At 71.5% G+C, this 97391-nt stretch carries 87 protein-coding genes and 3 pseudogenes (1 of these 90 running past the window's edge); 38 read left to right on the top strand and 52 right to left on the bottom strand.

Features of this window, described 5'->3' with window-relative positions; all coding sequences use genetic code 11:
- Both DK412_RS05405 and DK412_RS05400 read right to left on the bottom strand, forming a co-directional pair.
- On the bottom strand, window positions 1–374 hold the 5' portion of the coding sequence (locus DK412_RS05405; RefSeq protein ID WP_109971113.1) for a 2-dehydro-3-deoxy-6-phosphogalactonate aldolase. 238 nt of this gene lie to the left of the window's left edge; only the first 374 of its 612 coding nucleotides appear in the window; the start codon lies at window positions 372–374; its stop codon lies off the left edge, out of view.
- Window positions 365–1240: a 2-dehydro-3-deoxygalactonokinase gene (locus DK412_RS05400; protein ID WP_109971112.1), complete on the bottom strand. Its 876-nt coding sequence runs from the start codon at window positions 1238–1240 to the stop codon at window positions 365–367. The genes DK412_RS05405 and DK412_RS05400 overlap by 10 nt, the downstream gene beginning before the upstream one ends.
- A gap of 245 nt (window positions 1241–1485) precedes the next feature.
- Between DK412_RS05400 and fahA the strand changes: the two genes are divergently transcribed.
- From fahA to DK412_RS05385, 3 genes are all read left to right on the top strand, one after another.
- A complete protein-coding gene (fahA, locus tag DK412_RS05395) occupies window positions 1486–2829 on the top strand; it encodes a fumarylacetoacetase (RefSeq protein ID WP_109971111.1) in 1344 nt (447 codons plus the stop codon).
- Window positions 2826–3146 carry a non-heme iron oxygenase ferredoxin subunit gene (locus DK412_RS05390; RefSeq protein WP_109971110.1) on the top strand — a complete coding sequence of 107 codons (321 nt, stop codon included), beginning with the start codon at window positions 2826–2828 and terminating at the stop codon, window positions 3144–3146. Before fahA ends, DK412_RS05390 begins: the two co-directional genes overlap by 4 nt.
- 164 nt (window positions 3147–3310) lie before the next feature.
- Entirely contained in the window at window positions 3311–3583 is a 273-nt protein-coding gene (locus tag DK412_RS05385) for a hypothetical protein (RefSeq protein ID WP_245447442.1), read from the top strand.
- Between the two features lie 74 nt (window positions 3584–3657).
- Here DK412_RS05385 and DK412_RS05380 read toward each other — a convergent pair whose 3' ends face one another.
- Window positions 3658–4713 (bottom strand): Gfo/Idh/MocA family oxidoreductase, encoded by a 1056-nt coding sequence (locus DK412_RS05380; RefSeq protein WP_109975079.1) that lies wholly within the window; start codon window positions 4711–4713, stop codon window positions 3658–3660.
- A 91-nt stretch (window positions 4714–4804) separates the two neighbouring features.
- Window positions 4805–5722: a 2-dehydropantoate 2-reductase gene (locus DK412_RS05375; RefSeq protein WP_109971108.1), complete on the bottom strand. Its 918-nt coding sequence runs from the start codon at window positions 5720–5722 to the stop codon at window positions 4805–4807.
- Between the two features lie 174 nt (window positions 5723–5896).
- Here DK412_RS05375 and zwf point away from each other — a divergent pair, with 174 nt between their 5' ends.
- The 3 genes from zwf to DK412_RS05360 are packed head-to-tail and all read left to right on the top strand — an operon-like array spanning window position 5897 to window position 12089.
- Window positions 5897–7447 carry a glucose-6-phosphate dehydrogenase gene (gene zwf / locus DK412_RS05370; protein ID WP_109971107.1) on the top strand — a complete coding sequence of 517 codons (1551 nt, stop codon included), beginning with the start codon at window positions 5897–5899 and terminating at the stop codon, window positions 7445–7447.
- 2 nt (window positions 7448–7449) lie between these two features.
- Window positions 7450–9366 carry an amylo-alpha-1,6-glucosidase gene (locus DK412_RS05365; RefSeq protein WP_245447441.1) on the top strand — a complete coding sequence of 639 codons (1917 nt, stop codon included), beginning with the start codon at window positions 7450–7452 and terminating at the stop codon, window positions 9364–9366.
- Between the two features lie 20 nt (window positions 9367–9386).
- Window positions 9387–12089: a glucosidase gene (locus DK412_RS05360; protein WP_109971105.1), complete on the top strand. Its 2703-nt coding sequence runs from the start codon at window positions 9387–9389 to the stop codon at window positions 12087–12089.
- A 188-nt stretch (window positions 12090–12277) separates the two neighbouring features.
- On the opposite strand, the gene DK412_RS05355 is transcribed toward DK412_RS05360, so the two are convergent.
- A complete protein-coding gene (locus DK412_RS05355) occupies window positions 12278–13543 on the bottom strand; it encodes a class I SAM-dependent RNA methyltransferase (protein ID WP_109971104.1) in 1266 nt (421 codons plus the stop codon).
- Complete coding sequence (locus DK412_RS05350; protein WP_109971103.1) at window positions 13540–14283, bottom strand: TlyA family RNA methyltransferase; 744 nt, start codon at window positions 14281–14283, stop codon at window positions 13540–13542. The genes DK412_RS05355 and DK412_RS05350 overlap by 4 nt, the downstream gene beginning before the upstream one ends.
- A gap of 116 nt (window positions 14284–14399) precedes the next feature.
- On the opposite strand from DK412_RS05350, the gene DK412_RS05345 reads away from it, so the two are divergent.
- On the top strand, window positions 14400–14936 hold the full coding sequence (locus tag DK412_RS05345; RefSeq protein WP_109971102.1) for a superoxide dismutase family protein: 537 nt from the start codon (window positions 14400–14402) through the stop codon (window positions 14934–14936).
- Window positions 14937–14982: 46 nt separating this feature from the next.
- Here the strand turns inward: DK412_RS05345 and dxs are convergent, their stop codons facing one another.
- From dxs to serB, 6 genes are all read right to left on the bottom strand, one after another.
- Complete coding sequence (gene dxs, locus DK412_RS05340) at window positions 14983–16992, bottom strand: 1-deoxy-D-xylulose-5-phosphate synthase (RefSeq protein WP_204165503.1); 2010 nt, start codon at window positions 16990–16992, stop codon at window positions 14983–14985.
- Between the two features lie 57 nt (window positions 16993–17049).
- Complete coding sequence (locus tag DK412_RS05335; protein ID WP_048465388.1) at window positions 17050–17340, bottom strand: exodeoxyribonuclease VII small subunit; 291 nt, start codon at window positions 17338–17340, stop codon at window positions 17050–17052.
- A gap of 140 nt (window positions 17341–17480) precedes the next feature.
- Window positions 17481–17993 carry a protein-tyrosine phosphatase family protein gene (locus DK412_RS05330; protein WP_109971100.1) on the bottom strand — a complete coding sequence of 171 codons (513 nt, stop codon included), beginning with the start codon at window positions 17991–17993 and terminating at the stop codon, window positions 17481–17483.
- 22 nt (window positions 17994–18015) lie between these two features.
- Window positions 18016–18600 carry an HD family hydrolase gene (locus DK412_RS05325; RefSeq protein ID WP_109971099.1) on the bottom strand — a complete coding sequence of 195 codons (585 nt, stop codon included), beginning with the start codon at window positions 18598–18600 and terminating at the stop codon, window positions 18016–18018.
- Between the two features lie 26 nt (window positions 18601–18626).
- Window positions 18627–19256: a DNA-3-methyladenine glycosylase I gene (locus DK412_RS05320; protein WP_109971098.1), complete on the bottom strand. Its 630-nt coding sequence runs from the start codon at window positions 19254–19256 to the stop codon at window positions 18627–18629.
- 36 nt (window positions 19257–19292) lie between these two features.
- Window positions 19293–20189, bottom strand: coding sequence for a phosphoserine phosphatase SerB (gene serB / locus DK412_RS05315; protein WP_109971097.1), 897 nt, complete (start codon window positions 20187–20189; stop codon window positions 19293–19295).
- A 57-nt stretch (window positions 20190–20246) separates the two neighbouring features.
- Between serB and miaA the strand changes: the two genes are divergently transcribed.
- The gene (miaA, locus tag DK412_RS05310) at window positions 20247–21179 is read left to right on the top strand and encodes a tRNA (adenosine(37)-N6)-dimethylallyltransferase MiaA (RefSeq protein WP_109971096.1); all 933 of its coding nucleotides are present in this window, start codon (window positions 20247–20249) and stop codon (window positions 21177–21179) included.
- A gap of 223 nt (window positions 21180–21402) precedes the next feature.
- On the opposite strand, the gene DK412_RS05305 is transcribed toward miaA, so the two are convergent.
- The 5 genes and pseudogenes from DK412_RS05305 to DK412_RS05285 all read right to left on the bottom strand — a co-directional run bounded on the left by DK412_RS05305 (window position 21403) and on the right by DK412_RS05285 (window position 30088).
- Window positions 21403–23481 carry a hypothetical protein gene (locus tag DK412_RS05305; RefSeq protein ID WP_109971095.1) on the bottom strand — a complete coding sequence of 693 codons (2079 nt, stop codon included), beginning with the start codon at window positions 23479–23481 and terminating at the stop codon, window positions 21403–21405.
- A 28-nt stretch (window positions 23482–23509) separates the two neighbouring features.
- Window positions 23510–26331: pseudogene (locus tag DK412_RS05300) on the bottom strand (DUF4159 domain-containing protein).
- 11 nt (window positions 26332–26342) lie between these two features.
- On the bottom strand, window positions 26343–27257 hold the full coding sequence (locus DK412_RS05295) for a DUF58 domain-containing protein (RefSeq protein WP_109971094.1): 915 nt from the start codon (window positions 27255–27257) through the stop codon (window positions 26343–26345).
- A 4-nt stretch (window positions 27258–27261) separates the two neighbouring features.
- Window positions 27262–28272, bottom strand: coding sequence for a MoxR family ATPase (locus DK412_RS05290; protein ID WP_109971093.1), 1011 nt, complete (start codon window positions 28270–28272; stop codon window positions 27262–27264).
- A 154-nt stretch (window positions 28273–28426) separates the two neighbouring features.
- Window positions 28427–30088 carry a tannase/feruloyl esterase family alpha/beta hydrolase gene (locus DK412_RS05285; RefSeq protein WP_109971092.1) on the bottom strand — a complete coding sequence of 554 codons (1662 nt, stop codon included), beginning with the start codon at window positions 30086–30088 and terminating at the stop codon, window positions 28427–28429.
- Between the two features lie 203 nt (window positions 30089–30291).
- On the opposite strand from DK412_RS05285, the gene DK412_RS05280 reads away from it, so the two are divergent.
- Window positions 30292–30843: a DUF3237 domain-containing protein gene (locus tag DK412_RS05280; protein ID WP_109971091.1), complete on the top strand. Its 552-nt coding sequence runs from the start codon at window positions 30292–30294 to the stop codon at window positions 30841–30843.
- A gap of 162 nt (window positions 30844–31005) precedes the next feature.
- Complete coding sequence (locus tag DK412_RS30040; protein ID WP_162596124.1) at window positions 31006–31155, top strand: hypothetical protein; 150 nt, start codon at window positions 31006–31008, stop codon at window positions 31153–31155.
- Between the two features lie 286 nt (window positions 31156–31441).
- Here the strand turns inward: DK412_RS30040 and DK412_RS05275 are convergent, their stop codons facing one another.
- From DK412_RS05275 to DK412_RS05255, 5 genes are all read right to left on the bottom strand, one after another.
- A complete protein-coding gene (locus DK412_RS05275; protein ID WP_109971090.1) occupies window positions 31442–32368 on the bottom strand; it encodes a dihydrodipicolinate synthase family protein in 927 nt (308 codons plus the stop codon).
- Between the two features lie 20 nt (window positions 32369–32388).
- The gene (locus DK412_RS05270) at window positions 32389–33141 is read right to left on the bottom strand and encodes a FadR/GntR family transcriptional regulator (protein WP_245447440.1); all 753 of its coding nucleotides are present in this window, start codon (window positions 33139–33141) and stop codon (window positions 32389–32391) included.
- Between the two features lie 95 nt (window positions 33142–33236).
- Entirely contained in the window at window positions 33237–34307 is a 1071-nt protein-coding gene (locus DK412_RS05265) for an endonuclease/exonuclease/phosphatase family protein (RefSeq protein WP_109971089.1), read from the bottom strand.
- Between the two features lie 87 nt (window positions 34308–34394).
- Window positions 34395–35315: a site-specific tyrosine recombinase XerD gene (locus DK412_RS05260; RefSeq protein WP_109971088.1), complete on the bottom strand. Its 921-nt coding sequence runs from the start codon at window positions 35313–35315 to the stop codon at window positions 34395–34397.
- Window positions 35312–35458 carry a hypothetical protein gene (locus DK412_RS05255; RefSeq protein ID WP_048433578.1) on the bottom strand — a complete coding sequence of 49 codons (147 nt, stop codon included), beginning with the start codon at window positions 35456–35458 and terminating at the stop codon, window positions 35312–35314. The genes DK412_RS05260 and DK412_RS05255 overlap by 4 nt, the downstream gene beginning before the upstream one ends.
- Window positions 35459–35704: 246 nt before the next feature.
- Between DK412_RS05255 and DK412_RS05250 the strand changes: the two genes are divergently transcribed.
- Together DK412_RS05250 and aroB are read left to right on the top strand one after the other, a co-directional pair.
- Window positions 35705–36430, top strand: coding sequence for a shikimate kinase (locus DK412_RS05250; protein WP_109971087.1), 726 nt, complete (start codon window positions 35705–35707; stop codon window positions 36428–36430).
- 155 nt (window positions 36431–36585) lie between these two features.
- Complete coding sequence (gene aroB, locus DK412_RS05245) at window positions 36586–37695, top strand: 3-dehydroquinate synthase (RefSeq protein WP_109971086.1); 1110 nt, start codon at window positions 36586–36588, stop codon at window positions 37693–37695.
- Window positions 37696–37971: 276 nt separating this feature from the next.
- On the opposite strand, the gene DK412_RS05240 is transcribed toward aroB, so the two are convergent.
- The 3 genes from DK412_RS05240 to DK412_RS05230 form a co-directional block, all read right to left on the bottom strand.
- A complete protein-coding gene (locus DK412_RS05240) occupies window positions 37972–38931 on the bottom strand; it encodes an MBL fold metallo-hydrolase (protein WP_109975077.1) in 960 nt (319 codons plus the stop codon).
- A gap of 117 nt (window positions 38932–39048) precedes the next feature.
- Window positions 39049–40245 (bottom strand): MFS transporter, encoded by a 1197-nt coding sequence (locus DK412_RS05235; RefSeq protein ID WP_109971085.1) that lies wholly within the window; start codon window positions 40243–40245, stop codon window positions 39049–39051.
- A gap of 190 nt (window positions 40246–40435) precedes the next feature.
- On the bottom strand, window positions 40436–40972 hold the full coding sequence (locus DK412_RS05230; RefSeq protein WP_109971084.1) for a hypothetical protein: 537 nt from the start codon (window positions 40970–40972) through the stop codon (window positions 40436–40438).
- Between the two features lie 314 nt (window positions 40973–41286).
- Between DK412_RS05230 and DK412_RS31345 the strand changes: the two genes are divergently transcribed.
- Complete coding sequence (locus DK412_RS31345) at window positions 41287–41421, top strand: hypothetical protein (RefSeq protein WP_280142293.1); 135 nt, start codon at window positions 41287–41289, stop codon at window positions 41419–41421.
- A 108-nt stretch (window positions 41422–41529) separates the two neighbouring features.
- Here DK412_RS31345 and DK412_RS05225 read toward each other — a convergent pair whose 3' ends face one another.
- Window positions 41530–43428, bottom strand: coding sequence for a sigma 54-interacting transcriptional regulator (locus DK412_RS05225; RefSeq protein WP_109975076.1), 1899 nt, complete (start codon window positions 43426–43428; stop codon window positions 41530–41532).
- Between the two features lie 181 nt (window positions 43429–43609).
- Here DK412_RS05225 and DK412_RS05220 point away from each other — a divergent pair, with 181 nt between their 5' ends.
- From DK412_RS05220 to DK412_RS05200, 5 genes are all read left to right on the top strand, one after another.
- On the top strand, window positions 43610–44968 hold the full coding sequence (locus tag DK412_RS05220; protein ID WP_109971083.1) for a CmpA/NrtA family ABC transporter substrate-binding protein: 1359 nt from the start codon (window positions 43610–43612) through the stop codon (window positions 44966–44968).
- A gap of 4 nt (window positions 44969–44972) precedes the next feature.
- Complete coding sequence (gene ntrB / locus DK412_RS05215) at window positions 44973–45812, top strand: nitrate ABC transporter permease (RefSeq protein ID WP_109971082.1); 840 nt, start codon at window positions 44973–44975, stop codon at window positions 45810–45812.
- 36 nt (window positions 45813–45848) lie between these two features.
- Window positions 45849–46826 (top strand): ABC transporter ATP-binding protein, encoded by a 978-nt coding sequence (locus tag DK412_RS05210; RefSeq protein WP_162596123.1) that lies wholly within the window; start codon window positions 45849–45851, stop codon window positions 46824–46826.
- Between the two features lie 168 nt (window positions 46827–46994).
- On the top strand, window positions 46995–47483 hold the full coding sequence (cynS, locus tag DK412_RS05205) for a cyanase (RefSeq protein ID WP_109971081.1): 489 nt from the start codon (window positions 46995–46997) through the stop codon (window positions 47481–47483).
- A gap of 603 nt (window positions 47484–48086) precedes the next feature.
- Window positions 48087–49049, top strand: a complete 963-nt coding sequence (locus tag DK412_RS05200) for a hypothetical protein (protein WP_109971080.1) — start codon at window positions 48087–48089, stop codon at window positions 49047–49049.
- Between the two features lie 576 nt (window positions 49050–49625).
- On the opposite strand, the gene DK412_RS05195 is transcribed toward DK412_RS05200, so the two are convergent.
- On the bottom strand, window positions 49626–50849 hold the full coding sequence (locus tag DK412_RS05195; RefSeq protein ID WP_109975074.1) for an acyl-CoA dehydrogenase family protein: 1224 nt from the start codon (window positions 50847–50849) through the stop codon (window positions 49626–49628).
- A 332-nt stretch (window positions 50850–51181) separates the two neighbouring features.
- Here DK412_RS05195 and DK412_RS05190 point away from each other — a divergent pair, with 332 nt between their 5' ends.
- A complete protein-coding gene (locus tag DK412_RS05190; protein WP_109971079.1) occupies window positions 51182–52054 on the top strand; it encodes a MetQ/NlpA family ABC transporter substrate-binding protein in 873 nt (290 codons plus the stop codon).
- Between the two features lie 31 nt (window positions 52055–52085).
- Complete coding sequence (locus DK412_RS05185) at window positions 52086–53456, top strand: LLM class flavin-dependent oxidoreductase (RefSeq protein WP_109975073.1); 1371 nt, start codon at window positions 52086–52088, stop codon at window positions 53454–53456.
- Window positions 53457–53936: 480 nt separating this feature from the next.
- On the opposite strand, the gene DK412_RS05180 is transcribed toward DK412_RS05185, so the two are convergent.
- The 10 genes from DK412_RS05180 to DK412_RS05135 all read right to left on the bottom strand — a co-directional run bounded on the left by DK412_RS05180 (window position 53937) and on the right by DK412_RS05135 (window position 64053).
- Window positions 53937–54188 carry a hypothetical protein gene (locus tag DK412_RS05180; RefSeq protein WP_109971078.1) on the bottom strand — a complete coding sequence of 84 codons (252 nt, stop codon included), beginning with the start codon at window positions 54186–54188 and terminating at the stop codon, window positions 53937–53939.
- A 445-nt stretch (window positions 54189–54633) separates the two neighbouring features.
- A complete protein-coding gene (locus tag DK412_RS05175) occupies window positions 54634–55149 on the bottom strand; it encodes a cytochrome c (protein WP_245447439.1) in 516 nt (171 codons plus the stop codon).
- A 55-nt stretch (window positions 55150–55204) separates the two neighbouring features.
- Window positions 55205–56428, bottom strand: coding sequence for a sulfite dehydrogenase (soxC, locus tag DK412_RS05170; RefSeq protein WP_109971076.1), 1224 nt, complete (start codon window positions 56426–56428; stop codon window positions 55205–55207).
- A gap of 13 nt (window positions 56429–56441) precedes the next feature.
- The gene (locus tag DK412_RS05165; RefSeq protein WP_109971075.1) at window positions 56442–57230 is read right to left on the bottom strand and encodes an ABC transporter permease; all 789 of its coding nucleotides are present in this window, start codon (window positions 57228–57230) and stop codon (window positions 56442–56444) included.
- Window positions 57227–58057, bottom strand: a complete 831-nt coding sequence (locus tag DK412_RS05160; RefSeq protein WP_348629371.1) for an ABC transporter permease — start codon at window positions 58055–58057, stop codon at window positions 57227–57229. The genes DK412_RS05165 and DK412_RS05160 overlap by 4 nt, the downstream gene beginning before the upstream one ends.
- Before the next feature lie 8 nt (window positions 58058–58065).
- Window positions 58066–59133 carry an ABC transporter substrate-binding protein gene (locus DK412_RS05155; RefSeq protein WP_109971073.1) on the bottom strand — a complete coding sequence of 356 codons (1068 nt, stop codon included), beginning with the start codon at window positions 59131–59133 and terminating at the stop codon, window positions 58066–58068.
- A 28-nt stretch (window positions 59134–59161) separates the two neighbouring features.
- Window positions 59162–60208, bottom strand: a complete 1047-nt coding sequence (locus DK412_RS05150) for an ABC transporter substrate-binding protein (protein WP_109971072.1) — start codon at window positions 60206–60208, stop codon at window positions 59162–59164.
- 5 nt (window positions 60209–60213) lie between these two features.
- Window positions 60214–61566, bottom strand: a complete 1353-nt coding sequence (locus DK412_RS05145; RefSeq protein WP_109971071.1) for an LLM class flavin-dependent oxidoreductase — start codon at window positions 61564–61566, stop codon at window positions 60214–60216.
- Between the two features lie 265 nt (window positions 61567–61831).
- Window positions 61832–62671, bottom strand: coding sequence for an ABC transporter ATP-binding protein (locus tag DK412_RS05140; protein ID WP_109971070.1), 840 nt, complete (start codon window positions 62669–62671; stop codon window positions 61832–61834).
- Between the two features lie 17 nt (window positions 62672–62688).
- On the bottom strand, window positions 62689–64053 hold the full coding sequence (locus DK412_RS05135) for an LLM class flavin-dependent oxidoreductase (protein WP_109971069.1): 1365 nt from the start codon (window positions 64051–64053) through the stop codon (window positions 62689–62691).
- A gap of 263 nt (window positions 64054–64316) precedes the next feature.
- Here DK412_RS05135 and DK412_RS05130 point away from each other — a divergent pair, with 263 nt between their 5' ends.
- The gene (locus DK412_RS05130) at window positions 64317–64769 is read left to right on the top strand and encodes an Rrf2 family transcriptional regulator (RefSeq protein WP_109971068.1); all 453 of its coding nucleotides are present in this window, start codon (window positions 64317–64319) and stop codon (window positions 64767–64769) included.
- Here the strand turns inward: DK412_RS05130 and DK412_RS05125 are convergent.
- Complete coding sequence (locus tag DK412_RS05125) at window positions 64753–65751, bottom strand: hypothetical protein (RefSeq protein ID WP_109971067.1); 999 nt, start codon at window positions 65749–65751, stop codon at window positions 64753–64755. The genes DK412_RS05130 and DK412_RS05125 overlap by 17 nt on opposite strands.
- Before the next feature lie 279 nt (window positions 65752–66030).
- Between DK412_RS05125 and DK412_RS05120 the strand changes: the two are divergent.
- A pseudogene (locus tag DK412_RS05120) lies at window positions 66031–67645 on the top strand (ABC transporter substrate-binding protein).
- A gap of 69 nt (window positions 67646–67714) precedes the next feature.
- Here the strand turns inward: DK412_RS05120 and DK412_RS05115 are convergent.
- From DK412_RS05115 to DK412_RS05090, 6 genes are read right to left on the bottom strand one after another with little or no spacing between them, the layout of a single operon-like run.
- Window positions 67715–68524 (bottom strand): MetQ/NlpA family ABC transporter substrate-binding protein, encoded by an 810-nt coding sequence (locus DK412_RS05115; protein WP_109971066.1) that lies wholly within the window; start codon window positions 68522–68524, stop codon window positions 67715–67717.
- Window positions 68524–69105: an FMN reductase gene (gene msuE / locus DK412_RS05110; RefSeq protein WP_109971065.1), complete on the bottom strand. Its 582-nt coding sequence runs from the start codon at window positions 69103–69105 to the stop codon at window positions 68524–68526. Before msuE ends, DK412_RS05115 begins: the two co-directional genes overlap by 1 nt.
- Before the next feature lie 29 nt (window positions 69106–69134).
- On the bottom strand, window positions 69135–70055 hold the full coding sequence (locus DK412_RS05105) for an oligopeptide/dipeptide ABC transporter ATP-binding protein (protein ID WP_109971064.1): 921 nt from the start codon (window positions 70053–70055) through the stop codon (window positions 69135–69137).
- Window positions 70033–71076 carry an ABC transporter ATP-binding protein gene (locus DK412_RS05100; RefSeq protein ID WP_109971063.1) on the bottom strand — a complete coding sequence of 348 codons (1044 nt, stop codon included), beginning with the start codon at window positions 71074–71076 and terminating at the stop codon, window positions 70033–70035. The genes DK412_RS05105 and DK412_RS05100 overlap by 23 nt, the downstream gene beginning before the upstream one ends.
- A gap of 1 nt (window position 71077) precedes the next feature.
- On the bottom strand, window positions 71078–71932 hold the full coding sequence (locus tag DK412_RS05095; RefSeq protein ID WP_245447438.1) for an ABC transporter permease: 855 nt from the start codon (window positions 71930–71932) through the stop codon (window positions 71078–71080).
- A gap of 59 nt (window positions 71933–71991) precedes the next feature.
- Window positions 71992–72981 (bottom strand): ABC transporter permease, encoded by a 990-nt coding sequence (locus DK412_RS05090; RefSeq protein ID WP_109971061.1) that lies wholly within the window; start codon window positions 72979–72981, stop codon window positions 71992–71994.
- 134 nt (window positions 72982–73115) lie between these two features.
- On the opposite strand from DK412_RS05090, the gene DK412_RS05085 reads away from it, so the two are divergent.
- The 5 genes from DK412_RS05085 (at window position 73116) to DK412_RS05065 (ending at window position 78537) form a co-directional block, all read left to right on the top strand.
- Entirely contained in the window at window positions 73116–74318 is a 1203-nt protein-coding gene (locus DK412_RS05085; RefSeq protein ID WP_109971060.1) for an LLM class flavin-dependent oxidoreductase, read from the top strand.
- Between the two features lie 32 nt (window positions 74319–74350).
- Window positions 74351–75937 carry an ABC transporter substrate-binding protein gene (locus DK412_RS05080; RefSeq protein ID WP_109971059.1) on the top strand — a complete coding sequence of 529 codons (1587 nt, stop codon included), beginning with the start codon at window positions 74351–74353 and terminating at the stop codon, window positions 75935–75937.
- Between the two features lie 224 nt (window positions 75938–76161).
- On the top strand, window positions 76162–76755 hold the full coding sequence (locus DK412_RS05075) for a hypothetical protein (RefSeq protein ID WP_109971058.1): 594 nt from the start codon (window positions 76162–76164) through the stop codon (window positions 76753–76755).
- The gene (locus DK412_RS05070) at window positions 76752–77816 is read left to right on the top strand and encodes an MBL fold metallo-hydrolase (RefSeq protein ID WP_109971057.1); all 1065 of its coding nucleotides are present in this window, start codon (window positions 76752–76754) and stop codon (window positions 77814–77816) included. Before DK412_RS05075 ends, DK412_RS05070 begins: the two co-directional genes overlap by 4 nt.
- Window positions 77817–77880: 64 nt before the next feature.
- Window positions 77881–78537, top strand: coding sequence for a hypothetical protein (locus tag DK412_RS05065; RefSeq protein WP_109971056.1), 657 nt, complete (start codon window positions 77881–77883; stop codon window positions 78535–78537).
- 7 nt (window positions 78538–78544) lie between these two features.
- Here the strand turns inward: DK412_RS05065 and DK412_RS05060 are convergent, their stop codons facing one another.
- The 3 genes from DK412_RS05060 to DK412_RS05050 all read right to left on the bottom strand — a co-directional run bounded on the left by DK412_RS05060 (window position 78545) and on the right by DK412_RS05050 (window position 81009).
- Window positions 78545–79168 carry a response regulator gene (locus DK412_RS05060; RefSeq protein WP_109971055.1) on the bottom strand — a complete coding sequence of 208 codons (624 nt, stop codon included), beginning with the start codon at window positions 79166–79168 and terminating at the stop codon, window positions 78545–78547.
- A gap of 72 nt (window positions 79169–79240) precedes the next feature.
- Entirely contained in the window at window positions 79241–79624 is a 384-nt protein-coding gene (locus DK412_RS05055) for a response regulator (RefSeq protein WP_109971054.1), read from the bottom strand.
- Window positions 79606–81009: an ATP-binding protein gene (locus DK412_RS05050; RefSeq protein ID WP_162596122.1), complete on the bottom strand. Its 1404-nt coding sequence runs from the start codon at window positions 81007–81009 to the stop codon at window positions 79606–79608. Before DK412_RS05050 ends, DK412_RS05055 begins: the two co-directional genes overlap by 19 nt.
- 344 nt (window positions 81010–81353) lie before the next feature.
- Between DK412_RS05050 and DK412_RS05045 the strand changes: the two genes are divergently transcribed.
- Window positions 81354–82253, top strand: a complete 900-nt coding sequence (locus DK412_RS05045; RefSeq protein WP_109971052.1) for an AraC family transcriptional regulator — start codon at window positions 81354–81356, stop codon at window positions 82251–82253.
- A gap of 228 nt (window positions 82254–82481) precedes the next feature.
- Window positions 82482–83453 (top strand): AraC family transcriptional regulator, encoded by a 972-nt coding sequence (locus DK412_RS05040; protein WP_245447437.1) that lies wholly within the window; start codon window positions 82482–82484, stop codon window positions 83451–83453.
- Between the two features lie 181 nt (window positions 83454–83634).
- Here the strand turns inward: DK412_RS05040 and DK412_RS05035 are convergent, their stop codons facing one another.
- Entirely contained in the window at window positions 83635–84549 is a 915-nt protein-coding gene (locus DK412_RS05035) for a LysR family transcriptional regulator (RefSeq protein WP_109971051.1), read from the bottom strand.
- 70 nt (window positions 84550–84619) lie between these two features.
- On the bottom strand, window positions 84620–85534 hold the full coding sequence (locus DK412_RS05030) for an AraC family transcriptional regulator (RefSeq protein WP_245447436.1): 915 nt from the start codon (window positions 85532–85534) through the stop codon (window positions 84620–84622).
- A gap of 215 nt (window positions 85535–85749) precedes the next feature.
- On the opposite strand from DK412_RS05030, the gene DK412_RS05025 reads away from it, so the two are divergent.
- Entirely contained in the window at window positions 85750–86565 is an 816-nt protein-coding gene (locus tag DK412_RS05025) for an alpha/beta hydrolase (protein WP_109971050.1), read from the top strand.
- A gap of 35 nt (window positions 86566–86600) precedes the next feature.
- Here DK412_RS05025 and DK412_RS05020 read toward each other — a convergent pair whose 3' ends face one another.
- Window positions 86601–87800, bottom strand: coding sequence for an adenylate/guanylate cyclase domain-containing protein (locus tag DK412_RS05020; RefSeq protein WP_109971049.1), 1200 nt, complete (start codon window positions 87798–87800; stop codon window positions 86601–86603).
- 387 nt (window positions 87801–88187) lie between these two features.
- Between DK412_RS05020 and DK412_RS05015 the strand changes: the two genes are divergently transcribed.
- The 8 genes from DK412_RS05015 (at window position 88188) to DK412_RS04980 (ending at window position 95879) form a co-directional block, all read left to right on the top strand.
- Window positions 88188–88829 (top strand): hydrolase, encoded by a 642-nt coding sequence (locus tag DK412_RS05015; protein ID WP_204165585.1) that lies wholly within the window; start codon window positions 88188–88190, stop codon window positions 88827–88829.
- 34 nt (window positions 88830–88863) lie between these two features.
- Window positions 88864–89094: a DUF1427 family protein gene (locus tag DK412_RS05010; protein WP_109971047.1), complete on the top strand. Its 231-nt coding sequence runs from the start codon at window positions 88864–88866 to the stop codon at window positions 89092–89094.
- Between the two features lie 155 nt (window positions 89095–89249).
- Window positions 89250–91139 (top strand): amidohydrolase, encoded by a 1890-nt coding sequence (locus DK412_RS05005; protein ID WP_109971046.1) that lies wholly within the window; start codon window positions 89250–89252, stop codon window positions 91137–91139.
- A 246-nt stretch (window positions 91140–91385) separates the two neighbouring features.
- The gene (locus DK412_RS05000; protein ID WP_109975070.1) at window positions 91386–92282 is read left to right on the top strand and encodes a glyoxalase; all 897 of its coding nucleotides are present in this window, start codon (window positions 91386–91388) and stop codon (window positions 92280–92282) included.
- A 35-nt stretch (window positions 92283–92317) separates the two neighbouring features.
- Window positions 92318–93682 carry an alginate export family protein gene (locus DK412_RS04995; protein ID WP_245447701.1) on the top strand — a complete coding sequence of 455 codons (1365 nt, stop codon included), beginning with the start codon at window positions 92318–92320 and terminating at the stop codon, window positions 93680–93682.
- Window positions 93683–93713: 31 nt separating this feature from the next.
- Complete coding sequence (locus DK412_RS04990; RefSeq protein WP_109971045.1) at window positions 93714–94382, top strand: YoaK family protein; 669 nt, start codon at window positions 93714–93716, stop codon at window positions 94380–94382.
- A gap of 105 nt (window positions 94383–94487) precedes the next feature.
- Window positions 94488–95351 carry an alpha/beta hydrolase gene (locus DK412_RS04985; RefSeq protein ID WP_109971044.1) on the top strand — a complete coding sequence of 288 codons (864 nt, stop codon included), beginning with the start codon at window positions 94488–94490 and terminating at the stop codon, window positions 95349–95351.
- 126 nt (window positions 95352–95477) lie between these two features.
- A complete protein-coding gene (locus tag DK412_RS04980; RefSeq protein WP_162596121.1) occupies window positions 95478–95879 on the top strand; it encodes a LysR family transcriptional regulator in 402 nt (133 codons plus the stop codon).
- A 26-nt stretch (window positions 95880–95905) separates the two neighbouring features.
- Here DK412_RS04980 and DK412_RS04975 read toward each other — a convergent pair.
- Together DK412_RS04975 and gntA are read right to left on the bottom strand one after the other, a co-directional pair.
- Window positions 95906–96478 (bottom strand): annotated as a pseudogene (locus DK412_RS04975) (urea carboxylase-associated family protein); the annotation flags it as partial.
- A complete protein-coding gene (gene gntA, locus DK412_RS04970) occupies window positions 96475–97248 on the bottom strand; it encodes a guanitoxin biosynthesis heme-dependent pre-guanitoxin N-hydroxylase GntA (protein ID WP_109975067.1) in 774 nt (257 codons plus the stop codon). The pseudogene DK412_RS04975 and the gene gntA, both read right to left, overlap by 4 nt.
- Window positions 97249–97391 lie beyond the last annotated feature (143 nt).

The raw sequence follows: 97391 nt of genomic DNA, 5'->3' as shown, positions 1-97391 counted from the left end.
GCACCGGCATCGAGCAGCGCGAACGCCTCGGCCGGCGTCAGGAAGCCCGGCATCGCCACCATGCCGCGGGCCTTGGCGGCGCGCACCAGGGCCGGATCGGCGTGGGGCGTCACCAGGAGGCGTCCGCCGGCCTCGGCCACCGCCGCGACCTCGGCCTCGCGGCGGAAGGTGCCGGCGCCGACGAGCGCCCGGTCGCCGAGGCGGGCGGCCAGGCGGCGCACGCTCTCGACCGGCTCGGGCGAGTTCAACGGCACTTCGAGGATCACGACGCCCGCCGCCACCAGTGCCTCGCCGATGGCCTCGACCTCGTCGGGCGTGACGCCCCTCAGGATCGCCACCAGGGGGCAGCGCAAGAGCCAGCCCGTCACATCCATTCGGTTCTCTCCCCGATCAGCGCCAAGCCGCGGGCGGCGGCGTCCGGATCGCCGGCGACCGCTTTGCCGCCCTTGAGGGCGATGGCCCGGCCGTAGAGCGCCATCAGCGGGCCGGAGCCGACGAGACGCACGAGCGCGGGTTCGGTCATCGCGGCCGCGACGTCGTGCCCGATCAGCAGGCCCGACAGGTAGCTCGCCGCATCCTCCGGCGCGAGGCGTCCGAACAATCCGAGGGCCCGGGTGCCGAACAGGTGGTGGAGCAGGCCGCCGCCTTCCGCCGAGCGGGCGACGCCCGCCTCGAAGGCGGGGCCCAGCTCCGCCGGCCCGGTCATCATCCGGCCGAGGATCGTGTGACCGCTGAGCGCCGCGAAGGCCTCGCCGGTCATGCTGGTGCTGAAGCCGGCGATGCGACCGCCCGCGACCCGCACCCACTTGGCGTGGCTGCCGGGCAGGCAGATCAGCGCGTCCTCGGCGCCGGCGAGCGCCCCGAAGACCTGGACCTCCTCGCCGCGCATCACTTCGGGCGTGCCCGCCGCGTCCGCGGCGCTCAGGCCCGGCACCAGCCGCACCGAGGCGCCCGCGAACGGCACCGGCACGAGGGCGGCCGCCAGTTCGTCGAGCCCCGCCGGACAGGCGAGATACGGCGCCTCCTGCCAGCCCTGGCGGCTGCCGACCATGCCGGAGAGCAGCACCCGGGTCTCCCCGGCCGCCAGCCAGTCGCCGACCATCTCCGTGAGGGCCGCCGGAAAGCCGCCCTCGGGCACCCGCAGGATGCCGCCCGCGCCCTCGCGCCGTGCCAGCACCGCGCCGTCCGGCGCGAGCCGATAGGCCCGGGCGCTGCTCGTTCCCCAATCCACCGCGATCATGCCCGGTGCTGTGCCCCAGGGCCGGCCCGAGCGCAACCACCCTCGCGCTTGACGCTGGGGGCGGCCGCTCCTATCCAGGAAAAAAGGTTGCAACTGAAACCAACCGACCGGGCAGGAAAGGGTCGCGCCATGACCGTGGAGGCGATGACCGCGCAGGCCGTGACCGATCGGGCGTCGTCCGGACGTCGGCCCGCGTCGGGGTTCGGCGCCGAGGGCGTCGACCCGGGCTGGGCGGGGGCGCGGTGATGACGATCCCGACGGATCTCGACCACACGCACGATGTCGCCGCCCGTTGCTGGGTGCCGGGTGCCGACGGGCATCCGGACTTCCCGATCCAGAACCTGCCGCTCGGGATTTTTTCACCCGGAGACCCGGCGTCGATGGACCCTTCGGCCGCCGACGGCGCGAGGCGGGCCGGCGTCGCGATCGGCGACTACGTCCTCGACCTGCCGGCGGCGCGGGCCGCCGGCCTCCTGACCGGCGAGGCGGCGCAGGCGGTCGCGGCGGCGGAAGCCGGCGAGCTCAACGGGCTTCTCGCCCTCGGCACCCGTCCGCGCCGGGCCCTGCGCGACCGGCTCTTCCGGCTCCTGCGGGTCGAGAGTCCGGACCGCGACCGGGTGATGCCGCTCCTGCATCCCGCCGCGTCCTGCACGCTGCACCTGCCGGCGCGGATCGGCGACTACACCGACTTCTTCGTCGGCATCCATCACGCCGCCCAGACCGGCCGTCTGCTCCGGCCCGACCAGCCGCTGCTGCCGAACTACAAGCACGTGCCGGTCGGCTATCACGGCCGCGCCTCGTCGATCCGGCCCTCCGGCATCCCGGTGCGCCGGCCGCACGGCCAGGCGAAGCCGCCGCATCTCGATGCGCCGGTCTTCGGTCCGTCGCGCCGGCTCGACTACGAGCTTGAACTCGGGGTTTGGATCGGGCCCGGCAACGACCTCGGCACCCCGGTGCCGATCGCCGAGGCGGCCGGGCAGGTGGCGGGCTTCTGCCTGCTCAACGACTGGTCGGCCCGGGACATCCAGGGCTGGGAGTCCCAGCCCCTCGGGCCGTTCCTCGCCAAGAGCTTCGCGACCACGATCTCGCCCTGGATCGTCACGCCGGAGGCGCTGGCGCCGTTCCGCATCCCGCAAGGCGCGCGGCCGGAGGGCGACCCCGCCCCCCTGCCCTACCTGCTCGACGCCGCCGACCAGGCCGGCGGCGCCCTCGACCTCGAACTGGAGATCTGGCTCGCGACCCGGGCCTCGCGCGAGGCCGGTTCGGGCCCGCACCGGATCGCGCGTTCCAACGCCCGGCACATGTACTGGACGGTGGCGCAGATGATCGCCCATCACACCAGCGGCGGCTGCGACCTGCGCCCGGGCGACCTCCTGGGCACCGGCACGCTGTCGGGCCCGGACCCAGATTCCTGCGGCAGCCTGCTCGAGACCACCCGGGGCGGCAGGGCGCCGATCCGCCTCGGTACCGGCGAGGAGCGCCGTTTCCTGGAGGACGGCGACGAAGTCATCCTGACGGCGCGGGGCCGGCGCGAGGGCTTCGCCCCGATCGGCTTCGGCGCCTGCCGGGCGGTGGTACTGCCCGCATGACCTGGCATCCCGTGGCCGACCTGGCGGAGTTCGCGGAAAGCCCCGTGCTCGCTCGCGAGGCCGGCGGCGTCGCCCTCGCGCTGTATCGGGTCGAGGGCACGGTCTACGCCACGCAGGCGCATTGCACCCATGCCGGGGTATCCCTCGCCGGGGGCGAGGTGGTCGAGGGCTACATCGAGTGCCCGGCGCATTACGGCCTGTTCGAGATCGCCACCGGGCGAGCCCAGGGCGGGCCGGTCTGCCGCGACCTCGCGATCTATCCGGTCCGGATCGACGGGGCCCGGGTGTGGGTCGAGGTCGCGCCCGACGGTGCGTGAGCGGGTACCGCGCCGGCCGGATTGTCGCTCACGGAATGATGAAGTGTCAGTTCTGACAGGCGGCCCTAGACTACGCCTACCGCTCCACAAATGACGTGGAGTTTCTGACACCGGAGGCGTCCATGAAGAGATTGTATCTCGCCGGTATCGCGGTGTTTCTCGCCATGCCGGCCTACGCGCAGACTGGATCCGACCCTGCCGAGATCAGGGAACCCGGGCCGAAGCGGCTCACGACGCCGTATCAGGGCCGTGAAGAAGTCTTCGAGGGCAGCCGGACGCAGATCGACAATTCCGGCCCCGGTTCCACCGGGACCCTCGCGCGCAGCGGAACCGGCGCCGACAACTGGTCCAACGATACCGCCAACACCTCGAACTCGACCGATCCCGAGCGCGGACTGCCGAATACCGGGGGCAGCGGCGGGGATGGCGGCGAGTAGCCGGCCGCCGCTCAGGTACAGGACCCGGCCGCCGGCGCCCTCGGGCAGGCCGGCGGCGCATCGCCGGGACGACTTCAGCCGGCCGGGACCTCGACGGTCCCGCCCGCCCGCGCCGCCCGCATGATGGCATCGACGACGCGCAAGTTCTGCAGGCCGTCGCGAGCGCTCACCAGCGGCGTGGCCTCGCCGCGGATCACCGCTACGAAATGGGTGATCTGCTCCGCCAGCGGGTCGGCGCGCTCGACCGGGAGCGTGTCGCAGGCGAAGGGCTCGAACCAGGAGCGGGACTCCAGCTTTGCGTAGCGCTTCAGCCGCAGGCTCGGCACCGCGAGCGAACCCTCGGTTCCGAGGATCGTGTAGGCGTCCTCGTCGGGATAGGTCGGATAGGCGTCGTTCTCGCGCGAGGTCTGCTCCCAACTCCGGGCGGAGGCGGCCGTATCGGAGAGAAGGAAGGTGCCGAGCGCCCCGTCGACGAAGCGAAGGGTCACGGCGACCGTGTCCTCGATGGGAAAGCCGCGCACGGCGTTCGAGGCGACGGCCTGGACGGCGGCGATCTCGCCGACCATCGCCCGCAGGTTGCCGATCTCGTGGATCATGTTGATGAGGAGCGGACCGGCGCCCGGCTCGCGCCTCCAGGTATTGGGCCCGTCGAAATACGCGTCGGGCTTGTAGAAGACCGCGCTGCCGATCACTCCGACGATCCGGCCGAGAATCCCGGCACGTACCGCCTCGACGGTCCGCCGCAGGAGGGGACTGTACAGGCGGTGATGGCCGACCAGCACCCGGGCGCCGACCTTCTCCGCAGCCGCGACCAGGCGCTCGCCTTCGTCCAGGTCGTGCGCGAGGGGCTTCTCGATCAGCACCGGGATGCCGGCCGCGATGCAGGCAAGTCCTTGCGGGACGTGCAGGCGGTTCGGCGTCGCCAGGACCACGCCGTCCGGCCGGTCGGCGGTGATGCACGCCTCCAGAGTGTCGTAGAGCGGACGGCCCACCCGTCTGGCAAGAGCGGCTGCGCCCTGCATCGGATCGACGATGGCCGATATCGTCGCCCCGGGATTCTTCGAGATCTCCTCGATGTGCCGCCGCCCGATCTGGCCCGCACCAACGACCGCGATCCTCGCTTCGTTCACCTCGGCCGCCCGTCGCACGGCAGATCCGGCGCTTGGTGGCGAAGCTGATGAGGATTCGCCGGACGGCACAAGTCCGGGTTCCCGGAACGCTCTACCGGTCCCCCGCCAGTCCCCGCCCGCTCACCGCGCCGGCGAGCGCCAGGATCGCCCGGTTCAGCGGCACGTCGATCCCGTGGCGCCCGGCGGCCTCGACGACGGCGCCGGTGAGGTGGGCGTGCTCCAGGGGACGGCCGGCGAGGCGGTCGTAGAGCATCGAGCTGCCGCCGTCTCCGGTCATGCGCCGGTAGCCCTCGAGGATGCGGGTGGCGTCCTCCCCGGTCAGGCGGGCGCCCTCGGCGTTGGCGACCCGGATCACCTCGTCCATCAGCCCGCGGGCGAGGTCCTGGATCGCCGGGTCGTTGAAGATCGCGATGCGGCGCAGGGTCAGGGCCGTGATCGGGTTGACCACCGCGTTGCTGAGGAGCTTGCGCCACGCCACCGTGACGAAATCCGCCTCCTGGGTGATCTCGAACGGCGTGCCGGCGAACAAAGCCGCGAAGGCGGCCCCGTCCGGACCCGCCGGCACGGTCATCTTCGTGCTGCCGTGATGGGTGATGCGGCCCGGCGCCGTTCGCTCGACCGAGCAGTAGATGATCGCCGGCAGCACCGTCGTGCCTTCAGCCAGGTGCGGCCGGGCCCGCTCCGCCTGGCCGACGCCGTTCTGCACCACCACCACCCGGGTCCGGGGGCCGACGAGGCGGCGGAACCACGGCTCGGCGCCCGCGGTGTCCTGCGCCTTCGTGGTCACCAGCACCCAATCCATGGGGCCGACCTCGGCCGGATCGGCGACGATGCGCACCGGCACCTCGCGCTCGCCCGCCGCATCCGTGACGACGAGGCGGTCGAACGGCGTGCGCACGCAGAGCGTGACCGCCCGCCCGACCCGCTCCAGCGCCCCCGCCAGGTAGCCGCCGATCCCGCCGCTCCCGATCACCGCGACGCTGCCCGCCTGACTGGTGCCGTCCGCCATCGTTCCGCTCGCTCTGGAGGTCTCGTCGGCCGGGACCTTAAGGCCGCGGCGGAAACCCGGAAAGACCGGGAATCGGCGGGGCGGGCCTGCATCCCCTGCCCTCCGCCCTCCCTTGCCTGCTGCGCTGCGGGATCTAGCTTCAGCGCCGTCGCCCCCGACGGCCAGGAGTTCCCCATGACGTCCGAGACAGCCACGACGTCGCACGTCCCGGTAGAGGGGCACGCCGCCTCCGGCAGCCGGCCGGCCCCGCCCTGCACGATCGTGATCTTCGGCGCCGGCGGCGACCTGACGAAGCGCCTGCTGATGCCGGCGCTCTACAACCTCGCGGGCAGCCGCCTCCTCGACGGCACCACCACGATCTGGGGCGTCGACCACAGCGACGCCACGGACGAGAGCTGGCGCAAGAACCTCTCCGACACGATGGAGTCCTTCACCAAGGACGAGACGGCGGAGTTCCACGCCAAGCATATCGACCCGGCCGCCTGGGGTTTCGTGCGCGACCGGCTGCATTACCTCAAGGGCGACTTCCTGGCCCCCGAGACCTACCGGCAGATCGGGGAGAAGATTCCCGGCAACGCGGTGTTCTACCTCGCGGTGGCGGCGCGCTTCTTCGCGCCGATCGTCGAGCATCTGGGCGAGGCAGGGCTCTTGAAGCAGGGCGACGGCGCCTTCCGCCGCGTGGTGATCGAGAAGCCGTTCGGCAGCGACCTCGCCTCGGCGCGCGAGCTCAACCAGCGGATCCTCGCGGTCGCGGACGAGTCGCAGCTCTACCGGATCGACCACTTCCTGGGGAAGGAGACGGTGCAGAGCATCATGGCGATCCGCTTCGCCAACGGGATGTTCGAGCCGATCTGGCGCCGGGACTTCGTCGACCACGTCCAGATCACCGCCGCCGAGACCATCGGCGTCGAGGAGCGCGGCGCCTTCTACGAGCCGACCGGCGCGTTGCGCGACATGGTGCCCAACCACCTGTTCCAGCTGCTCTGCATGACCGCGATGGAGCCGCCGGTCTCCTTCGACGCCGAGGCGGTGCGCACCGAGAAGGCGAAGCTCGTCCAGGCCGTGCGCCCGGTCCAGCCGGAGGACGCGGTGCGCGGCCAGTACCGGGCCGGGACCGAGCAGGGCCGCGCCGTGCCGTCCTACCGCGACGAGCCGCATGTGGCCAAGGACAGCCGCACCGAGACCTACGCGGCCCTGAAGCTCACCATCGACAACTGGCGCTGGGGCGGGGTGCCGTTCTACCTGCGCACCGGCAAGCGGATGACCGGGCGGCGCACCGAGATCGCGGTCCACTTCAAGCCGGCGCCCTACCGCCTCTTCCGCGACACCCCGGTCGACCAGATCGCCCCCAACATCCTGCGGATCATGGTCGATCCGGTCCAGGGCATGACCACCGAGTTCAACGCCAAGGTGCCGGGCCCGTCGATGCGCCTCGGCGCCGTCCGCTCGACGTTTCGCGAAGGGGATTTCTTCGCGCAGGAGCCGAATGTCGGCTACGAGACCCTGCTCTACGACTGCCTGTGCGGCGACGCGACCCTGTTCCAGCGCGCCGACAACATCGAGGCGTCCTGGGCCGCAGTCGATCCGCTGGTGAAGGCCTGGGGCGCGGGCGGCGAGCCTGAGCCTTACGAGTCCGGCAGCGCCGGGCCGAAGGCCGCCGACGATCTCCTCGCCCGCGACGGCCGGCGCTGGCTGCCCCTGGATGGCGACTCGTCGGGCGACTGACCGTGGAGGACACCCGCGAGTGGCTGGAAGCCGACGGGCTCGGGGGCTTCGCCTCCGGCCCGGTCGCGGGCCCGCGCACCCGGCGCTACCACGCGCTCCTTCTGACGGCCACGACCCCGCCGACCGGGCGGGTGGTGCTGGTCAACGGGTTCGAGGCCGAGGTCGCGACCGAGGGCGGGACAGTGCCGCTCTCGACGCAGGCCTACGCGCCGAACGTGATCCACCCGGACGGCTGTCGCCACATCATCGATTTCGCCCCCCGGCCCTGGCCGCTCTGGACCTACCGCCTGCCGGACGGCACCACGATCCGGCACGAGGTGCTGGTCGAGCCCGATTCCTGCGAGACGCTCCTGCGCTGGCAGCGCATGACCGGCGACGGCCCGTGCACCCTGACGGTGCGCCCGCTCCTCTCGGGACGCGACTACCACGCTCTCCACCATGAAAACCCGGCCTTCGCCTTCGCGGCGGCCTTCCAGGGTGGCAACGTCGTCTGGCGCCCCTATTCCGATCTGCCGGCGGTCGCGGCGCTCACCAACGGGACCTATGTCCACGCGCCCGAGTGGTACCGGAATTTCCTGTACGATGCGGAGCGTGACCGCGGCCTCGACGCGGTCGAGGACCTGGCGAGCCCGGGAGCCTTCACCTTCGACCTCGCCGCCGGTCCGGCGGTGATGATCCTGCGCAGCGGCGACGGGCTCGGGATCCGGGCGGCGGCCCATGCCGAGCGCCTCGTCGCGTCCGAGCGGACGCGGCGCGAGGCGCTGTCGCCGCTGGCGCTGGCCGCCGGCGCCTACCTCGTCGACCGGCCGGGCGGGCGCACCCTGGTGGCGGGGTTTCCGTGGTTCACCGATTGGGGCCGCGACACCTTCATCGCGCTCCGCGGCCTCCTCCTCGACACCGGCGCGCTCGCGCAGGCGCGCGCGATCCTGCTCGCCTGGGCCGGCGCGGTGAGCGAGGGCATGATGCCGAACCGCTTCCCCGACCGCGGCGAGGCGCCGGAGTACAACGCCGTCGACGCCTCGCTCTGGTACGTGGTGGCGGTCCACGACACGCTCGCCGCCCATGCCGCCGACGGGCGTCCGGTGCCGGAGGCGGAAGGCGCGCGCCTCGCCGAGGCCTGCGGGGCGATCCTCGACGGCTACGCCGCCGGGACCCGCTTTCGCATCGCGCCCGATGCCGACGGGCTGCTGCGCGCCGGCGTGCCGGGGGTGCAGCTGACCTGGATGGACGCCAAGGTCGGCGACCGGGTGATCACGCCCCGTATCGGCAAGCCGGTCGAGATCCAGGCGCTGTGGATCAACGCGCTCAAGATCGGCATCGCCCGCTGGCCCGGCCGGGCCGCGCAGTGGCATGACCTGGAGCGGCGCGCCTCAGCCGCCTTCGACCACTTCGTCTCGCCCGCGGGCGCCCTCTTCGACGTGATCGACGCCGACCACGTGCCGGGCGCGGTGGATGCCCGGATGCGACCGAACCAGATTCTTGCCGTCGGTGGCCTGCCCTACCCGCTGCTGACCGGTGACGCCGCCCGGGCGGTGGTGGATGCCGTCGAGGCACGCCTCCTCACGCCTTTGGGCCTGCGCTCCCTCGATCCCGGCGATCCGGATTATCGCGGCACCTACGCGGGCGGGCCGGCGGAGCGGGACGGCGCCTACCACCAGGGCACGGTCTGGCCCTGGCTGATCGGTCCCTTCGTCGATGCCTGGCTTTCCGTGCGCGGCCGCTCGCCGGCAGCGAAGGCCGAGGCGCGGGCGCGCTTCCTGCCGCCGATCCAGGCCCATCTGGATCAGGCCGGCCTCGGCCACGTCTCGGAGGTCGCCGACGGCGACCCACTCCACCGCCCCGGCGGCTGCCCGTTCCAGGCCTGGTCCCTCGGCGAGCTGATCCGCGTGCGGCGGATGCTCGGCCTCGATCCGGTGTGACACCCGTGGAGGATCCCGCGATGCCCGGTCCCGTCCCCTGCCTCACCGACACCGAGGAGGGCCGTCGCCTCGCCGCCGTCGCCACGGAGGGCTGGCATCGTTGGGGGCCGTACCTGAGCGAGCGGCAATGGGGCACGGTGCGGGAGGATTACAGCGCGGGCGGCACCGCCTGGGACTACCTGCCCCACGACCACGCCCGCTCCCGTGCCTATCGCTGGGGCGAGGACGGCATCGCGGGTTTCAGCGACGACCGCCAGCTCTGGTGCCTGGGCCTCGCCCTGTGGAACGGCCGCGACCCGATCCTGAAGGAGCGGATGTTCGGCCTCACCAACAGCGAGGGCAATCACGGCGAGGACGTCAAGGAGCTGTGGTGGTACCTCGACGCCACCCCGACGCATTCTTACATGCGGATGCTCTACAAGTACCCGCACGCCGCCTACCCCTATGCCGACCTCGTCGCCGAGAACGGACGGCGCAAGGGACAGAACCTACCGGAATACGAGATCGCCGACACCGGCGTGTTCGCGCAGCGGCGCTACCACGACGTGACGGTGGAATACGCCAAGGCCGCGCCCGACGACGTCCTGATGCGGGTGACGGTCGTCAACCGCGGCCCCGACCCGGCGGAGCTCCACGTCCTGCCGCAGCTCTGGTCGCGCAACACCTGGTCGTGGGGACGGGAATCTTGGGAGCCGGAGCATCCGCGCCCGCTCCTGCGCCTGACCGAGACCGGTGCCGTCGAGGCGACGCGCAAGAGCCTGCCGCCGATGCGGTTCGCCGCTCTGCAGCCGGCCGAGTTCCTGTTCTGCGAGAACGAGACCAATGCCGGTCGTCTCTTCGGCACATCCGGGCCTGCCCACCCGAAGGACGCGATCAACGATCGCGTGGTCGAGGGGCGGCGCGAGGCGGTGAACCCGCTCGCCGAGGGCACCAAATGCGCCGCCTGGGCGACGGTCACCGTGCCGGCGGGCGGCACCACGGTGCTGCGCTTCCGCCTGAGCCCCGCCGCAGGCCCGGACGACCGCGACGTCGCGGGTTTCGACGCCGTGATGGCGCGCCGCCTCGCCGAGGCCGACGCCTTCTACGGCGCGCTCCAGCGCGACATCGCCGATCCGGATGCCCGCCTGGTGCAGCGCCAGGCGCTCGCCGGCATGCTGTGGTCGAAGCAGTTCTACCATTTCGACGTCCGGCGCTGGCTCGCCGGCGACCCGGCCCAGCCGGCCCCGCCCGAGGCGCGCCGCCACGGCCGCGACAGCGACTGGACGCATCTCAACAACGCCGACATCGTCTCGATGCCGGACAAGTGGGAATACCCCTGGTACGCGGCCTGGGACCTCGCCTTCCACTGCGTGACCTTCGCGCTGGTCGACCCAGCCTTCGCCAAGGGCCAGCTGATCCTGCTCACCCGCGAATGGTACATGCACCCGAACGGGCAATTGCCGGCCTACGAATGGGCCTTCGGCGACGTGAACCCGCCGGTCCATGCCTGGGCGGCGCTCCGGGTCTACCGTATGGACCAGGCGATGACGGGGACGGCCGACCGCGCCTTCCTGGAGCGGGTCTTCCACAAGCTGATGCTGAACTTCACCTGGTGGGTGAACCGCAAGGATGCCGGCGACCGCAACGTCTTCCAGGGCGGCTTCCTCGGCCTCGACAATATCGGCATCTTCGACCGCTCGGCGCGGCTTCCCACCGGCGGCACCCTCGACCAGGCCGACGGCACCGCCTGGATGGCGATGTACAGCCTCAACCTGATGCGCATCGCCCTCGAACTCGCGATCGAGGATCCGGTCTACGAGGACATCGCCACCAAGTTCTTCGAGCATTTCCTCACCATCGCCGAGGCGATGACCCATGTCGGCGGCAACGGCACTGGGCTGTGGGACGAGTCGGACGAGTTCTACTACGACGTGCTGAGCCTCCCTGATGGCCGCCAGGTGCCGCTCCGGGTGCGCTCCCTCGTCGGGCTGATCCCGCTCTGCGCCGTCGAGGTGCTGGACGAGGATATGGGGAAGCGCTTCCCCGATTTCGCACGCCGTGCCCGGTGGCTCCTCACCCACCGCCCCGACCTCGCCGCCCAGGTCTCGCGCTGGGAGGAGCCGGGCCGCGGCAACCGGGTGCTGCTCTCGCTGCTGCGCCGCCACCGCATGAAGGCGCTCCTGCGCCGGATGCTCGACGAGACCGAGTTCCTGTCCCCCCACGGCGTGCGCTCCGTCTCGAAGGCGCATGCGGCGGCGCCGTTCCGCTTCCCCTGGGACGGCGAGACCTTCGCGGTCGATTACGAGCCGGCGGAATCGACCACCGCGGTATTCGGCGGCAACTCGAACTGGCGCGGCCCGATCTGGCTGCCGATCAATTTCCTGCTGGTCGAGGCCCTGACCGAGTTCGGCCGCTTCTACGGACCGGACTTCAAGGTCGAGTGCCCGTCGGGCTCGAAGACCTACCTCACCCTGCCGGAAATCGCCGACGAATTGTCCGCGCGCCTCACCCGCCTGGTCTTACGCGGCCCTGACGGCCGGCGGCCGGTGCTGGGCGACGAGTCCCTGTTCCAGGACGATCCGCACTTTCGCGACCACGTCCCGTTCCACGAGTATTTCCACGGCGACACGGGGGCCGGGCTCGGGGCGGCGCACCAGACCGGGTGGACCGGGCTGCTCGCGCTGCTGTTGCAGCCGCGGCGGAATGTGGCGGGCGGGCAGGTGCCGGCGGCGCCGGAGAAGTGAGATCAGGCATCGGTGTGCTTCATCCTACCCATAACCTCATCCTGAGGTACGAACGAAGTGAGCCTCGAAGGAGGGCTCCAGAGCGCGCTGAGACTTCTGGAGTCCTCCTTCGAGGCCGCTACGCGGCACCTCAGGATGAGGTCGTGAATGAGATGGACTAAATTTTAACGTATACTTATGAGCGGATATTACCGCTTCTTCCCAGGCCGCCGGAACACGCCGACGATCTCGACATGCGGCGAATGCCGGAACTGATCGACCGGGGTCACCGCCTCGAGCGTGTAGCCGCCCCGCACCAGCAGCGCGGCATCGCGCGCGAAGCTGCCGGCGTCGCAGGACACGCCGACCACCACCGGCACCTTCGATTCGGCGATTCTTGCGCTCTGCGCCTCGGCGCCGGCGCGGGGCGGATCGAACACCACGGCGTCGTAGCGGTCGAGCTCGGGGGCCAGGAGCGGGCGCCGGAAGAGGTCGCGGCGCTCGGTGGTGATGGTGCGCAGGCCCGCCGTGTCCCGGAAGGCGCGGTCGAGGGACGTGAGTGCCGCGGCCTCGCCCTCGACCGCGTGGACGGTGTGGCCTTCCGCCAACGCCAGCGAGAAGGCGCCGGCGCCGGAGAAGAGATCGACGACGCGTTTGGCCTTACTGGTCCCCTTGGCCTTGCCCACCCCCTCGACGACGAGGCGGGCGAGCGTCGCCTCCCCCTCCGCCGTCGCCTGGAGGAAGCCGCCGGCCGGCGGCACCAGCCGGGAGCGGCCGGCCGGGATCTCCGGCGGGCGGCGCACGATCAGCACATCGCCATGGAGCGAGATCCGCGCGAGGTCGAGTTCGCCCGCGAGCAGGACCAGCGCCTGGCGCGCCCGGTCGGAGGCCGGCCCGTGGCCGCGGATGTCGACGTCGAGGCCGCCCGCGGTCGCGGTCACCTGCACGTCGAGGGGCTTAGCCCCTCCGCCGCCGAGCGGCCGGCTCACCCGGCGGGCGATCTCGGGGGCACGGTGCAGGGCGACCTCCGTGATCGGGCAATGGTCGATCGCCACCAGCGCGTGGCTGCGCGCCGCCATGAATCCCGCCTGCGGCCCGCCCTCGCCGGCGCGCACGTGCAGGGTGATGCGGCGGCGACCCGCGCCATGGGCGTCGAGGAGCGGCGCCACCGGTGCCGCGATCCCGGCCCGCGCCAGCGCCCCGACGACGAGGTCGCGCTTCCAGTCGGCGTAAGGCGCGGGCGCGAGGTGCTGGATCGCGCAGCCGCCGCAGGTACCGAAATACGGGCAGAACGGCGCGATCCGATCGGCTGACGGGGTCAGCACCGCGTCGAGCCGGGCGCGGGGCGGGCGGCTCCCCTCCTCCGCTTGCGCCCGCACCGTCTCGCCCGGCAGCGCGCCCGGCACCACGATGCCGTCCGCCGTCACCCCGTCACCGCGCAGGCCCAGGCGGGCGATCTCCATCACGTCGCTCATCGCGCACACTCCCGCACCGCGCCGATCAGGAATTCCTTGTTGCCGTCGCCGCCCTCGACCGGCGACGGAATCAGGCCGCGAACCGCGAAGCCCAGGGACTCGATCAGCGCCTGGATCCGCCCGCAGACCTCGTTTTGCACCGCCTCGTCACGCACCAGCCCGCCGCGGCCGACATGCGCGCGCCCGGCCTCGAATTGCGGCTTGATCAAAGCCGCGAGCGCGGCGTCGGGCGCCAGGAGCGGAATCACGGGCGGCAGGACCAGCCGCAGGGAGATGAAGCTCACGTCGATCACCAGGAGGGAGGGCGGCACGGGAAACGGGGTGAGGGCGCGGGCGTCGGTCGCTTCCAGCGCCGAGACGCGGGGATCGCCGGCGAGGCTCGGATGGAGCTGGCCCCGGCCGACATCGACGGCGTGGACGAGGGCCGCGCCGCGGCGCAGCAGCACGTCGGTGAAGCCGCCGGTCGAGGCGCCGAGATCGAGGCAGGTCCGGCCGGCGGGATCGATCCCGAACGCGTCGAGGGCGGCGGCGAGCTTGAGCCCGCCGCGGGACACGTAGGGGTGCGGGGCTTCCGCCACGATGGCGGCGCTCCGGGCGATCAGGTCCGAGGCCCGGCGCACGACGACTCCGTCGGCCCGCACCAGCCCGGCCTCGATCGCGGCCTGGGCCCGCGCCCGACTCTCGAAATGGCCCGCCTCCACCAGGAGGCGGTCGGCCCGCAGGCGCTCGCCCGTCGTCATCACCCTTTGTCCTTGGTCGAATAAGTGCGGCCCCGTCGCGACTTCGCTCGCGCCGGGCCGTCCCCACCGGCGCCGCGCGCCCTAGCTAGACCGCGACACACGAGGAGAGTGGTCCCATGAGAATCGTCACGCTCGCCGGCGCCCTGGCCCTCGGTCTGGCGGCCCCGGCCCTCGCGCAGGACAAGCCCGCCGACCAGGCCGCGCCGACGACCTACGACGCGCCGATCGTCAACAACAAGGGCGAGACGATCGGCAAGATCGCGCTCCGCGACGGCGCCAACACCCTCGTGATGCGGGTGACGATCCAGGCCGGCGGCCTGCCGCCCGGCTGGCACGGCATCCACTTCCACGCGGTCGGCAGCTGCGCCGATACCGACAAGTTCCAGGAGTCGAAGGCGCACGTCAATCACGACAACGCCAAGCACGGCCTGCTGAACGCGGAAGGGCCCGACGAGGGCGACCTGCCGAACGTCTACGCCAATGCCGACGGCTCTGTGAATGCCGAGGTGTCGAGCGACACGCCGCTCACCGGCGAAGGCGGCCTGAAGGACAATGACGGCTCGGCCCTGATCATCCACGCCAACGAGGACGACCATGCCACCCAGCCGATCGGGAATGCGGGCGCCCGCATCGGCTGTGCGGTGATCAAGTAACGCGAGAAACCGGGCCGCGTCCGCCGGACGCGGCCCGGGACGGGTTCTAGCGCTGGCGCCGGGCGACGCTGACGACGTTGCTGGCGGTCACGTTGCCAGCGGACTTGGGCGCCTCCCGCGCCGGCAGGGTCGCCTCCACCACCTTGACGATCGAGGCCGCGTCGAGACCGGCCTCCGCGTACATCCGGTCCGGCGTGTCGTGCTCCTGGTAGGTATCCGGCAGCGTCAGCGTCCGAACCCGCACCTTGCCCTCGTCCAGCGCGCCGCGCCCCGACAACAGGTGCAGCACCATCGCCCCGAAGCCGCCCACCGACCCCTCTTCCAGGGTCACCAGAACCTCGTGGCTCGCCGCAAGGTCCAGGATCAGCGCCTCGTCCAGGGGCTTGGCGAACCGCGCATCCGCCACCGTCACGGCGATGCCGGCCGCCTCCAGACGCTCCGCCGCCTTCAAGGCCTCCGCCAGGCGCGTGCCCAGGCTCAGCAGCGCCACCCGCGCGCCCTCCGGACGCCGGATCACCCGCCCCTTGCCGATCGGCAGCACCTCGCCCGTCTCGGGCATTTCGACGCCGACGCCCTCGCCCCGCGGGTAGCGGAACGCGATCGGACCCGAATCGTGCGCGTGGGCGGTCGCCACCATGTGCACCAGCTCGGCCTCGTCGGCCGCCGCCATCACCGTCATGTTCGGCAGGCAGCACAGATAGGCCAGGTCGAACGCGCCCGCATGCGTCGCGCCGTCCGCCCCCACCAGACCGGCCCGGTCGAGGGCGAAGCGGACGGGCAGGTTCTGCAGCGCCACGTCGTGCACCAGCTGGTCGTAGCCGCGCTGCAGGAACGTCGAGTAGATCGCGCAGAACGGCTTGAACCCTTCCGTCGCCAGGCCACCCGCGAAGGTCACCGCGTGCTGCTCGGCGATGCCGACGTCGAAGGTCCGCTCGGGATGAACCTTGGCGAACAGATCGACGCCGGTGCCCGACGGCATCGCGGCGGTGATCGCCACCACCTTGTCGTCGGCGTCCGCCGCCTTGATCAGGCTCTCGCCGAACACGCGGGTATAGGCCGGGGCGTTGGGCTTGGCCTTGGTCTGCTTGCCCGAGACGACGTCGAACTTCACCACCGCGTGGCCGCGATCGGCCGCGGCCTCGGCGGGCGCGTAGCCCTTGCCCTTCTGGGTGACGACGTGGACCAGCACCGGGCCGTCGGGCGCGTCGCGCACGTTCTTGAGGACGGGGAGCAGGTGGTCGAGGTTGTGGCCGTCGATCGGCCCGACATAGTGGAAGCCGAGCTCCTCGAACATCGTGCCGCCGCCGGCCAGGATGCCGCGAGCGTACTCCTCGGCCCGCGCCGCGGTGTCGTAGATCGCCTTCGGCAAGAGCCGGCCGAACTGCTTGGCGGTGTCGCGCAGCGAGCGATACGTGTCGCCCGAGACGAGGCGGGCGAGGTAGGACGACATGGCGCCGACGGGGGGCGCGATCGACATGTCGTTGTCGTTGAGGATGACGATGAGGCGGCTCTTCAGCGCGCCGGCGTTGTTCATCGCCTCGTAGGCCATGCCGGCCGAGATCGAGCCGTCGCCGATGACGGCGACCACGTTGCGGCGCGGGGGCGTCTCCCCGCGGGCTTTCGCAGCGGCGTCCGAGAGGTCGCGGCCGATGGCCATGCCGAGGCCGGCGGAGATCGAGGTGGAGGAGTGGGCGGCGCCGAAGGGATCGTAGGGGCTCTCGGCGCGCTTGGTGAAGCCCGAGAGGCCGCCGCCCTGGCGCAGGGTGCGGATGCGGTCGCGGCGGCCGGTCAGGATCTTGTGGGGATAGGCCTGGTGGCCGACATCCCAGATGATGCGGTCGTCGGGGGTGTTGAAGACGTAGTGCAGGGCGACGGTGAGCTCGACGACGCCGAGGCCCGCGCCGAGGTGGCCGCCGGTGACGGAGACGGCGTCGATGGTCTCGGCGCGCAGCTCGGCGGCGAGCTGGGTCAGGTCGCTCTCGGGCAGCTGGCGGAGATCCGCCGGCTCGCGGACGCGGTCGAGGAGGGGGAGATTGAGCGGTGACACCGGAGCCATCCTCACGTCCGGAAGGGGAGAACCCGCCGCCGGAACCCGGCGCGGAATTGGGAGCGATCAGGCGACATCGAGCGGCGCCGTGCCGGCGGCGCGTCCGTCCGCCCCGAGGGTGATGCGCTGGATGCGCGCCTCGGCGCGCTGCAGCAGCGTCTCGCAGTGACGCTTGAGGGCCTCGCCGCGCTCGTAGATCGCGACGGATTCGTCGAGCGGCACGTTGCCCTGCTCCAGGCGCTGCACGATGCCCTCGAGTTCCTCGAGGGCCTTCTCGAACGGCAGGTCCGCGGGTCCGGCCGGGCCGGCGGGTGCGGAGACGGCCGCGCGGCTGGCATCGGACCGGGCTGCGGACATGCGCGAAGATGCTCCCATGATGAGCGTTGGGTTATGGCGAGTGAGGTGGCGCGAAACAACCCTTCGGCGGTGCCGCAGGGCCGGGATGAGGCTGCGAATGCCCGTTTGCGCGCCAGGGCTGCGTTTCGGCCACAGTGGAATCAGTCGATGGTGACGCTGAAGGGCTCGCCCTCGAAAGCGTCCGCACCGCGGCCGATCGCCGCGACGGCCGCCACCATGCGCCCGTCCCGGCCGAGGAGCGCGTCTGCCACCGCGACGAGGCGCCGGTTCGGCGTCGCCGAGGGCGAGGCGTCGCGCAAGCCCCGGGCGATCTCGGCCTCGTCGCGGTCCGGCCGCAGGGCGCAGGCCGCGATGAAGGCCGCGGCCGTCGAGCGGCTGATGCCGGCGTAGCAGTGGATCACCAGCGGCTGCTCGCGCGGCCAGGCACGAACGAAGTCGAGGAGCCGCTGCACGTGGGCCTCGTCGGGCAGGACGTGGCCGTCGAGGGCGTCGGTGATGTCGCTGATGCCGACGAACAGGTGGTCGGCTTCCGCGACCGCCGCGGGCCGCGTCACCGGCGTGCCGGCGTTGATCAGCGTCACCACGTGACGCGCGCCCGTGGCCGCGACGGTCTCGGGCAGGCGGGACAGGGCGCAGACGTGCAGGGTCGGCATGGCGCGGCAAACGTCCTTCGGCTCACGATACGGAAACGGCCTGCAAGGCCCCGGCCAACGCGTGGAAGCGGGCGAGGAAGGCCCCTTGCGCCTCGGCGGTCGGCCAGGGTTCGAGCAGGGCATCGAGGGGCGCCTCGATGCGGTCGGGTCGGCCGAAGACCCGCACGGCCTCGACTTGAGAGAAGCCGGCGAGCCGCGTCGCCTCGAGATACGCGCTCAGGCGGTCGGCGCGCTTGATCAGGCGCTGCATCGCGGCGGTCGGCGCCGGCGTCAGGCCGAAGCGCAGGCGAATCGCCGCGAGGAGCCGCGTCTCCACCGCCTTGTAGGAATGGCCGATCGCCGCCTTGAACGGCGAGATGATGTCGCCGATCACGTATTCGGGGGCGTCGTGCAGCAGCAGCTCCAGCCGCCCGGCCGGATCGAGGCCGGGCTCGAAGGCGCCGCCGATCGCCTCGACGAGGAGCGAGTGCTGCGCCACCGAGAAGACGTGGGGCCCGGCGGTCTGGCCGTTCCAGCGCGCCACCCGCGCGAGCCCGTGGGCGATGTCGACGATCTCGACGTCGAGGGGCGAGGGGTCGAGGAGGTCGAGGCGCCGTCCCGAGAGCATTCGCTGCCACGCCCTGGCTTGAGGGCTCACGAGGCGATCCCGGGACCAGCCGGCCCCGGCAGGGCGGCGCACGCGTCGTGGCGGCAGCAGCCGACGAGGTGGTCGTTGATCATGCCGACCGCCTGCATGAAGGCGTAGACGATGGTCGGGCCGCAGAAGCCGAACCCTTCCGCCCTGAGCGCCTTCGACATCGCTCGCGAGACCGGGCTCTCGGTCGGGATGTCGGCGCGGGTCTCCGGGCGCGGCTGGAGCGGGCGCCCGTCGACGAAGTCCCACAGGAAGGCCGAGAAGCCGGGGCCGCGCTCCTGGATCGCGAGATACGACCGGGCGCTGCGGATCGTCGCCTCGATCTTGGCGCGGTTGCGGATGATGCGGGTATCCTGCATCAGCGCCTCGACCTCGGCCGGCCCGAACCGCGCGATCGCCGCGGGCTCGAAGCCCGCGAAGGCGCTTCGGAACCCGTCGCGGCGGCGCAGGATGGTGATCCAGGACAGGCCGGCCTGGAACCCGTCGAGGATCAGCTTCTCGTAGAGGGCGCGGTCGTCGTGCTCCGGCACGCCCCACTCGGTGTCGTGATAGGCGACATAGAGCGGGTCGGTGCCCGGCCACCCGCAGCGCGGGCAGCCGTCGGGATGCAGAATCAGTCCGGTCGACATCCGGTGTCGTGTAGCGGTGCAGGGCCGGAACGCAACCTATTCGACGAATTCGGCGGCCGCGAAGCCCTGGAGATAGAGGAGCCCGGTGAGGTCACCGTGGTCGATGCGGGCATGGGCGGCGGCGGCGACCGCGGGCTTCGCCCGGAATGCCACGCCCAGGCCCGCCTCCTCCAGCATCGCCAGGTCGTTGGCGCCGTCGCCGACCGCCAGGGTCTCGGCCGGGTCGAGGCCGAGGCGGGTGCGCAACTCGATCAGGGCCGCGCGCTTGGCGTCGCGCCCGACGATCGGCTCGGCGACGGTGCCGGCGAGCCGGTCGCCCTCGGTCTCGAGGCGGTTCGAGCGGTGCTCGTCGAACCCGATCTTTTCCGCCACCGGCCCGGTGAACAGGGTGAAGCCGCCGGACACCAGCGCCGTGTAGGCGCCATGGGCCTTGAGGGTGCGCACCAGGGTGCGCCCGCCCGGCGTCAGGGTGATGCGCTCCGCGATCACCTCGTCGATGGCGCTCACCGCCAAGCCCTTGAGCAGGGCGACGCGCTCGCGCAGAGCCGGCTCGAAGGCGATCTCGCCCCGCATCGCCCGCTCGGTGATCGCCGCGACATGGGTCTTGAGACCGACCTGATCGGCGAGCTCGTCGATGCATTCCTGGCCGATCATGGTCGAATCCATGTCGGCGAGAAACAGCCGCTTGCGCCGGTGCGCGCTCATGACCTGAACCGCGACGTCGATCGGCTCACCGGCGAGCGCCGCGCGCAGGCGCTCGGCCAGGGCAGGCGCCGCAGCGGGCGGCCCCTCGACCAGCATTTCCGCCGCGACCTCGCCGTGCAGGATGCGCGGTTGATGCTCGGTCGCCAGCACCCGCCGGGCTTCGGCCAGCACCGCGTCGGTGATGGCGGGGCGCTCCGGGTTTGCTATCAGGGTCGCGACCAAGGTCATTGGAGAAGCTCGGGCTCGTCGTCGGTGGCGTCCCGGCCGCGCGCGAGAGGGGCAGGCATGGACGGGCGGGTTCGGGCGATCCTCATCGCAGGGCCGACCGCCTCGGGCAAGTCGGCCCTGGCGCTGGCCCTGGCGCGCCGGCACGGCGGCGTGGTGATCAACGCCGATTCGATGCAGGTCTATCGCGACCTCCACCGGCTCACGGCGCGGCCGGCACCCGAGGAGGAAATGCAGGCGCCGCACCGCCTCTACGGCACCGTGGACGGCGCGGTGAATTTCTCCGTCGGCCATTACCTCGCGGAGGCGGGCCGCGTCCTGGCGGAAGCCTGGGCGGCGGGCCGCCTGCCGATCGTCGTCGGGGGAACGGGCCTCTACTTCATGGGATTGACCGACGGGCTCTCGGAGATTCCACCGGTGCCGGACGACATCCGCGCCGCGATCCGGGCCGATGCCGAGGGGCGCGACACGCCCGACCTGCACGCCGCTCTCGCCCGCCGCGATCCCGACGGCGCCGCCCGCCTCGATCCCAACGACCGCCTGCGGGTGCTCCGTGCGCTCGAAGTGCTGACCGCCACCGGGCGGCCGATCGCTACCTACCACCATGCGCGCCGGCCCGGCCCGATCGCCGGCCTTGCCTGTCGCAAGCTGTTTCTGACTCCGGACCGGGAGGTGTTGCGGGCCCGGATCGATGCCCGCTTCCTCGCCATGATGGCGGCGGGCGCCCTCGACGAGGTGCGGGCGCTCGCCGCCCGCGACCTCGACCCGATGCTGCCGGTGATGCGCGCCCACGGTGTGCCGGGGCTGATCGCTCACTTGCGCGGGACGCTCTCCTACGACGAAGCGGTGGCCCGGGGACAGGCGGATACGCGGCGCTACGCCAAGCGGCAGGTGACGTGGTTTCGGCACCAGGCGGGGGCGGAGTGGGAGTGGCTGACGCCGGGAGCGGCGATGGCCGGGGTCGAGGCGGGGATGTGGGACGGGGCGAGCTGACCGACATGCAACCCTCGATGCCATCCCGGGGCCGCGCAGGGGAACCCGGGGTCCAGAAGCGCTGACGATCCAGTGAGGCGGAAGGCCGGTCGCCATGTTCGGCAGCGCCAAGCGGTGAGGGATCCCGGGTTCTCGACTTCGTCGAGCCGCGGGATGACCCGGAGGGTGTCGGGGCCGTGATCGTTCGCACGCCGTGACCGGTCATACGAGCCGCCCACATCCCTCACACCCGCCCGCGCCGCCCCTCCACCAGCCACATCGCCAGCACGGCCGCCGCCAAAGCCGCCAGCGCCGCGAGGCCCAGACCCAGCGGGTAGACCGAGACGCCCCGCACCACCGCGCTGTCGCTCGGGCGGAAGCCGATCCAGTCGGAGCCGGCCAAGCGGCCGGAACGGGCGATCTGGAGACGCGGGATCGCGATGCCGCCGCCCGCCTCGGCGAGGCGGCGGACCGAGCCGCCGGTGGCGTCGGCGATGGGGCGCAGGCGCTCGGTGTCGCTGAACACGTCGACGAGCTCGCGCGGATTGGCCGGGCCGACGCTGACAAAGGCGATGAGAGTGCCGGCCCGCAGGGTGTGCAGGCCGAGCTCGTCGGCCTCGAAGGTGGCGGCGAACAGGCCCGGCTTGTCGGGGTTCAGCGTCAGGGTGCGGGCCTTGCCGCTCGGCGCCGTCACGGTGACGGGCTCGGCATTGTCGCCCATGGTCTGGCGCTCGACCCGGACCTCGCGACCATGACCGGTCGCCGAGGCCCGCAAAGCCTCCTCCTCCAGGGCCGGCTCCTTCATCAGCCAGTGGCCGAGGCGGCGCAGCAGGTCGAGATGCGGCCCGCCCTCCTGGTAGCCGCGGGCCCAGAGCCAGGCATGGTCGGAGAGGAGGAGCGCGACCCGGCCCTTCTCCTCGCGCGACAAGGCGAGGAGCGGGAGCGAATCCGCGCCGGCCATGATCGGGGTGATGCCGGGGCGGACCTCGGCGCCGATGAGCCGCAGCCAGTCGCCCCAGGCCGGGGGCGAGGCGTCCGAGCCCGGCAGGTCGCGGGTGACCGGATGGCGCTGGCCGCTATTCGTCAGCGCCGCCTTGAAGGGCCGCTCGACCACCCGGCCGTTCGGCTCGCCCGGCAGGATGGCGGCGAGGCGCGTGCGTGCCAGGCTTGCGGCCGAGGCGAATTCCGGCCCGGCGGCGATCAGGAGCGCCCCACCCTCGCGCACGTAGCGCACGATGTTGTCGAAGTAGCTCGACGGCAGCACGCTCTGGTTGGCGTAGCGGTCGAAGATGATGAGGTCGAAATCCTTGATCTTCTGCTGAAAGAGTTCGCGGGTCGGGAAGGCGATCAGCGAGAGTTCGGAGATCGGGGTGCCGTCCTGCTTCTCCGGCGGGCGCAGGATGGTGAAGTGGACGAGGTCGACGTTGGCGTCGGACTTGAGCAGGTTGCGCCAGGTGCGCTCGCCGGCATGGGGCTCGCCGGAGACGAGCAGCACCCGCAGCTTCTCCCGGATGCCCTCGATCGGCAGCACCGCGCGGTTGTTGGCGGTGGTGAGCTCGCCCGGCAACGCCTCGGCCTCGATCTCGACGACGTTCGGCCCGCCATGCTCCACCCGCAGCGTCAGGTTGAACGGCTGGCCGGTACGGACCGACTGGCGCACCACCTCCTCGCCGTCGCGGCGCACGGTGACCACCGCCGTGCCGCTGCCGCCGCGCTCCATCACCTCGGCGCGGATGGTCTGGTCGCGCCCGACGATGCCGAAGCGCGGCGCCTCGATCAGGCGGATCTGCCGGTCGCGCTCGTCGGGCCGGCCGGTGACCAGCACGTGGAGCGGCGCCTTGAAGCTCGCCGAGGCGAGGTTCGCCGGGATGTCGTGGACGACGCCGTCGGTGAGCATGACCACGCCGGCGAGGCGGTCCGGTGGCACGTCGGCGAGCGCGCCTGCGAGCGCCGTGAACAGCCGCGTGCCCTCGTCGCCACCGGATTCCGGCACGTCGACGAAGCGCGGCTCGATCTGGTTGAGCGTGCCGAGGCGCCGCTCCAGCTCGGCCCTCACCCGGTCGGTCATCGCCGGCCGGTCGCCGAGCCCTTGCGAGCCCGACCGGTCGACGACGACGGCGACCACGTCCTTGACCGGCTCGCGCTCCTCCTGGACCAGCGAGGGGTTGGCGAGCGCGAGCAGCACCAGGGCGAGGACGAGGACGCGCAGCAGCGCCACCGGCCCGCGGGCGAGGAACGCGACGACGGCGAGGATCGCGGCGAGCGCGCCGAGGGCCCAGAGGACCGGGACGGGGACGAGGGGGGCGAGGCTGAGGCTCAGCATGAGGAGTACCGTTCGGTGACGCTGTGCTTCACTGCCCCAATCTCTCCAGCAGCGCCGGCACGTGGACCTGATCCGCCTTGTAGTTGCCGGTGAGCGCGTACATCACGAGGTTGACGCCGCCGCGGAACGCCATCTCGCGCTGGCGCGGGTCGCCGCCGACGAGGGGATAGAGCGCCTCGCCGCGCCGTCCGATCGCCCAGGCCGAGGCGAGGTCGTTGCCCGTGATGACGATCGGCGAGACGCCGTCGCCGGCCCGGGCCGGACGGCGCTCGCCCCCCTCGCCCGCCGGCGGCAGCGCCTCGACCCAGGTCTGGCCGGTGGCGTAGCGGCCGGGAAAGCCGTCGACGAGGTAGAACGCCTTGGTCAGCACGTGGTCGCGGGGAACCGGCTCCAGCTCCGGCACCTCGAGGGTCGCCAGCATGCGCTGGAGATAGAGGGCTTCGGGCGTGGGAGGACCGCCGGGGCGGGCCGTCATCGCGTCGCGGGTGTCGAAGATCACCGTGCCGCCGTTCTTCATGAAGGCGTCGATCCGCCGGATCGCCGCCTCGCCCGGCATCGGCCGGCTCGGCACGATCGGCCAGTAGATCAGCGGGTAGAAGGCGAGCTCGTCCCGGGCCGGGTCGATGCCGGCGGGCTCGCCGGGTTCGAGGGCCGTGCGGCTCGCCAGCATCTGGGTCAGGCCGGCAAGGCCCGCCCGGCTGGTCTCGTCGACGGTGGCGTCCCCGGTGACCACGAAGGCGATGCGGGTGACGAGGGCCGATTCGATGCCGTTCGGCCGGTTGGCGACGGGCTCGGCGGCCCTCGCCATCTCCGGCGCGGCACCCAGGATCAGAACGCAGAGGATCAGCGCCGCCGCGGCCGGCCGGCGGCGCAGCCGCGCCGCCATCAGCCCGAGGAAGCCGCCGAGCCACAGGCTCGCCAGGGTGTCGAGGGCGAAGAGCAGCAGGGCGGTGAGGAAGAACGGCCCGCGCAGGTCGCGGGTGCGCGCCTCCTCCAGGCCGCCGAAGCGGGCGCCGGCGAGCGCCTTGAGGTCGAGGGGCTTCAGCCGGTCCTCCACGGTCAGCGCGTTGACCGCGAGGCCGCCATCGGCCGGGCCGTAATAGCCTGGCGGATGCTCCGGCGTCGCGCGCTCGGTCCAGGTCGCCGGCACGGCGCGCGCGGTGGCCGGGGGACCTTTCAGCGCGCCGAACCCGTCGAGGGTGAGGCGCGGGGCGAGGACAGGCGGGGCTGAGCCCGGCGCGGCGCCGGTGTTCGGCGGGGTGGTGCCGGCGAGCGCGACGACCCGGCGCAGCATGGTGACGAACAGGCCCGAGAGCGGCAGGTTCGACCAGGTGGTGTCGGCGGTGACGTGAACCAGGACCACCATGCCCTCCCCCGCTTGGCGGCGGTGACGATCGGGGTGCCGTCCTGCAGGGCGGCCCAGGTGCGCCGGGCGAGCTCGCCGTCCGGCTCGGCGAGGATCTGGCGCCGCACGCCGATATCGGCCGGCGGTGTCAGACCCGCGAAGGGGCTCTCGGGCGCGAAGGGCGCGAGCGTCCGCGGGCTGTCCCAGGACAGGGTGCCGCCCAGCGTCCGCCCGCCCCGGCGCAGCCGCACCGGCACCAGGTCGTCGCTGCCGGCGGCGAGCCGGGGACCGGCAAAGCGCAGGAGCAGGCCGCCCTTGTCGACGAAGGCGGAGACCCGCTCCAGGGTGGCGGGATCGAGGGCGCCGACATCGGCGAGCACCAGGACGGAGGCCTGCGCATCGAGCATCTGGCCGATCGACTCGGCGACGCCGCGCCCCGCCCGGGGCTCCTGCACGTCGGCGAAGGGGGTGAGCGCCCGCGACAGGTAGTAGGTCGGCGAGAGCAGCGGCTGCGCCTGGTCACTGGTGCCGCCGAAGACGAGGCCGACCCGGCGGCGCCGGCCGCGCTCGTCGGCGAGCACGACCGCGCCGGCCGAGTGCTCGCCGGCGACCTCGAACCGCGCGATGGTGTTGCGCAATTCCACCGGCAGGTCGAAGCGGACCTCCGTCGCGGTGGCCTCGCCCGGGAAGGCGAAATTCGTCTCGGCCAGCGGCAGGCCCTTGGCATCGAGGGCGCGCACGGTGCCGGCATCGCGGCCGTTGGCGGCGGCCCGCACCACGCTCACCCCGAGCTGGCCGCCGGAGGAATCGGGGCCGGCGAGGCCCAAAGCCGGCGGACGCTCGGCCTTGAGCACGGTGACGTCGGCGCGGCCGCGGGCGGCGGCCTGGGCGAGACCCGCCGGGAAGGCGTCGCCGTCGGGCCCCGCGACGCCGTCATGGATCCAGACCACGGCCGAGCCTGGGGAGCGCTCAAGGAAGGCGGAGAGCGTGGCGAGATGCGACGACCGGTCGGTGAGGTGCGGCAGCGGCTCGATGGCGCGCAGGCGCTCCAGGGCCGGGCCGGGGCCGGTGGCCTCCAGGGCCACGGGGCTTGAGGCGGTGGGAAGCAGCGCCACCGGCCGCCCGGCGCGCGCAGCCGCCTCGACCTCGGCGGTGGCGACGCGGACCCGGTCGCGCCAGTCCTGCGCGGCGGTGAAGCCGTTGTCGAGGATCAGAACCAGGGGGTTGCGCCCGTCGCCCGCGCCCTGCTGCGCCGGGTTCCAGACCGGCCCCGACACCGCCAGGATCAGGCAGGCGGCGGCGAGGAGGCGGAGCGCCAGCAGCCAGGGCGGGGTGCGCGCCGGGGTCTCGCGCTCCGGCAGCAGGTCGGCGAGGATGCGCAAGGGCGGAAAATCGATGCGGCGCGGCCGCGGCGGCGTCACCCGGAGCAGGTACCACAGGGCCGGCAGGACGATCAGCGCTGCGAGGGCGGCGGGGGCGGCGAAGCTGAGGGGCAGTCCGAACATCAGGTGCGTCCTCAGCCCGCGCCGCGGGCGGCGGCGACCAGGGTGACGAGGCGGAGTGCGGCCTCGCTCGCCGGCCGGTCGGTGCGGTGCAGCGTCAGCGTCCAGCCCTGGGCCCGGACGATCTCCGCCAACGCGTCGCGATGGGCGCGGATCCGCCGGCGATAGGCATCGCCCCAGGCCGCAGCATCGCCGACCCGGAGCGACAGGCCGGCTTCGAGATCGTGCAATTCGGCCTGGCCGGAGAACGGAAACGTCTCCTCGACCGGATCGACCACCATCACGAGGTGGCCGCGGCTGCCGGCCGCCGCGATCGCCGCGACCGAGGCCCGCACCTGGTCGGGGGGCGAGAGGAAATCGCCGATCAGCACCGCCTCGTCGAAGCGCCCGACGGGCGCGCGCGGCGGCAGGTCCTCGTCGAGGCCGGACGTGTCGGCCGACAGCGTCTCGGCCATCCGCTCGACGATGGTGCGGGCGGCCTGCGGCCGCGACAGGCCGAGCAGCCCGACCCGCTCGCCGGCTTCGACGAAGGTGTCTCCGAGCGCCAGCGCGAGCACCAGGGCCCGCTCGATCTTCGGCGCCTGCGCGAGGCCCGAGCCGAACCCCATCGAGGCCGAGCGGTCGACCCACAGCCAGACGGTGTGGGCGGCCTCCCACTCGCGCTCGCGGACGTAGAGCCGGTCGTCCCGGGCTGAGCGGCGCCAATCGATCCGGCTCGCCGCCTCTCCGGCGACGAAGGGGCGGAACTGCCAAAAACTCTCGCCCGGGCCGGCGCGGCGGCGGCCGTGCAGGCCGTGCGCCAGGGTCGCGGCGACCCGGCGGGCCTCCAGGATCAGGCGTGGCATCCGCTCGGCGAGCGAGAGGGCGGTCTCGGTCTCGCGCCGGCCGGGGGCGCGGGCCGAGGCGTCGAGGACGCGCGTCGAGGCCACCGGGTCAGAGCCGCCCGACGAGGCGGCCGATCAGGCCGGGAATGGTCTCTCCGTCGGCCCGCGCCGCGAAGGTCAGAGCCATGCGGTGCTTGAGCACCGGCTCGGCGAGCGCCGCGACGTCGTCGACGGAGGGCGCGACCCGTCCCTCGATCAGCGCCCGGGCGCGCACCGCCAGCATCAGGGCCTGGCTGGCGCGGGGGCCGGGCCCCCAGAGCAGCTTGTCGGCGACCGCCGCATCGCCCCCGACGGGGCGCGCCGCGCGCACGAGGTCGAGGATCGCCTCCACCACCGCCTCGCCTACGGGTAAACGCCGCACCAGGCGCTGGGCCGAGAGCAGGGCGTCGGTGTCCATCACGGCCTGCGGCCGGTGCTCCTCGGCGCCGGTAGTCTCGAGCAGGATGCGCCGCTCGGCGGCGCGGTCGGGATAGCCGACGTCGATCTCGAGCAGGAAGCGGTCGAGCTGGGCCTCGGGCAGCGGGTAGGTGCCCTCCTGCTCGATCGGGTTCTGGGTCGCGAGCACGTGGAAGGGGCGCGGCAGGTCGTGGCGCTCGCCGGCCACCGAGACGAAGCGCTCCTGCATCGCCTGGAGCAAAGCCGACTGGGTGCGGGGGCTCGCCCGGTTGATCTCGTCGGCCATCAGGAGCTGGGTGAAGATCGGCCCGCGCACGAAGCGGAACGAGCGGTGCCGGTCCTGGTCTTCGTCGAGGATCTCGGTGCCGAGGATGTCGGAGGGCATCAGGTCGGGGGTGAACTGCACCCGGCGCGCGTCGAGCCCGAGCACGGTGCCGAGCGTCTCGACGAGCTTGGTCTTGGCCAGGCCCGGCAGGCCGACCAGCAACCCGTGCCCGCCCGCCAGCACGGTGACCAGCGCGAGGTCGACCACCGTCTCCTGCCCGAAGATGACCCCGTGGATCGCCTCCCGGGCCCGCCCGACGCTGGCGAGGCAGGCCTCCGCGGCGGCGACGATGCCGTCATCCATCGGGGTCGCGGCGGCCGGCGCGCTAGCTTCCATCATGCGGGGTCCTCGTCATCATCCGCGGAGCCTGCGGCTCCTGTCGGGGGATCCGCGAGTGTGGATCCCTTCCGCACCGCAAGGCAAGGTTGGCGCGACGACGCAGGGCGGTGGGCGCCGCGGGACCGTCACCTCGCGCAGGCTTGATCGGGCCGACTCACGGCGCCTGGCAGGCAAAACTCTCCGCCCGCTCCGTCTCTCCGCCCTGGTAGCGCGCCTCCTGCGGGAATGGGCAGAGCGGCCGGGTGCGGCCCGGGAAAGCGGTGCCGCGGGCGAGCAGCCGGTCGGGCGCCTGGCCGCGCTCGACCCACCCTTCGATGGCGGTGAGCGGGTCGAAATCGTCGAGGGCCGGTCCGCCGCCGCAATGGGTCATGCCCGGCACCAGGAACAGGCGCGCCACCTCCGAGAACGCCGCCCCGCCATTGGTACGGGCGAGATCCTGCCAATGCGCGACGAGGTCGCGGGCGGAGAAGACCGGGTCGGCGACGCCCTGGTAGACCAGGAGACGGCCGCCACGAGCGGTGAAGGTCGACAGGAAGGTGCCGGTCGGGTCGTTGAGGGCGGCGGTCTCGGCGGTGCGCGGCGTGTCGCGGTCGAAGTCGAAGCGGAGCGCGTCGAAGCCCGGATCCGGCGGCGTCAGGAAGTAGTTGGCGATCGCGGCCGGCCCCAGCGTCGCGTTGCGGGCGTTCGGCGTCGCGGTCTTCGCGGTGCCGAGCTTCCAGGCCCGCCAGCCCGGCGCCGCGAGGCCCGGATCCCAGGGCCAGGAAGAATAGACCGGCTGTCCCTTGCCGTCCTCGGCGCCGCGGAAGGACCGCCGCAGGGCCTCGACCTGGCGCTCGCCGAGGCAGGTCGCGGTCTTGTCGCCGGGGCAGGCGAGGCTCGCGGGATCGAAGCGGCAGGAGGACACCGCCTCGACCGCGCCGTCGGCGAGCCCGTCGGCGGCGTCGCAGGCCTTGAGGACGGATTGCGCCACGAGGGCGAGATCCGCCTCGCTGAACGCTTCGGCGAGGATCGGCCTGCCGTCTTGATCCTTCGGCGCGGCGGCGAGGAAGGCTTGCGTGTCCCAGATCTGGCCGAGGGCCGCCCGGGTCAGGCGGAAGGCCGGGGCGCCGGCGACGACGCCGTCGAAGGCGGTGGGGAACCGGGTCGCCGCCATCAGGGCGGAGCGGCCGCCGTTGGAGCAGCCCATGAAGTAGGCATGCGCCGGGGGCCGGCCGTAGCGGGCTCCGATCAGCGCCCGCGCCTCCCGGGCGACCTCGCCGACCGCCCGGTAGGCGAAGTCGATCCGCGCCTGCTGGTCGAGGCCGAAGGACGCATCAGAGCTGTCCCGGCCGCGATGGCCCGAATCGGTCGAGGCGACGGCGTAGCCGCGCAGCAGCGCCGGCGGCGCCGTCGCGCCGGAGACCGGAATCGCACCGAGCGCCTCGCCGACCACCCCGTCGAGCCCGCCGCCGCCCTGGAACAGGAAGCGGCCGTTCCACGCCTCCGGCAAGCGCAGCTGGAAGCCGATGCCGTAGGCGACGCCCCCTGCCCCGGTCCGCGGATCGATCGTGCCCTCGACGAGGCAGTGGGCCGGCAGGGCCGCCTTCGCCCGGGCGGCGCCGGTGAGCGCGGCGCGGGCCGGGTTGTCGGCCGGCAGCGTGCCGGCGGGCACGGCCTCCGCCCGGGTGATGCGCAGGTCCGGCCGGTCGAGCCGCGCGAGGTCGCCGCAGGCGGACGGTCCGGCGAGCGCCGGCCGCGTGAGGCAGGGGACGGTGAGAGAGGTGACGATGAGGACGGTCAGGGTGAGCCCCGCCTCCCGCGTGATGCCGCGCCGCATGATGGCCGCCCTCCCCCAGAGATCGCCCGGGCTTCGTGCGCGCCCAGGCATCGTGGCGGGCCCACTCGGCCCCGCCGGGCTCGGGCCGTCAAGCGAGCGCGACGGGATTCGTCGTGCGGAACGCTGCGGCAGCGCGTCCTTGCTCTGTCGCGGCGCGCGAGCCGGGCGCATGATCGCAGGACAACGACAAGGGAGGACCCGCCATGCCTTATCGCGACGCCCCGCATCCCGACCGCCGCACGCTGCTGCTGGCCGGCGCCGGCCTCGCCCTCGCGGGGAACGCCGCCGCCGAGGGGGTGCCCGGCGGCCTGACCGATGTGCCGCTGGTGCCGCCACGGACGGAGCTCGTCTACGAGGCCGTGGTCGAGATCGCCCCGCTGGTGCCGCTCGGCGATTCCCCGCTCGGCGAGCGCCGCATCGTGCCGATCACCGGCGGTCGCTTCCAGGGGCCGCGGATCCGCGGCACGGTCCTGCCCGGCGGCGCCGACCGGCAGCTCGTGCGCAAGGACGGCGTCCGGCAGCTCGACGCCCTCTACGAGATGAAGGCGGAGGACGGGGCGATCCTCACCGTGCGCAACCAGGTGCTGATCGATCCCGGCCGCGACGGCGCGCCGGATTATCGCTTCTCGACCATCGCGGTCACGGCGCCCGAGGGGCCGCATGCCTGGCTCAACCGGCTGGTGCTGGTCGGCACCCTGCACAGCCTGCGGCCGGCCCAGGCGGCGGTGCTGGTGCGGGCGTTCCGCCTGGCCTGACCTCTGGTAGCATGGTGGTGGACAATCGGGAGTGCCTGCCAGGCGCGCCGCCGAGACGCGTCATCCTCCGATGAGCCTCGACGGCTCTGGCCTTTCCGGGAGGACCGGGCGTCGGAGCGCGCGGCCCACGCCGCCGTCGCGTCGATCCGGAGCGTAGTGCTCGTGCGGCAGGACCGGCGATCGGTGACGGTGCATCGGCGGAACCCGGAGGGCGGCTTTTCCGTCATGGCGTGCACCGAGACGGTCGACCTGCCGGAGATCGGTGTCGCGCTGAGTTTCGAGCCGATCTACGACGACGCTCGGCTCGCCTGACACCCTCAACCTCAAGCGCGTTGATCGATGACGCCGATCGGTCTGGCAAACAGATCGGTCTCTCTCAACGTCATCCCCCGGGGCCCGCCGCAGGCGAGAACCCGGGATCCATCAACGCCGACAGTTCAGGATACAGTGACCAGCGTTCCGCTTCATCCTGAAGCGTCGGCGGTTATGGATCCCGGGTTCCGCTGCGCGGCCCCGGGATGACCCTGCGGGTGTCAGGAGTGCGGAGGAAACTCAGTCAGGCTCCGGATTCGACTCAGAGCCGTAGAGACCACCCCCCTCACCGCCCCCAGCGCAACACCGCCGCGTCCAGGCTCCGGGCGATCTCGATCAGTCCGGCCCGCGTCGCCGGGTGGGGCAGTTCCAGCGGCGCCCGGACCGCGTCGGAGCGGATGATGCCGCCTTCCTTCATCAGGATCTTGGCTGCGGCGAGCCCGGTCTGGCGGTTCTCGTAGTTGATGAGCGGCAGCCAGCGGCCATAGGCCTGCACCGCCTCGTCGCGCCGGCCGGCGAGGTAGGGATCGATGATCTGGCGGATGCCGTCGGGATAGCCGCCGCCGGTCATGGCGCCGGTGGCGCCGGCATCGAGGTCGGCGAGCAGCGTGATCGCCTCCTCGCCGTCCCACGGGCCCTCGATCGCGTCGCCGCCGAGCTCGAGCAGCGTGCGCAGCTTCGCCGCCGCCTGCGCGGTCTCGATCTTGAAGTACGAGACGTTCGCGACCTCGCGGGCGAGCCGCGCCAGGAAGGCGGCCGACAGCGTGGTGCCGGAGACCGGCGCGTCCTGGATCATGATCGGAATCGAGATCGCGTCGGACACTTGGCTGAAGAACCGCGCGATGCCGGCCTCGGTCACCCGGATCGTCGCCCCGTGATAGGGCGGCATGATCATCACCATGGCGGCGCCGAGGTCCTGGGCCCGGCGCGAGCGCTCGGCGCAGATATGCGTGGCGAAGTGCGTCGTCGTGACGATCACCGGCACGCGGCCCGCCACGTGCTCCAGCACCGCTGTCATCACCTCCTCGCGCTCGGCGTCGGTGAGGACGAACTGCTCGGAGAAGTTGGCGAGGATGCACAGGCCGTGCGACCCGGCCTCGATCATGAAGTCGATCGCCCGGCGCTGGCCGTCGAGGTCGAGGGTACCGTCCTCGTGGAAGATCGTCGGCGCGACCGGGAAGACGCCGCGATAGGGTCGGGATGCGTTCGTCATGGCGTGACCTCCGTGGATGTTCAGGCCGCGGCGCCGTGGCGGCGCAGGCCGTTGTGGATGACCTGGCGCACGGCCTCGGCCGCGCCCGTCGAATCGCGGGCCGCGATGGCCGCGACGATGGTCGCGTGGGCGGCGAGCACCGTCTCGCGCTCCGCCGCCTCGACCGGGGCGCTGAGCTGGAACGAGGCGCGCAACGCCACCTCGATCACCCCGCCGATCGAGCGCATGAACGGGTTGCCGGACGCTACCGCCACCGCGACGTGGAGCGCGAGGTCGCCTTCGGCGAAGCCGATCGAATCGGACGGCTCGGCCCGCATCCGGGCGAGGCCCGCCTCCAGGGCGGCGAGATCGTCGGGGGTCCGGCGCTCGGCGGCGAGCGCCGCCGCCGCCGGCTCGACCGCGAGGCGGATCTCCGCCAGGTCGCGCAGGAAGCGCCGGTCGATGCCGGCCTCCAGGTGCCAGGCCAGCACGTCGGCGTCGAACATGTTCCAGGCCGCGCGCTCGCGCACCACCGTGCCGACCCGGGCCTTGGTGGTGAGCAGCCCCTTGGCCACCAGCGTCTTGACGCTCTCGCGCAGGACCGGCCGCGACACCCGGAAGGCGGCGAGCAGCTCGCCGTCCCCCGGCAGCTTGGCCCCCGCCGGGTAGCGGCCGGCGATGATCGCGGTGCCGAGACTGCGCGCCACCTCGGCGTGGTTGGAGCGCGAGCGCCCCGCCGGGATCACCACCAGGCCCGATGGTGCAGTACGAGGCATGGCGAAGGGGGCGCGCATCCGCGGGGGAAACCGGCTCGTGAGGCGCGATGGGGCGCCGACCGGATCCTTACAGCACGGCAGCGCCCGGCTGAATAGTCATACTGTTTGACTTTTCACGAGTTCGCCTCCTCCCGCGCCTCGGCCACCGCCTCGGCGCCCTCGCGGTGGTCCTCCGCGTCGGCGGCCGGCGGCTCCTGCACGGCCTCGGCCCGCGGATCGCGGCACAGGGCGATCAGGATCGGGAAATGGTCGGAGCCGATATGCGGCAGGCGCTCCAGCCGGGCGAGCAGGAAGTGCTCGCTGAAGAAGACGTGATCGAGGGGCCAGCGCAGCATCGGCCAGCCGGCGTGGAAGGTCGGGTAGGCCCCGCGCCCGACCCGCGGATCGAGCAGGCCGCCGATCGCCTGGAACAGGGCCGTGGTGCGCGACCAGGCGACGTCGTTGAGGTCGCCCGCCACCACCGTGGGACCGCCCTCGCGCGCGACCTCGCGGGCGACCAGCACCAGCTCCCCGTCCCGGGTCGCGCTGCTGTTGCCAGGATGCGGCGGGCGCGGATGCACGCCGTGGAAGGTGAAGCGGTCGCCCGACGGCAGCGTGACCCCGGCGCGCACGGAGGGCACGTCGTCCTCGATCAGGAAGCGCACCCGCACGTCGTCGAGGGGCAGGCGGGAATAGAGCAGGAGTCCGTAGGTGTTGTCCTGTTGCCGATCCACCCCGTGGGGGTAGCGCACCCGCAACGGCGCGAGCGCGTCGCGCCAGCCCGCATCGGTCTCGAGCGCCAGGATCAGGTCGGGGTCGCTTCGCTCCACCGCCGCGAGCAGACGGTCGTAGGCCCGGTTCGATTGCAGCACGTTGACGATCAGGATCGAGACGCTGGCGTCCCGGTTCGCGTCCGCCGGCGCGGCGCGGGCGGTGGGCTTCGCCAGGCGGGTGAAGGGCAGGATATGGCGCAACTGCAGGCCCAGCGCGCCGAGGAGCCCGGCCCCGAGGACCAGGGAGGCCGGATCGTGCCCGGCGACCACCAGCAGGACGAGGACCGGCGGGATCGCCGCGGCGATCTGGAAGCGCGGGAAATCGAAGGTCCGCACCAGCCCGGCCCGGCTGCGCCAGAACGGCAGCAGGGTCGCGGCGATGAGCCCCAGCGCCAGGACCTGAGCGACGATGGACAGGCTCGAATCCGGCACGTGCGCTTCCCCCCGCGGCTGTCACGCCGCCTTGAGGGACGAGATAGGTCGCACCGGCCGCCGCGTCACCCGTGCGGCGTGGCCGGGTCAGGCCTCGGCCAGAGGATGGAGGTCGCGCACCATCTGCTTCAGGCGCTCGTCGAGGACGTGGGTGTAGATCTGCGTCGTCGAGATGTCGGCATGGCCGAGCAGTTCCTGCACCACCCGCAGGTCGGCGCCGTTCTGCAGCAGGTGGCTGGCGAAGGCGTGGCGCAGGACGTGCGGGCTGATCCGGTCGGTGCGGATGCCGGCGGCGGCGGCCACCGCCTTGAGGTCGCGGGCGAAGGCCTGGCGGGTCAGGTGGCCGGTCTCGCTGTCGGCGGGAAACAGCCAGGGCCCGGGCGCCGCCAGGGTGGCGAGATGGGCCGCCATGGCGCTGCGCGCGACTTCGGTCAGCGGCACCAGGCGCTCGCGCCCGCCCTTGCCGCGCACCACCAGGAAGCGCTCCTTGGTCGCGCCGGCGGCTCGCGGCAGGGCGACCAGCTCCGAGACGCGCAGGCCTGTGGCGTAGAGGAGTTCGATCAGGCAGTGCATCCGCCCGGCCCGCGCCGCCTCGGCCGGGTTCGGCGCCTTGGCGGCGGCGTCCTTGGCGACGGCGAGCAGCCGGTCGACCTCCGCCACCGACAGGACCTTCGGCAGGCCGCGGCCGCGCTTCGGCCCGGCGACCGGCGCGGTGGGATCGCCCTCGACCAGCCCTTCCGCGTAGAGGAAGCGGTGGAAGCCGCGCACGCAGGAAAGCCGGCGCGCCGCCGAGGTGCTCTTGAGGCCGCGCGCCTCCAGTTCGGCGAGGTAGGCCCGAATGCCGGCGGGCTCGACGGCGCCGGGATGGAGCCGCTTCCCGGCCAAGTGGGCGAGGTAGTCGTCGAGGTCGCGCCGGTAGGCCGCCAGCGTGTTGGCGGCGGCTCCCCGCTCGGCGGCCAGCATGTCGAGATAGGCGTGCATCAGGCCCTGCGGGGCCAACTCACTCATTTCGGCTGCAGCTTCGCGTTCGGAATCGTGACGGAGATCTCGCGCGGAGTCGGCTCGACGAAGGTGGCGAGCGCGAACATCGCCGCGAAGGCGAGCCCGGCCAGGATCGCCACCACGGCCAGGAAACGGAAGAGGGTCGGCACGTCGGCGGGGCCCCGGACTACGCGTGACAACGAGCGGCGCGCGACGGGGTCGTCGCGGGCCACCTTGCCCGTCGGTTCGACCATGCGGGGCCCGGCGAGGCAAGGCTCCCCGGCGCCCTGCCCTGCGGAATGCCGGCGGCTGTTGCGCGGGTGCCTAAGACCATCCGGGGTGCCGCGGCGGAACCGCGGCTTTTCCCCGATATCCGCCGTTTCGCCCTGCGCGAAAAACAGGCTAAAGAACGCCGCATGAACCAGCGTCCCCCTCATGAACAGTCGATCGAGTCGCGCGTGCGCCGGGGGCTCGGCCTGCGCTCGATCGTGCTGGTCGGGCTCATGGGCGCGGGCAAGAGCACCGTCGGCAAGCGCCTGGCAGGGCGCCTCGGCCTGATCTTCAAGGACGCCGACCACGAGATCGAGGCGGCGGCCGGCCTGACCATCCCGGACATCTTCGCCATCTACGGCGAGCCCAGCTTTCGCGATGGCGAGGAGCGGGTGATCGCCCGCCTGCTGCGCGAGGGCCCGATGGTGCTCGCCACCGGCGGCGGTGCCTTCATGCGCAAGGAGACGCGCCAGCGCATCGGCGAGGCCGGGGTCTCGGTCTGGCTCAAGGCCGATCTCGAGGTGCTGATGCGCCGGGTGCGCAAGCGCCCCGGCCGGCCGCTGCTCCAGAACGAGGATCCCGAGGGCACGATGCGCCGGCTGATGGACCTGCGCCATCCGGTCTATGGCGGAGCCGACGTGGTGGTGGTCTCCCGCGACGTCTCCCACGACCGGGTGGTGCAGGACGTGCTGGAGGCGCTGGACGCCCACATGGCCGGTGACTTGGCCGGTGATCTGGCCGGCGATCTGCCGGCGGATCCGGCGGGCCGCCTGCCGGAGCATCCGGGGACCGATCCGGCGCAGGACGGCGGAGAGACCAGCCCGGACCCCGGCGCGCCCGCCTTCGCCGGCCACGGCTTCGCCGCGCAGTAGCGGGCCCGATCGAGCAGATCCTAGAGCATTTTCCGACGAAGCGGATGCCGGTTCGTCGTAGAAAATGCGGCCGAATCAAAGACCTGGAGAGCTTCGCGAGGGCAGCGCGATCGTGAAGCGCTCTAGGCAGATCCCGGGCGATTGCGAGGACGACAGTGCAGACGCAGACGGTTCACGTACCCCTCGACGGGGGGCGGGCCTACGACATCCTGATCGGCCGCGGGCTCCTCGCGGGGATCGGCCCCCGCGTCGCCGCCCTCAAGGCAAAGGCCGTCGCGGTGGTGAGCGACGAGACCGTGGCGGCGGAATACGGCGAGGTCGTCACCGCCTCGCTGGCCGAGGCCGGTTTGCGCACCGCCCTGATCGCCGTGGCGCCGGGCGAAGGCTCGAAGAGCTATGCCGGCTTCGCCCAGGTCTGCGACGGGCTGATCGGTCACCGGATCGAGCGCGGCGACCTCGTGCTCGCGCTCGGCGGCGGCGTCGTCGGGGATCTGGCGGGCTTCGCCGCCGCATCCTTGCGCCGGGGCGTGCGCTTCGTGCAGGCGCCGACCACGCTGCTCGCCCAGGTCGATTCCTCGGTCGGCGGCAAGACCGGCATCAATTCGCCCCACGGCAAGAACCTCGTCGGCGCCTTCCACCAGCCGAGCCTCGTCGTCGCCGACACCGCCTCCCTCGACACCCTGTCCTTGCGCGAGATGCGCGCCGGCTACGCCGAGGTGGCGAAGTACGGGCTGATCGACGATCCGGCCTTCTTCGCCTGGTGCGAGGCGAACCTCGCCGAGATCTTCTCCGGCGGTCCCGCGCGCGAGGCGGCGGTGGCGTCCTGCTGCCGGGCCAAGGCCGGCGTCGTGGTGCGCGACGAGCGCGAGGACGGCGAGCGGGCGCTGCTCAACCTCGGCCACACCTTCGCCCACGCCCTGGAACGCCTGACCGCCTACGATTCGGCCCGCCTCGTCCATGGTGAGGCGGTCGCGATCGGCCTGTGCCTCGCCTTCCGTTTCTCGGCCCGCTTGAGCCTGTGCCCGGGCCAGGATGCGGGGCGCGTCGCCAACCACCTGGCGCTCGCCGGCCTGCCGACCACCCTGGCGCAGGTGCCGGGCGGCTGCGGCGACGCCGACCAGCTCCTCGACGCCATGCGCCAGGACAAGAAGGTCCGCGACGGGGCGCTCACCTTCATCCTGGCCCGCGGGATCGGGCAGAGCTTCATCGCGCCGGGAATCGAGGCAGGGGCGGTGCGGGAGTTTTTGGCGGCGGAGCTGGGGTGAGCGTGTGGGATCGCCGACGTGGCGCACGATCGGTTCCGAACCGTTCGGGCTCGCCCCGACCGTATTGAGTTCCTCCATCGTCATCCCGGGGCCGCGAAAGCCGAACCCGGGATCCATAACCGCCGACGCTTCGGGATGAAGCGGAACGCGTCCCGACTCTTCTGAAAGGTCAGCGGTTATGGATCCCGGGTTCGCGCCTTCGGCGAGCCCCGGGATGACGGAGAGTGTCGTCGGTGTTCGTACCAGATGTCCGAGCGAAATCGCCGGAACGAGCCCTCACAGCTCCATCAAATCGCGCCCGACGACGATCTCACCCTTGAAGTGCGGCCGCACCGCGTCGAGCCAGACCTCGTCCTTGATGAACGGGTAGCCGCCCGGCACGAAATGCGACAGGACCAGCGTCTTGACGCCGGCCTCGGTCGCGACGCGCCCGACCTCCTCGGTGGTGGTGTGGCTGGCGATCAGGTGCTCGCGCAGCGTCGTGGCGTTGGGCTCGGTGGCGATCAGCTTCTCGAGCTCGGGCAGGTACATGACCTCGTGGACGAGGACGTCGGCGCCCTTGGCGAGCGCGATCAGGTTCGGCGAGAAGCGGGTGTCACCCGAGATCACGATCGACCGGTCGGGGCAGTCGAAGCGGTAGGCGAAGGCCGGCTCGACCGGCGGATGCTGGACCAGGGCCGCCGTCACGGTGACGCGCTCGTCGCGCATCACGGGGCCGGGCCCGGTGATCTCGTGCGGCACGATCAGGTCGGCCAGCGGCGGCCGGCCTTCGTCGGCCATCCGGGTCTTGATGTCGTACTCGTTGAGCTCGAGGAACTGGCGCGTCATCCGGACGAGCGGGGGCGGCCCGTAGGTGGCGACGCGGTGGGCGAGGTCGGTCGCCCAGGCGAGCAGCAGCACGTTGCCGTAATCGGCGTTGTGGTCCGAGTGCTGGTGGGTGAGGAACACCGAATCGAGCGAGCCGAGCTTCAGCTTCGCCAGCACCATCTGCCGGCCCGTTCCGTTGCCGGCATCCACCAGGTAGGTGTGCCCGTCGACCACGATGGCCTGGGCCGGCGCGGCCCGGTTCGGCTTCGGCGTCGGGCCGCCGGCGGTCCCGAGCAGGATCAGCCGCGAGCGCCGTGCGGCGGGCGCCGGCGCCTGCGCCGCGGCACCGCCGGCCGAGAGGAGTGCGGCCAGGGCCGCGGCACCGCCGAGGACCGTCCGGCGCGTCGGGTGAGGAGAGTCTTCAGGCATCGTCTCGTCCAAGGGAGCTCGCACCGGTGGCTGCCATCCGCCGGCCATTCGCTCGTCCAGGAACGCGCCGGTCCGGTCAAGATGCGTGGGGCCCTGGCCGTCGGTGCCAGCGATTTCTTAGCCTGCGCGCCGCGGCAGCAGGAACGCCAGCAGGCCGATCGCCGGCAGGTAGGCGCAGAGGCGAAACACCTCGACGATGCCGAGCCGGTCGGCCAGCAGGCCGAGCCCGCCCGCCGCGAGGCCGCCGAGCCCGAAGGAGAGGCCGTAGAACAGGCCGCCGACCAGGCCGACCCGGTGCGGCACGAGGTCGATCGCGTAGATCAGGATCGACGAGAAGGCGCTCGCCATGACGAAGCTGGTGACGATGCTCAGCACGCCGGTCCAGAACAGGTCCGCATGCGGCAGGAGGAGCGCGATCGGCAGCGGGCCGAGGATCGAGATCCAGATCACGCGGTCGCGACCGATCCGGTCGCCCAGCATGCCGCCCAGGATGACGCCGGCCGCCCCGACGACCAGGAAGCCGAACAGCATGAGCTGCGAGGCCTGCACGCTGACCCCGAACCGTTCGATCAGGTAGAAGGTGTAGTAGGAGGTGAAGCTCGCCTGGTAGGCGTTCTTCGACATCAGGAGCAGGACCAGGAGCGTCATCGCGAAGGCGACGCGGCCCGCCGGCATCCCCGGCGCCCTCGCCTCCGCCGGCTTCGCGCCCGCGGCGACCTGCCGGCGGCGGTCGTTCAGGTGGAGCGACACGGTCCAGGACATCAGCAGCATCGCGACGATCGCGATGCCTGAGAACCACGACAGGCTCGCCTGGCCGTGCGGCACGACGACGGCGGCGGCCAGCAGCGGCCCGATCGCGTAGCCGACATGGCCGCCGATCTGGAAGACGCCCTGCGCGAGACCCTGCCGGCCCGCCGCGGCGTGCCGCGCCATCCGGGTGGCCTCCGGGTGGAACACCGCGGACCCGGTCCCGACGAGGGCCGCCGAGGCCAGCACCATCGCGTAGCTCGACGCGAAGGACAGGCCGAGGATCCCGGCCAAAGTCGCCCCCATCCCGGCAACCATCGCGTGCGGCCACGGCCTCCGGTCGGTCACGTAGCCGAGCAGCGGTTGCAGCAGCGAGGACGTGACCTGGAAGGCCAGGGTAATGAGGCCGATCTGCGCGAAGTCGAGGCCGTAGCTGTCCTTGACCAGCGGGTAGATCGCCGGGATCATCGACTGCAACGTGTCGTTCAGCAGATGCGCGACGCTGAGCGCCGCCAGGACCGGCATGGCCGGACGGGCAGCGGACTGGGCGAGGGAGGCAGCGGTCATGGGGCAGCCTATGAAGCCCGCGCGCGTCCCGTCAATCGACGATGCCGCAACGCTGGCACTTCGGGAATGCCGGCCCGATCCGGCATCGCCCGTCGCCCGACCATGCCGCCGGGAGCCGGACCGTCGGGCGTCCTTGCGGCTCGACCGTGCCATGAGGCGAGCGGCGTTCCATGCCGCGCCGACCGGCAGGTCAGGTATCCGCGCCGTCGAACAAGGTGAGGGTTTCGGCGGGGACCGGCGGAGCGATGCGGACCGGCACCGTCGTGCGACCGAGAACGTCGACCAGGGCTCTGAACTCGTCCCCTCCCGAGATCAGATCGTAGGGCCGGGCGGAGCAGGCCTTCGGCCGCATCATCACGACGATGGGCGCGAGCTCCTCCCCACGCTCGATCGTCGCCGCCAAGGCCTGAAGGCGCAGCTCGTGCTCCGGCGCCGGGGAGTCCTGGACGGCTCCGACGCGCCGCACCTGGCTCGCGGGCAGCTCGGTTTCCGCCTCGTCCTGCGCGCGAAGCACGTGAGCCAAGTTCTCCGCTCTGCGGCAGGCTTCCGGCATGACCGCGCCGAACCGCGCGAAGAAGGCGGCTGCGACGTCCTCCCCCATGACCTCGACGAGGAAGGCCGCGGCAATATCGGCCTCCGCAGGTTCCCCTGCTCCCGTGGCTTCATCCGTCTCGCGGCGATCGAGGCTGATGGGCTCCGACTCCGCGGGCCGCTGAGGCATTTTCATCGCGCTGCTTCCTGAGCCGGCAAGGCATACGAGCACCCCATCCCATATAATCCCTCGTTACGGCCGAGCGCGGTAGCGACCTCAGCGCTGATCGCCCCATCCGCCAAGGCATGGGCGGGGCCGGGATCGGCCATTGCCACCGGACAACGCCGCTCCACAGCCGGCCGGCCGCGAATGCCAGCGCCGAGCACGGGACTTCGGCTCTCCGCGCGGCGCAAGGGCCCGCCCGCGTCGCGCCATCTCGCCCTTTCGCTCCGATCGGAGTACATTGGGCGCAGTCGCGTCCGTGCAGCCGCTTCTCAGAGGAGCGCTCCATGCCTGAGATCCGTATCGTCGGGACCGAGGACGGCACCTACACGATCTATCGCGGCCGGGAGGTGATCGCCTCGGGTCTCACCCACGGCCAAGCCATCGCCCACTTGATGCACGAGGGCGCCCGGCTGGGCTGAATTCGGGATCGGCAGGTCCGCTGAGGTGGACGGGCCGGGCGTCGGCATGCCGGCAACGGTCCAAGCGATCGCAGCGACCGGGCGCGGCAGTCCCGGATGGCCCGGCGATCACGGCTTCTTGATGCCGTGGGATTTGATGCGGGATGCGAGCGTCGTCGGGCGAATGCCGAGCAGTTCGGCGGCGCCGCCCGGCCCGAATACCTTGCCGCCGCACAGGGCCAGCGCTTCGACGATCTCGGCCCGGTCGCGGGCGCGCCGCTCCGCCTCGCTGCGCGGCGGAGGTCCGGAGGAGGCGAGGGCGTGATCGGGCCGGACGGGGGCCTCGCTCGGGGCGGGTTCCTCCGCCTCCCCCTCGGACAGGTCGAGGCGGAGGCGCCCGCGCTGGGCCAGGATGACGCCGCGCTCGATGACGTTCTCCAGTTCGCGCACGTTGCCGGGCCAGCCGTAGCGGATGAGGCGGCGGACGTCGCCTTCCGTCAGGCGGGGCTCGGGCACGCCGAGGCGGTGCGCCGCCCCGGTGAGCATGTGCTGAGCGATGAGGGGGATGTCTTCCGGCCGTTCGCGCAAGGGGGTGGCGCTGATCGGGAAGACGTTCAGGCGAAAGTACAGGTCGCCGCGGAAGCGGCCCCGGCGAACCTCCTCCTTCAGGTCGCGGTTCGTGGCCGCGACGAGGCGCACGTCGACCGCGCGGGTGCGTTCCTCGCCGACGCGTTCGAAGGAGCGCTCCTGGAGCACACGCAGGAGCTTGCCCTGGAGGTCGAGGGGGATTTCGCCGACCTCGTCGAGGAACAGCGTGCCGCCATCGGCCAGCTCGAAGCGCCCGACGCGATCGCGCAACGCCCCGGTGAAGGCCCCGCGGGCATGGCCGAAGAACTCGCTCTCGAACAGCTCGCGCGGCACCGCGGCGCAGTTCACCCGGATGAGCGGGCGCCCGCGGCGGCGGCTCGCCTCGTGGATCGCGCGGGCGATCAGCTCCTTGCCGGTGCCGGACTCGCCGGTGACCAGCACCGTGGCGTCGGTACCGGCGACGAGGTCGATCTGGCGCCGGATCGCCTCGATGGCCGGGCTCCGCCCGATGATGCCCTGGTGATGGCTCCCCGCCCGGATCTCCTCCTTGAGGTAGGCGTTCTCGAGTTCCAGCCTCTCACGCAGTGACACGACCTCGGCGAGCGCGTGGCGCAGGCGCTCGTCCGCCTCGCGGCGCTGGCTGACGTCGCGGAACACGATGACGGCGCCGACGAGCGCGCCGCGGTCGCGGATCGGGGTCGAGGTGTACTCGACGGGGAACGACGTGCCGTCGCGCCGCCAGAACACCTCGTCGTCGACCTGATGCACCGCCCCGTCCCGGAAGGCGGCGTAGATCGGGCAGTCCCGGTGCGGGTAGTGGCAGCCGTCCGGGTGGGTGTGGTGCACGGCGGCGTGCATGTCCCGGCCGACGAGGTCGGCGGCGGGCCAGCCCAGCATGCGCTCGGCGGCCGGGTTGACGAAGGTCGTCACCCCCTCGGCATTGACGCCGTAGATGCCCTCGCCCGCGGCGCGCAGGATCAGCTGGTTCTCGTGCTCGATATCGCGAAAGATCCGCTCCATCCGCTGCCATTCCGAGAGGCCGGCGCGCATGTGGCGGTCGGCCTCGCGGTCGACCTGGCGCTGGCGGCGCTCGTCGAGATCGAACAGGGTGAAGAGGACGAGCCGGTCCGGCAGGACCGTGCCCACGGTCTCCAGGGTGAGGGTGCGACCCGCCCCGTGCCGCGGCGTGAGCGTATGAGTCCACCAGCGGCCCTTGGCCTGGACGCCCTGCGTGAACACGATCAGCGCCGCGAGCTGGCCCTGATGCAGCGCGCTCGCCGCCATGCCGCGCAGCACATCCCGCGCGTGGCCGAGAAGGCGCGACGCGGCGTCGTTGGCGTCGACGATCCGGTCGGCATCCGGATCGAGCACCAGCATGGCCTCGGCGCCGGCTTCGAAGACGACCCCGAGGCCGGCCACCCCACCACGATCAGCCGCCATGTCCGAGGTGGGTTCGTGCATCACGAGATCTCGTCAAGAAGCTACGACATCTCGTTATACACGAGATATCGTAATCGCGCATATTCGCGCCAAGCGACTGATTTCACGGGTTTTAATTTTTCCGTCCGGCTTGGCACGCCCTTTGCCATTCGTTTCGCGTCCCGAACCGCGCGAGGCGCCGATGGCCCTGTTCGACAACCCCTTCGATGCCAAACGCCGCCTCGCCCGCGGCGGCTGCTCCTGCGGCGCCCATGCGAGCCAGGCCGCCCATGATGCCGCGCCGACGGGCGAGGCGGCCATGGAGCGGGCGGTGGAAGGCGCGGTGATGCGCGCGCTCTTCCCCCACGACGCCGAACGCCGCGCCTTCCTGCGCAGCGTCGGGGCCGCTACGGCGCTCGCGGCAGTGAGCCAGTTCTTCCCGACCAAGCTCGTCGCGGAGGCCTTCGCGCAGGGAGCGAAGCCCGAGAAGGCCGACCTGAAGGTTGGCTTCATCCCGATCACCTGCGCCACGCCGATCATCATGGCCAAGCCCATGGGCTTCTACGAGAAGCAGGGCCTGAACGTCGAGGTGGTGAAAACCGCCGGCTGGGCGGTGATCCGCGACAAGACCCTGAACAAGGAATACGACGCCGCCCATATGCTGGCGCCGATGCCGATCGCGATCTCGCTCGGGCTCGGCTCCACCCCCCAGGCCTACACGATGCCGGCGGTGGAGAACGTCAACGGCCAGGCGATCACCCTGGCGATGAAGCACAAGGACCGACGCAACCCGAAGGACTGGAAGGGCTTCAAGCTCGCGGTCCCGTTCGACTACTCGATGCACAACTACCTGCTGCGCTACTACTTGGCGGAGGCGGGCATCGACCCCGACGCCGACGTGCAGATCCGTGCCGTGCCGCCGCCCGACATGGTGGCGAATCTGCGCGCCGACAACATCGACGGCTTCCTCGCCCCCGATCCGGTGAACCAGCGCGCGGTCTATGACGGCGTCGGCTTCATCCACATCCTGTCGAAGGAGATCTGGGACCGCCACCCGTGCTGCGCCTTCGCGGCCTCGGAGGCCTTCATCAAGGAGACGCCGAACACCTACGCGGCGCTCCTGCGGGCGATCATCCAGGCGACGGCCTACGCCTCGAACAAGGACAACCGCAAGGAGATCGCCGCGGCGATCGCCCCGGCGAACTACCTCAACCAGCCGCTGACCGTGGTCGAGCAGGTGCTCACCGGCACCTTCGCCGACGGCTTGGGACAGGTGCGCCGGGTGCCCGACCGGGTCGATTTCGACGCCTTCCCCTGGCAGTCCTTCGCGGTGTGGATCATGACCCAGATGAAGCGCTGGGGCCAGCTCAAGGGCGACGTCGACTACGCTGCGGTGGCGAAACAAGTCTACCTCGCGACTGACGCCGCCCGGCTGATGAAGCAGGACGGTTTCACCCCGCCCGAGACGACCACCAAGAGCTTCGTGGTGATGGGCAAGACCTTCGACCCGATGAAGCCGAAAGAATACCTCGACTCCTTCCAGATCAAGCGGGCAGGCTAGAGCCATGACGCGCACGCTCAACCTCCGCGCGGCGGTGCTCTCGCTGACGCTGCTCGCCGCGATCCTGCTCATCTGGCAGGTCGCGGTGAGCGGGACCGCCAAGACCGAGGCGATGGACCCTGACTATGCCGCCCTGATGGGTGCCACCGCCACCACCGGCAAGTCCGCGATGCCGGGCCCGCTCGATGTCGGCGCGACGATCTGGACCCACCTGAAGGACCCGTTCTACGACCGCGGCCCGAACGATAAGGGGCTCGGCATCCAGCTCGCCTACTCGATCGGGCGCGTCGCGCTCGGCTACGGGCTCGCGGTCTTGGTCGCGATCCCTGTCGGCTTCCTCATCGGCATGTCGCCGCTGATGAGCCGGGCGCTCGACCCCTACATCCAGATCCTGAAACCCGTCTCGCCGCTCGCCTGGATGCCGCTCGCCCTCTACACGATCAAGGATTCGGGGCTGTCAGCGATCTTCGTGATCTTCATCTGCTCGCTCTGGCCGATGCTGATCAACACGGTGTTCGGCGTGTCGAGCACCCGCAAGGAATGGCTCAACGTCGCCCGCACCCTGGAGGTCGGGCCGGTCCGGCGCGCCTTCACGGTCATCCTGCCGGCGGCTGCCCCGACCATCCTCACCGGCATGCGCATCTCGATCGGCATCGCCTGGCTCGTCATCGTGGCGGCCGAGATGCTCGTCGGCGGCACCGGTATCGGCTACTTCGTCTGGAACGAGTGGAACAACCTCTCGATCACCAACGTGATCACCTCGATCCTGTTGATCGGCCTCGTCGGCATGGTCCTCGACCAGTTGCTCGCCCGCGCTCAGCGCCTCGTCACCTTCCCCGAGTGATTTGCCCCGAGTGATTTGCCCCGAGTGAGGCTTCCGATGAGCACGCTCCTTCCCTTCAGGCGGCGCATGCAGGCTGCCGCCGCCGACCAAGGTGCCGGGACAGGCCGCATGGCGAACTCCGAAAAATTCATCTCGATCGAGGGGATCGCCCGGCGCTACCCGGCGCCTGGCGCTAGGACCACCACGATCTTCGAGAACCTGTGGCTGCCGATGCGCCGCGGCGAGTTCGTCTGCATGATCGGGCATTCGGGCTGCGGCAAGACCACGGTGCTGAACATCCTGGCGGGGCTCGAGGCGCCCTCCGAGGGCGCGGTGATCGTCGACGGGAAGGCGCTGTCGGGCACCAGCCTCGACCGCGCGGTGATCTTCCAGGGCCATGCCCTGCTGCCCTGGCGCAGCGTGCTCGGCAACGTCGCCTATGCGGTGTCGTCGCGCTGGCGCAAGGCGTCGAAGGCCGAGATCGAGGCCCGGGCCAGACGAGCCATCGCCACGGTCGGGCTCGCCGGCTCCGAGCACAAGCGGCCGTCCGAGCTGTCGGGCGGCATGAAGCAGCGCGTCGGCATCGCCCGGGCGCTCTCGATCGAGCCCAAGATCCTGCTGATGGACGAGCCGTTCTCGGCCCTCGACGCGCTCACCCGCGGCACGCTGCAGGACGAGGTGCGGCGGATCTGCGTCGAGACCGGCCAGACCGTGTTCATGATCACCCACGACGTCGACGAGGCGATCTACCTCGCCGACCGGATCGTCCTGATGACGAACGGGCCGGAGGCGAAGGTCGCCGAGATCGTCGAGAACCCGCTGCCGAAGGACCGCGACCGCACGCAGCTCCACCACGCGCCGGGCTACTACGCCCTGCGCAACCACCTGATCGACTTCCTCGTGTCCCGCTCCAAGACCCTGCGCGACGCGATGCCGGCCGGTTACGATCAGCGCCACCCGCCCGTCATCCGTCCGTCGCTGAGCGAGGCCGACGCCGCCGCGATCGCGGCAGAACCGCCCTCCCGCCGGGCCTGACCTGCGCCGCCCCGTCCGGTCCCCGGGCACGACGCCGCGCCGCATTCGGCCGGCGCCCGGGACCGCTCCAAGCGGGGTCGGGCGGGGGAACCACATCTCCCCGGCCGATCCCGCGTTCCACGACGCGCCGTCCCCGCTTGACGGCACGAACTCCACGGAGAGACCACCATGAAGCGCGAAGACCTCACCGAGAAGCTCCTCGACATCAAGCGCGAGAAGGGCTGGACCTGGAAATATATCCAGGAAGAGATCGGCGGCATCTCGCCGATCCTGATCACCGCCGCCTGCATGGGCCAGATGAAGCTGCCGAAGGCGCAGGCGGCGAAAGCTGCCGCCCTGTTCGGGCTGACGCAGGCCGAGGAGCGGATGCTGAACGAGGCGCCCTATCGCGGCTCGATCCCGCAGATGCCGCCGACCGACCCGCTGATCTACCGCTTCTACGAGCTGGTGATGGTCTACGGCACGACCTGGAAGGAGCTGATCCAGGAAGATTTCGGCGACGGCATCATGTCGGCCATCGACTTCAATATGACCATGGAGCGCGAACCTAACAACAAGGGCGATCGGGTCAAAATGAGCCTGTCGGGCAAGTTTTTACCGTATAAATACTACGGCAACGAAGAGGGCGTGCCCGAATACGGCTTCAAGGAAGGCTGAGAAATGGTGGGCTGGCCTTGATTCAGGGCCGGCCCATCATCTTCGCGGCCCTGGATAATTTGCGTAGATAAGTCATTCAGATGATACATTAGACGATTGGACGGCCATACTCACCGTCGGGACATCGGTCAACAGCACGGCGAGCACATCCCGAACTTCGATCGACCAGCCCCGCCCGCGTCGGCGCTACGGCATCGTGCCCGAACCGGGAGTTGCAGACATCCGTCGCCGACATCAGCGTCCCGGATCTCTCCCGATCGCAGGCATCGACCGGCGACCGCAGCGCCTCGTCGAGCGGTAAGAGGTCTGTCGCGACCCGATGGCCCGTCATCGCCAGGCGCTTCAGGCTCATCGTGCCGTCGACCACCGCAACCACGACCGGGCCGGAGGACGGCTCCACGGTGACGGCAAGGCGCGAGCCCGCGAGGAGCGCGCGGTTGCCTGCCGGCAGGGGAATCCGAGTACGGTCGATCTGAGTGAGGGGGTCAACGGACGGTAAGGCATGGTGGCGGAAGCCCGCCTGCGCCGGCCCGAGTGTTAAGAGTCCGTTTACGTCGAGCCCCTCGGTTAGGCAGCATGACCTAATCCCCGGGGACCGCCCGCATGCGCTTCCTTCTCGCACCGGCCCTGATCGCCGCCACCTGCTGCTCCTCCCTTGCCGCCGCACCCTCACCGTTCCGCGCGGCCCTCGCGGCGGCCGGCGGCTGCGGCGCGCACCGCGCCCTCGCGGAGAAGAGGCTCGGCCGGCTCAGCACCCCCACGGCGTCAGCTGTGCCCCAAGGGGAGACCGACCTGTTCGGCAAGCCAGCCGGGCAGTGGACCGAGGACGAGATCCGTGACGCCCTGTCCGCCTTCGCAGCCTGCGAGACCCGCTCCGGGTCGGCCGGCACCGGGCGGAGTGAGAGCCTCGCCCGCGACCTACGCAGCCTCGAGACGGCCTTGCGCCGGGCCATCGTCGTCGGCCACGCCCGTGCCCCCGTCGAGGCGGGCGAGGAGCGGGCGCCTCACGGGTCCGATCGCGGTGGCGCATCGACCGGGTCCGCCCGGCTGCGGCGGGGATCGGCCTTCACCCCCGCCCTGCGAAACGGCGGAGCCGTACCAGAAGGCGCACGACCCGTCGCAGCACCTGGCGACACCCTGCATGCGGAAGTGCCCGATACGGGCGGAGTGCCGGTCGCTTCCCCCGATACGGGGGATGACGCGGCGCCCGCACGAACCTGGCACACGCAGTCGCCGGCTCCTGAGCCGGCGCTGCCGGCGCAGCCCCGCTACGCGCTCGCACGGGTCGCCGCACACCGGCCGCCGACCGAGCGGACGCAATGCCCCGTCACCCTCGGCGCCTTCGAGCTGCTCCAAGCCGAGATGCGCCTCGTCGAGGTCGAGGGCCTGCTCGGCTGCCGCGGCACCATCGATGCCACTGCGACCATCCCCGGGCTCGGCACATTCGAGACGTATCTCTGGTCGGACCGGGGCAGCGGCGCCACCGTCAAGCTGGTCTTCCAGAACAAGCGCCTGAGATCCAAGGCTCAACGTGGTCTCGGTGCGGAAGCCGGGCGCGGCAGCTGAGTGACCGGGCGTGCGACGAGGCGGGCGAACTCGAGCGTATCGCGATCCGCGGGCAGTCCGGCGAGGTGCCGGAGGATTTCGCGGAGCGAATCAGCGGCGGGTGACCTCGTCATCGGCTGGGACATGCCGTGGCCGGAGGGGTGGGTGAGGGCGAGTGAACCGGCGGGCGGATGTCAGACACAAGAAAACCCCGCTCGGCGGATGCCGGCGGGGCTGAAGGCGGGGTCTCGGGTCCAAATGAAGATCCACCGACCAACGGGCCGGCGGCTGGATGGGTTCCAGGTTCAGTCGTCGTGGGGCCGCTGGCGGGCGAGCCCCTGAACGTCCTCTCGCCCGCGACCGGACCTCGCCGGACGGGCGGGCCGCGGCGGCCAATCCCGCTGACGCGCGGAGGGCATCGACAACGCCCAAGCCGCCATGCAGGGCTCCATCGACTGGGAATTGCAGCTCGTGGCCCAGCTCGCCAACGACGGGATCGCGCGGCTCCACGTCGCCCGTGCGCCCGACGCACCGAGGGCGTAGCCGACCGACTCCCGCGGCCCGTCGCGCCCGTGGCCGGGCGCGACGACGATCGTCTCACGCCTCGCCAACGCGATACTGCCGCGGCGGGGCCGCGCCGTTGACCGCGAAGTCGCCGACGGTGCGGTCGCGGTAGATGCGGGGGTTGTGCGTCGCAATGGTGCGGGCGTTGCGCCAGTGCCGGTCGAGGGCGAGACCGCGCCGGGTCGACGACGCGCCGAGCGCATCGAAGATCTGCGTCGTGGCGTCGAGCACCAGCCCGGTCACCACCGTCACCGCCTGGTTGACCTCGACGTCGGCCACCGTCGCGGCGACGGCCGCCCCCTCCCCGTCCCCGGCCCGGTCGGCCTCCCAGACGCGCCCGACCGCCTCCGCCGCCTTGAGCACGATGGCGCCGGCCGCGTAGGCCGCCCCGCGCACCCGGCCGACCACCTGGAGCACCTGCGGGTCGTCGGCGGTTCGGGCGGTATTGCCGTGGCTGTAGACACGGGTGCGCCCGGCGACGAGGCGGGCGACGTCGCCTGCCGCCGCCCGGCCGATTCCGGCCAGCGTCGCGAGGTGGACGAGCTGGTAGAACGCCACGGCGTAGCGGAACCGGCCGGGATCGGGGTTCACCCAGGCCGCCTCGACGGCGACGCCGCTGAACCTGGCCGTACCGCTCGCGGTCAGCGCCTGGCCGAAGCCGTCCCAGTCGTCCAGCACCTCGACCCCTGCGGCGCGCCGGGGCACCGCGGCGCCGACCGGCTGGCCGGCCTCGTCGACCGCGGCGAGATGGATCCAGTCGGCAAAGAGCGAGCCGGTGGTGTAGAACTTGGTGCCGTCGAGGACGTAGCCGTCGCCGCGCCGCTTGAGCACGGTCTCGAAGCTGCCGACCTTGGCGGTGCCGGTCTCCGAGACGCCGCTGCCGACCGTCTGGCGTGCGGCGAGCCGCGGCAGCCACTGGCGGCGCCAGTCCGGATGGGGTGAGTTCAGCACGTCCTCGGTGAAGCCGAAATGCGCGCGCAGCGCGTTCGTCACATTGGGATCGCCCTCGGACAATTCGATCAGGAGCCCGAACAGCTCCGGCAGGCTCGCGCCGTGCCCGCCCTCCTCGGGCGGCAGCCGCAAGGTGGTGAAACCGGCCTCCTTCAGCGCCGCGAGCTCGGCGTGGGGCAGGCGCCGGTCGTGGTCGCGAGCGGGCGCGCCCGCGCGGATCTCGCGGAAGACCGGCCGGAAGCGCTCGGCCAGATCCTCGTAGCGGGCGCTCGGGCCCGCACCCCAGCCGGCCTGGATCTGCGTCATCTCGGTCATCCCATCCTGTCGGCCGGCGCATCCCATCCGGGACCGCGTCTCGCCGGACCTTGCGCCGACGCCTCACAAATTCGTTCTTTTAAGAGAACGAACGGTGGCGGCCGGCTCTGCAATGGAGATCTTTTCGCCGGAGGCGACGGATCAGGCAAGCTTTCGTGATCGATCAAATGGCCATTTTGGCGTTTTCGGAATGATCATACTGCGTCGGAGCGGCTGTGAAGAAGCACTCTTTCGATCCCGCCGTTCTACAAAAAGAACATTCTCGTTGACAGAGGCTGGGGGCACGGCCGAGCCTGTCGCCTCTCCCCACGCCGGACCTCACGATGACCGCCGATCCGTCCCCTCGCCGTCCGAGCGGCCGCACCCTCGTCGCCACCCTGCTCGGGCTGGTCGCCCTGCTCGCGACTGCCGCCGCTCCGGCCCTCGCCCAAGCGGGCGCCCCCATCAAGGCGTCCCTCGAGAAGCGCGACCTGCGGGTCGGCTTCACGCCGGGGCCCTACGAGGACGCGTTCAAGGCCGGCGCCGCGCCTGTCCTCGGCGCGCAGGGCTACCGCATCGCCTACGCCCATTTCAGCACCGGGCTCGAGGTCAACAAGGCGGTGGCCTTCGACGAGATCGACGCCAACGTGATGCAGCACAGCGTCTACCTGAAGGCCTACAACGAGCGGAACGGCACCGACCTCGTCGGCATCGTGCAGGTGCCGACGCCGCCGATGGGGCTCTACTCGCGCAAGCACAAGACGCTCTCGGCCGTGCGCCCGGGCGCGACCGTCGCGGTGCCGAACGATCCGGTGAACCTGGAGCGGGCGCTCAAGATTCTTCGCGACGCCGGCTGGATCGGGCTGACTCCCAACGCCAACCCGGTCGACGTCACCGAACTCGACGTGATCGCCAATCCGAGCGGCATCCGCATCGTGCCGCTGGAGGCCGCCCAGGCGCCGCGCGCCCTCGACGACGTCGACTTCGCGGCGATCCAGGGCAACTTCGCGATCTTCAGCGGCCTCAAGCTCACCGAGGCCCTGGCGCTGGAAAAGATGACCGCGCCGTACATCAACGTGGTGGCGGTCCGCCGCGGCCAGGCGGAGACGCCGTGGGCGAAGGCGATCGTGGCGGCCTACCGCTCGGACGCGTTCCAGGCGGCGATCCGGGCCGACCGCTTCTACGACGGCTTCACCCTGCCGGACTATTTCCGCTGATCCCGTGAACCCGCGCCAGGAGGCCTTCCGCATGACGAAGCCGATCCGCGTCAACGGGTTCGCGATCCACAGCCCGGTCCATCTCTCGCCCGGCCTGTGGACCCACCCGCGCGACCGCTCGCTGGACTTCAACACCCTCGGATACTGGACCGACGTCGCCCGGCTCCTCGAACGCGGCCTGTTCGAGACCCTGTTCATCGCCGACGGGATCGGCATCCATGACGTCTATGGCGGCACGGCTGCGGCGGCCCTGCGCCGCGCCGCCCAGGTGCCGAAATACGATCCGATGCTGCTCGTCTCCGCGATGGCGGCGGTGACGGAGCATCTCGGCTTCGGCATCACCGCCTCGGTCTCCTACGAACCGCCCTTCACCCTGGCGCGGCGCTTCTCGACCCTCGATCACCTCACGGACGGGCGCATCGCCTGGAACGTCGTCACCGGCTACTCGGCGGCGGCCTCGCGGGCGGTGGGCCGGCCCGGGATCACCGCCCACGACACCCGCTACGACATCGCCGACGAGTTCCTCGACGTGGTCTACCGCCTCTGGGAGGAGAGCTGGGAGGACGGCGCGGTGCTGCGCGACAGGGCGCGCGGCCTGTTCGCCGATCCCTCGAAGATCCACCGCATCGAGCACGCGGGCGAGCATTTCCGGATGGAGGGCATCCACCTCGTCGATCCCTCGCCGCAGCGCACGCCGTTCCTGTTCCAGGCCGGCGCCTCGAACCGCGGCCGCGACTTCGCCGCCTCACATGCCGAGGCGGTGTTCCTGAGCGACCCGTCGAAGGCGGCCATCGCCGCGACGGTCGCCGACACCCGCCGCCGCGCCGCCGCCCGGGGGCGCGATCCCGCCGGGATTCTGTTCTTCGCCCTGATGACGGTGATCGTCGGGCGCACCGCGGCGGAGGCGCACGACAAGCACCGCGACTACCTCGCCCACGTCGATCCGGAAGGGGCGCTCGCCCTGTTCTCGGGCTGGACCGGCATTGACCTCGCGCCGTACGACCTCGACGATCCGTTCCCGGTGATCCGGAAGGACAACGCGGTCGCCTCGATGGTCGAGTCCTTCGCCCGCTCGGAGAAGACCTGGACGATCCGCGAGATCGTCACCCACAACGCCATCGGCGGGCGCGGCCCGGTCCTGGTCGGCTCGGCCGCGCAGGTGGCCGACGCCCTGGAAGCCTGGATGGACGACACCGACATCGACGGCTTCAACCTGAGCTACGCGGTGACGCCGGAGGGCTATGGCGACTTCATCGACCTCGTCGTGCCGGAATTGCAACGCCGCGGCCGCTACAAGACCGCCTACGCGCCCGGCCCCTTGCGGGAGAAGGTGTTTGGGGCCGGCCATGGGCTGCTGCCGGCGAGCCATCCGGCGGCGCGGTTCCGGCGGGGACAGCGGTAGCGGCGTAGCCGTGGGTCGCCCTCGTCATCTCCTCGAAAACGGCTGAGCCGTCCCAAGGATAACAATGCCGCGCGGGTCCCCCTCTCCCGTTCGAGAGATGGCCGTGAGAGTCGACCACTCCACGCAACCTCGAGCGGTCACGCCATTACCGGAGCCGCAATGGCAGAAAGCAGAGGGCTCTTCAAACACTCGATCCTGCAAGGATCGAGTGTTTGATATTCTCAGCTCGATTCATGCCAACGGTCGTTGAAAATTACCTTTGGTTCCGCTCTCGAATTTTCGTCAAGTCTCTGGCTTTGTGTCGAAAATTCGAGATGGGTCAACGGCCTCGTCGATCTCGGGCCTGCCCGAGATCGACGTTGATGCGTCGGCATCTTGGGCCGTTGGTATAAGTCGGCAGAAAGGCGATGAATTCGTCGTTTCAGACCGAGGGCCGCGCTTGTCGCATCTCGCAGTGAGCGACGACCGCTCTTTCGCTCTTTAACCGCACATGCGACGATAGCGGCGGCAGTTGCCCTGCCCTTCCTCGCCGTACACGTCCCTGTTCTCGCACCGGTCACGAAGCTCCCGACACATGCGGCGGTAGCGGCGCTCGTCGCGCTCTTCGCGGTAGCCTCGTCCGTCATCGATCTCCACGCCGCCAGGCCCGATCCGGAAACCTTGTGCGAAGCTCGGAGCACCCGATGCGAGCAGCACGACAGTCGTGGCGGCAGCAAACACCAATTGACGCATGATAGCCTCTCCCTCGTTCGGCATTGCCCGAATTGGCGAGGGAAAACGGCTGAGACTGAAAATGGTTCGAGAGCGGGCGAGCGTGCCGCTTTGGTGCGATGCACTTTAGCAAGTTAGCTCTTGTGGGCCGCGTCGTAGGCGGCATCGGGCTACTTTTAGGTCTTGCGCACTGGCCCAGGTTCGGGGCTATGCTCGGCAAACCATCTTCAGCCATCCTCCGCAGGTTCAAGCTGGTTGGGTCTCGGCTCCGGCCCTCTCCCGACCGGGAGGGCGAATCCCGTGCGTCTTGCCGTTCTTGGATAGCGGTGCCTGGCCGGCCGGGGCGGTGCTGACCCGAGCCGTCTTGGTGTCTCTCACAAGACTCCCGACCACCGTCGTCGCTCACTGTGGCGTCCTCTGCGCGGCGGGTGTTTTGTGAGGTCTACTTAAACCGCCCCGTACGGCCTCACGGCCCCTTCACGTCCGGCCGCGCATCCGGCACGAAGCCGGCCCGGTTCGGCATCACCACGGCGGGCAGGCTCGCCGCGTCGAGGACGGTATCCGCCGGCACGATCCCGTTGAGGTGCAGGAGGTAGGCCGAGACCGCGTAGACATCGGCATCGGACAGGGATTGCGGCGCGTCGAACGGCATCGCCCGGCGCACGTAGTCGAAGAGCGTCGTGGCGTAGGGCCAGAAGCTGCCGACCGTGCGAACGGGCTTGGCTGTCGCGAGCGTGCCCTGCCCGCCGACCAGCCGGTCGGCCGCCCCGCCCTGTCCGGTCTCGCCGTGGCACGCGGCGCAGCGGGCGGCAAAGACCGCGTGGCCCTCCGCGACGCTGCCGTGGCCGGGCGGCAGGCCGGCGCCGTCGGGGCGCACGTCGATGTTCCAGGCGGCGATGGCGTCCGGCGTCGCGGGCCGGCCGAGGCGGTAGGGGCCGAGGGGATCGGACGAGGCCGGCCCGGCCAAGATCGGCCCGGCCAAGATCGGCCCCACCAAGATCAGACACGCTGCGAGCCCGGCGGCTCGTAAAACCATCTCACGCCACATGCCGCACGCTCCCGTCGGCCGCGACCTGCCAGCCGTAGATGCCGTTGAAGTGGTAGATCGAGTTCGTGCCGCGGGCCGCCACCAGCGCCTCGCGGGTCGGCTGGCGATAACCGGTCTCGTCGGTGGCGCGGCTCTGGACCAGGGCCGGACCGCCCTCCCAGCGCCAGGGTAGCCGGAAGCGGGTGAGGCAGCGCGACAGCACCGGCTCCTGCAGGGCGGCCGTGCGCCAGGAGGCACCGCCGTCGACCGAGACCTCGACCCCGGTGATGCGGCCCCGCCCCGACCAGGCGAGGCCGGAGATCTCGTAGGCGCCCGGCTCCTTGAGCTGGTGCCCGCCGGACGGCGTCGTGACGACGGACTTCGCTTCCATGGTGAAGGTGAACTGGCGCGCCGTGCCGTCGGGCATCAGGTCGGTGTATTTCGAGGTCTCTTCCCGGGACTGGAACGGCCGGTCGCCGAGCTTGATCCGGCGCAGCCACTTGATGCTGAGGTTGCCCTCGAGCCCGGGCAGGAACAGCCGCAAGGGGTAGCCCTGCTCCGGTCGCAAGGCCTCGCCGTTCTGGGCATAGGCCAGGATCGCGCCGTCGAGGGCGGTGAGCGGCAGGCTGCGGGTCATCGCGGCGGCATCCGCCCCTTCCGCCAGCAGCCAGGACGCCTCCGGGCTGACACCGACCTCGTCGAGGAGCGTCGCCAGCGCGACGCCGGTCCATTCGGCGCAGCTGAGGAGCCCGTGGGTGTCCTGCACCGTCCAGGCCGGGTTGGTGGTCTGCCAGGCCGGGGTGTTGCCCGAGCATTCGAGGAAGTGCAGCCGCGACACGCTGGGGAGGCGGACGAGGTCGTCCATGGTCAGGATCAGGGGCCGCGCGACGAGGCCGTGCACCACCAGTCGGTGCTTCGCGGGATCGATCGACGGCACGCCGCCGTGGTGGCGCTCGAAATGCAGCCCGTTCGGGGTGATCGTGCCGTGGAGATGCTGGAGCGGCGTGCCGGTCGAGGCGGCGCCCGGGAAAGCCGGAGCGCTGCGCGGCTTGCGGGCCAGGCGTTCGAAGGACGAGGGCACGCCGTAGGCGGGGTTCGCGACGCCCCTGCCCGGCTCGCGGGTCCAGGCTGGCACCTGCAACGGCCCCTCGGCGGCGAGCGCGCCGCCGCTGACGCCGAGGGCGCCTGCGAGGAAGCTCCGGCGCCCGAAGAGCGGGACGGAGGATGGTGGCATGGCAAAAAATCCTTCAGAGGGTGCGCCAGCGCAGCGCCCGGGCCGCGAGCGAGGCGGCGGTGGCATTGAGCAGGAAGCCGACGAGGCCGAGGATCACGACGCCGAGCATCACCAGATCCATCTGGAAGCGCTCGCGCCCGGCGATGATCAGGCCGCCGATGCCGGGGCCGACCGCCATGAAGTATTCGGCCCCGACGGTGGCGAGCCAGGAATAGATCAGCGCCAGCTGGAGCCCGGTGGCGATCGAGGGCAAAGCGGAGGGCAGGAACACCCGCAGCAGCATCTGCCGGTGGGTGAAGCGCAGCGCCCGGCCGACCTCGACGAGCTGGGGCGAGGCACTGGCCATGCCCTCCTGCGTGTTCACCACCACGGGCACGAAGGCGGCGAGCGCGACGAACACCACCTTGGCGCTCTCGGCGAAGCCGAACCAGATCGAGATGATCGGGATCCAGGCCAGGACCGCGATCTGCTTGAGGGCGTGGAACGTCGGCCCGAACAGCCGGGCGGCGAGCGGGGACAGGCCGAGCAGCGCCCCGAACGCGACGCCGGCACCGGCGCCGATGGCGAAGCCGAGGAGATCGCGGGCGAGGCTCGCGGCGAGATGCCGGACGAGGTCGCCGGATCGGATCTCGACGAGCGCCGTCGCGGCGATCGCCTCCAGCGGCGGCAGGAAGCGCGGATCGACGAGGCCGGTGCGGCTCGACGTCTCCCAGGCGACGAGCAGCAGGAGCGGCAGGACGAGGCCGCGGCGCAGGCGGGTGGCGGAGGCAAGAGAGTCGAAGGGACGCGAGGGGGCGGTCATCGCGCGTCGATCCGCCAGAGCTGGAGCCGGGCCTCGATCCGGGCGAGCACCGCATCCATGGCCACGCCGACGAGGCCGATCAGTGCCATCGCGACGATCATCGTGTCGAGCCAGAACATCTGCCGGCCCCAGACCAGGAGGTAGCCGAGCCCCTCGGCCGAGGCGAGGAGCTCGACCGCGACGAGGGCGGTCCAGGCCTTGGTCAGGCCGTAGCGGATGCCGGTGAAGACCGGCGGCACGCTCGCCGGCAGGATCAGGCGGCGCAAGGTCTGCACCCGGGTGAAGCGGTAGGCCCGGGCGACCTCGCGGTAGCCCTCCGGGATCGCCCGGATGCCGGCCGCCGTGTTGAGCGTCACCGGCACCAGGGCGGCCTTGGCGATGACGACGATCTTCAGGGTCTCGCCTATGCCGAGAAACAGCATCAGGAGCGGGATCCAGCCGAGGGTCGGCACCTGGGCGAGCGCGGTGAACAGCGGCGAGACGGCGTCCTCGACCCGGCGCGACAGGCCCATCGCGCCGCCGAGGAGGAGACCGAAGCCGGCGCCGAGGGAGAAGCCCGCGAGCACCCGCAGCCCGCTGATCCCGGCATGCTGGGCGAGCTCGCCGCTACGGACCATCTCGACGAGGGTCTCGGCGACGATGCGGGGCGCGGGCAGGATCTGCTCGGGCAGCCAGCCGGACGCCGCCGCGGCGGCCCAGGCGACGAGGAGTCCGAGCGGCACGAGGAGACCGAGGGCGATCGGCGCCAGATGGCGATGCAAGTGGCGATTCAAGCGGCGGTGGAGAGAGGCCGCGATCCCGCGGGCGGGCCAGGCGAGGGCGGTCACGGGCGCCCTCACGACAGCGGCTTTCCGTCCGGCCCGAGCCGGGGCCAATGGGTTTCGAGGCCGAGTTCCTTGAGCGCCCGGTCGAGGTAGCGCGGCTCGAACCAGCCGGTGACGTCGACGTCCCGGCGGATCAGCCCATAGGCTCGGGCTTGGCGCGCCTGCACCCGGTACTGCTCGATGAGGAAGGGATCGATGATCGGCGAGTTGCGATAGCGCAGCGGCTGGTCGGCGTAGTCGTAGCGGAAGACCGAGTCCGGCGTGCCCGAGCGGGCCCAGATCGCCAGGACCTTGTCGCGGTTGGCCTCGTCGGAGGCGAAATGCGAGGCCCGGACCAGGGCCTTCACCACCTTGGCGACGAGGTCGGGATGCGCCGTCTCGAACGCGTCGGCCACCAGCACGCCCGCCTGGCGCTCGAAGGCCGGGTCGTCGCCCTTGGTGGAGTAGACGATCCTCGCGCGGCCCTGCTGCTGCAACGAGATCAGGCCGAAATTGCCGAAGGCCGCGTCGATGTCGCCCGAGGCCAGAGCCGCGTTGGTGGTGGCGACATCCATGTTGAGCACGCTCAGGTCGCGCTCGGTCAGGCCGTTCGCCGCCAGCACCTTGACCGCCGCCAAGTGGTTGTTGGTGCCGCGGAAGATCGAGACCTTCTTGCCCTTGAGGTCCTTCACGGAGGCGATCGACGAGCCCGGCGGCACCGCGAGGTAGAGCGGGGCGTGGGCGCCGGTGGCGAGCACGATCTTCGTCCTCAGCCCGCTCGCCCGGCCGATCACCGAGGGCAGGTCGCCCTGGAAGGCGAAGTCGAGCTGGCCGTTGGCGAAGGCCTCGTTCACCGCCGGCCCCGCGCCCTTGAAGAACGACCACGCGACGGTGACGCCGGGCTCGTCCTTCAGGGCCTCCTCGATGATATGCTCAGAATGGGCGAGGGCCGCGGCGCTGCCGCCGGCGAAGGGCCGGTTGTCGGTCCCGATCGACGCGAAGCCGAAGCGGATCGTCACCGGCTCGGCCCGGGCCGCGGCGGGACCGAAGGCGAGGGCGAGCGTGACGGCCGCGAGGGCGCGGCGGGTGAGGCGGATCATCGGGGGCGCTCCAGAGGCTGTGAGGAGGTCAGGAGCCGAGGGGCCGGCCGTCGGCGCCGTAGCGGGTCCAGGTGCCGGCAAGCCCGAGGTCGCGGATCGCCGCGTCGACGTATGTCGGCTCGAACCAGCCGGTAACGTCGACGGCGCGGCGCACGAGGCCGAGCTCGCGGGCCCGGGCCGCCTTCTCGCGGTAGGTGTCGATCAGGAGGTCGTCGACCAGCGGCGACAGGCGCTCGGCGAGGCGCTGCCCGTCGTAATCGGCCCGGAACACCGCCGCCGGCGTGCCCGACTTCTCCCACAGGGCGAACACCGCCTCGCGGTTGGCCTCGTCCGAGGCCCAGGCCGCCGCGCGCACGCTCGCCTTGACCACCCGGGCGACGAGGTCGGGATGGGAGCGCTCGAAGGCGCCCGCGACGATCAGGTGGTTGCTGGGGCCGGCACGGGGATCGCCCTTCGAACTCCAGGCGACCCGCGCCTGGCCGCGTTCGACCAGGGTGAGGAACAGCGCCTTGCCGAGCACCGCCTCGACGTCGCCGGCGGCGAGCGCCGCCAGTGCCGAGGCGTCGTCGAGGGCGTAGACCTGGAGGTCGCGGCTCGTCAGCCCGGCCCGCCGCAGGGCGCCCTCGCTCGCGAGATGCGTGCTGGTGCCGCGGAACTGCGCCACCTTGCGGCCCTTCAGGTCGGCCAGGCCGGTGATCGACGAGGCCGGGGTGGTGACGAGGTAGAGGGCGTCGCGGGCGTTGGTCGCCATGACGATGCGGGTGTCGAGGCCCGCCGCCCGGCCGCTCAGCGACGGCAGGTCGCCCATGAAGGCGAAGTCGAGCTGGCCGCCGGCGAGCGCCTCGTTCACCGCCGGCCCCGCGCCCTTGAAGAACACCCATTCGACGGCGAGGTCCGGGTCGCCCGCGACCTCGCGCTCGATGTAGCGCTCGGCCGCGACGATGCCGGCGAGGCCTGGGACGTGACGGGTGCCGCCGGGCGCCGGACCGGCATAGCCGACCCGGATGGTGAGCGGACCGGCCGCCGCCGGTAGGGCGGCGAGGAGCAGGAGGGCGAGGCAGGCGAGGAGACGCATCGTCCTCACTCCGCCGCCTGGCGATGCGCGCGCGGCGCCCGGTGGACGGGCTTGGGCAGCCCGAGATGGTCGCGCAGGGTCCGGCCCTCGTAGGCCTCGCGGAACAGGCCGCGGCGGCGCAATTCGGGGACGACGTGGGTGACGAAGTCCTCGAGCCCACCGGGCAGGTACGGCGCCATCACGTTGAAGCCGTCGGCGCCGCCATTCCGAAAACGCTCCTCGAGCTGGTCGGCGATCTGGGAGGCGGTGCCGACCACCTGCCAGTGGCCCCGCGCGCCCGCGATGGCGAGGTAGAGCTGCCGGATCGTCAGGTTGTCGCGCCGCGCCCGCTCGATCAGCAGCTTCTGGCGGCTCTTCGGGCCGTTGGTCTCGGGCAGGTCCGGCAGCGGCCCGTCGAGGTCGTACCCGGTGAGGTCGGCGCCGCCGAGCGTGGTCGAGAGGAGGCTGAGGCCCACCACCGGGTGGATGCGCTCCTGCAAAACCGCGAATTTCTCCCGCGCCTCTTCCTCGGTGCGGCCGACGACCGGGAAGATGCCCGGCATGATCTTGAGGTGGTCGGGGTCGCGGCCGTAGCGCGACAGGCGCCCCTTCACGTCGGCGTAGAAGTCCTGTGCTTCCTTGAGCGTCACCTGCGCGGTGAAGATCGCCTCGGCGGTGGCGGCGGCCAGTTCCTTGCCGTCCTCCGAGGAGCCGGCCTGGACGACGACCGGATGTCCCTGGGCTGAGCGCGCCACGTTGAGGGGCCCGCGCACCCGGAAGTGCCTGCCGTGATGGTGGAGGGTGTGGAGCTTGTCCGGATCGAAGAACCGGCCGGATTCGGGATCGCGCAGGAAGGCGTCGTCCTCCCACGAATTCCATAAGCCCGTGACAACCTCGGCGAATTCCCGCGCCCGGTCGTAGCGGTCGGCATGCGCCGCGTGACGCTCGAAGTTGAAGTTCTGCGCCTCCGACTCGCTCGACGAGGTGACGAGGTTCCAGCCCGCCCGGCCGCCGCTGAGGAGGTCGAGGGAGGCGAACTTGCGGGCGAGGTTGAACGGTTCGTTGAAGCTCGTGGACGCCGTGGCGATGAGGCCGATGCGCTCGGTCACCACCGAGAGGGCCGAGAGCAGGGTCAGGGGCTCGAAGCTCGCCGCCCGCGAGGTGAAGCTCAGCGAGGCGGGGTCGGTGTTCCGCACGCCCGAGGAATCGGCGAGGAACACCGCGTCGAAGGCGGCCGACTCGGCGAGGCGCGCGAGCCGCACGAAATGGTCGAGGCTGACATGGGCGTCGGGCCGCCCGTCCGGATGCCGCCAGGCCGCCACGTGGTGGCCGTCGGTCATCAGGAATGCGCCGAGCTTCATCTGTCGGGGTTGAGCCATGGCGGAAGCTTTCTTGTAGAAAATCAGGCGATGTCCGCTTGATCAGATCAGATAAAAATCGAGCGCGTCTCCCCTCTCCCGAGTGGGAGAGGGGCCGGGGGTGAGGGTGGCTCGGTTTCCGCAATGATCCTGAACCGTCGAGCTGTGCAGCTCGACGGTTAGCGATTTATCCTGAAGCCGAGCCACCCTGCGCGATCTTCGATCGCCCCTACCCCTTCTCCTACTCGGGAGAGGGGATCCCGCGCTCCATTTTTATTGGAACAGATCAAACGGAGACGGTGTCAGGCCGCGCGAGCAAGGAGGCGGGACGACGCCCCGCCTCCCGGGCGGTGGCGGTTTGAGGAACCGCGCCCTGCGTCTCCTCGAGCCGGTCGAGGATCACGTGGCGCAAGGCCGCCAGCACAGGGTCGCGCCGGTCCCGGGGCTTCAAGGCCGGGACGTCCAGGATCTCGGCGATCCGGCCCGGCCGCGGGGCCATCACCACCACCCGGTCGCCGAGCAGCAGGGCCTCGTCGACGTCGTGGGTCACGAGGAGCGCCGTGATGCCCTCGCGGGCGCAGATCCGCTGCAACTCGTCCTGGAGCCGCGCGCGGGTGAGGGCGTCGAGGGCGCCGAACGGCTCGTCGAGGAGCAGCAGGCCCGGCCGGTTGACGAGGCCGCGGGCGATGGCCGCGCGCTGGGCCATGCCGCCGGAGAGCTGGCGCGGATAGGCCTTCTCGAACCCCGACAGGCCGACGAGGGCGACGTGCTCGGCCACGAGCCGCGCCGTCTCGGCCGCGCTCAAACGGGCGTTCTCGAGCCCGAGGCCGATATTCTCGGCGACGGTGAGCCAGGGAAACAGCCGCGGCTCCTGGAAGACGATGCCGCGCTCGAGGCTCGGGCCGGTCACCGGGCGCCCGTCGTGGCGCACCTCGCCGTCATGGGCGGGATCGAGCCCGGCGACGATGCGCAACAGGGTCGACTTCCCGCAGCCGCTCGCCCCCACGATGGTGACGAACTCGCCCGGGGCGACCGTGAGGTCGATGCCGTCGAGGGCCCGCAGGGGCCGGCCGTCGACGGAAAAATCCTTCGCCACGCGGGCGATCTCGATCCGGCTGTCCGGCATGCGGCGCGCTCCTCGTGTCACTCGGCCGCCTCGCGGTCGGTGGGCCGGGCATGGATGCGGTGGGGCGGGCGGCGAAGTCCGAGATGCTCGCGCAGGGTCCGGCCGGCATACTCGGTCCGGAACAGGCCGCGGCGCTGCAACTCGGGGATCAGCAGCGTCGCCACGTCGTCGAGCCCGGTCGGCAGGATCGGCGGCATGATGTTGAAGCCGTCGGCGCCGTAGGCCTCGAAGCGTTCCTGGAGCGCGTCGGCGACATCCTCGGCGGTGCCGACGAGCGTCCAGTGCCCACGGGCCCCGGCGATGCGAAGGTAGAGGTCGCGGATCGACAGGTTCTCGCGCCGCGCCAGCGCCACCAGCAGCGCCTGACGGCTTTTGCCGCCGTTCGTCTCCGGCACGTCCGGCACCGGCCCGTCCTCCGGGTAGCCCGAGAGGTCGATGCCCAGCATCCGCTCGAGGAGCGAGCGGCCGACCACCGGATGGACCAGCGCCTGCACGGCGTCGTACTTGTCCTGCGCCTCGCTCCGCGTGCGGCCGAGGAACGGCATCGCGCCCGGCATGATCTTGAGGTCCTCCGGCGCCCGGCCGTGGCGGGCCATCCGCCCCTTCACGTCGGCGTAGAACGCGACCGCGTCCTCCAGCGTGATCTGCGCGGTGAAGATCACCTCGGCGGTGCGGGCGGCGAGCGCCTTGCCGGCCTCGGAGGAGCCGGCCTGCACCACCACCGCGTGGCCTTGCGGCGGGCGCGGGACGTTGAGGGGACCACGGACCGAGAAATGCTCGCCCCGGTGGCCGAGCACGTGGAGCTTGCCCGGATCGAAGAACAGGCCTTCGTCCTTGTCGCGGAGGAAGGCGTCGTCCTCGTAGGTGTCCCAGAGCCCCGTGACGACGTCGACGAATTCGTCCGCCCGGGCGTAGCGGCGGGCATGGGCGAGGTGGGCGTCGCGGCCGAAATTCCACGCCTCGCGCTCGTCGGCCGAGGTGACGAGGTTCCAGCCGGCCCGACCGCCGCTCAGGTGGTCGAGGGAGGCGAACTTGCGCGCGACATGGAACGGCTCGTTGTAGGTGGTCGAGGCGGTGGCCACGAGGCCGATGCGCTCGGTCACCGCCGCGAGATGCGAGAGCAGGGTCAGCGGCTCGAACTGGCCGACGTAGCGGGTCGCCGTGCGGCTGAGCGCGTCGATGTCGTCGCCCCGGATGCTGACGCCGTCGGCGAGGAAGATGAGATCGAACTTCGCCGCCTCAGCGACCTGCGCGAGACGCCGGTAATGGGCCGGATCGATGCCGGCATCGGCCTTGGCGTCGGGATGGCGCCAGGCGGCGACGTGGTGGCCGCCGGGATACAGGAAGGCGCCCAGATGCAGGGTGTCGTCGCGACGCGCCATGTCGTCAGCCTCGTAAGCCGCCAGTCTCGCTCGGAAGGGGCGGTTCGCACCCGCCGACGGTGCGTTTCTCGCGGGGAAAATCTATTTAGTCAATCATTTTTATGTACTATATGATCGAGCGAAGGCCGCTGCGACCCTCCGGCCTGCCGCGCCGCCATCTCCCTGGGAGGAAGTCTACCGGCGCAGTCGACAAATCCCCATCTCTCCGGCACCGCTTGCCGGCCCGCCTTCCTCCGCAGACCCCCGCCACACGCAGGACGACGATGCTGACCAACAAGGGCAAGTACGGGCTCAAGGCGATGGTCCACCTCGCAGGCCTGCCTCCGGGCGCTCGCATCGGCGTCGCCGAGATCGCCGAGGCGCACCGCATCCCCAAGAAATTCCTCGACGCGATCCTGGGCGACCTGCGCAATGCCGGCTTCGTGCACAGCAAGAAGGGGCCCGGCGGCGGCTACGCCCTGGCGCGCCCGGCCGACGAGATCCGCATCGGCCACGTCGTGCGCGCCCTCGACGGCCCGCTCGCGCCGCTTCCCTGCGCCAGCCGCACCGCCTACCGCCCGTGCGAGGATTGCGCCGACGAGGCGGCCTGCTCGGTGCGCCTCGCCATGCTGGCGGTGCGCAACAGCATCGCGGGCATCCTCGACACCCTGACGCTCGAGCAGATGCGGGCGATGCCGCAGGCGGAGGCCGAGGCTAGCCTCACCTACCACATCTGAGGGTCGCATCCTCGCACCCAGGGCCTCGTGCCTCCGCCGACGCGACGGTCCCCTCCCCGACGCGCCCGGCATGGGCGACGCGCCCGGCCAGCCAGGCGCAGGCGGCGTCGAGGTCGAGGAGGCGGGGTGCCGCGTAGGGCATCAGGTCCGCCGGATGACCGGCAAAGAGCCGGTCGGCCGCCCCCGGCGCGACGGAGAGGCCGCTGGCGCGCGGCAGCAGCAGCCCGCGCCCGACGAGGTCGCGCAGGAGGGCGCCCGGCCGTGGCGCGTCGCGGCGTGTCGCCGGGCCGTCCGTCCCGCCGCCGAGGATCCGGTCCCACACCCGTCGGCCGTGGCGCAGGAGGCGCTCGCGCGCCTCGTCGGGCAGATCGTGCCAGAGGGCGGGGGCGCTCAAGCGCAGGCCCGCCACCGCGACGTCGCGGCTGACCCCGCGGCCTTCCGCCTCCCGCACCAGCGCCCGCAAGGACCGCACCAGGGCGGCGGCGCCGGTCCCGAGGGGCAGGTCGGCCGGGTCGAGACGCAGCGCGCGGATGGCGGCGTTCCTCTCCTGCGGCGGAACGCCTGAGGCCGGCGGTTGCAGGGCGAAGGCCAGCACCGCGGCGCGCCCGAGATAGGTGGTCCCGTCGGCCGTCCGCGCCGCCACGCCCTGCGGCGTGGACGCGACCGACAGGCAGGTCGTCTCGGCGACGTGGAGACGCCCCGCATGCTGCCGCAGCGCTTCGACGAGGTGCAGGGGGGCCGAAGGCAGCGGGCCGGTCTCCTCGGCCAGCAGGGGCGCGAACTCGGCCCGGCGCAGGCGGCGACAGCGGGAGCCCTGCGCCTCGATCAGGGTGACCTGCACCCGCGCCTCGCGGCGCAGCAGGTGAGAGGCGACGCTCAAGCCGCTCGCGCTCGCCCCGATCACCAGGACATGGCGGCCGCGGGCGGCCGGCGCGGGCCCGGGATCCGGACGAGGGGTTCCTGCGTGCTGCGTGTCCGGCATCGATCGCTCCCCGCGCGGTTGGGCAGGCTCTCACCGTTGTCAATCTCTGCGCCCCAGGCCGTCCGGTCAACGAGAAAGTTCTCTTTATAGAACGTTTGCCAATGGAAATATCTGCTGCTCCTGGCGTCCTACATAGAAAATAGCGAGCAATGTCGCCGAAAATGGCCGCCGGCACCCGGTGAGTCGATCGCTCCCCAATCGATCTGGCTCTAGTCCGCAGGGTCATGTTCGTTTAAAAGAACGAGCCGAAAATCCCCTTCATTCCGGAGCGCCTGCGTCATGTCCTTCACGCGCCGCCACGCGACCCGCCTGCTCCTGAGCGCCGCAGCGGGCGCCGCCCTGCCGGCGATCCCGCCCGGCTCCCCGCCCCTCGCGGCCCCGGCCGAGACGCCGGTCCGCGGCGGCACGCTGAACTGGGTGTTCTTCCCCGAGCCGCAGGCGATCATCGCGATCAACACCACCTCGGGCACAGGCCAGACCATCGGCAGCAAGATCAACGAGGGTCTGCTGCGCTACGCCCACGACATGACCCCGCTGCCCAACCTCGCGACGGAGTGGGCGGTCAGCCCGGACGGCCTGCGCTACCGCTTCGCCTTGCGGCGCGGCGTGACCTGGCACGACGGCACGCCGTTCACCGCCACCGACGTGGCGTTCTCGCTCCTGCGCCTGCGCGAGGCGCATCCGCGCGGGCGCATCACCTTCGCCAACGTCGCCGAGGTGCGCACGCCCGATTCCCACAGCGTCGAGATCGTGCTGTCGCGGCCCGCCCCGTTCCTGATCAGTGCCTTCGCGGGGGCGGAATCCCCCATCGTGCCGCGCCACGTCTACGAGGCGATCCGGCCGGGCCAATGCCAGCCTCGCCCAGACCATCGGCACCGGACCGTTCATGCTCAAGGAGTGGGTGCCGGGCAGCCACCTCCTGTTCGAGCGCAACCCGAACTACTGGGACGAGGGCAAGCCCTATCTCGACCGGATCGTGATGCGGATCATCACCGATCCGGGCGCCCGGGCGGCGGCGTTCGAGGCCGGCGAGGTCGATCTCGGCGGCAACCCGGTGCCGCTCGCGGACCTCGCCCGCCTGCGGGCCCTGCCGAAGCTCGTGGTCGACACCACGACCTACGCCTATGCCGGGCCCCAGACCCAACTCTTCTTCAATCTCGATACCGGGGTGCTTCAAGACTTGCGGGTGCGCCGGGCGGTGGCGCACGCCATCGACCTCAAGGCGCTGCTGGCGGCGGTGTATTTCGGGCACGGCACGGTCTCGCCGACCCCGGTCAGCGTCGTGCATCCGAAGTTTCACGACGCGAGCCTCGGGCCGGTGCCGTTCGACGCGAAGCGGGCCGAGGCTTTGCTCGACGAGGCCGGCCACCTCCGCGGTCCGGGCGGCACCCGGTTCCCGCTCCGGCTCACCCTCAACCCGTTCCTGGACGGGCGCTACGGCGACTTCATCCGCCAGGCGCTGACGCGGATCGGCATCGCGGTCGACTTCCAGCGCCTCGACCTCGCGACCTACCTCACCCGGGTCTATCGCGACCGCGCCTTCGACGTGACGATCGAGTCCCTGTCGAACACCTTCGATCCGACGATCGGGGTGCAACGCGCCTACTGGTCGAAGAACTTCAAGCTCGGCCTGCCGTTCTCGAACGCCGCGCACTACGCCGACCCCGAGGTCGACCGCCTGCTCGAAGCCGCCGCCATCGAGCCCGACGAGGCGCGCCGCCGCGAGCTGTTCGTCGCCTTCCAGCGCCGCATCCGCGCCGACCTGCCGTCGGTCGACCTGATCGCGCCCTCCGGCATCATCGTGGCGCACCGCAAGGTGAAGAACTTCGCCCCCGGTGCCGAGGGGATCACCGGCAATTTTGCGGATCTGTACATCGACCCGCGGGAGGCGTGAGGAGTGCCTGCAGGCCCTCCCCTGCTTCCAGGCTCACAAATCGGGAGGCCGGGCGTCCCGGCCCCGCCCCTACCACGCCGGCTCGAGGAACCCGCCGTAGCGGTCGATCAGGAATTGCCTCACCTCCGGCGAGCGGTAGGTGGCGATGAAGGCGGCGAGCCGCTTGTCGTCGCGGTTGTTCGGACGCGCCACGAAGCTCAACGTGTAGTGCCTGTCGCCGGCCCCGTCGGTGATGAGGGCGGTCTTCGGGTCGCCGCCGGAGGCGATCAGGTAGGTGAAGCTGATCTGGGCCAGGGCTACGTCGTCGAGGACGCGGGGAAGCTGCGCGGCGTCGAGTTCGAGGATGCGCAGGCTCTTGGGGTTCTGCACGATGTCGGCCACGGTGACCGCGTCGCCGAGGCCCGGCTTGAGGGAGACGAGGCCGGCCTTCTCGAGCAGGTGCAGACCCCGGGCGGCGTTGACCGGGTCGTTGGCGATCGCGACCGACGCGCCCTTCGGCACGTCCTCCAGGCGCTTGAGCGACTTCGAGAACAACCCGACCGGCAGGATGATGGCCGGCGCCACCGGCACCAGGGCGTAGCCCCGTGCCTTGATGGCGCTGGTGAGGAAGGGCACGTGCTGGAACAGGTTGGCGTCGAGGCTGCCGGTCGCCACCGCCTCGTTCGGGGTGACCCAATCGGTGAACTCGACGATCTCGACGCTCTGCCCCTGCGCCCTGGCGAGCTTCGCGGCGACGTCGAGGGTCTGGGCGACCGGGCCGGCGGTGGTGCCGATGCGCAAGGGGGAGGCGGCCCGGGCGGTGCTGACGCGACCACCTCCGAGGGCGGACGCCGCGAGGGCCGTGCCGAGGAGGGCCCGGCGGGTGAGGGCGCCGGTCATCAGGCAGCCGCCTGAACCGCGGCGCGGGGCGTGCGGTGCGCCAGGGCCTCGACGAGCTGGTCGGCGGCCAAGGTGATCCGTGCCTCCAGGGCCGCGTCGGCGGGGCGGCCGTCGCTGAACTCGGCATCGCTGGCATAGACCGAGGTCGCGACCGTATGGGCACCGAAGAACCCGAAGAGCGGCCGCAGCTGATGCTCGACGACGAGGGCGTGGCGGTGCCCGCCGCCGGTCGCCGCGACGATCACCGGCCGGTCGGCGAGCGCCGCCGGGTCGATCAGGTCGAAGACGTGCTTGAACAGGCCGGCATAGGAGCCCTTGTAGACCGGGCTCGCCACGATCAGGGCGTCGGCCAGCGCGATCGCCCGGATCAGGGCGGCGGCGCGGGCGCTCAGGTCGGTCGGGGTGTAGGCGGCGCCGAGCTCGGGCCCGCCGTCGAGGAGGTCGAGGAGCTGGACGTCGACGGGCCGGCGCGCGGCGACGGCCTCGGCGATGGCGCCGACGAGGGCCCGCGACTTCGACGGCCGGTGGGTGTTGCCGCTGAAACCGACGATGCGAAAGCGGGCAGTCTGGCGCAGGCTCATGGAAAAATCCTCGTGCTGGAGGGAGTCAGTCAGGCGTGGTGGCAGGCGACGGCGTGAGCATCCGCGACCGGGCGAAGAATCGGGTCGTCGCGGCGGCAGAGGTCGGTCGCCAGCGGGCAGCGGGGGTGGAAGCGGCAGCCGGACGGGACGTCGGTCGGGCTCGGCAGGTCGCCGCCGAGCGGCGGCGCCTGGCGTTTTCGCGCAGGGTCCGGCACCGCCGCGATGAGGGCGCGGGTATAGGGGTGGCGCGGGGCGGCCCACAGGGCCCCGGTCGGCGCGCTCTCGACGATGCGGCCGAGATACATCACCAGCACCCGGTCGGCGACGTGATGGACCACCGACAGGTCGTGCGAGACGAACAGGTAGGCGAGGCCGAGCTCGCGGCGCATCGCGGCGAGCAGGTTGAGGATCTGCGCCTGGACCGAGAGGTCGAGGGCCGAGACCGGCTCGTCGCAGACGACGAGACGCGGCTCGACGACGAGGGCGCGGGCGATGCCGATGCGCTGGCGCTGGCCGCCGGAGAATTCGTGCGGATAGCGCGTCGTCGCGCTTCCCGGCAGGCCGACCTGATCGAGGGTCCGGGCGACCCGGGCGCGGCGCTCGCCCCGGCCGCCGAGACCGTGCACCTTCAGCGGCGTCTCGAGGATGCTGCCGATGGTGTGCCGCGGGTTGAGCGAGGCGAAGGGGTCCTGGAACACCATCTGGGCGCGGCGGCGATAGGCGCGCAGATCGCCGCCGCGGAGCCCGCGCACCGGCACCCCGTCGAAGACGATCTCGCCGCCCTGCGGTTCGACGAGGCGGAGCAGGCTCTTCGCCAGGCTCGACTTGCCGCAGCCGGACTCGCCGACGAGGCCGACGGTCTCCCCGCGCGCCACCGTCAGGCTGACGCCGTCGACCGCCCGCACCCCGTCATAGGCGGTCGTGAGATCAGAGACCGAGAGCAGCGTCATGGCGAATGTCTTGTTGATGGCCGGGAATGCGGGACGGAAGGACGGGACGCGCGGGCGCGGTCGTGACCGGGCAGGCGACGACGCGCCCGTCGGGCCGCGCCAGAGCCGGCGGCGGGGCGGCCCGGCAGCCCGGTTCGACCAGCGGGCAGCGGGGTGCGAAGGCGCAGCCGGGCTGGCCTTGCGCCGAGGCGATCGAGCCTGGGATCTCCGGCAGGGCCTCGCCGCGCAGGACCTCATCGTGAAGGGCCGCCCGGCCGCGGGGCGAGGCGGCGAGGAGGCCGCGGGTGTAGGGATGGAGCGGATCGTCGAACAGCGCGTCCGGCTCCGCTTCCTCGACCCGGCGGCCGGCATACATCACCACCACGCGGTCGGCCCATTGCCCGACCACGCCGAGGTCGTGGGTGATGAGCAGCACCGCCATCCCGAGGTCGCGGCGCAAGCCGTCGATGAGATCGAGCACCTGGGCCTGGATCGTCACGTCGAGGGCCGTGGTCGGCTCGTCGGCGATGAGAAGTTTTGGGGAGCAGGCGACCGCGACGGCGATCATCACCCGCTGGCGCATGCCCCCGGAAAGCTGATGCGGGTAGGAGTCGACCCGCCTGTGCGGATCGGGGATGCGGACGCGGTCGAGCAGGTCGACGGCGCGGGCCCGGGCGGCGCGCGCCGAGAGGCCCTCGTGCCGGCGCAAAACCTCGGCGATCTGGACGCCGACGGTGAGCACCGGGTTCAGCGCGGTCATCGGCTCCTGGAACACCATCGCGATCTCGCGCCCGCGAATCTCGCGGAACCGGCGCTCGCTCAAAGTCCCGATATCGCGGCCGTCGAACCGGATCGTGCCGGATTCGATCCGGCCGCGCGGCGGCAGGAGGCGCATCAGGGCCAAAGCCGTGAGCGACTTGCCCGAGCCCGACTCGCCGACGAGGGCGACCGTCTCTCCCGGACCGACCGTGAAGCTCAGATCCTGCACCGGCCGGGCCCGCGGGAAGGCGATGCCGAGGCCCTGGACGTCGAGGAGCGCCATCTCACGCCTCCCCGGCGAGACGCGGGTTGAGGGCGTCGTTCAACCCGTCGCCGACGAGGTTGAGGGCGAGCACGCTGAGCACGATCGCGAGTCCGGGGATCGCGGTCAGGTACCAGGCGCTGCGCAGGACCTCCCGGCCGGCACCGATCATGCTGCCCCAGCTCACGACGTTCGGGTCGCCCAGCCCCATGAAGGACAGGGCCGATTCCATCAGGATGCCGGAGGCCACCATCACCGAGGCGGTGACGACGATCGGCGGCAGGGCGTTGGGCAGGATCTCGGCGAACACGATCCGCACCGGCCCGTAGCCGAGGCCGCGGGCGGCGGTGACGAAGTCCTTCTCGCGCAAGGACCGGAACTCGGCCCGGGTGAGGCGGGCCACGATCGGCCACGAGGTCGCCCCGATGGCGAGCGTGATCGCCGGGATCGACGGCTGCGCGATCGCCACCAGCACCACCAGCAGGATGAAGGACGGGATGGTCTGGAACAGGGCGATCACGCGGCCGAGGGCCCGGTCGATCCGTCCGCCGGCATAGCCGGCGGTCGCGCCGACCAGCACGCCGACGGCGAGGCCGGTGGCGGCGGCCGCGAAGCCGACGAGGAGCGAGACCCGGGCGCCGTGGGCGATCCCGGCGGCGACGTCGCGGCCGAGCGAGTCGGTGCCCAGCGGATAGGCCGGGTCCTGGCCCGGCCACAGGAAGGGCTGCGCCACCATGCCGAGCGGATCGTCGGGATAGGCGAAGGGCGCGGCCAGAGCCGCCGCCGCGACCACGCCGAGGATCGCGAGGCCGGACAGGGCCGTCGGGTTGCGCAGGAAGGCCCGCAAGGCCCGGCGCGGCGCGGGCGCCGGCGGCACGGCGGCTCGGTCGGTGGCCGAAGGGCTTTCCGCGAACCGGAGGGTCATCGGCGACGAGGTCATGAGCGCACCGCGATGCGAGGGTCGAGGATCGCCTGGATGAGATCGACCGCCACGTTGGCGACGAGGACCAGGAGCGAGGAGAGCAGGAGCACGCCGAGCAGCACGCTGAAGTCGCGCGCCAGCACCGCCTCGAAGGCGAGGCGCCCGAGGCCGGGCCAGGAATAGACCGTCTCGACCACGACGGCGCCGCCGAGAAGCCCGCCGACATGCATGCCGGCCACCGTGGTGACCGGCAGGAGCGCGTTGCGCAGGACATGGCGCAGCGTGACCGCCAGCGGCGACAGGCCCTTGGCGGCGGCCGTGCGCACGAAGTCCTGGGCGCGCACCTCCAGCATCGCGGCACGCACGAGGCGGGCGTAGATCGCGACGTAGAAGAGCGCGAGCGACAGGCCGGGCAGCACCATGTAGCGGAGCTGGTCGGCGAGTGCCGCGCCGCCGGTGAGCCCCTGCCCGATGGTGCGCGCCCCGCCGCTCGGCAGCCAGCCGAGCTTCACCGAGAACAGCACGATCAGCATCAGGCCGATCCAGAAGCCCGGCACCGAGTAGAACAGCAGCACCGCCACCGACAGGATCCGGTCGAGGATTCCGCCCGGCGCTCGGGCCATCAGCGCGCCGAGCGCCAGGCCGGCGAGCAGCGCGAGGGCGAGGGCCAGACCCATCAGCATCAGCGTGCCGGGCAGGCGCTGCCCGATCAGCTCTGCGACCGGCATGTTGTAGCGCGGCGAGACGCCGAGGCTCAGATGGGCGAGGTTGTTCAGGTAGGCCAGGAACTGGTCGAGCACCGGCAGGTCGAGGCCGAAGCGGTTGCGCAAGGCGGCCAGCGTCTCCTCGGTCGCCGCCCCCGCCTCGCCCGCCATCACCTCGGCGGCGTCGCCGGGCGCGAGGCGCAACAGGAAGAAGTTGACCACCAGGATCAGAAGAGCCGTCGGCACCGCGTCGGCGAGCGCCCGTCCCAGCACGGGGAGCAGGCGGCGTGTTCGGTCCATCGCGGGTCTCTCCAACTCGGTGCCGCCGGCTCTTGGCGACGGCGCTAAATTCATATTGTCGATCTATTTTGTCAACTATAGGATGCCGCCGTCGAGCGGGCCCGCGGCCCGTGACATCCCCGGCGAGCCTCGTCATGACCTTGATCCACCCTCCCGGCGCTCTCGTCGGCAAATCCGGCTTCGCGAGCCCGGCCGACTTTCCGGACAGCCCGCTGTCGCGGGCGCTGGCGGAGCCGCTGCTGCTCGGCCTGTTCCTGCCGATCCAGGCCGGCGGCTGGACCGCCTCGACCCTGCCGCGCACCACCGACTGGAGCTTCGACTACAACCGCGACCTCGTGCTCGAGGCCGAGCGGCTCGGCTTCGACCTGGTCTTCGCCCTGTCGCAATGGCTGCCGAAGGGCGGCTATGGCGGCGTGCTCGACGGGCAGGCGCTCGATTCCTTCACCAGCATCGCGGCCCTGTCGGCGCTCACCCGCCGCATCCTGCTGGTGGCGACCGTGCACGTGCTCTACGGGCCGTGGCACCCGCTGCACCTCGCCAAGTTCGGCGCCACCCTCGATCACATCACCGGCGGCCGCTTCGGCTTCAACGTCGTCACCGGCCACCGGGCGGTGGAGCACGAGATGTTCGGCTGGCCGCGCATCGAGCACGACCGGCGCTACGCGCTCGCGGCCGAGTTCGTCGAGGTGGTGCAGCGCCTGTGGCAGGACGACGAGCCGTTCTCGTTCACGGGCGAGTCCTCGTGGAGCCTCGGCGGCGGCTTCGTGACGCCCAAGCCCCGTTACGGCCGCCCGATCCTCGTCAACGCCACGGGCTCGGAGGCGGGGATCGCCTTCGCGGGGCGCTACTCCGACATCGTATTCGTGACGAGCCCGGCCGGCGCCGACATCGACAGCGCCCTTGAGGCCCTGCCCGACCACACCGCCCGGGTGAAGGCGGCGGCGCGCGCATTCGGGCGCGACGTCCGCACGCTCATCAACCCGCTGGTGATCTGCCGCGAGACGGAAGCCGAGGCCTGGGCCTATGCCGATGCCATCGTGGCGCACGCCGATCCGCGCAGCCCGAAGGGGTTTCGCACCCTCGATTCCGACGCCCATGCCTGGAAGGGACGGGAGGGCCGGGCCGATCCTTACGCGGCGATCGGCGGCAACATCCGGGTGATCGGATCGCCCGAGCAGGTGGTCGCGCAGTTCGAGGCCTTGAAGCGGGCCGGCATCGATGGACTCCAGCTCAGCTTCTACGACTTCAAGCCCGACCTCGCCTTCTTCGGCGAGCGGGTGCTGCCGCTGATGCGCCAGGCGGGCCTTCGGGCTGCGCCCCTCTCCCTCGCGGCCTGACGCCCCCTGCCCTGCCGCCGGACAACGATGCCATGACCGCCCTCACCCGTCGCCACTTCACAGCCGGCCTCGCCGCCGGGAGCCTCGGCCTCGCCGTCCCGGCCCGCGCCGGCACCCCGCGCCGGGGCGGCACCCTCACGATGGTGATCCAGCCCGAGCCGCCGACGCTGGTGAGCCTGACCCACACCGCCGGGCCGACCACCCGGGTGAGCCCGAAGGTGACGGAGGGCCTGCTGGCCTTCGACCTCGACTTCCGGCCGCGCCCGCTTCTCGCCACCGCCTGGGAGGTGAGCGGCGACGGCCTGCGCTACCGCTTCGCCCTGCGCCGCGGCGTGAGGTGGCACGACGGCCGGTCCTTCACCTCCGCCGACGTCGCCCACTCGATCCGGCTCCTCAAGGAGCACCATCCGCGCGGGCGCGGCACGCTCGCGGGCGTCGTCGACGTGCTGACGCCCGATCCCCACACCGCCGAGATCGTGCTGTCGCGCCCGGCCCCCTACCTGCTCGCGGCGCTCACCGCCTCCGAGACGCCGATCGTGCCGAAGCACCGCTATGACGGCGACGTGCTGGGAAGCCCGAACGGCAAGGCGCCGATCGGCACCGGGCCGTTCGTCTTCAAGGAGTGGGTGCAGGGCAGCCACATCCTCTACGAGCGCAACCCGGATTACTGGGACCCGGGCAAGCCCTACCTCGATAGAATCGTCGTGCGCTTCATCGCCGACGCCAACGCCCGGGCGGTGGCCCTGGAGACCGGCGAGGTGCTCTACGCCCCCGACACCCCGGTGCCGCTCGCCCAGCTCGACGCGCTCAAGGCCAACCCGTCGCTCCGGATCGAGACCCGCGGCTACGACTACCAGCCGATCGTCTACCGGCTCGAATTCAACTTGGCGAACCCGTACTTCAAGCAGCTCGCGGTGCGCCGGGCGGTGGCCCACGCGGTCGACCGCTCGGCGATCAACCGGCTCGTCTTCTACGGCTACAGCCAGGACGCGCCCTCGGCGATCAGCCCGGCGCTCAAGGCCTTCCACGATCCGGACGCCCCGAAATACCCCTTCGACCCGAAGCGGGCCGAGGCCCTGCTCGACGAAGCGGGCTTTCCCCGCGGCCCGGACGGCCTGCGCTTCCGGGTCCACCACGACTACATGCCCTACAGCGAGGCCTACCAGCAGCTCGGCAACTACACCCGGCAGGCGCTCGCCAAGGTCGGGATCGGCGTGACCCTGCGGGCGCAGGACGTGCCGACCTGGTTCAAGCGCACCTACACCGACCGCGCCTTCGATTTCATGAGCAACGGCATGAGCCACTCCTTCGACCCGACGGTCGGGGTGCAGCGGTTGTACTGGTCGAAGAATTTTCGCCCGGGCGTGCCCTTCACCAACGGCTCCGGCTACAGCAACCCGGAGGTCGACCGGCTGCTCGAAGCCGCCGCGGTCGAGACCGACCCGGACCGGCGCCGCGCGCTCTTCTTCGCCGTCCAGGGACAGGTCGGGCGAGACCTGCCGGACGTGAATCTCGTCACCGGCGCCAACCTGACGATCCTCAACCGCCGCGTCGCCAACCACCCGACCACGATCGACGGACCGTCCGACACCTTCGCCGACGTCTGGCTTGAGGCGTGAGCGCCCGCGGCAGGAGCTGGATCGACCTTGCCAGCCCGCAAGTGCCCTACGACGGCGCCGATGGCCAGATCATGACCCGGGCTCCGCCGCAATCGATATCCCGGGATGTCCAGCGCGGCACAGAACGTCCAATCGAGCGCGATCCCGTACAAGTCGACTCGGAGCGGCCCCGCTAGACCTTGAGGACGGTCGCGCTCACGGCCGCTGACGAGAAGGGTTCACGGATGCGCCTCCCGCCGATCGCCCCCGCCGACCTTTCCCCGTTACAGCGGCCGCTCTACGACGACATGAGGTCGGGCGTGGGCGCCAAGTACGACCTCTTCACCACCACGCGGGCAGACGGCGCACTCCTCGGGCCCTGGAACGCATGGTTGCACCAGCCCGAGGTCGGTGCGGCCTTCTGGACCGTCACCCAGGCAATGACCGCGTTCAAGATCTTGCCCGATGCGGTGCGGCAAGTTGCGATCCTGGCGGTCGGCGCACGGTTCGGCGCGGCCTATGAGATCTACGCGCATGGAGCGGTCGCGCAGGCCCGCCACGCGATGAGCGACCAGCGCCTGTCGACGCTGGCTGCCGGCGGACGACCGCAGGACCTCACGGACGAGGAGGCGACGGCGTTCGACGTCGCCCGCGCGCTCACCGGGGGCGGGATCCTGCCGGAGCCGACCTACCGGCGCGCCGTGGCGCTGTTCGGCCAGGCGGGCGCCAACGAACTGATCTACCTTGTCGGTCACTACTGCTTCGTCTCGGTGACCCTGAACGGCTTCGCGATCCCGGTCCCCGAGGACAAAGCGGCTGGTTCCGGAGAGCGGGCATGACCGGGCGTCGCCGCCACGGTGCGTCGACCGGGAGATTCCGGGGCCTCGGCGGCGCCTGCGCCCTGGCTCTCTGCCTGGTCCTGGCCGAACCGTCCGGCGGCCCGCGCGCGGCGGCGCCCCAGCTGGCCGAGCAGGCACCGGGCTTTTACCGCATGATGCTCGGGCGCTTCGAGGTGACGGCTCTCCTCGACGGCACCCACACCTTTCCGATCCCGACCGTGCTCCAGCGGCCCCGCGACGGTGGCGGCCCGCGCGCCCTCCTCTCCGAGGTCCGGCCGGGCGATGCGGAGAGTCGTCTCGCGCGTGACTTCCTCGCCCTGCCGTTCGAGGGCTCGATCAACGCGTTCCTGATCAATACCGGCTCGCGCCTCGTCCTGATCGATGCAGGCGCAGGCGACCTCTATGGATCCTGCTGTGGCAAGCTCGTCGCCAACCTGCGCGCCGCCGGCTACGCGCCGGAGGCAGTCGACGAGGTGCTGCTGACCCACCTGCACGCCGATCACGTCGGCGGGATCATGCACGACGGCAAGGCCGTCTTCCCGAACGCGACGATCCGGGTCAGCCGCCGCGACGCCAGTTACTGGCTGAATCCGGCCAACGAGACGGCGGCTCCGCCGTTCCTCCTGCCGATGTTCCGGGGCGCCCAGGCCGCGCTCAAGCCCTACCGCGACGCCGGGCGGCTCATTCCCTTCGACGGCGAAGGCGAGGTCCTGCCGGGCTTCGTTGCGGTCGCGACCCCGGGGCACACGCCGGGCCACAGCTCCTACCGCGTGACCAGCGGGGCCGAGACGCTGCTGGTCTGGGGCGACATCGTCCACGTGGCACCGATCCAGTTCCCCGATCCGCAGGTCACGGTGACCTACGACACCGACGGCGCGGGCGCCGAGGCCCGGCGCGAGGCGCTCTTCTCGGAGGCGGCTCGCACCGGCGCCTGGATCGCCGCCGCCCACATCTCCTTCCCGGGACTCGGCCACATTCGGGCCGAGGACGGACGGTTCGGCTGGATCCCGGCCAACTACACCACCGTGTTTCAGACCCATCCACCCGGAGACGCGCGGTGAGGGCAAGCGAGGCGCCGCTCCCGGCATCGGTCCGGAGCCCCGGTTCGACCGAGGACGAGCGGGCGTGACCGACTTCGCCTTCACGACGGTCCTGCTCTCCGCCGGGATCAGCATCGTCACCGGCTTCCTCGGCGCGCTGCTCAGCCAGGGCTGGGTCCGGCGCCAGGAGCGGCGCACCTACGGGCTCGCCCTGCTGGCTGAGATCAAGTCGATCCAGCGCAGCCTGCTGCGCTACGAGGCGCGCCTGAGCCGGGCGGGGACCATCGTCGAGGGCCGGGAGGCCGCGGCCCTGCGCCTGTGGCGCCACGACCTCGCGGTCTTCGCCAACAACTCCGGGCGCATCGGGCTGTTCTCGTCGCGCACCGCGGTCGAACTCATCGAGTTCTACCATCAGATCCGCTGGCTCGAGGAACGAGGAACCGAACTCGACGCCTCGGTGGCACGGACGAACGGTCTGCCCGACTGGCTCGCCGGCCAGCGGGAGGCCATCCACCGCACCCGCTCCCGGACGCGGGCGCTCACCCGGTCGCTGCGGCGGGAATTGCCGCCGACGCTCGCCGACGCCCTCCGGGGGCTGGGTCGCGGCGCAGGGCGAAGGTGCCGGGCCCGGGCTGCGGCGGGCCGTGTCCTTGCACGGGCAAGCGCTCACGGAGACGGCCTCGATCGATCCTGCCGGCCGAGTCGTCACGGCCCTGCCGGGAGCAGGCGGGCCGCCGGATGAGGGCCGCTCAGCGCTGGCGCAGCGCGTCGATGCCGAGCTCGCCCGCCATCCGCACGAGGTCGGCGAGCGACCGGGCCTCCATCTTCTCCATCACCCGCCGCTTGTGCACCTTGGCGGTGATCTCCGAGACGCCGAGCTCGGCGGCGATCTGCTTGTTCATCAGCCCGCCGATCGCGAGGTCGAACACGTCGCGCTCGCGGCCCGTGAGGGAGGCGAGCCGGCCCGCGAGCGCACCTCGGGCGGCCTCCGCGGACAAGGACGCCGCGTCGAGGGCGAGGGCGCGGTCGATGGCCGCGAGGATGTCCTCCTCCTCCGCCGGCTTCGTCAGGAACTCGACCGCCCCGCCCCGCATCGCCCGCACGGTCATCGGGATCGTGCCGTAGCCGGTCAGGAAGATGATCGGGATCGTGGTGCCCGACGCCTGGAACTGGGCCTGGACGTCGAGGCCGTCGGCGTGCGTCAGCCGAACGTCCAGGAGGATGCAGGCCGGCCGCTCGACGTCCGGGTTCGCGAGCAGGTGCGACGCGTCGGGGTGTCCGGTGGCCTTGAGCCCGGCCGAGCCGCAGAGCCGGACGAGGGCGGTTCGCAAGGCCGCGTCGTCATCGACGATGTGGACGGTGCCGGTCTGCATCGGGATCGGGGTGAGCGCGTCACTGGCGGAGGGCCCGCGCCGGAAGCGGGGCCGCCGGGGTCTAACACGGAATCAGGGCGTGTCGAACACGCGAGCGAGGCAGCGTTCCAACTCCTCCGCCTCGAACGGCTTGGCGAGATACGCGAAGGCCCCGTAGGCGAGTGCGCGCCGGCGGTTCGCGTCGCTCGGATAGGCCGTGACGAGGATGACCCGCAGCCGGGGACGGCGCAGCCGCAGCTGGCGCAGAAGGTCGAGGCCGGAGAGGCCCGGCATCTGCAGGTCAGTGACGACGCAGCCCGGCTCGACGGCACCGAGGGCGGCAAGCAGATGGCCGCCGGTCTCGAACGGCATCGGGGCGTAGCCCAGGGACCCGACGAGCCGGGTCAGGGCAAGGCGGATCGCCGGGTCGTCGTCGACGATCGCGACGGAGCGGGGGGTCAGGCCGGAGACCGGCATGCGGTCGGAAGCCGGACGTGGAAGGCGGCCCCGCCACCCGGCGCGTCGTCGAGCCAGAGGTCGCCGCCATGGGCGTCGATGCAGCTGCGGCAGATCGCCAGTCCCATGCCCATGCCGCCGGGCTTCGTCGAGTGGAACGGCTCGAAGATGCGGGCCCGCTGCTCCGGGGGCACGCCCGGGCCGGTATCGCTCACCGTGACGCGCACCGCGCCGGGATCGCCCCGCACGGTGATCGCGACGTCACGGCGGCCGCTCGACCCCGCCATCGCCTGGGCGGCGTTGACGAGCAGGTTGACGAGCACCTGCTCGATCTGGACGAGGTCGCCGGTGACTGCAGGCAGGTCGGGATCGGCGGTGATGAGGACCGCGGCGCCGTTGGCGCGCAAGTCCCGTTCGGCAAGCAGCGTCGCCTCGCGCGCCGCCTCGACGAGGTCGACGGGCGCGAGCGCGAGGGAGGCCGTTCCAAACAGTGAGCGGGTGCGGGCGACGACGTCGCGGGCCCGCCGTGCCTCGGAGACGACATCCTCCAGGGCAGCCGTCACCTCGGCGAGGTCCGGGTCCGGCCGCTTCAGCCAGCGTAAGGAAGCCTGGGCGTTGGCGGCGATCGCCGCGAGCGGCGTGTTGACCTCGTGGGCGATCGACGCGCTCACCGCCCCGACGGTGATCGAGCGGGCGGCCCGGGCGAGGTCGCCCTCGGCGGCAGCGAGCCGCGCCTGCGCCTGCTTGTAGGCCGTGATGTCGAGGGAGGTGATGAGCAAGTCGGAGAACTCGGCGCGGTCGCGCGGCAGCATGGCGGTGAACAGCACGTCGCTCTGCTGGCCGTCGGCCCGGACGATATGGGCCTCCGAGCGGAAGAAGCGGTCGCCGCGACCGAGCGCGACAAGCCACTGCACGAAGGTCTGGTCGGTCTCCGGCAGCAGCCGGTCGAGCGGGCCGACGAAGGCTGCCTTGTCCGGCGCGCCGGTCTCCTCCAGCGTGAAGGCGTTGACGTCCTTGATCAGCACCCGGCCGCAGAGCTCCCGCAGTTCCGAGGGCCGCGCCGCGTAGTGGCCCTCGATGTCGGTGACGCCGGCGAGGCGCAAGGCGGCAATGGCCTCGCCCACCGCGCTCCAGTCCTCGCGCCACATCGAGATCCCGGCGCGCTCGAAGATCGCGGAGAACTGCGCCTCGCTCGCCCGCAGGGCCCGCCGGAGCCGCGCGACGTGCAAGGTGCTGAGGAACGCAGCCAGGACGCCCGCAACGAGGAGGCCCGCCATCGCGACGGATGCCGGCGGTCCGGCGGTCAGACCCCACCCGACGAGGAGCACCGGGATCAGGACCGCCAGGACCGCCTTCGCGCCGTCCTCGACGAGGTCCGGCCAGCGGCGGCGGGGGATCGAGAGCATCCAGGCCGGCAGCGCGTCGGCGGCGGGGGAACCGTCACTGGCGGAGGCGAGGCTCGGCCATCGCGAGAAGACCTGCCCCAGGCTTCCCCGCCCCGAGCCTCCCTGCCTCGAGCCTCCCTGCCCCGAGCCTCCCTGCCCCAAGCCTTGACTCATGCGGTCCTCCGCCCGGGGCCCGGTTTCGGGACCTCTTCCGATGCCCCCTCGGCGACGCCCGACCACCGTCGGCGCGCCCCGGCCCTCTCGGGGCGGGCATGAGTGGCGAGGCTCTAGGCGAACCCGGCGCCCGTGTCGCCGATACGGGTGTATAATAGCGTAGCCGTGCCGCGGCTTGGACATTGTCGCGCATGGATCTGCATCGACACGGCGCGTTCAAGTTTCCCAATGCGGGCCTCGTCGCCTCGTCGCAGGGGCGGGGTTGGTCCGGCATCGCGGCGGAGCTGCGCTGCCATCCGCCCGGAGAGTTGCCGGCGATCGTGCCGACGCAGATGGAGATCACCATCGCGACGCGGCGCAGTCCCGGCGCCTATGTCAGCCGCAAGGGGGCGGGCCAGCGCCAGCGCACCGCCGTGGAGGCGGGCACCGTGTGGTTCTGCCCGGTCGGCGTGGCCGAGGACGACATCGGCATCTCGGGCGCCCTGCACGATATCCTGCACGTCTACCTGCCGGTCGAGCGCTTCGCCCATATGGCGGACCTCTATGGCGACCCGCGCATCCGCGCCGACGCCGTCCGCTACCTCGCCGATGTCGACGACGACCTGGTGCGCCAGCTCGGCCTCGCGATCGGCCGCGAGCTCCAGGCCGAGACCTCCGCCGGCCGGATGCTGGTCGAGGCGGCCTCGCTGTCGCTGGTGGCGCGGCTCGCTCAGATGTACGGGCACGACCGCCCGGAGCGGGCCGAGACGGAGGCCGGCTCGACCTGCCAGACCCGGATCCGCCGGGTGACCGAATTCATCCGCGACAACCTCCACCGCGAGCTGACGGTGGCGGAACTCGCCGAGGTTGCCTGCCTGAGCCCGTTCCACTTCGCCAGGATGTTCAAGGCGGTCACCGGCAGCACGCCGCACGGCTTCGTCAGCGCCGCGCGGCTTCAGGAGGCACGCCGTCTCCTGTCCCGCACCGCGACGCCGCTCGGCGAGATCGCCCTGCGCTCGGGCTTCTCCGGACAATCCACCTTCACCAGCGCGTTCAAGCGCGCCACCGGCTGCACTCCAGGGGAGTATCGTCGCCAGCAAAGCCCGCAATAGCAAGCCCTGCAAACGACAGAGCAGGAATCGCGAAGACGCTTGCGACAGAGGATGAGATCATGAGCCCGTCAGAGCCGGGCGATTGGAATGATTCTCAAAGACTGTCCTAGATCTTCCCTTGACCTTACATCCCACGATCGCCGCGAGGCGAGGCCGGGCGCCGCGTACCGGCTCGACCGGGTCAGGTCCCTCCCCCCGGGCCGGGCGAGCGGCCTCAACGGCGAGCGCATGGCCCGTCATATCGGCGTCGCGGCGGAATCGACCCTGACGATGGCTCATCGCGGCAGCCCCGTCGTCGTCACTCGCCTGCGCGGCGTCCTCGCGCCCGGCACCCGGACCGCACCGCTGAAGCAGGAGGCGGCCTACAGCATCGTCGTGCAGCTCCAGCCGCTGCAGCACCACGCCTTCACGGTGGGCGGGCGCCAGCGGCATTGCGGCGCCGTGCCGGAAGAGGCGGTCAGCGTCGTGAGCCTGACGGATTCGCCGGTCTCGACGATGAGCGGCCCCCTCGACGTGGTCCAGTTCTACCTGCCCCACACCCTCGTCGACACCTTCGCCAGGGAGGAGGGCCTCGCCAGGCCCTCGCGCCTCGCCTGGCCCCGGGCGGATCGGGATCCGGTCGCCGCCGGCCTCGTCGACCTTCTGCTCCCGCAGATGGCCGAGCCCGATCCGGCGCGGGCCATGTTCGCCGAGCACGTGGCGATGGCCTTCGTCGCCCACGCGATCGAGCGCTACGGCGACGGCCCGGCCCCGGCGCGGTCGCCGATCCGCAGCGGGCTCGCGCCCTGGCAGGAGCGCCGTGCCAAGGAGATGATGCTGGACCGCCTCGCCACGCCGCTCACGATCACCGAAGTCGCGGAGGCCTGCCGGCTCTCGCCGAGCTACTTCGCCGCCGCGTTCCGGCGCAGCACCGGCCATTCGCCGCACCGCTACCTGACAGCCTTGCGGATCGCCGAGGCCAAGCGCCTGATGCTCGGCACCGCGCTGCCCCTGGCTGAGCTGGCGCTGCTCTGCGGCTTCGGCGACCAGAGCTACTTCACGCGCGCCTTCTCGCAGGCGGTCGGCACCAGCCCGGGGCAGTGGCGGCGGCTGCATCGGGAGCACGGCGACGCCTCTGACAGTGCGCACGCCGTCCCCGTGGCCGACGCCCTGGCGACGGCGCGGGCCCTCAGCCGGGCGCCCGCGCCAGCCTCTCGCTGAGGAAGCGGATGAACAGCCGCACCAATACCTCTCGGGCCTGCCGCTCGCCGGCATCGCGCTCGCCCGCGGTTTCCACGGCCGGAGCTCCTTCACCCGAGTCTTCTCCCGGATGGTCGGGACCAGCCCCGGCCAGTGCCGCCGCCTGCCCGCCCTGCCCCTCGCGGAGGGGCTGTCACGGCCCTCACGCCGGCGCAGCCTCCGACCCGGCGAGGACTGGCGGAAGGTTCTTGGCCAGGAAGCCCACGAAGGCCGCGACCTTCGGGCAGGCGACCTGCCCGCCTGGCCAGACGGCGGCGACCTCGCGCCGGTTCACGGTCTCCTCGGCGAGCAGGACGCGCAGGTCGCCGGTCCGGATCGGCTCGCAGGCCCAGAATTCCGGGATGCAGGCGATCCCGGCGCCGCCGAGGGACGCAGTCAGGAGCATCCCGTCATGGTCGGCGATGCAGCGCGTGCGCAGGCGGGCGCTGCGCCGGGCGTGATCGGGGCCGAGCGGCCAGCCGTCGAGCTGGCAGGTCGAGGCGTTGCGGCTGCGCAGGCAATCGTGCCGGTCGAGATCGTCGAGCGTGACCGGAATACCGCTGCGGTCGAGATAGCCGGGTGATGCCACGAGCACGAGGCGGAAGCTGCCGAGGCGGCGCATGCGCAGGCGCGAATCCTTCAGCATCCCGATCCGGAGCGCGGCATCGAACCCCTCCTCCACCATGTCGACGAGGCGGTTGGTGTAGATCAGCTCGAGTTCGAGTTCCGGGTGGGCCGCCATGAACGCCAGGAAGACCCGGTTCCACGACCGGCCAACCAGCGGGACGCTGACGCGTAGCTGACCCCGCAGGGCCCCGCGCGACTCGGCGATCTCGCGCTCGGCCGCGGCGACGGCCTCCATGATCGGGCGGCCGCGTTCGAGCAGCCGCATCCCGTCCGCCGTTAGGCTGAGGCTGCGGGTGTTGCGGTGGAACAGCCGGACCTCCAGCCGCTCCTCCAGGCGCAGGATCGTCTTGCCGACGGCGGACGCCGTGAGGCCGAGCACCCGCGCGGCGGCCGCGTAGGAGCCGGAATCCGCGACCTGCACGAACACCGATAGGCCGGCGAGCTTGTCCATCACTTGTCCGGTCGATCCGGGCCGAGCCCCCCGGATGCCACGCGGGCGGGGGCGGAACAAGCCGCCGGTCTCACCCCCGATGCGCCCGCCGCCACTGCCCCGGGCTCGTCCCGACCCCGCGGGTGAAGATGCGGGTGAAGTAGCTCTGGTCGCTGAAGCCGCAGGCGAGCGCGATGTCGGACAGGGACAAGGCCTCGTCCCGCAAAAGCGCCTTGGCGTGCTCGATCCGGATCCCGATGAGGTACTGGTGCGGGCGCTGGCCAGTGCTGCGTCGGAAGGCCCGCGCGAAGTGGCTCGCCGTCAGGCCGCATTCCCGGGCGATGTCGGTGATGGTCAGCCGTGTCGCGAAGCGCGTCTGCATGATCTCCCGCGCCCGGCGCTCCTGCCGGGCCGCCAGGCCGCCGATGCAGGGCGCGCCCGGCCGCATCCGGCCGTAGGTGCCGGCGAAATGGGCGAGCAGGCTGAGGCAGATCTGCTCGACGAACACGGCGTTCGCAGGGCCGGCGGCAGGCGCCGCGAGCAGGATCCGCGACAGCGACGCCACGATCGGATCCGGCGTCTGCCGGCACCAGGCCAGCGTGTCGACCGGGGCTGCATCGTTGTCGCGTGCGAAGGCGTCGAGGGACGCCCGGGGGACGTAGTACTGCACGGCATCGACCTCGCCGCGGAGCCGGCACCGTACCGGCTCGCGCAGGTCGAGCACGCTCACAGTGTCGGCTGCGTAGGCGCCGCCGAACACGCGCCGGCTCCCGCTCCACCGCTCGTGCAGGTCGAGGCCGCGGAGCAGGTGGACGATACTGAACGCATCTTCCTCGACGGTCGGGGCCAGCCGCTCCTCCAGGGCGTGCCGGCCGACCAGCCGCGTCACGCCGATCCGCATGTCGTCCTCGCGGTGGACGCAATGTAGGCAATCGCCGGTGACGCCGACATGCGTGGCGAATCGCTCGCCGAGAAACAGATCGGCCGGCGAGAGGCTGCTGGTCACCACCGCGTCGTCTCGATGTCAGGCTTCATCCGCGCCGGTATGTCGGCTGTGGGGGAAGCCGAAAATACGCGTCCCGTCCGGACAGAGCGGACCAACGGTCCGCACTCGCGGGTTTCCCGCGGGCGAGGGCGATTCCGCACAAGCCGCGCCGCGATCGTCCAATCCCGGGTAGCGCCCCGGCCCTATCGTCCCCGCGGCCAACGGGGAGTTTCGCAATGACGACGATCACGACGAAGGACGGAACCGAGATCTACTACAAGGACTGGGGGACGGGGCAGCCGATCCTGTTCAGCCACGGCTGGCCGCTCTCGGCCGACATGTGGGACGCGCAGATGCTGTTCTTCGCCGAACGCGGCTACCGCACGGTGGCGTTCGACCGGCGCGGCTTCGGCCGGTCGGGCCAGCCCTGGGGCGGCTACGACTACGACACGATGGCCGACGACATCGCGGCGCTGATCGAGGCACGCGGCCTCAGCGACGTGGTGCTGGTCGGCTTCTCGATGGGCGGCGGCGACGTGACCCGCTATATCGCCCGGCATGGCTCGGGACGAGTCGCCAAGCTCGCGCTCGTCAGCGCCATCACACCGATCTTCGGCAAGACCGCTGACCATGACGGGCCGGACAAGTCCTTCTTCGATGCCCTCAAGGCCGGCATCGTCAAGGATCGGGCGCAGTTTCTCGACGACTTCAACCCGATCTTTTACGGTACCAACAAGGGCATGAGCGTCTCGCAAGGCGTCTTCAAGCAGACGCTGCAGATCGCCCTGATGGCCTCGATCAAGGCCACGGTCGACTGCGCCACGGCCTTCGCCGAAACCGACTTCCGGCCCGACATGCAGAAGATCGACGTGCCGACCCTGGTGGTCCACGGCGACGCCGATCAGGTCGTGCCGTTCGAGTCGACGGGCAAGCTCGCCGCCGACATGATCCGCGGCGCGACGCTCAAGGTCTATCCGGGCGCGCCCCACGCCACCGCGACGACCCACGCCGACCGCCTCAACGCCGACCTCCTGGCCTTCATCGAGGGGTGACGGCGCCGGCGCGGCTTGTCACGCGCCGGGATCTCTTATTCGGCGAGCCGGTAGACCTCCAGCGGCTCGCCGACGCCGCGCAGCGGAAAGCTCCCGAGGCACGCCAGCGCCGTCGGCGCGGCGAGGAGCGCCGCGAAGGCGCCCGAGACCAGCACGTCGGCTTCGAGCGCCTTCGTCAGCCCCTCCAACCGGGCGGCGACGTTGACGGCCGGGCCGATGACGGTGAAGTCGAGCCGGGTTCGCGAGCCGATGTTGCCGTACATCACCGCGCCGGCATGAACCCCGATCCCGTAGCCGAGGGCGTCGAGACCTTGTGCCGCGCGGACCCGGTTGAGGTCGCGCATCGCTCGACGGGCCTCGTCGGCGGCTCGCAGGGTCGCGACGCCGGCATCCGGCCGGTCGAGGGGAAAGATCGCCAGCAGGCCGTCGCCCATGAACTTCAGGATCTCGCCGCCGTTGCGCTCCACCGGGCAGCACACCGCATCGAAATAGTCGTTGAGGAGCGCGATCACGTCGTCGCGCGGCCACAGCTCGGAGATCCGGGTGAAGCCGCGCAGGTCGACCACCATGATCGCCGCCTCGACGGTGACGCCGCTGCCCCGCCGCGTCGCGCCGTTCAGGATCATCTCGCCCGCATGCGGCCCGACATAGGTATCGAGGAGGAGGCGGGTCAGGCGGTTCCGGTGGCGCACCTCGGTGACGACGGCCAGCGCCGGAAGGAGCTCCGTCAGGAGGGTGATCTCGGCCTGCGTGAACCCGCCCGGCCGGTCGCTCGCAAAGGAGGCCACGTGCCGCCGGCCCAGCGTATAGCGCATCGGCCAGGCGACGAGGTCGGTCAGGCCCTCGACAGCCATCAGTCCGGCGACCTCCGGATGCGCGCCCTCGCCCGTCTCGCCCTGGCGGTGTCGCACCATCTCGGCACCGGCGAGGATCCGCGCCGCCGGGCTACCGCGAAAACCCTCCGTCCCGAACAGCCCGTAATCGAGGTTGCGCGAGCGCGGCCCGCGGCAGCCATTCCGCCACAGGATCTCGATGCCGAGCCATTGCGGATGGTTGGTGCGCAAGTGCAGCGTGGCATGCGCCACCGCGACGCCGTCGCGGCGCAGCCGGTCGCAGAAGACCGCGAAGACGTCGTCGAGGAAGCGCTCGTCCACCGCCTCGTGCAGCAGCCAGCGCAGCACCGCGTCGCGCAGGCCGCGCGCGGGTGACTCGCCCGTGTCGTGATGCTCGATCATGGCCTTCCCGGTGGGCCCCGCCCGCCGAGGCGGCGGGCGCGGCCAAAGGATCTGGCGACGGGCGGCCCCGGGTCTTGTCGATTCTCGCGGTGTTTTGTCGGTCCGGGGGGACTGCGCCTGGGCCGGGCTTCCCGGTCAGACCCGTGGCGAGACGGGACGACCCAAGCCTCGTCCGGCTGTCGACGACGGCATCGAGCCCATCCCGAAAAGGTTCCCCGCAGCGCACCGTCGGGACGCCGCGACAGCGCATTCGTCCAAGCCACGCGCAAAGCCTCCAATCCGCGTGTCCCCGGCCGGACTAGAAACCAGGCAACGCCACCGACCGGAGAGCGGTGGCGCAACGGTCACCGTCCGCCAGGACGAGCGCAAGGAGTCCGACTCATGGCCATCAAAGCGACACCGACGCCCGGAAAGCGCCTCGTCACGCCGCACGATCACACGCTGATCATGATCGACTTCCAGTCGCAGATGTCCTTTGCGACGAAGTCGATCGACGCCGTGACCCTGCGCAACAACGCCGCCCTGGTCTCGCGCGCGGCCGCCGGGTTCGGCGTGTCGACGGTGCTGACGACGGTGGCCGAGAAGAGCTTCTCGGGCCCGATGTTCGAGGAGATCACCTCGGCCTTCCCAGAGGAGAGGCTCCTCGACCGCACCTCGATGAACACCTGGGAGGATGCCGCCGTGGTGGCCCGGGTGTCGGAGATCGGCAAGGACCGCCTTGTCTTCGCCGGCCTGTGGACCTCGGTCTGCATCGTCGGCCCGACCCTCGACCAGGGTTACGAGGTCTACGTCATCGCGGATGCGTGCGGCGATGTCTCGGACGAGGCGCACGAGCGCGCCATGCAGCGGATGATCCAGGCCGGCGTGCAGCCGATGACCTCGCTGCAATACATGCTCGAGTTGCAGCGCGACTGGGCCCGCACCGAGACCTACGAGATGACCACGGGCATCGCCAAGAAGTACGGCGGCGCATACGGGCTCGGCATCATCTACGCCAAGTCGATGTTCGGCGCGTCCGAAGGCCACTGAGCCCGGGGTTCATCGAATCAAGCCGGCGCGCGCGATGCTGCCGTACCTCCTCTCCCTCGGCGCCGGCCTCGCGGTCGGCGTCGCCTACGGGCTGATCGGCGTGAAGTCGCCCGCGCCGCCGATCATCGCCCTCGTCGGCCTCCTCGGCATCTTGGCCGGCGAGATGGCCGTCTCCTACTGGCGCGGCCACCCGGCCGTCCTGTCGAGCCTGCTCCACCGCAAGAGCTTCGCGGTCGAGGAGGCGTCGAGACGCCCGCCGGCCTGACCTCAGCATCATTCGGCCGGCCGCGAGCGGCCGGTGCCGAAGGGGTCACCGGTTCGGCGACAGAATGATGCGAAATCAAGGAGTTCCGCAGAGCTGCGCCATGCAGCTCTGCGGAGCCCGGCGGCCCCACTTCATTTCCGACCGAGGAGCTTCGATTGAGCGCTGTGGCTCACCCCGACCTGATCCTGCGCGGCGGCCTCGTCACCACGCTCGATCCGAGCAATCCTGCCGCCTCGGCGGTCGCGATGACGGACGGCGCCTTCACGGCGGTCGGGTCCGACCGCGAGGTCATGGCGCTCGCCGGCCCGCGGACGCGGGTGGTCGATCTCAAGGGCCGCCGGGTGCTGCCCGGCCTCATCGACAACCACCTGCACCTGATCCGCGGCGGGCTCAACTTCAACATGGAGCTGCGCTGGGACGGCGTGCGCTCGCTCGCCGACGCGATGGCGATGCTCAAGCGCCAGGTGGCGGTGACGCCGCCGCCGCAATGGGTCCGGGTCGTCGGCGGCTTCACCGAGCACCAGTTCGCCGAGAAGCGCCTGCCGACGCTGGAAGAGCTGAATGCCGTCGCCCCCGACACGCCGGTCTTCCTGCTCCACCTCTACGACCGGGCGCTCCTGAACGGCGCAGCTTTGCGGGCCGTCGGCTACACCAGGGACACGCCCGAGCCGCCGGGCGGGTCGATCCTGCGCGATGCCGCCGGCAACCCGACCGGGCTCTTGCTGGCGAAGCCCAACGCCGCGATCCTCTACGCCACGCTCGCCAAGGGGCCGAAGCTTCCCTTCGAGTACCAGGTCAACTCGACCCGCCACTTCATGCGCGAACTCAACCGGCTCGGCGTGACCGGAGCGATCGATGCCGGCGGCGGGTTCCAGAACTATCCGGAGGATTACCGGGTCGTCCAGACGCTCGCCGAGGCCGGCCAGCTCACCGTTCGGCTCGCCTACAACCTGTTCACCCAGAAGCCGAAGGCCGAGAAGGAGGACTTCCTCGCCTGGACGCAATCGTCCCGCTACAAGCAGGGCGACGACTATTTCCGCCACAACGGTGCCGGCGAGATGCTGGTCTTCTCGGCGGCCGATTTCGAGGATTTCCGCCAGCCCCGGCCCGACATGGCCCCCGAGATGGAGGGCGAGCTCGAGGGCGTGGTGCGGGTGCTGGCCGAGAACCGCTGGCCCTGGCGCCTGCACGCCACCTACGACGAGACGATCTCCCGCGCCCTCGACGTGTTCGAGCGCGTCAACCAGGACATCCCGCTCCAGGGCCTGAACTGGTTCTTCGACCACGCCGAGACGATCTCGGAGGCCTCGATCGACCGCATCGCCGCGCTCGGCGGCGGCATCGCGATCCAGCATCGGATGGCCTACCAGGGCGAATACTTCGTCGAGCGCTACGGCCACGGCGCCGCCGCCGCGACCCCGCCCGTGGCGCGGATGCTGGAGAAGGGCGTGCCGGTCTCGGCCGGCACCGACGCGACGCGTGTCGCCTCCTACAATCCCTGGGTCGCGATCTCCTGGCTCGTCACCGGCCGCACGGTCGGCGGGATGCAGCTCACGCCCCGCCGCAACTGCCTCGACCGCGAGACGGCATTGCGGATGTGGACCGAGAAGGTGACCTGGTTCTCGAACGAGGAGGGCCGGAAGGGCCGCATCCAGGTGGGCCAGCTCGCCGACCTCATCGTGCCGGACCGCGACGTGATGGCCTGCGCCGAGGCCGACATCGCCGACACGGTGAGCGACCTGACGGTGGTGGGCGGCAAGGTGGTGTACGCGGCGGGCCTCTTCGCCGCGCTCGACGAGACCCCGCCCCCGCCGGCGATGCCGGACTGGTCGCCGGTGCGCACCTTCAAGGGCTACGGCGCCTGGGGCGAGCGCCCGGTCCGGGCGGAGGCGGTGGTAGCACGGGAAGCGAGCACGTCCTGCGGCTGTGCGATGTCCTGCGGGCTGCACGGGCACGCCCACGCCGCTGCCTGGTCGTCGCAGGCGCCGGTCTCGGACCTGAAGAGTTTCTGGGGCGCGCTGGGCTGCGCCTGCTGGGCGGTGTGAGGCGCTGCACCGAACCCTCCCCCCTCTGCGGGGGAGGGTGGCCTGCGGAGCAGGCTGGGAGAGGGGAACCCCGTTTCCGGAGAGGTCGCGACCGTGGTGACGGGCGCCATGTCCGGCACCGTCGCGCTGCCCCTCTCCCGGCCCCTGCTGACGCAGGGGCCACCCTCCCCCGCAGAGGGGGAGGGTTCAGGGGCGCTTCACCGACTCCCCAAAATCCCTTTTTCGGCCAACCGCCTGGAGCTCCCCATGACGCGCATCCTCGCCGCCCTCCTCGCCTCCGCCCTCCTCGCCGGACAGGCAGAGGCCCGGGACGCCGCGCACGAGCACACGGTTGCCGTCGCCCCGCAATACGACACCACCCACGTCTACGTCGCGCCCGAGGACGTCGACCGCTTCGTCGCGAGCTTCACCGCCACCTTTGGCGGAGCCAGCACCAAGCAGGTCGTCGCGACCGTCACGCCGACGCCGTCGAGCACCACCTCGCAGCTGATCCAGACCCCGGTCGGCACCGTCTCCCTGTTCGGCTTCAAGACGCCGATCCCCTACCCCTTCGGAGCCGAGCGCACCGGCTACCTCGTCGCCGACATGGACGCGGCGGTGGCGGCCGCCCGCGCCGCCGGGGCCGCGGTGATCGTCCAGACCTTCCCGGACCCGATCGGCCGCGACGCCGTCATCCAGTGGCCGGGCGGCGTCAACATGCAGCTCTACTGGCACACCACGAAGCCCGACTACGCGCCCTTCGCGACGGTGCCGGAGAACCGCGTCTACGTCTCGCCCGACAGCGTCGAGGCGTTCGTCGGAGGATTTCGCCGCTTCTCGCAAGGCCGCATTGTTTCGGACGAGCCCAAGGCCCCCGGCGTCGAGATCGGCCGCCCGGGCGACACCTACCGGCGCCTGCGCCTGACCTCGGAGTTCGGCCGCCTGACCGTGCTGGTGACCGACGGCCACCTGCCCTACCCCTACGGTCACGAGACGACCGGCTACGAGGTCGCCGACCTCGCCGACACCCTCGCCAAGGCGCAGGCCTCCGGCGCGAGCGTGCTGGTCGCGCCTTACTCCGCCGGCGACCGGAAGGCCGCGATGGTGCGCTTCCCCGGCGGCTACGTCGCGGAGATCCACGCATCCGGCGCAGCGGCACAGTGAGCGGCACACGGCCGGGCGTGGTCGTCGCGCTCTGCGTGCTCCTCGGCGCGGGCGCGCGCGCCGAGGATGCGACGTCCGACGCGGTCACCCGTCCGGCGACGAAGACGAACCGCTGGGCCGAGGACTGGTCGGGGCTCGCCGACCCGGCCAAGCGCACGCAAGCGTTCGACGACCTGAAATACATCCCGCTCTTCGCGGCCGACCCGAAGAGCTACCTGTCGCTCGGCCTGACCCTGCGCGAGCGCGTCGAGAGCAACCGCACTCCCGCCTTCGGCATCGGCGGTCCGCGGGGCGATGCCTACCTGCTCCAGCGCCTGCAGATCCACCTCGACGCGCGCCTGAACGAGAACTGGCAGATCTTCGCGCAGATCGAGGACGTGCGGGCACCCGGCAAACGCGTCATCACCTCGGTCGACGAGAACATCCTCGATTTGCGCCTCGCCTTCCTGTCCTACAGCCGGACATTTGAGGACGGAACCGTCAAGGCGCGGGCCGGGCGGCAGGACTTCGCCTTCGACCTCCAGCGCTTCGTGTCCTCGCGCGACGGGCCGAACGTGCGCCAGTCCTTCGACGCGCTCTGGGCCGACTGGGAATCCGGGCCGTGGCGGGTGCTCGGCTTCGTCAGCCAGCCGGTGCAGTACCGCTTCAACGAACCCTTCGACGACATCTCCACGAGCGCCTTCGCTTTCAGCACCCTGCGGGTCGAGCGCAGGGTCTTCGGCGACCAGGAACTCTCGGCCTATTGGGGCCTCTACGAGCGCGACGGCGCCCGCTTCCTCGACGCCACCGGCAACGAGCGGCGCCACGTCCTCGACATCCGCTATGCGGGCAGCGCCGGCGGGTTCGACTGGGACCTCGAGGCGATGGGCCAGTTCGGCCGCGTCGGCCGCGACGACATCGCCGCCTGGGCGGTCGGCAGCCGCGTCGGCTACACGCTCGCGGATCTCCCCTGGCAGCCGCGCCTCGGCCTCCAGGGCGACGCCGCGTCCGGTGACGGCCGTCGCAATGACAGCGTCCTCGGCACCTTCAACCCGCTCTTCCCGAACGGTTACTACTTCACGCTGGCGGGTTACACCGCTTACGCCAACCTCCTCCACCTCAAGCCGTCGCTGACCGTGCACCCGGCCGCCGGCCTCGCGGTCAGCGCGGCCCTGGGGCTGCAATGGCGCCAGACCACGTCCGACGCGATCTACGTCCAGCCGAGCAACCCGGTGCCGGGCACGGCCGGGCGCGGGCATCTGTGGAGCGGCGCCTACGGCCAGCTGCGGGCGGATTACGTCTTCGCTCCCGGCCTCACCGGTGCGGTCGAGGCGGTGCGCTTTGCCGCCGGCGACACGATCCGCCGGGCTGGGGGCAAGGACGGCACCTATCTCGGCGTCGAGCTACGCACCGCCTGGTGACTTGCCCTCCCCTCGAACGGATCACCAACCCATGCGCCCGTCCCTCCCCCAGATCCTGAGCTTCGTCGGCGGCTACGTCGACACGCTCGGCTTCCTCGCCCTCCAGGGCCTGTTCACCGCCCACGTCACCGGCAACTTCGTGACCTTCGGCGCCGCGATGGTGCACGGCGCCACCGGTGCCTGGGCGAAGCTCCTGGTGCTGCCGGTCTTCTGCGTCGCAGTTCTCCTGACCCGCTTGGCGAGCCGCCGCCTGGACGAGACGGGCCGGCCGGCCCTGCGGGTACTGCTCGCCGCCCAATGCGCCTTCCTGTCCCTCGGCGCGGTCCTCGCCGTCGCCCTCGGGCCGTTCGCGGATGCCGACCGTCCGGCGGCGCTCCTCACCGGCATGGTGCTCGTCGCCGCGATGGCGATCCAGAACGCGGCGCACCGGGCGCACCTGCCCGAGGCGCCGCCCTCGACCCTGATGACCGGGACGACGACGCAGATCATGATCGACCTCGCCGATCTCCTGCGCGGCGTGCCCGCCGAGCACGCAGGCCGGCGCCGGATCGCCCGGATGAGCGCCGCCGTCGCGGCCTTCGCGCTCGGCTGCGGGCTCGCGGCCCTGCTCTACGTCCTCGTCGGGCTCGTCGCCCTCGCCCTCGCCCCGGCGCTGATTCTGATCGCCGCCACGGATCCCGCCACGGCGAAGGCCGCATGACCCGGCGCTGGCAACACGTCCAAAACACCGCGCGATCCTGAAAGACGGCGGGCTGCACCGCGCCATGCTGCGTCCTCGCTCACGAGACACGACGAGGGACGGAGCTTGACGGCGATCACGCATCACACCATCCGGGCGAACGGCATCCGGCAGCACTACCTCGAGGCCGGATCGGGTCCGCCCGTCGTGCTGCTGCACGGCTTCCCGGAAACGAGCTACGCCTGGCGCCACCAGATCCCGCCGCTCAGCCGGCACTACCGCGTCGTCGCCCCGGACCTGCGGGGCTACGGCGAGACCGACAAGCCGGCGAGCGGGTACGACAAGCGCACGATGGCGCAGGACCTCGTCGCCCTCCTCGACGCTCTCGGAATCGACAGAATCGCCCTCGTCGGGCATGACCGAGGCGCCCGCGTCGCCACGCGCTTCGCCAAGGACCATCCTGGTCGCCTCGACCGCCTAGTCGTGATGGACAACGTGCCGACCCGGATCGTGGCGCGCAGCATGAACGCGCAGATCGCGCGGTCATACTGGTTCTTCCTGTTCCACCTGGTGCCCGACTTGCCGGAGGCCCTCATCGCGGGCCGCGAGGATCTCTGGCTACGCCACTTCTTCTCGGACTGGTGCTTCAACCCGCACACCATCTCGGGCGCCGATTTCGATGCGTACGTGGCGGCCTACCGGGCACCCGGCGCCGTACGGGGCGCGATGGCGGATTACCGAGCCAACCGGGAGGACAATGCGCAAGACCTCGTCGACGCCGAGGTGAAGATCGGATGCCCGGTTCTATCCCTGTGGGGAGCTGATTTCGGCGCCGTCGGACAGGCTTTCGACATGGAGGCTGTCTGGGCCGAGATGGCGAGCGACTTGCGCACCGCGGCGATACCGCGCTGTGGCCACCTCCCGCACGAGGAGCAGCCCGAGGCGGTCAACCGGCTCCTCGTGGAGTTCCTGGCCGGTTGGCAGGGGTGATTCGACCCATATCGGGTGACCCGTGAACGCGGCTTCGGCTGGTCGTACATCCGGGCGAGGTCGATGCTTCGGGATCAGGCGGCAGGATCTGAGCGACCTGTCCTGGCGGCCGACAGAAGAGATCGCATGGACAAGCGTTCTGGGTTGTCGGCATCCGTTCAGGTTGCCGATTCAGGCTTCTATGCGGGCGCCGCGCGGGCACTCGGGATCACCCCGTTCGCCGCCGGCAAGACGATCGTGCGGTTGGAGGAGCAGCTCGAGATCCGGCTCTTCCATCGCAATACACGCACCATCACTCTCGCGGCCGAGGGAGCTCGATTTCCCGATCGATGCGGCGTCATCATGGACGCCGTCGCCGTGGCCGAACGCGAGCTCGCGATGTCGCGCCGCGACTTGCGAGGCAAGCTTCGCGTCGGCGTTCCTCTGGTAAACCGGCTTCGGAGCCGGGTGCTGCTGTCCTTCACGACGGCGCCAGCGTGGTCGCCAAGCTCGGACGCTCTCGGTGACCGACATCGCGACACGGACTGAGATGCACGTCCAGCGGGGGTGTGCAGATCGACGTGATGGTGGATCGGCTTGAAGCGCCCGTTGTTCGACTGCCGCGCGGAGCAGGCGGTCAGGCCGGCGACGGCGTCGGCCTCGGCCTCGAAGACGATGCGGTCGCCGGCCCGGCTAAGCGGCGGCTCGACGCTGAGCGTCCCCGTCGCGCCGTCGACGACGACGTTCATGAAGACGTTGAACGCCACCGGGATTCGGTCGGCCGCGATCCCGAACGGCTCCAGCGCCGCTGCGAGGTTGCCGAAGCAGCCGCGATGCGGTTGCGTGTCGCCTTAGATGATGCGGAAGGTGTCGGCCGAGCAGGGCATCAGCAGGAAGTCATGCCGGCCCACCGCGGCCTCAACGATACGCAGGAGCACGTTCGAGCGATTCGAGTAGAGGGTATCTCCCGGCGTCAGGGAGATCCGGCTCGCATGATCGAGGGTGCGTCCGGAGGAGATGACCTCGTCGACGTCGTGCCGGTTGAAAGCGAGGAGGTCCGCCACCTGCTCGCCCCGCGGGTCGATGCCGGTCAGGCGGTCGCCCTCGTCGATTGTAAAGGCCACGCCGGATCGCGACGCGATCGTCAGAGCCCATCATGGTCTCCGGCTCTGGAGTCGTCTCCTTGAGGGGCGCTGGTCCGGGGCGCTCCGGCGGGGTGGGCAGCTTGTCCCGGCGGCCGGAATGGGCAGCGCCAGCTGTCTGCGACGGCGCGGCCGCTATACTGGCGCGCCTCCGAGACCTCGCCGTGGCGCGCCAGCATCGGGTTGACCGAGCCCGCCAGCGCCACGTCCCGCTCCAGGATCGAGGCGCGCAGCTTCTCGTAGCGCCCGGTCTCGCGAAGTTGCTCGAATTGCCGGCGAGGATTGAACACCAGGGCGGGTGAGGAGAAGCGCCGCGCCGGCCGGCTGGCCCCGGGATGCAAGCCGACCACGAAGAAGGCCTCGCCGGCGAAACTCACGGAGAAGTGCGGGTTGCCCGGATCGGCCGCAACCCGCTTGTCCCAGGGGTGGCCGAGCCAGGCATCCTTGTCGGCGAACGATTGCAGGCGCTCCCAAAGGTGGCGCTCGAACGCCTCCTCGCTCAACCGGCCCGGATCCTCGCCGTCCGGCCCCTCGAACACGACGGCGAAACTCTGGAACAGGTCGGGCTGCACACGGTACCGCACCGCGAAGGCGAGGAGGGCCGGGTAGATCCGCATATCGTCCCAGGCCGAGGTCAGGCTGCGCGCGACGAGGATGCGCATCTGGCCGCGGGACAAGGCCGCCTTGGCCCCGACGCACGGGAAGCCCGCCTCGCCGATGAACGCCCGGAAGGCCTCGGCTCGCGGGTGGTGGCGGTCGTCCCGGGGCAACGGCAGATGAGCCGGCTCCGAGGGTAAAGGATCGTTGCGCGACAATCCTGCGGCGGCCGAGCGCTCGCGCGACACCGGTCCTTGTCCGGTCAAGGTGCACGAAGCTCCTTGCACATGCATCCTCATGCGTGTCTTTGTCCCCCGCGCAG

Origin of the sequence: Methylobacterium sp. 17Sr1-1, from assembly GCF_003173775.1 — a bacterium.
Taxonomy (GTDB): Bacteria; Pseudomonadota; Alphaproteobacteria; order Rhizobiales; family Beijerinckiaceae; genus Methylobacterium.
This window is presented reverse-complemented; position numbering and strand designations above follow the sequence as displayed.

Coding starts and splice junctions, on each gene's coding strand:
- DK412_RS05400 (WP_109971112.1), bottom strand. CDS start 1,240: ATGATCGCGGTGGATTGGGGAACGAGCAGCGCCCGGGCCTATCGGCTC.
- fahA (WP_109971111.1), top strand. CDS start 1,486: ATGACGATCCCGACGGATCTCGACCACACGCACGATGTCGCCGCCCGT.
- DK412_RS05390 (WP_109971110.1), top strand. CDS start 2,826: ATGACCTGGCATCCCGTGGCCGACCTGGCGGAGTTCGCGGAAAGCCCC.
- DK412_RS05385 (WP_245447442.1), top strand. CDS start 3,311: ATGCCGGCCTACGCGCAGACTGGATCCGACCCTGCCGAGATCAGGGAA.
- DK412_RS05375 (WP_109971108.1), bottom strand. CDS start 5,722: ATGGCGGACGGCACCAGTCAGGCGGGCAGCGTCGCGGTGATCGGGAGC.
- zwf (WP_109971107.1), top strand. CDS start 5,897: ATGACGTCCGAGACAGCCACGACGTCGCACGTCCCGGTAGAGGGGCAC.
- DK412_RS05360 (WP_109971105.1), top strand. CDS start 9,387: ATGCCCGGTCCCGTCCCCTGCCTCACCGACACCGAGGAGGGCCGTCGC.
- DK412_RS05355 (WP_109971104.1), bottom strand. CDS start 13,543: ATGAGCGACGTGATGGAGATCGCCCGCCTGGGCCTGCGCGGTGACGGG.
- DK412_RS05350 (WP_109971103.1), bottom strand. CDS start 14,283: ATGACGACGGGCGAGCGCCTGCGGGCCGACCGCCTCCTGGTGGAGGCG.
- DK412_RS05345 (WP_109971102.1), top strand. CDS start 14,400: ATGAGAATCGTCACGCTCGCCGGCGCCCTGGCCCTCGGTCTGGCGGCC.
- dxs (WP_204165503.1), bottom strand. CDS start 16,992: ATGGCTCCGGTGTCACCGCTCAATCTCCCCCTCCTCGACCGCGTCCGC.
- DK412_RS05335 (WP_048465388.1), bottom strand. CDS start 17,340: ATGTCCGCAGCCCGGTCCGATGCCAGCCGCGCGGCCGTCTCCGCACCC.
- DK412_RS05330 (WP_109971100.1), bottom strand. CDS start 17,993: ATGCCGACCCTGCACGTCTGCGCCCTGTCCCGCCTGCCCGAGACCGTC.
- DK412_RS05325 (WP_109971099.1), bottom strand. CDS start 18,600: ATGCTCTCGGGACGGCGCCTCGACCTCCTCGACCCCTCGCCCCTCGAC.
- DK412_RS05320 (WP_109971098.1), bottom strand. CDS start 19,256: ATGTCGACCGGACTGATTCTGCATCCCGACGGCTGCCCGCGCTGCGGG.
- serB (WP_109971097.1), bottom strand. CDS start 20,189: ATGACCTTGGTCGCGACCCTGATAGCAAACCCGGAGCGCCCCGCCATC.
- miaA (WP_109971096.1), top strand. CDS start 20,247: ATGGACGGGCGGGTTCGGGCGATCCTCATCGCAGGGCCGACCGCCTCG.
- DK412_RS05305 (WP_109971095.1), bottom strand. CDS start 23,481: ATGCTGAGCCTCAGCCTCGCCCCCCTCGTCCCCGTCCCGGTCCTCTGG.
- DK412_RS05290 (WP_109971093.1), bottom strand. CDS start 28,272: ATGATGGAAGCTAGCGCGCCGGCCGCCGCGACCCCGATGGATGACGGC.
- DK412_RS05285 (WP_109971092.1), bottom strand. CDS start 30,088: ATGCGGCGCGGCATCACGCGGGAGGCGGGGCTCACCCTGACCGTCCTC.
- DK412_RS05280 (WP_109971091.1), top strand. CDS start 30,292: ATGCCTTATCGCGACGCCCCGCATCCCGACCGCCGCACGCTGCTGCTG.
- DK412_RS05275 (WP_109971090.1), bottom strand. CDS start 32,368: ATGACGAACGCATCCCGACCCTATCGCGGCGTCTTCCCGGTCGCGCCG.
- DK412_RS05270 (WP_245447440.1), bottom strand. CDS start 33,141: ATGCGCGCCCCCTTCGCCATGCCTCGTACTGCACCATCGGGCCTGGTG.
- DK412_RS05260 (WP_109971088.1), bottom strand. CDS start 35,315: ATGAGTGAGTTGGCCCCGCAGGGCCTGATGCACGCCTATCTCGACATG.
- DK412_RS05250 (WP_109971087.1), top strand. CDS start 35,705: ATGAACCAGCGTCCCCCTCATGAACAGTCGATCGAGTCGCGCGTGCGC.
- DK412_RS05240 (WP_109975077.1), bottom strand. CDS start 38,931: ATGCCTGAAGACTCTCCTCACCCGACGCGCCGGACGGTCCTCGGCGGT.
- DK412_RS05235 (WP_109971085.1), bottom strand. CDS start 40,245: ATGACCGCTGCCTCCCTCGCCCAGTCCGCTGCCCGTCCGGCCATGCCG.
- DK412_RS05230 (WP_109971084.1), bottom strand. CDS start 40,972: ATGAAAATGCCTCAGCGGCCCGCGGAGTCGGAGCCCATCAGCCTCGAT.
- DK412_RS31345 (WP_280142293.1), top strand. CDS start 41,287: ATGCCTGAGATCCGTATCGTCGGGACCGAGGACGGCACCTACACGATC.
- DK412_RS05225 (WP_109975076.1), bottom strand. CDS start 43,428: ATGGCGGCTGATCGTGGTGGGGTGGCCGGCCTCGGGGTCGTCTTCGAA.
- DK412_RS05220 (WP_109971083.1), top strand. CDS start 43,610: ATGGCCCTGTTCGACAACCCCTTCGATGCCAAACGCCGCCTCGCCCGC.
- ntrB (WP_109971082.1), top strand. CDS start 44,973: ATGACGCGCACGCTCAACCTCCGCGCGGCGGTGCTCTCGCTGACGCTG.
- DK412_RS05210 (WP_162596123.1), top strand. CDS start 45,849: ATGAGCACGCTCCTTCCCTTCAGGCGGCGCATGCAGGCTGCCGCCGCC.
- cynS (WP_109971081.1), top strand. CDS start 46,995: ATGAAGCGCGAAGACCTCACCGAGAAGCTCCTCGACATCAAGCGCGAG.
- DK412_RS05200 (WP_109971080.1), top strand. CDS start 48,087: ATGCGCTTCCTTCTCGCACCGGCCCTGATCGCCGCCACCTGCTGCTCC.
- DK412_RS05195 (WP_109975074.1), bottom strand. CDS start 50,849: ATGACGCAGATCCAGGCCGGCTGGGGTGCGGGCCCGAGCGCCCGCTAC.
- DK412_RS05190 (WP_109971079.1), top strand. CDS start 51,182: ATGACCGCCGATCCGTCCCCTCGCCGTCCGAGCGGCCGCACCCTCGTC.
- DK412_RS05185 (WP_109975073.1), top strand. CDS start 52,086: ATGACGAAGCCGATCCGCGTCAACGGGTTCGCGATCCACAGCCCGGTC.
- DK412_RS05180 (WP_109971078.1), bottom strand. CDS start 54,188: ATGCGTCAATTGGTGTTTGCTGCCGCCACGACTGTCGTGCTGCTCGCA.
- soxC (WP_109971076.1), bottom strand. CDS start 56,428: ATGCCACCATCCTCCGTCCCGCTCTTCGGGCGCCGGAGCTTCCTCGCA.
- DK412_RS05165 (WP_109971075.1), bottom strand. CDS start 57,230: ATGACCGCCCCCTCGCGTCCCTTCGACTCTCTTGCCTCCGCCACCCGC.
- DK412_RS05155 (WP_109971073.1), bottom strand. CDS start 59,133: ATGATCCGCCTCACCCGCCGCGCCCTCGCGGCCGTCACGCTCGCCCTC.
- DK412_RS05150 (WP_109971072.1), bottom strand. CDS start 60,208: ATGCGTCTCCTCGCCTGCCTCGCCCTCCTGCTCCTCGCCGCCCTACCG.
- DK412_RS05145 (WP_109971071.1), bottom strand. CDS start 61,566: ATGGCTCAACCCCGACAGATGAAGCTCGGCGCATTCCTGATGACCGAC.
- DK412_RS05140 (WP_109971070.1), bottom strand. CDS start 62,671: ATGCCGGACAGCCGGATCGAGATCGCCCGCGTGGCGAAGGATTTTTCC.
- DK412_RS05135 (WP_109971069.1), bottom strand. CDS start 64,053: ATGGCGCGTCGCGACGACACCCTGCATCTGGGCGCCTTCCTGTATCCC.
- DK412_RS05130 (WP_109971068.1), top strand. CDS start 64,317: ATGCTGACCAACAAGGGCAAGTACGGGCTCAAGGCGATGGTCCACCTC.
- DK412_RS05125 (WP_109971067.1), bottom strand. CDS start 65,751: ATGCCGGACACGCAGCACGCAGGAACCCCTCGTCCGGATCCCGGGCCC.
- DK412_RS05115 (WP_109971066.1), bottom strand. CDS start 68,524: ATGACCGGCGCCCTCACCCGCCGGGCCCTCCTCGGCACGGCCCTCGCG.
- msuE (WP_109971065.1), bottom strand. CDS start 69,105: ATGAGCCTGCGCCAGACTGCCCGCTTTCGCATCGTCGGTTTCAGCGGC.
- DK412_RS05105 (WP_109971064.1), bottom strand. CDS start 70,055: ATGACGCTGCTCTCGGTCTCTGATCTCACGACCGCCTATGACGGGGTG.
- DK412_RS05100 (WP_109971063.1), bottom strand. CDS start 71,076: ATGGCGCTCCTCGACGTCCAGGGCCTCGGCATCGCCTTCCCGCGGGCC.
- DK412_RS05090 (WP_109971061.1), bottom strand. CDS start 72,981: ATGGACCGAACACGCCGCCTGCTCCCCGTGCTGGGACGGGCGCTCGCC.
- DK412_RS05085 (WP_109971060.1), top strand. CDS start 73,116: ATGACCTTGATCCACCCTCCCGGCGCTCTCGTCGGCAAATCCGGCTTC.
- DK412_RS05080 (WP_109971059.1), top strand. CDS start 74,351: ATGACCGCCCTCACCCGTCGCCACTTCACAGCCGGCCTCGCCGCCGGG.
- DK412_RS05075 (WP_109971058.1), top strand. CDS start 76,162: ATGCGCCTCCCGCCGATCGCCCCCGCCGACCTTTCCCCGTTACAGCGG.
- DK412_RS05070 (WP_109971057.1), top strand. CDS start 76,752: ATGACCGGGCGTCGCCGCCACGGTGCGTCGACCGGGAGATTCCGGGGC.
- DK412_RS05060 (WP_109971055.1), bottom strand. CDS start 79,168: ATGCAGACCGGCACCGTCCACATCGTCGATGACGACGCGGCCTTGCGA.
- DK412_RS05055 (WP_109971054.1), bottom strand. CDS start 79,624: ATGCCGGTCTCCGGCCTGACCCCCCGCTCCGTCGCGATCGTCGACGAC.
- DK412_RS05050 (WP_162596122.1), bottom strand. CDS start 81,009: ATGCTCTCGATCCCCCGCCGCCGCTGGCCGGACCTCGTCGAGGACGGC.
- DK412_RS05045 (WP_109971052.1), top strand. CDS start 81,354: ATGGATCTGCATCGACACGGCGCGTTCAAGTTTCCCAATGCGGGCCTC.
- DK412_RS05040 (WP_245447437.1), top strand. CDS start 82,482: ATGGCCCGTCATATCGGCGTCGCGGCGGAATCGACCCTGACGATGGCT.
- DK412_RS05035 (WP_109971051.1), bottom strand. CDS start 84,549: ATGGACAAGCTCGCCGGCCTATCGGTGTTCGTGCAGGTCGCGGATTCC.
- DK412_RS05025 (WP_109971050.1), top strand. CDS start 85,750: ATGACGACGATCACGACGAAGGACGGAACCGAGATCTACTACAAGGAC.
- DK412_RS05020 (WP_109971049.1), bottom strand. CDS start 87,800: ATGATCGAGCATCACGACACGGGCGAGTCACCCGCGCGCGGCCTGCGC.
- DK412_RS05010 (WP_109971047.1), top strand. CDS start 88,864: ATGCTGCCGTACCTCCTCTCCCTCGGCGCCGGCCTCGCGGTCGGCGTC.
- DK412_RS05000 (WP_109975070.1), top strand. CDS start 91,386: ATGACGCGCATCCTCGCCGCCCTCCTCGCCTCCGCCCTCCTCGCCGGA.
- DK412_RS04990 (WP_109971045.1), top strand. CDS start 93,714: ATGCGCCCGTCCCTCCCCCAGATCCTGAGCTTCGTCGGCGGCTACGTC.
- DK412_RS04980 (WP_162596121.1), top strand. CDS start 95,478: ATGGACAAGCGTTCTGGGTTGTCGGCATCCGTTCAGGTTGCCGATTCA.